Here is a 106045-nt window from a genome sequence, read left to right on the forward strand (position 1 = left end):
GCTACTCCATAAAATCTGCTCATTCTTGAGATGATGATAGGGTGGGCGATCATAGACATAAGCCATGCTAATGGCATCGAGCAAACACCACAGTATGTCTAATTTAAACTGCAGAATATTCAGTGCATGTTGTTGCTGCTCCGCACTACGAAAGTAATCTAGGGTCACACTTAGGCCGTGATCAACATCTCGGCGCGCTTCACTCAAGCGCTTGCGAAAATAGCCTAGCGCCTCGGCATCGATCCATGGATAGTACTGTGGCCATGTATCTAAGCGACGCTGATGAATTTCTGGCGCAAACATTTCTGTCAGTGACGAGCACGCCGCCTCTTGCCAGCTAGCTCGGCGCGCAAAGTTCACATAGGCATCGACAGCAAAACGGACGCCGGGCAGCACATGACGATGGTTCAGCAAATCCTCGCGACTTAGACCGCAGGCCTCGCCCAGATATAACCACGCCTCTATACCACCAAGGTCGTCACCACGGCCATCGTGATCAATGATTCGCTGCACCCACTCACGACGCGTCGCCTGATCGGGGCAGTTGGCCAACACCGCGGCATCTTTAATAGGAATATTGCTTTGGTAGTAAAAGCGGTTAGCCACCCACGCTTGAATTTGAGTCTTGCTACACTGGCCCTGATGCATGGCAACATGAAAGGGATGGTGAATATGGTATAGACGCCCCTTATCGCGCAGTCTTTGCTCAAAGTCCGCTATCGACAGGGCCTCGGTGAAGCCTCTTTCCTGCAAGGCAGATGTCACTGCCCTGCCCTCTGGTTTTCAAGCTTAGTGGCAATATCTGCAGCGAGCACATTAGCGTCGGTAAGCAGGCTTTCGCTAGCATCAAGACCTATCTCCATACCGTCATACGCCACTTCAATATTTTCTTTGCTCAGCTGCGCACGCTCAGGCGAATCTTCATCGAGTATGGGGTTGGTGTTGTTGATATGAATGAGGATTTTCCGCTGCTCCGGAAAACAGCGCAGCATATCGATCATACCGCCACGGCCAGACTGTGGCAGATGTCCCATCTCTCTAGCGAGCTTGGTTCCCACGCCGGCAAAGATCATTTCGTCTTCGCGCCAAAAGGTTCCGTCTACTAATAAGCAGTCACTGCGAATCATATAATCGATTACCGATTCGTCTAGACCGCCTAAGCCGGGCGCATAAAATACACTTTTTCCGCTGCGGATATCTTGAATGTAAAGCGCGACATTATCGCCGGGATGCGGGTCGTTACGATGGGGGGAGTACGGTGGTGCTTTGCCACAAATAGGCACTGCAGTGATCTGCAAGCCTTCAAATCCGGCGGGGGTCATTGGGCTGCCGTCGATGGCTAGCTCGCAATAGTTAATGCCGCCATTCCAACTTTCAAGCATGGTAAAAATTGGAAATCCGCTACTTAAATCTTGATGCACCATGCGGCTGGCATAAACATCAAAGGGGCAGCCCTCGCGCAACATTAATAAACCACTGCTGTGGTCAATTTGGCTGTCTACTAAGACTACTGCGCCAATGCCGGTGTCCCGCAAGCCACGCTTGGGCTGCAGCGCCACACTGGCTTCTAACTGCGCACGGATATCTGGCGAGGCGTTAATTAATAGCCACCGAATACCATCTAAACTGACAGCAATCGATGATTGGGTTCGCGGCACAGCTCGTATTTTGCCATTGCGAACGCCATAACAATTCTGGCAATTGCAGTTCCATTGTGGAAATCCACCGCCTGCGGCAGAACCTAATACATGAACTCTCATTGCGATCTACTTCTCTGACGCGGCCACCCAAACACAGTCCAGGCAGCCAGCAAATTTAACGGTTAGCGAAATACATAGTGACTTCAAAACCTAACCTCAGATCTTGGTATGCTGGTTTTATCCACATAAGACTTTCCTCTTTTATTTAGCTAATTATTGAGTTTGCCGTGTAGAACATTAGCTAACGGTCAAACTTCCCCTACTACGCTTAAATAGTAAGCACCACACCTCAATGCTAATACTGTACTTTAGGCCTATACCGAGCCCCCTTTGGTGTTACGTCATTGGCAAGGCGAATCGTTAATTCCATGCTGGCTAAAAACGACATTAAGACGACATTGCAAAACGCAGAGCAAAAAAAGCCGCGACCCAAAGTCGCGGCAAACACAACGTCCTACAAATGTTTGGTACACCCCACTGACTTAGGCTGCACCAACCCAAACAAGCTCTCCAGTACTAGCGCTTACTACAGCCTTCACTTCTGCAGCTTGCAAACTTAGAGCCTGTAAATTGCTTGTGTACTCGCACCGGGGACAGGCTGCACACAAACTACTTGGGTCATTTAAACCGCGTAATGCGGCCCGAGACTCAAAAGAATCCCAGCGGGCTGGTGCTGTAGCTCACCAACAGGTTTTTAGTTTGCTGGTAGTGGTCCAGCATCATTTTGTGGTTTTCACGACCAATACCTGACTTTTTGTAACCGCCGAAGGCCGAGTGGGCTGGATAGGCGTGGTAGCAGTTTGTCCACACTCGACCCGCTTGGATACTACGACCCATGCGGTAGGCACGGTTCATATCGCGGGTCCATACGCCTGCGCCCAAGCCATACTCAGTATCGTTGGCAATGCTCAACGCCTCAGCTTCATTTTTAAAGCTGGTTACACCCAGTGTTGGTCCAAAAATTTCTTCTTGGAAAACACGCATTTTGTTGTGACCACGCATCAGCGTAGGCTGCATATAGTAGCCGCCAGCCAAATTGCCTTCTAAGACATTGCGGTTACCACCAATCAACATCTCAACACCTTCGGCACGACCAATATCCATATAGCTGAGGATTTTTTCGAGCTGCTGCAAAGACGCTTGCGCCCCCACCATGGTGTCAGTATCCAAGGGATTACCCTGCTTAATCTGACGGGCGCGCACCATTACACGCTCCATGAAGTCGTCGAAAATGCTCTCGTGTATCAAGGCACGAGACGGGCAGGTACACACTTCACCCTGATTAAAGAAGCCCAGCAACAGACCTTCAACACATTTGCTGATGTAGTCTTCTTCGTAATTCATCACATCTTCAAAGATAATATTAGGCGACTTACCACCCAACTCAACCGTTGAAGGAATCATGCTGTCGGCGGCATTTTTCAGAATCTGTGCGCCCACAGCAGTAGAACCAGTAAAGGCAATTTTGGCGATACGAGGGCTAGTCGCCAATGCCGTGCCCACGTCTTTACCAAAGCCATTCACTATATTTATAACACCGGCAGGCAAAACGTCTGCGATGACTTCCATAAGTACAAGAATGCTCGCCGGCGTCTGCTCAGCAGGCTTCATTACCACACAGTTACCTGCGGCCAATGCGGGCGCCAATTTCCATGCCGCCATTAACAGCGGGAAATTCCATGGAATGATTTGACCCACAACACCAAGTGGCTCGTGGAAATGGTAGGTTGCAGTAGTCTCATCTAGCTCTGCCGCCGTGCCTTCTTGCGAGCGAATACAGCCTGCAAAATAGCGGAAGTGGTCAACCACCAGCGGTAAATCGGCGTTTAAGGTTTCACGTACACCTTTGCCATTTTCCCAGCTTTCCGCAACGGCCAGCATTTCTAGATTGCGCTCTACGCAATCGGCAATTTTAAGTAGCACATTGGCACGGTCGCCGGGTGATGTTTTACCCCAAGCGTCCTTCGCCTTATGCGCCGCGTCCAAGGCCAATTCAATATCTGCGGGCGATGATTGCGGCACTTCGCAAAAGGGCATACCCGTCACTGGGGTAATATTAGAGAAATACTTTCCATCGATGGGGGCGACCCATTCACCACCAATGAAGTTTTCATACCGTGGTTTAAATGTGATAACTGAGCCGGCGTCACCTGGTTGCGCGTATATCATTTTTCCAACCTCGCTTTATATATTATTAACACGATCAACATTAAAAATAGCCCAAACAGTGAGTAGGGCTCTTAACCTTCATGCTAGGTGTATTAGTAAAAATTATTAACTGTACTTTGGTCTCTCAAAACTTAGTTACTTAGTCGTACAAGTAGTATCAGACACGCTTTAACGCTTAAGCAAAAAATCCGGATTCTCCCCACCCCTAGCAGGGAGAATCCGGAAAGCATCGACCCAAGGGGAGATTAGTGGTTAGAAGTTGGCAATAAGACCCAGAGCAATAGTGCTCGTTTCTTCTTCAGCGCTGCCAATTTCCAAGGTATTTACGTTGTACTCCACTACAGTGCGCAACACCGAGTTAATGTCGTGGAACCATGCAACTTGGCTGGTACTGTTATTCCACTCTGTCGAGGTTTCGACAGTGGTTTCACCGTAGGAAATAACAAAGCGCTCTGCACCCATGGTGTAAGAGGCTTGAGCAACATAGCCATCGCTGTCCACTTCTTTGCCATTTTCAGAAATCAGGTTTTGTAAACCTAACGCTGAGTCCACCGCAGGCCCAAGCAACAGGCCCAGACCTTCGCCAGAGAAACCAGACAGGTTTATTGCAAAGCCGCCGGTTTTAAACTTAGCGCCGTAGGAAAACCCTTGTGAATCGACATCATCAACACCTGCCGCATCACTCTCCGAGCTTTGCTGCAAAAAACCCAACCATGCGGTAACTGAATTCCCGTCGCCAAATGAGGTGTTGTACGTCAGCTCACCCTCAAAGCGCGGCAAGCTTTCTTCACTGCTGCGCCCTGCACCGGTATCCGTTGTGGTGTTACCAGGGTCAATCAAACCAATCGCCAACTTAAAGCCACCACCAAAATCTGGTGTACGATATGTAATCTGTGCATGTGGGAATGGGTAGTGGTAGCCGCTACCAATATGCCCAAAAGAGACACCCTGCCCATCGACCAATCCCAAGGTGTCATTTACTGCGCCGTAGCCCTGTAACATCTCATCTAAAAAAATATTAGAACGACTAAACAAGGTAAAATCTTTACCAAATAACACTTGCCCCCAATCGCTATCAATCGTCGCGTAGAACTGACGAACATCGATACCCGTGGATGTCACTGCGGTATCGCTGTCATTAATCGTTACCCAAAACGAGGAGCGCCCACCCACTTTCAGGTCACCGACCTGCTTGCTGAAATTAAAACCTACCCAGTTAGGCAGCAAACCCATTTTGATTCTCGACTGTGTACGATCCACACCCGTAAGATCATTATCGATGTCGCTTTGAACGAAGAAGGTATTGAAAGACGCATCAATCGATACCGTCGTGTCTTCTTGATTGTAAACTTCTACAGCCGCCATCGCCGGAATACTAAATGCCAGCGCGGTAGCGCCAGAAACCATGTTCCGTATTATTAATTTCTTATTCATGAGTTCCCCCAAAATTTTTTGGCTTTTGTAGCCATCTTTTGCGTCACAAAAATTTGCACGCTGCTATTAACTCCGCCGCATCATCTGTTGCGACGGAACTAATATGCGCAAATTTTTGTCATTCCCCCATACCACCTTGCGCCACAATAAAACGTCTTATGGATATAAGACCTAATGAATAAAGTGCTACGCCTAAAGGATGAGACGACTATTTATTCCAGCCAGACATAAAACATGACGTGAATCAAAAAGACGGTATTGAAGGCTAATTTTAGGGAGATAAAATAATATCGTTTTAGATTGCAGCCACTCCTCGCCCTGATTTATTTATCTCTGGGCGAAGAGTGGCCTAGCTTACCAACTGTACTTTATACCTAGCGCAAGGCTGCGCGGTGCGGCGGGACTGAGAAATCGCGGGCTCTCATTTTCTAAATCTTCTAGCACTTCATCTGGCTCACCATAAAGTCNAAAGCGCTCATATTCTTCATCAAAAATATTCTTTGCCTGAATATTTAGTGCGATATTTTTTGTTGGCTTGTATTCAATATTTGCATTAACGACCCTATACGATGCGGTTTTTTTATCTTGATTGGCCTCATCACCACGCAAATACACACCGGTGCTAGTGTTAACTACAATATTGCTATTCACTTTTTCAGTCCACTGATAGCCAAGCAATAACTTTGCGCTATGTTCTGGTATGGATGGAATTTTACTGCCTTTTTCTACCGCCAAGGCACCGTCAACGCTATTGGGGTGATTCGGTGAAAACGAGATGAACGAGGTTTCATAATAGGCATCAAGATAGGTATAGCTTAGATCCATAAGCCATTTGCCAGTGGTGAGCGAACCGCTGACCTCGATACCTTGATGTCGTGTATCACCAATATTCGTAAAAAATCCTTCATTGGAAGAAACACCACCCACTGTTTGGAAATGGATATCATCTTGGTTAATCGTAGTAAATAAGGCGACATCCCACGCCAATACGGCGCTGTGATTAGCTAACTCGCCACGTAAACCCCATTCAACACTGCGTGCAACGACATCTTTCAATGGCGGATCAGCAAGGAAGGTATTTGGCAAGACACATGGCGCGTCTGGGTGCGAGCACGCCAACTCTACCGGCGTTGGCGCCCGAGATGATTGATACACCCCAGCATAAACACTAAGAGCGTCGGTCAATACCCAGCGCGCACCAAGCCCTCCGTTTAAGCTCTTGTAACTATGCTTGGCCGTCAATTCTGGTCGCTCTCCGCTCAAATCCTTTGCGCCAACCTCTACCACGTTATAGCGCATAATGGCCGTTAGACTGAGTCGATCGCTAAGCTCGACAGTATCTGAAAAATACAGTGCTGCCATATCAGTACTGGCACGCAAGGAAGTGAAACCCTCAGCGTCATAAAGACCCGATCGTGTGGTCGACCGAACATCGGTCAAACTTGCAAATTCGACCTGAGAATCAAAATCGGTAATGCCCGCCAAATAATCTGCGCCTAACGTGATGTGATGATTCACTGAGCCGGCATCAAGATTCCAATAGATCTGCGCACTAGCACCCCAGCTTCGCTGCTGCCTGCGGCTGATATTATTGACCGCATCGAATTCGCCACTAACGGCATTATCAAACTGGTCTCGCGCTAGCTCATCGCTGTCGTCTTCACACAAAAAGTCATCATTTGGTGCATCACACTCTTCAAATTCAGTGCCATCACCATTAAAGCTTCGGGTATCCACCTGGCGATAAAAGCCATTCACGGAAAGCTTTACCTCATCAGACAACCAGCGGGAATAGACAATATTCGTCATACTCATCTGATTTTCTGTTAAATCGGGATGCGTAAAAACNGCCTCTCTATCTGTCTCCAACAAGCCAACGGGAATGGCACCGTTGCCTTTTAAATAGGTATCAGAGAAATTAAAAAATACATCAAGCTCACTACTATCATCATGCCGACTTAGCGACGCATATAAATTTCTCGCCTCCGTCGGTGAATAATCTCGCCAGCCGTCTTCCTCATATTTATCTAAAGACAGAAACCCGCCCCAATTTTCCCCATGTACACCCTGTGACACTGAGATAGAACGCTGCCCAAACGAACCCCCGCTCAATTCTATTGCGCCTTGAGGCGAACTAAAGCCGGTCTTACTTTTAATAACGATGGCGCCGCCCAGCGCATTTTGACCAAAGATGGGGTTTACCCCTGCAATCAAGGCCATCTCTTGCACACTGCTAGCCGGTAGTAAATCCCAATTCACGGTGTCGCCAAATAACTCATTTACTCGAACGCCGTTGTAATACACCACCAAACCCTGCGAAGAGCCCAATAGCGGCGATGCCGCATAGCCACGAAAGCGAATATCTGGCTGCAGGGGATTATTCTGCGCGTCGTTAACGGAGATTCCGCCGCCATGCTGGTTTAAAAATTCTGCTACGGAGTAAGCCTTGTCTTTGTCGATATCTTCTGCCGAGAAAATTTGTACTTGAAATGGCGAAAGCTCGGTAAGTGAACCGACTCCCATTGGCGACATGCCGACTACCCTGACATTTTCAACGAGCTTGTATTCTGTATCAGCGACCGACAATGACGAAAAAGGCAGACTTAATACAAGACCGCACAAAGGCCACTTATTACTGACTGACAATCTACTCATTATTATTCTCCACAACGCAATATCTAAATGACCTAGCCTACGCTGTGGGCACTAAGCCACAATTAAACCAAAGAGGCTAAATACTACTGTGAGGTACTACTTTCGTCTTATTTGCACCCAAAGTAGTAGCTAATTACACGTTAAGTGCTATTCATCGACATCTATACCTAATGGACACTAACTCCAGCGCCCGCCCTCTAAATAACACATAATATTAACTGGTGCCGTTATGTATGAAGCAGGCAAAGACTTATCGCCATGTTCAGAGTTCAGCTCCCCCAATCGGCAGATTTATAGCGACGTATCTTTCCATCACTGTCGAATTAGCCATATATTAAAATTATTATTCGTCATTATTTTTTTATCCCTTTTCACAAGCCTTCCAAATATTGCGTATGCGATCGCTGACGAAACGCAAACCGTAGAAAATGAGATACTCACACTCTTTCCTCGCGCCACGCGCGCACCAGAACTAGATCCAGAAACCAAAATTTGGTCGGTATACCAACTTAATGAAATTATTGGTTATGCCTACGAATCTAATGATTTTGTAGACTTTAAAGGATTTTCTGGAGAGCGAATCAATATCCTGATTGGCTTAGATATCGACGGTCGGTTTTCTGATTTAAAAATACTGCATCATCACGAACCCATTTTTCTTCACGGTCTTGGCCCTAAACCCTTAAAGCAATTTATCGACCAATATCCGCAGCACACGCTGTCTGAACGTATTATGTTTGGTGGCCGGAAAACTGGGCAGAAGGAAGACGCTCACAATACTTACTTCGACGGTGTTACCAAGGCCACGGTATCGGTCATCGTCATTAACGACACGATTCTCTCCTCCGCTCGAGAAGTCGCACGACGCGTTCTGCCAGCCTATGCACAACAAGCTCCCGCCACCGTGCGCCCGGAGCTTTTTAACATACTAAACTGGCGTAAATTGTTAGACCTTGAATTTGTAAAACATTGGACCTTAAGTATAGGTGACTTCGAAGGTCAGCTCGGTCAGCCATTATCTAGCTACCCAGCCGAGCAGTTAGAATTAAGTCACAACTATACCGACATCTATTACGCCTATTTAAACGCACCGAGTATAGGCCGAAACCTTCTCGGCGACGCCGACTACACACGACTGATGGATAAACTCCGCGATGGCGAGCAGGCCATTTTGATAATGTCGAATGGCTTTTATGACTACCTAGGTGATGAATTTCGTTCGGGTACGATTCCCGAACGCATCAGTCTTGAGCAGCATAATTTACCAATTACACTGCGAGACCTTAATTTCTTTGATAGCAACAAGGCAAACTTACCAAAGGGCGCCCCTAGTTCAGATAATTTACGTGTATTTAAAATACGGCCACAAGCGGGATTCGACCCCAGCGCTGCAATGCAAATGGTGTTAAGTATTAAGCTAGATCGTAATCATTTAGTTCATGACAGCATTTCTGTTAAGAGCGACTACCAACTGCCAAGTGAGCTCTTTAATAAAATCGACACCGCTAGTATCAGTAAGCCAGAGGCGATGTGGGTCAAGATATGGAAGGGCCGCCTGGTACACATTGCCATTCTCACGCTGAGCTTAATCATACTAAGCATCGCGTTTATTATGCAGCGTAGGCTGGTCACAAATAGCCGACGTTTTACATGGTTTCGAAGGGGGTTTTTACTTTTCACTCTTTTGTATATTGGTTTCTACGTCCAGGGCCAGCTCTCAATCGTGAATCTTATCGCGCTACTCATGGGCGTATTAAATGGTTTTGATATTCAAGTATTTTTGCTCGATCCCATTATTTTTATTCTTTTAAGCTACACCGCCTTTTCCCTTATTCTGTGGGGTCGCGGCTTATTCTGTGGCTGGCTATGCCCCTTTGGCGTCATGCAAGAGTTTCTTGCCAACATTGCAACTAAGCTCAACATTAAACAATGGAATATCAGCCCAAATGCTCATCAGAGCTTACTTAAATTAAAGTATTTCATTTTGCTTGGCTTGCTGGCGCTTGCGCCCTACTCACTGACTGCAGCCGAAAAAATGGCGGAAATCGAACCCTTCAAAACAGCCGTCACATTGGCGTTTATCCGCGAATGGCCATTTGTCATCTACGCCGTAATCATTCTTGGCTTAGGGCTGTTCATCCATAAGTTTTACTGCCGCTACCTATGCCCACTAGGGGCGGCACTGGCCATTATGGGTAAGCTTCACCGTTTCAAGTGGCTGGATAGGCGGCAGGAATGTGGCAGTCCCTGCCAGCTTTGCAAACACCGCTGCGGTATTGATGCGATCAAGAAATCCGGTGCCATTGACTACGATGAATGTATTCAATGTTTGGAATGCGTGGTTATCTTGCAAGACCCGCAACAGTGCGCTGCAACGATGTCTGCCAACAAAAAGGCAAAACGGCACACACCAGAAGTTATCGAACCTGTCAGAATCATCCACGGGAAGTAACTACTTCAACGACCTGTCATCAGATGACATCACGTAACGACGGATTCAACTAATTTCGTATAGCGCTTACGACTTTAGTTGAATTGTTATCCGCAGCTCGCACAGTAACACTTAGCAGCATAATTTTTAATCGGAACGCCCACCATGTCTAAAGCCAACGTATACAATGTGCCCGCAAATTTTCATGATGCACACATCACGCCGCAAAAATATAAAGCGATGTATAAACGCTCGATTGATGATCCCAGCGGCTTCTGGGCAGACATAGCGACTGAATTTCTAGACTGGAATCAAACATGGGATCGGGTGGTTGACTACAATTTTTGCAAGGGCCAAGCCCAATGGTTTAGCGGCGCCGAACTCAATGCTAGCTACAACTGCATTGACAGGCACCTACCCGAACGGGCAAACCAAACAGCTCTAATATGGGAAAGCGACAATCCCGATGAAAGCCGCTCTATCAGTTACGCTGAGCTTAAAGATGAGGTCTGTAAATTAGCCAACACCCTTAAATCTCGTGGCGTCAACAAAGGCGACCGCGTGTGTATTTATTTACCCATGATTCCCCAAGCCGCCTACGCGATGCTGGCCTGCGCACGTATTGGTGCGGTGCACTCGGTGGTCTTTGGCGGCTTCTCACCAGAAGCACTGAAAGATCGCATAGTAGATTCTGATTGCCAGTTAATCATTACCGCCGACGAAAGCACCCGTGGTGGCAAAAATACGCCGCTAAAAGCCAATGTCGACAAGGCGCTACTTCACTGCCCGCAAGTTCACACCTGCCTCGTTGTAAAGTGCGGCGATAAAGATATCCCTTGGATTGAAGGCCGCGATCTCGATTACCACGGTGCGGTCAACAGCATGAGCACTGACTGCCCGCCAGAGTCGATGGCGGCAGAAGACCCGCTATTTATTTTGTATACCTCTGGTTCAACCGGTAAACCCAAAGGTGTGTTGCATACCACTGCCGGCTATTTATTGCAGGCCGCAATGACCTTTAAATACACCTTCGATTACCGTGAAGGCGAGGTTTATTGGTGTACTGCGGATGTGGGCTGGGTAACAGGGCACACTTATATTATTTACGGGCCGCTCTGTAATGGCGCCACCAGCCTGATGTTTGAAGGCGTGCCTACCTACCCCGATGCAGGCCGCTGCTGGGAGATTATTGACAAACATAAGGTGAATATTTTTTACACGGCTCCCACTGCGATTAGAGCACTTCAGGCACAAGGCGATGACTACGTAAGCCGCAGTGACCGAAGCAGCTTGCGCCTGCTGGGTACCGTTGGCGAGCCAATAAACCCAGAAGCATGGGAATGGTATCACCGCGTGGTGGGCGACTCGCGCTGCCCGATTGTTGATACATGGTGGCAGACTGAAACCGGCACCCACATGATCACGGCCCTGCCGGGCGCAACAGATTTAAAACCCGGCTCGGCAAGCTTCCCCTTCTTTGGCGTTCAACTCGCCTTGCTGAATGAAGATGGCAGTGAGGTCGAAGGTGCGGGATCTGGTTACCTGGTGGTTAAATCGTCTTGGCCCAGCCAAATTCGGACGATTTACGGTGATCATCAGCGGCTTATCGACACCTACTTCAGCACTTACAAAGGCTATTACTTTACCGGTGATGGCGCCACCCGCGATTCGGATGGCTACTACTGGATTACCGGGCGCGTAGACGATGTACTCAATGTGTCTGGCCATCGCATGGGCACCGCAGAAGTGGAAAGCGCCTTAGTTCTGCACCCCAAGGTGGCTGAAGCCGCCGTAGTAGGTTTTCCTCATGACATCAAAGGTCAGGGCATTTATTGCTACGTTACCTTGATGGACAATGCCGAGGTTGACGATAATTTGCGCGCTGAACTCATTGCATTATGCAGCCAAGAGATCGGCCCCATCGCCAAACCTGATGTTATTCAATGGGCTCCCGGTTTGCCAAAAACGCGCTCTGGCAAAATTATGCGACGCATTTTACGTAAGATAGCGGAATCCGATATGGACTCACTCGGTGACATCTCCACCCTCGCCGACCCCACGGTGGTTGATACCTTAATTAAAGATCGATTAGCGATCATAGCTTAACCACAAGACGGCAAATTAAAGTAAATAGATGGAATAGGAAATCATACCATTGCCGGCTGAGGCCCCTAACACAGCCCAGTAGTTCAGTCGGCATTTACATCAAACCAGAAAGCAGGGCTAGTAAGCATGTCTAATAAAAATCAGCACCAACTCACCCCCAACAACTCATCTCAAGCGAATCCAAAGCGTCGTCAATTCGTCAAATATCTTGCCGCATCACCACTTATTGCAGGGCCCTGCGCCATGGCGCAAGCTCAACAGTCATCTCCACCGCAAAACCAAATTGCGGCAAGAGATCTACACGCACAATTCGATGTGCTGGCTAAAAAAAGTACCGCCAACATCCAAAGTATCGAAGCCTTTACCATTAACCCTAGCAACCTACCTTGGAGCCAAAAACTTGGGCAATTAAAAGTCGGCCAACAGGTCACTTTCTTTCTCACCGGACTCTGGTGGTTTAGCAAGGAACACAATCGCTGGCTTGAACCGGGTTTTGTGTTTTTTGCACGCGTTACAGGTAAATCAAACGCCAGTCCAATTTATAACACCATGCAAAACACCGGCACCTTAAGCGCAGATCGCAACGGCAGGCTAGAAATTGCGAGGGCAGTTGGCGAGTTCGCAAGTCCCGCAGGAGACCTTTGGGTTCCTACAGAACACTACCTTGCGGGGCAGGGTCAAATTACCGGCATCGCCATTATCTGGAATGAACCCGCCGACAGTGGCTTAAGTAAGTTGGCAGCCGCCGGCGACGTCGACAATTTACTTAGTCTTGAGCTGCAGCGCCAACGTACAGAAAAATTAATGCCCGAAGGCTGGAATAACTTTTTCGCCTTTGGCGACGGCAGTATTTACACCAGCTCGCCCAAGGGCCATATCGATTGCTGTGCGCAGAAGAACGTCGGCATTATTCAGCACCCAGTGGCCAATCAACCACTTGAAGCAGGACTTAAGCTCAATTGGCGCTGGGTGGTAGACAAATTGCCCTCGATGGTTGGCGAAGATCAATTACTCAACCACGATTATTTATCCATTGCCGTAGAGTTTGACGACGGCAAAGACCTTACCTATATGTGGAGCAGCCAATTGCCCGTGGGCAAAGTGTTCGCCTGTCCGATTCCAGGCTGGAACGCGGTAGAAACCCACGTAGTGCAACGCAGTGGTGTTGCTGAATTAGGGAAAGAATTAGACGAGGAGCGCGACGTATACAGCGACTATAAAAACATAATCAACGGACCGGCCAAGCGGGTCGTCAACGTGTGGCTCATTGCCACAACGATATTTATGCGCGGACAAGGCCGCTGTTCATACCGCGAAATAGCCATAGGTAAACAAGGTCATCAACAGAAAATTCTATAGTTCTCCGCAACTCAAGTAGCTTAGCGCCTGAGGCTGCCATTTTTTGGCGAACTCGAATACCGCTGCCCGAAGGTCGACTGATGGAGTTTGGAAATTCAATAGAAATACAATTTGGGCGCACTGTGGGCACAGAGGCCCAAAACCAACAGGCGAAAAAAAACGGCAAGCCAGTAAGTAACTGATTTGCCGTTCTTTAAAGTGGTAGCGGGGGCAGGATTCGAACCTACGACCTTCGGGTTATGAGCCCGACGAGCTACCAGACTGCTCCACCCCGCAACTGATCTGTTGTCTTTTTCTCTAAGACAGGGCGCGCATTATAGGGATGGAATTTTGGTATTGCAACCGCTTCTCGAAGATAAAACGAGAAAAGTGGAATTTAGTTAGGTTGGCTAGAAAAGCAGGCCGTTTATAGATCAAGCAAGATACCAGTCTGGCACCTTGCTTGCTGATTCTTACCAGGGACGGTGATCATTTCAGTGCGTCAGCTTCACTTACCACAGGGCGATCAATTTTGGTGCCGCGCATGACATTACCCTCTGGGGTGGGGTTGCCGTCGTAATGAGCAAGCATCACGTGATCGTCGTGTACTTCTACAAGCACTCCAACAAAAGGCATATCCATCATACTTCCGTCTACCCTGTAGCTAACAAGGTCGCCGACTTTAAAGGTGTCTGGGTTAAAATTCAGGTCAAAAGGGCATTTATCGCCACCCTCGCTACTCATATTCATCATGCCTTTGGCTCCTAATTTTTAGTATTGGCCGTAATTAAATAGACTGTAATTATAGCAAGATTTTGAGCCGTAACTGTAATATCCCGTCAGCCTTATCGCCAATACATATATTTTATACCTGCAGCATAGCGCTACGTGGACAAGTTCACTCATCGTACGAGGAACGCATTTTTCGGTATTGGGCGGGAGACTCCCCGACCCAAGCTTTAAATGCTTTACTAAACGCAGCGGTTTCCTCAAATCCCAATTGTTCAGCAATTTTTGCTATCGAAATATTGTGGTTAGTGAGAAGTTGCGTGGCCTTGTCTAGTCGCACACTTTTCTTAATTTCATTAAAACTTACATCTTCCTTTCGCAATCTCGTTCCCAGCATTTTCGGAGTTAAGTTCAGCCTTTCGGCGATTTCACCAACGCTTGGCATTTCAGGGGTCGGCCACTTTTCCAGCAGATGACGAACTTCAGTGTGAAAGCTGCGCATATTCTCTTGCGGCGTCAGTAAAAACGACGGGGACGAAAGCAGTAGTGTTTCAAGTGACCCTGCATTCTGAACAATTTTTTGCTTTAAATACGTGGCACTAAAAGTGAATTCAAGGTAGTCGCGCTGAAAGTATCGCCGACAGGGAAATAATGTCTGAAACTCCACCTCATGCTCAGGGCGAGGATAGTCAAAACTCACGCTCTTGAGTGCAATGCGACCGCCAATTAACCAGCTGGCAAACTGGTAAAAACCGATAAGAAGGTAGTCGGCAAGTAAGTGGTTGGGATCATTCCGTCGACTATTTCGATACACACGAAAACACGCATGCTTTTTATCATTGAAAAATTCAGGCTGCCAAGACTTACCTACGTAGCTATAGAAACTGGCGGCAACTCGCATCGCTTCACCAAGGTTTGGCGCATTGATCATTAGATTACTGGCGTAAAAAAAAGCCCCGGGCTTTAACGGCGGGCCGTCACCCAAACCCAAGTCTTCATCATCAAGCAAATACCAGCCGGCTTGCAGCAACCTCTGGCAGACTAATAAGTCGTACCTAGGGCTATCAAGACCTTCGAATTGAGTGTACTCACTAAGCAACGATTCCACATCAATGCCTCGAGCTTCCAACGTTGCGGTTAATGCCCAGCGGATATGTGGCGGTATAAAGTACTTACTCATCAATAAGCTCGCACGAGGGAGTTTTATGACAAAATATTAGTCCAGCTACGACATTGTTGCGAGCCTTTATTTAGCGGATATTTCAGCCTTCGTATAAAAACCAAAATAATTTAGGCGAATCATGAAGAGCGATAAAAAGAAATTCATAACCCTATCTATGAAACTCAGTCTGTACTGCATCCAATTTGGTTTGGTACTAATAATGGCTGCGCCACTACAATTGTTAGCACAAGATACCGCTGAGCGTGAACCAACAAACAATTCGACGCGAAAGCAGCGCACCACGATTTTAGAGGAAGTTATCGTCTCGGCAACAAAGCGCGATGCCGGCCTGCGCGACATACCGCTGAGTATTGACGCGTTTACTGGGGAGTCTTTACGCGATATTGGTGCCGCCAATATCGAATCCATTGCGCGGTTTTCACCGGGTGTCTCAGTAAGTCCGGGGCTTGACCCAGAGGCGGCGCAGGTCATCATTCGCGGCGTTTCAACAGACACTTTTTTCACCTTTTTTACGCGAACTTTCGGTATGTTTTACGAAGACGTGTCAATGGTGAATCCTTCAATTCTTGGCCCACAACCAAACATAGATCCCTACGATTTAAAAACAGTAGAGATTCTTAAGGGGCCGCAGGGAACACTATTTGGCGGGTCGGCGTTGGCAGGGGCAATTCGCTACGTGCCAAACAAACCCGACTTTGAAGAGGCCTATGGCCAGTTCGCCGCTGCAACTACCGAGCACGCGCGTAGCGATGGTATGTCACATCGCTACGATGTCATGGCCAACCTGCCGCTTGGCGATAAATTTGCCGCGCGCGTTGTCGCAAGTAAAACTGCCCGCCCAGGCTACATAACGGATCTCCGCTCTGGTCGCGAAGATATTAATTCTTCGCAATCGGAACAGTTTCGCGGATTGTTAAGCTGGCGTGCATCGGAGTCGTTTACCCTAAATTACAGCGGTATTCGCCGCGAGACCCACCAAGACGATGGCGCCTTTGCCAACACCCTTGGCGAACCAACACATTCTGAACGCTTCTTTGCTGATGTGACTGACTCTCGCACCGATATTCATACCCTTACCGCCGACTGGGATTTTAATAGTTTTGACGTGGTTGGCATTGTCGCGAATATGACCAAAGACTACCCCCAACGGCTGGATTACTCGCAGTTTTTTGGAACCTCTCCGCTTGGAGTAGGCATCTATGGCGACACCTTTATTAACTCGGAACAGCCCAGTGCAGAGCTGCGTATTGTATCGAATGAACCAACCGAATCGAATTGGTGGATATTAAGCGATTGGAGCTACGTCGCCGGTGTATTTTACATATATAGCGATCAGTTCTTAGCGTTAAACATTGGCACGGAATTAACCGGTGACCTCTTACGCCTGCGGGGCAATGTTGAAGCCGAAGAATTTGCTACTTTTGTAGATGTTACTCGCGCGCTGGGCGAACATTGGGAGCTAGGCCTAGGGGGCCGCTATTTCCGACAGAGCACCAACGCCGACATAGAAACCACCCTTTTGCCGGTCGCTGAACTACCCCTTATCGGAGAACTTGGTGGCGTCTTGGCACCGGTCCTTGGCGATCTCAGCGGACTGACCGCCGGCTCACTTGGTAGAGACGTTGGCCAAGTGGCAGAAACGGTATTCAACCCTAAACTCACGATCAAGTGGGCTCCCTCAGATTCTATATCGGTCTTTGCTTCGGCGGTAAAAGGTTTCCGCTACGCTGGCGCCAATCAAAACCCCACCCGCGACCCGAATGTCCCTTTATTTTTCAAGTCCGACAATATTTGGAACTACGAGCTGGGGCTGCGTACCGAATGGCTTGAGGGCGCCATTCAATTTGATATCACAGCTTTCTATCTGGAATGGACAGATATGCAAGTACAGCAACGTGAATACACAGGTGCATTTGCCTACACTACCAATGTGGGGGGAGCTGAAAACACTGGAGTGGAGTTTGGTTTAAATACGCTGCTTCCCGGTGGATTTGCCATCAAACTTAATGGCTCTTACGTCGATGCACACACCACAACGTTCTTCGACGATTTCCAAGGGCCGGCAGAAGCGGGAACCGAGCTACCAGGTTCACCACCCGTGTCGGGCTCTCTAATCGTGGCTTGGCTGGGTAATCTTGGCCCTGCAGAAATAGTGTCAACGGTCAACTACACCTATCAAAATCGCAACTACAACAATTTAGCGCGGACCCGCGAACACCCTCCAATTAAGTTATTAGGTGCGAGTATTAATTTCCGCTTTCCAGAGCTGTGGGGCGAGCCATCAATCAATTTAGTGGGAAATAATTTGACCAATGAATTCGAACCAGGCGTGATATTTGATACACCTAATACTGGGGGGCTTCTAACCATTTATAACCCGCCGCGCTCAGTATCACTGGGCATTGAAGTCAACCTCCGCTGAATGGACTGAATACCGTAATGATTAATTTACGCCCCCTTTGGTCATGGACGATTTTACTTTTAGCCATCACCAGCCAAGCCTTCCCTGTGAAGGCCCAAGGCTCAGACGATGACTGGACGCTCCGTCGCGAATCTGCCGAATTCAAAATTTTAACGCGAGATATAACTGGCTCTAATCTAAAAGCAGTACGGATTGAAACGACACTGCCCGCTCAACTCGACAAGGTAGCGACATTGCTAATTGCGCCCTTGCGTCGCCTCGATTGGGATGAGATGTGTAAGAGCGTCAAGATTCTATCGACATCGACGCAATCCACACGAGCCTACTATCATTACGATATGCCCTGGCCAGTGCGCGATCGGGATATTGTTCTGGAAACCGAGGCGTACCGCGACGGTGGCACGCTAGTAATTAGCAGCAAAGCGGTCCTCGATAAATATACACCCGAACCCGAACGCATAAGAGTAACCGAGGCGTGGTATCGCTGGCAGCTCAGCCCCGTCGCCGATGACAAAACGACGGTGGTCGCAGAAATGTTCATGGATCCTGCAGGGCCAATTCCGGCTTGGTTGCTAAATCGCTTGGCGCTTACTCAGCCTGCCAAAACACTCGAACGTCTAAATCGCGTTCTTGAATTAGAGGACTCCTTGTCCAATGAATAAATTAACCATTAACGCACCTTCCACCGAAAAAACGGAAACGGTACTACTGCTTCACGGTGCGACATCAGTTCATGATATATGGACACCGCTGCTACCATTGCTCCCAACCAACTATAGGATTATTCCGCTAGCGTTACCTGGGCACCTTGATGGCGAACCTGTGGATCTAGAGCTACCGGTTAGCATGGATTCACTCAGTAAAAAAATAGTCCAGGAAATGCAAAGTCAGGGCATTGAATCAGCCCATGTCGTAGGCAACTCATTAGGAGGCTGGTTAGCGCTGGAGCTAGCGCGATGCGGCTTTGCAGAATCAGTAACTGCTTTTTCACCAGCAGGTAGCTGGCCCAATCAGAAAGCTTTTTTACGTATTGCTAGAGCGATGGTACTTGCTTGCCGAGTCTTTCCCTTTTTGCGCCCCTTATTCGCGCCGCTGATGACATTCTCTGCGGCACGGCGATGGTTATTTGCCAGCCAAATGAGACACGGCGAACGAATATCACCAACCGCCGCACAGAGATTATTACTAGGAATCTGCCGGTGCCCCGTCATTCCGCCGCTAATAACGGCGTTCCGTGAAGACGGCCCTATTAGGCCACTTCCAGGCCTAGGAATCCCAGTTAATATCGTATGGTCTGCAAACGACGACGTATTACCACCCGCACAGTTCCTAACCCCCATGTGTGAAGCTGTGCCGTCGGCGAATTTTATGTTACTAGAAAATGCCGGCCACGTGCCCATGTACGACCAGCCTGCTGCGATGGTGAAGCACATTCAGCAAAGTATTGAGCAAGCAACCACTCAGCTGATAACGCCCGCAACGTAATAGCGAATACACTTCACCGTCGCGACTTGCGCTAAAACAAATCAAAGTAGCTTGCCGGTTTTATACCCGCGCCCCCTTTTACGGCCTTTCGGATTAGACCCTCTGCTTATATCTAACCTAAACACGTAGCCTGCGTGTAACACTACACAACTTATCATTATGCCGACACCACAAGCCATGTCATCAAATGCACCGAGCTCACCGACAAAGATGCTAGAATCTAGTTAAAAAATTCGCACGCATACTGTACACTAGCAATCATATATTTAGCGCTATTGAATTAGGCTCAATAGCAATTTGCCAAAGTCTTATGATATGCTCTATTAATTCGATATAGACAGCATTAGTATAATCACAGCAAACATCAATAGTGGTTAGCTATAGGTTAGCTATAAGTTTCATTCAGTATGAAAGGACAAGGCATGAGCGACAACATCATTCAGTATCATGTGAGCGAGGGCGGCATTGCCACCATCACTCTCAATCGCCCCGACATCCATAATGCCTTTGACGATAAAGTGGTTGCTGCGCTGACCGCCGCCTTTAAACAAGCCGGAGAAGATCCTGCCGTGCGAGTTGTGATATTAGCCTCTACCGGTAAAAGCTTTTGCGCTGGCGGCGACCTGAACTGGATGCGCCGCATGGCGACCTACACTTTTGAAGAAAATTTGCGCGACTCAAATTTACTGGCTGAGATGCTACGCACTTTAAATTACTTACCCAAACCCACCATTGCGCGAGTGCAAGGCGCAGCATACGGCGGCGGTGTTGGTTTGGTCGCCTGCTGCGATATGGCAGTAGCCTCACCAGAAGCCGCGTTTTGCTTAAGCGAAGTTAAAGTCGGTATGATTCCCGCGACGATTGCGCCCTATGTTGTGCGGGCCATCGGTCCACGGGCCTCACGCCGCTACTTCACCACCGCCGAACTCATCAGCGCCGACAAGGCCTTTACCTTGGGCCTAGTGTCAGAAGTGGTTGCCAGTGAAGAGCTAGATAACTGCATTGCAGGCATTACCAAGAGCCTACTCCGCAACGGCCCACGCGGCGTTGGCGAAGCTAAACGCTTAGTGCTGGATGTGGCCGACGGCGAAATTAATGCCGACATGATTGCCGACACCAGCCAGCGTATTGCCGAGACCCGCGGCTCAGACGAAGGCCGTGAAGGACTGACCGCCTTTTTAGAAAAACGCAAACCGGCTTGGATTCAGTAATCGTTTTATAGCCGACCCCCTTAACCCGATTAACACGCAAACAGGAACGTATTATGAGCCAAGATAAAACCGTGCTTATCGCCAATGGCCAAGGCTTTTGGGGCGACAGCCTCTTAGGTCCGCTGCGCCTGGTAGAAGAAGGCCCGCTGGATTACCTGACCTTGGATTATTTAGCCGAAGTCACCATGAGTATTATGCAGAAGCAAAAGCTGCGTAATCCTTCAGCTGGCTACGCCACTGATTTCGTGGAAATGCTGCGCCAAATTTTGCCTACCTGCCAAAAGAAAGGCATCAAGGTTATTGCTAACGCGGGCGGTGTTAACCCAAAAGGTTGCCTAGAAGCCATTCAAAGCGTCGTTAAAGAACTCGGCATGACCGGTATTAAAATCGGTATTGTTGAAGGCGACGACATTCTCGACCAACTGCCTGAGCTAATGGCCTCTGGCGAAAAATTCAAAAACCTCGACAATGGCGACGCGGTTGAATCGATTCTCGACAAAATGTCTAGCGCCAACGTCTACATTGGCGCCAAGCCGATTGTTGACGCCCTAGCACAAGGTGCTGACATTGTTGTTACTGGCCGCTCGACCGATCCATCACTAGTCGTTGCACCACTGATTTATGAATTTGGCTGGTCAATGGAAGACTTTGACAAGCTAGCTGCTGGCACCGTAATGGGTCACATCCTCGAATGTGGCGCGCAGTGCACTGGCGGTAACTATAACGACTGGCGCAACGTGCCCGACTTCGCTCGCATTGGCTACCCCGTAGTAGAAGCCAAAGCGGACGGCACCTTTATTGTGACTAAACACGAAGGCACTGGCGGCCTGGTCAACATCGACACCATCACGTCACAGCTGATGTACGAACTAGGCGACCCAGTTAACTATTTAGGACCTGACTGCACCTCTGACTTCACCACAATTAAGTTAGAGCAAGTCGGCGAAAATCGCGTTCGCGTCAGCGGCGTAAAAGGTTCTGCACCAACCCCAACGTACAAAGTGTCTATGTCGTACGAAGATGGCTACAAGATTGTTGGCCAGCTGACCTACACCGGTCCAGACGCTATTGAGAAAGCCAATCTTGGCGCCGCCATCTTGTTTGAGCGTGTTGGCATGTACGGCAAGCCCATTCCAGAAGCAGATCGCTTTGTTGAGCTGTTCGGCACCAATGTTTGCTACAAAGGCATTGTGAAACAAGAGCAAGAGCCCAGCGAAGTAATGCTGCGCGTTGGCGCCAAAAGCCACGACAAGAACCTGCTCAACATCTTGGCTCGCGAGCTAGCACCACTTATTACTAGCGGCCCTGTTGGCGTTACCGGCTTTGCGGCTGGTCGCCCACGCCCCACCGAGATAGTAGGTTACTGGCCTGCCCTGATCGACAAAACTAAAGTCACCACCAGCGTGATCGTGGAGGAAGTATAAAATGGCCCGTGTACAATTATTTGACGTAGCAATTGCTCGCTCAGGCGACAAAGGTGATGGCTCTAATGTTGGCATTAAGGCCCGCACACCAGAGCTGTATGAGTTTCTTCGTGAGAACCTGACCATTGCCGTGGTTAAAGATCACTTCAAAGAAATCTGCTTTGGCGATGTAAAGCGTTATGAATTGCCTAACCTACAAGTGTTAAACTTCATCCTTGAAGATTCGCTAGGCGGCGGTGGTACGGAAACGCTGATCATGGACGCGCAGGGCAAAGTACACAGCTTAGCGCTGCTGCACATGGAAATGGATATTCCGGATGCATTGCTGGCTTAAACGCTAGCGCATCATAAGTTATCCTCATTCAGGCCGGTTCTCCGGCCTGAATGCTATATCACTATCCAAATAGTCATAGCAAAACAACACTTACGCAATTACCCCCAAAACCAAAGAAGCGATCAGTCATGAGCGGAATACTCAGCGCCTTACACCTGCAAGCCAAACAAGCGCCTAAGCGCGTTATTCTGCCCGAGCACTACGATCCTCGTGTCATTGATGCCGCGACCTCGCTTGAGGCCCAAAGCCTCGTTACGCCGATTTTAATCAATGTAGCTGAAGGTACAGAACCACCCGCTGGCATTGAGATTTTTGAGCAACACCCCGACAAAGAGATATGGCGCGGCAAAGCGATCGACGCCTTTACCGAAGCTCGCGCAGCCAAGGGTATGACCGCCGAGAAGGCGAGAGACGCGCTACAGAACCCAGTATTACTTGCCGCCGTACTGATCAAAATTGGTTACGCGGATGCGGGTGTCGCTGGCTCAACCGCCACCACCGCCGACGTCTTACGCGCAGGTATCCAAGGCCTAGGCTTAGATGTAAACGCCAAACTGGTGTCCAGTTTTTTCCTGATGGAATTAAGTGACGGCAGAGTAATGAGCTACGCCGACTGCGCGGTTATACCTGACCCCAGCAGTGAAGAGCTAGCCGACATCGCCATCAGTAGCGCGGCTAGCTATCTTCGCCTAACAAACGATCAGCCCAAGGTTGCCATGCTGTCATTCTCAACCAAAGGCTCCGCCAGCCACCCCCGCGTCGACAAAGTCACTGCGGCATTAGCCCTCGCCAAGCAGCGCGCACCAGAGCTCGACATCGACGGCGAGCTGCAATTTGACGCCGCGTTTGTGCCGGCAATTGGTCAACGCAAGGCGCCAGATTCTACTGTGGCAGGCCAGGCAAATGTCTTTGTGTTCCCGAGCTTAGAAGCGGGTAATATCGCCTACAAAATTACTGAGCGCATTGGCGGCGCAAAAGCCATTGGTCCCATTCTTCAGGGGCCAGCAAAACCATGGATGGATTTATCTCGGGGCTGTACGGCAGCCGACATTGTGGATGTGGCCGTGATTGCTGCGGTGCTGGCGCAGTAACTAAACTATCGTAAGCAACTTCCCCCACTCCCGACTATGTATTGGTTTGTGTTAACTCACAAACCAATACCCCCCACCAAAACCGCTAACACCAAGATAGACAATTCCCACCCGTATCGGAATGATCTGTTTCGCCCGATCTAAACCCAACGGTACAATAGAGAAAATATCGAATGTAAAAGAATAATGAAAGGCGCATTGCCCCACCCAAGGCAACACCGCGATTCAATAAAAGGAATACTATTTTGAAATATCGCGCAGAAATAGACGGCTTACGCGCCCTTGCCGTTATCCCTGTCATTCTATTCCATGCCGGGTTTGAGCTGTTTAGCGGTGGCTTCGTTGGCGTAGATATTTTCTTTGTAATTAGCGGCTACCTCATTACAACACTCCTCATTGAGGACATTGAAAACCAGCGGTTTAGCCTCCTTAATTTTTACGAGCGTCGCGCTCGACGAATATTGCCAGCACTACTTTTGGTGATGCTGAGCTGCATCCCTTTTGCCTGGGTATGGCTGCCACCGCAGGCCATGAAAGACTTTAGCCAAAGCCTATTAGCAACAAGTAGCTTTAGCTCCAATATTCTATTCTGGCTGAAAAGTGGTTATTTTGATTCCGCCAATGAAATGAAGCCCCTGCTACATACTTGGAGCCTCGCGGTTGAAGAGCAGTACTATGTGCTGTTCCCGCTGTTTTTAATGTCGATATGGCGATTTGGCAAGACGCGTTTATTTTGGGTCATCGCCACTCTTGCAGTCATAAGCCTGATGCTAAGTGAATGGGGGGCGCGAAATAATCCAACCGCAAATTTCTATCTTGCCCCAACACGGATATGGGAACTGTTTGCTGGCGCACTCGCCGTATTTATTGTTCAAGGCAAGGAGATTAAAAACAACAATGCATTAGCCCTAGGTGGACTAGCCGCCGTCGTCTTCTCTATTTTCGCCTTTGATGAAAACACGCCCTTCCCGAGTATTTACGCGCTAACGCCGGTACTAGGTACGGTTTTTATTCTGATCTATGCAAACAAAGAAACCTATGTAGCCAAACTGCTCAGCAGGCGATTATTCGTCGGCGTCGGTTTGATCAGTTATAGCGCCTACCTGTGGCACCAGCCTATCTACGCCTTCTACCGACACGCCACTGTGGAGCAAAGCACGCCTGCCTATATTGCATTGTTCGGCGTAACAATCTTGCTTGCCTACTTATCGTGGCGGTATATTGAGCAGCCTTTTCGGTCTAAAACTAAAATCAGCCGAACCATGTTTTTTTCACTGATAAGCCTAGCCATTGCCGGTGTGTGCATATTTGGCGTTTTGGGTAGCACATCTGATGGCTTTGCAAAAAAACGTAATAAATCCTTATTTAAAGACCTAGCATACAACACCAGCCGTCTTGGTTATCTGGAATGCCCAGAGACACTTAGTAGAACTGATCCGACCCTCGACTATTGCCACGGCACAAGCCAGCAGCCTACTGCGTTGGTAGTTGGTGATAGCCATGCAGACGATAAGTTTTACGGCATTGCTAAAGCACTGAGCCAATATCAATGGCAGTTAATTGGCAACCCCAGTTGCCCACCATTAATTGGCTTGGAATTTACGGCCGCCGACGGCACGGTATGCACTGCACGCTTGAGGAAAGTTTTCGATTACGTAAAAAGCCAACAACAACTTGAGCTGCTAGTGCTGTCGTTTGCCCACTCTTATCCGCTAGAAACATTTATAGCCGCAGACCATATTCAAAAAAAATTCGACCCTCTCGACAGCATAATTACAGACCTTAAAAACCCAAAATTAAATAGAATTGATGCGTTTTATGGGGGGCTGGCGAATACTCTTGAGTTTTTGCACCAGCTGAAAATAAATGTGGTTATTGTTATTGATATTCCAGAGCTCACCTTCTTCCCGCTAGATTGCATTAAAGGTAAAGTCGACTGCATTTTTGCAAAAAAAGACGTACTTACAAGGCAGGCACTACATCGCAGCCAACTTACCGAATTCGGTGCACGCTTTAGTAATGTCGCGATTTATGACCCGACAGACGATTTCTGCGCGGGTGAAAGCTGCAGCATTTTGCGCGACGGTCACACGCTATACCGCGACTCCCACCATTTAAGCCTGTTTGGCAGTCAATACTACGGAGAAAATTTTGCAGCGTGGTTTAAACAAATCAATACAAAGCCATGACAGCCCTGCGGGGAAGGGCACTTCCTATACCGCAGTTCACATCATAAGGAGTTCCTCAATAGCTCTCCGTGCCCGAGCAAAAATCTATAAGCTAGGCGCAATCACGCCAGCAAAGTACTTAGCAAGCGCAGCTGCGCCATCGTAAGACGGGTGATCATCATCTAAATAATATAATTTTTCGCCCTGCGCCAAAACACACCGCCCCGCGATTACGGTATTACAAAAAACGTTTTCGGGATAAATACGCTGAATATTTGCCTTATCTATACTATCTAAAGCTTCACTAGAAGGACGATTAGCGGCTTGGTATACACCATAATCGGTGCTTAATAATACTGGCTCACTCGCTCGTGATGCTGCGCGTAAATAAACGTCTGGCACGTCCCAACCCGCTTCTGGTATTTGATACACCAAATAAATTGGCAGCGGGGTAAATTCATTGGCTAACTCGGTAATTGAAGCCCTATAAGCCGCCAAAATTCCTGCTCGGCGCTCCTGCTCATTGTGGTATTCAGTATCTGGGACAAAGTCTACAGCATAGTTTTCTATCCCACCCTCGCCATTATCAAATTTACTGGCCTCAACGTATGCGCGCCACCGAGCGCTAAGTACGATCGCATCAAAGCCTTCGGTCTTCGCCCATGTCCAAACGCTATCGGTGTAAGCCGCACAATCGGAATAGTCAACGTCGATGCGATGTATACCTCGAATTGGCGGGCAAGAAGCATAGCCAGCATGGTAAATCCTCGCTTGCGGAAGATAGTCTACTAATTGCGCGGCGGTATTATCGATGTGGCTATCACCCCATACCAATATTTTTTTCTGACCTTTCCCGTACCAACATTCAGCCCGAGGAATGTGAAACTCTTGACCCGCGTCGGTACGGCATACCTCAGCCAGGGGATTGAGGCTATTGCGGGCGCCCTCAACGGTGTGCAAGAGAGCCGGATCAAAACGAAGCACATTGCCCTTATCCGCAAATGCCAGCGCGCCGGCGCCGATCAGTACTACTGCCGCAGACGCGGCCCCACGACGAAACACCCTTGAGCTGACCTTAAATTTATTTCGACATGGTTCTTCAATATAACGCCGCGAAAGATACGCCAAGATGATACACAGTAGAATCAGCAGCGCCATAAGAAAGGCAGGCGGCTCCCCCTGAAAAATATAATGATAACGAGCAAAGGCAAATAAGGGTTGATGCCACAGGTAAGCCCCGTAACTCAACAGCCCCATACCAACAAAAGCACGAGAACTAAGCAGACGGAAAACCAATGTACCGGGTGAAGAAAACAAAATAACCAGCACTGTACCTAGCACTGGCAATAACGCATAAAAGCCCGGAAAACGCGTATCACGATCGTAAATAAACATGCCCGACAACAGCATGAACAAACCCAAAACGCCCAAACACTGGCGCAGTCGAAACGACACATTTAGTACGCCACCGCGATTATAATAAAGAGCGATAAATGCGCCGCTAAATATCTCCCACGCCCGAGTGGGTAAAAGATAGAAATTAGCCTCTGGCGCTTTGTGGGCAGCCCAGCGAGAAAACAATAAACTTACCATCGCAATAGCTAGCAACATGAAATTCAAGCGTCGCTTACCAAATCGCCAACATACAAGAATTAGCAATGGAAACAGCAGATAGTACTGTTCCTCTACTCCCAAACTCCATGTGTGTAACAGCGGTTTAAGCTCGGTGCTGCGCTCAAAGTAACCACTCTCTTGCCAAAACTGTACATTAGATAGAAAGCTTGGAACCGCCATTAGGCTTTTTGCAAAGCTACTCATATCGATTGGTATCAACCAATACCAAGCAGGTAAAATACAAATAAATGTAACGACAAATAAAGCCGGTAGGATACGGCGGGCACGCCGCTCATAAAATTGCGCGAGGCTAAAACTGCCTTTATCCATATCGGCGAGAATTAAACTGGTAATAAGGTAGCCGCTAATAACAAAAAAAACATCAACGCCAATATAGCCGCCAGAAAACACACTAACGCCAGCGTGAAAAAGAATTACAGGGACAATTGCAAGCGCTCGTAGGCCGTCTATATCAGCTCGATAGTGCAATGATAATTCCTAGCTAAATGGGGATAGAGTCCGCGTCATGTCTACAGCCGCTATACTAACCCTAGCCATAATGATTAATACTTACCTACAACTTCGACTCGCTTTAGCGCCCAAGTTTTACGAAAACTCACGAGCCGTAATCATAGGAGACAATTAAAACAAGACCAAACCAAAAATGAGAAATGCATCACACCTGAAGCTAGCAGCTTAACAAATCAGCAAGCCTACGATTAAAAACGATACTGCTGACTTGTGCGGGCTAATATTTAACGACCGAAGCTACGGTCTAGCACCGCGCATAAGAAAGCTCTACCGTAGCAACAACAAAGGTTTCTGCGTTTTTTGTAGCATTTTCGCGGTCAAACTACCTAGCAGCATGCCTCGTAAGGGATGATGGCTGTAAGCCCCCATTACCGTCAGATCAATATTATTTTCAGCTTGGTAGTGGCATAGCTGCTCATCGCTTTTGCCTTTGGGTAAGTTCACAAGCTCATGATTAACACCAGCTGCTTGCATCACTGCCGCAGCCTCATTTAGAACACTAGCTGCTGTAGACTCATCACCCACATAGACCAAGTGACAGGGGATATCTTTAAATACTGGGCTGGATGCCACCATATCCAAGGCTTTTCGCGACGCATCCTGGCCGTCGTAGGCCAGCATAATTTTCTTCGGCGCTGAAAATTCAGTGTTCACAACCAGCACGGGTTTATGCAAGGCACGAATAACTGTTTCTAAGTGCGCACCTAGCTGCCCTTCGCGATGCTCTTCACCTCGAACACCCATCACCAGCACACGAATATTTTCCTCTAATTCAACCAGTGACTCTTGCAAGCTACCATGCTGCTGCCAAGACTCCACATCTGTCACACCTGCCTGCACGGTTCGCTGGCCGGCCGCATCAAGCATCAACTTACCCTTTTGCATCAATAGGCGATTGCGCTGTTGCTCTACCCGCGTCAACTCTTCAAGCAGCTCTTCTTGGCTACCAAGCCCAATACTACCGCTTAAATCGGTAATAGCCGCCTGTGGACGGTGCTCAATATTATGTAGCAATTTGAGAGGGACACCCGCTCTAAGTGATACCCACGCGGCGTAATCACACACGGCGGTAGTCAGACTTGCACCATCAATACACGCCAACACATAGTTATTATTCATTAGTGGCCTCCCAGTACTTTTTCAATTTCTTCGGGCTTGTCGTGAATACCGAATCGATCAACGATTGTTTCGCTGGCCTCATTTAAGCCAATCAGCTCGACTTCGGCGCCTTCTCGTCTAAACTTAATGACGACTTTATCTAAAGCACCAACCGCAGAGATATCCCAAAAATGTGCGCGATTTAAATCAATAACGACTTTATCGACCACTTCCTTAAAATCGAAACCGGCATTAAAGCGCTCCGCCGAATTAAAGAACACCTGCCCCACTACACGATATGTCCGCGTATTACCGTCATCACTTAGATCTTTACTGATATACATAAAGTGGCTGACTTTATTAGCAAAGAACAACGCCCCCAGCAGCACACCGACAAAAACACCATAGGCAAGATTGTGTGTCCATACCACCACCGCAACTGTTGCCAGCATAATAATATTAGCCGACAGCGGGTTAGACTTAAGCCCTGTTACAGATGCCCAATTAAAGGTACCAATAGACACCATGATCATGACAGCAACAAGGGCCGCCATTGGAATTAGCGACACCCAGTCACTTAGAAACACCACCATTGCTAACAACATCGCACCGGCAAAGAAGGTCGACAACCGGCCCCTACCACCAGACTTAACATTTATAACCGACTGGCCAATCATCGCACAGCCTGCCATACCACCAAGCAGACCCGAAAAAACATTTGCGATACCCTGCCCTTTACACTCCCTATTCTTATCACTGCCCGTATCGGTTAAGTCATCAACGATAGTCGCGGTCATTAAAGACTCTAACAAGCCTACGATCGCCATTGCAGCCGCATAGGGGAAAATAATTCCCAGTGTTTCAAGGTTAAGCGGCACATCTGGCCAAAGGAAAATCGGTAAAGTATCGGGTAAATCCCCCATATCCCCAACTGTGCGGATATCAAGACCTATGAGTAAACTCACCGCCGTGAGAGTAAGAATACAAACCAGCGGCGACGGAATGACTTTGCCAATCACCGGCAGCAGCGGGAATAAATAAATCACCCCCAATCCCGCGGCAGTCATGGCATAAACATGCCAAGTAACGTTAGTTAACTCCGGCAGCTGCGCCATAAATATCAATATAGCCAAGGCGTTTACAAAGCCAGTCACCACCGAGCGCGACACAAAGCTCATCAACTGCCCGAGCTTTAAATAGCCAGCCACAATCTGCAAGGCACCGGTAAGCAAAGTCGCTGATAACAAATATTGCAGGCCGTGATCTTTCACCAAGGTCACCATCAACAACGCCATAGCGCCGGTGGCTGCAGAGATCATACCGGGACGACCACCTACAATGGCAGTTACCACGGCAATACAAAACGAGGCGTAAAGACCGACCTTGGGATCAACGCCAGCAATAATCGAAAAGGCGATTGCCTCAGGGATTAAAGCAAGGGCAACAACCAATCCCGCCAGAATATCGCCACGAATATTCCCGAGCCAATCTTCTTTCTTTGATAACAAAAACATACCCAAATTCACCATACTTAAAGAGCGGAACAGCTAGGCAGGTGCACTAAATATCGCACTCTACCGACATGCAGCAATCCGCTGGCACCAAATGGCGCTCATTATACTCTGTTTCCTCGTTCAAAGTCGGACTCGAAACTACTCAAAAAACACCTGCAAGCCCCTTTCATCGAATGGTACATTAGGTGCTTTTTACGCTAGCCGCTTCAATATTAAGCAATCGCAATATGTCATGAGAAAACTGCTATGTACGATTACCTTATAGTAGGCAGCGGCCTTTACGGCTCAACCTGCGCCCACGAGCTAAAAAAACGCGGTAAACGCGTTATGGTCATCGAAAAGCGAGAACATATTGGCGGCAATATTTATACAGAGAATGTGGACGGGATTCATGTTCACCGCTACGGCGCCCACATCTTTCACACCAATAGTCGCGATATTTGGAATTACATCAATCAATTTGCTGAATTCAACCGCTACACCAACTCACCCATCGCCCACTATCAGGGAAAAATATACAACCTGCCGTTTAATATGAACACGTTTTACCAACTATGGGGAACCAGCACGCCCGCCGAGGCCCAAGCGAAAATTACCGAACAGCGTCGAGAGTTAGAAGGTCGTGAACCAAGCAATCTCGAGGAACAAGCCATTAGCCTGGTCGGTCGCGATATTTATGAAAAATTAATCAAGGGCTACACCGAGAAGCAATGGGGTCGCCCAGCCACTGACCTACCGGCCTTTATCATCAAGCGCTTACCCGTGCGGTTTACCTATGACAACAACTACTTTAACGACCAATTTCAAGGTATACCGATTGGCGGCTACACCCAGATCATTGAAAAAATGCTGGCAGGGATTGAAGTGCGCTGCAATACCGATTTCTTTGATCGCCAAGCCGAATATCGCAAGCTAGCGAAGCACATTGTTTACACTGGGCCAATTGACCAGTACTTTTCGTATCAATTCGGCAAGCTTGAATACCGCAGCCTACGCTTTGAGTCTGAACGCCACGAGATCCCCAATGTTCAGGGCAATGCCGTGGTGAACTACACCGAATATAAAGTACCCTATACACGAATCATTGAGCACAAGCATTTCGATCCGGTTAACACCCCCCACTCCATTATTACCAAGGAGTACCCCGCAGAATGGACGGAAGGCATGGAGCCCTATTACCCTGTTAATAATAGCCAAAATGATGCCCTTTATCGGCGCTACCGCGAGCTTGCCAATGCCGACACGAAAACTATTTTTGGTGGCCGACTCGCCCAGTACCGTTACTACGATATGCACCAGATTATCGGCTCTGCATTAAAAGACTTACAATCCATGGCCTAAGCCATCTAAACATTCTATACAGAGACCTAAGAATGGAAACCGCAAAAGTCGATGTCGCAGTTCAGTCTTACCGAAAACCAGAGTCCTTGCTCTACACCCTAATGACCCTGAAAGCTGTGGCTAGCGATCATATCGACAACGTTTATATCAATGACGACTGCTCTGGCGAATCGACTGTTGCTTACTACGAAAATGAGACCATACAAACCTATTTTAAGCCGTGGAAAATTCACCTTCGGACAAATACTAAGCCGGCCGGAATTAAAAAAATTTACTTAACAGAATATCGACCTGAATACATGGGGCCGTGGTTTTTCTTAAGTAAAATCCATCGCTTTTACAACAGCACTACTCACAATAAAGATGACGTGCGCTATCAATATGCCATAGACAATACCGACAAACAGTTTCTATTTATCATCCACGACGATGTCGAGTTTCGAAATGACATTGTCGATTTATATTTAAAAACAATTACCGCCAAGCCCCAAACGGCCATTGTTGGCGATCTAGGCCAGTGTTGGCGCTGCCACCATTCAGACGAATGTAACCCCAAGCGGATTATGGAGGGCTATCGCCCATCACCACATTGGCCCATGGCTATACAAAAATCGCAGCTCAACGACCCCAAGCCCAAAAAAGGAAGCTTCACCTGCAGAATTAACGAATGGTGCTGCATGCTGAACGTAGCAATAACGAAGGAAATCAGCGAGAAAAGTCGCAGTTTATTTGGTAATTATTATAGCCGCGCTGACGTCGGCGCCTACTGGTTTTATCAGGCAATTAAGCTTGGTTATCATATAGCAGACCCGCTACCAGTAGAGTCTCTGCCCCAGCAAATAAACATTAATGAACGGTCCGAATGGTACCAACACGGCTTCCAGGGCCACTCTGGACATTCGGTTTGGGTCGACCAAGGTAGTGGTAAGCAACGGTATAAAGCTGAAGACGTTCGCGCACGGATAAAAAACCAATTTGGAATCGATTTATCCACCCTCTCTCTACCACCCTCGCCAGAAACATCGACATGAATAGCTCAGTGCACATTTATATTGCCACCCACAAAGATTTCACTGCCAAATTAGCTGATATTTATAGCCCACTTTTGGTGGGCAGCAATATAAATAGCAGCGCACAGGAAATACTAAGAGATAATAGTGGAGACCAAATCGCTGATCGCAATCCCAGCTTTTGCGAACTCACCGCGCTTTACTGGATATGGAAAAACAACACGGCCACAATAACCGGCCTCGTCCACTACCGGCGGTTTTTTAGTGGCCTGAGCACTGGCCGCGGCGGCCAAACGCCAAATTTATTGTCCGAAAAAGAAATCCTCAAGTTTCTAAACCACTACGATATTATTATTGCAACTCCGTCAGTACACGATGACAAAACGGTATACGAGCAGTATCGCGATGCTCACCACATTCAAGACTTAGACAAATGTCGGGATATTATCGCGCGGCGGAGCCCGGATTACTTAAGTGATTTTGACGCGGTAATGACAAGTTACAGTTTCTCCGGCTTTAATATGTTTGTCGCCAAAAAATCTCTCGTCGATAGTTACTGCAGCTGGTTGTTTCCGATTTTATTTGAGTTAGAAGAGCGCTGTGATATATCAAGCTACGACAGCTATCAGAGCAGGGTATACGGGTTCATAGCCGAGCGGCTATTTAATGTTTGGCTACAAAAAAACCAGCTTCGCTGCCTCGCCTCACGCGTTCATCGCATCGACAAAAAGCGATCCCCGACATCAATTACGCGGCGACTAGAGCTGTGGCGCCGCTATTTTAGCCATTAGCGTATTGCACCATCATTGAGTGCAAGCTTAACGCCAGTCATTGCAAAGCCGTACCACCTCTATTAATTGCGCATCGCTCATAGCCGGCCCCAGCGGCAGGCTCAATGCGGTATGACTCAAACACTCGGTTAACGGCAAAGACACCTCACGCCACTCGCTAAGCGCCTCTTGTTTGTGAGGAGCGATTGGATAATGAATCAGTGTTTCAACGCCATGCTCGGCAAAATACGCTTGTAACTCGTCCCGGCGCGAAGTATGGATAACGTACAAATGAAAAACATGAGAACCATCATCACGGAAGCTCGGCAAGATGATATCCGGGTGCTTGATAAGATCGTGATATTGCTTAGCCAGTGCTTGGCGCCGCTGAGTTTCTCCGTCTAGAAAACGCAATTTCACGCGCAAGATTGCCGCCTGTAACTCGTCCAGACGACTATTCACACCCTTTACTGTGTTTTGATACTTTTTATCGCTACCGTAATTTCCGAGCAGCCGAACCATGTCGGCAAGCTCTTGGTCTGCGGTTACCACCGCGCCACCGTCGCCAAGGGCGCCAAGGTTTTTACTAGGATAAAAACTAAATGCGGCGGCGTGGCCTAGACTTCCGGCCCGCCGTCCCGCGACGGCGGCACCGTGGGCCTGCGCGGCGTCTTCTAACACCAATAAGCTGTACTGCTCTGCCAATGTATTAATGGTCGACATATCAGCTAACTGGCCATACAAATGCACAGGTAAAATTACGCGACTGCGATCAGTAATCGCCTTTGCCGCATTGAGCGGACACAAATTAAAACTCTTTTCATCTGGTTCAACTAAAACTGGGCACAGGCCATTATTTAGTACAGCTAGAATAGTCGCTATATAGGTATTGGCTGGCACCAAAACCTCGTCGCCCACCTTAAGCTTACCCAGCTCTATCCAAGCCCTTAAGGTCAAACTTAAAGCATCTAAACCGCTGCCGACGCCTACAGCAAAGCGGCTCCCACAATAGTTGGCAAACTCAGACTCAAAGGCAGCAAGCTCCGCACCGCGTATATACCAGCCGGAATCGACTACACGCGCCATGGCAGCTAACATTTCTTGGCGGTATTGCTGATTTATTGCCTGTAAATTAAAAAATGGGATCACCAAGAATCTCCAGACAAAGTTTCGCTAAGAGCGATTTCGGCTAAATGCAAAAAGATTATATGTTTTGAAAGTCATTCAATACGCAGTCAAAAATCGCTTATTCTTTTCGGCAAATTTATTGAAAATTGTTGGCGTCATCGAATAATAAACATTCTGCGCATCGTCCCCGGTTGCAACAACACCAAATTTTTTATGGAAGCTAATTACCTTGGTGTTTTCTTTGCGCACATCCAAATGACAAGCGCGAAATCCCAACACCTGAAACCCACAGCAATAGGCCAAACTCACGCTTTCCAAGGCCGCAGAAGCCGTCTTATCTTCGGTCAAAATCCAACTACCAAGCCCGAATGAATCCCTGTCACCAATAAAATCGTATAGACGTATCGTGCCGATTGCCATGTGGTCACGGCGGCGACAAACAATAAAATAATACTCGAGGTCAGCCGCCTCACGAATTTTGTATTCTCGTAGCCAGGCTTCCTGCGAATCAACGCCACCATTCACGGCAGATAGATGGCGGTTATAACGTGGATCAATCCGTATTGAGTGAATAAATTCTGCGTCCTGAATTTCGGCCAAACGCAAATATATACTGCGACCTGTTAAATCTTTCAAGCCAATTGCTCCAAGAAATCATCGTAATCCCGTATATAATCATCTTCATAATAATACTGGTCTGCCAACACCAATAATACACAGCCTTCACTCAAATCATGCAGTTCACGCCACACCATATCGCACACTAACAAGCCTTGTTTGGGATTGTCTAACCAGACCTCCTCTCGGCTGTGCCCATCGTCCAAAACTACTCGACAGCGACCACTAACGCACACCAAGACCTGTTTAAGATTCTTGTGGGCATGAAAGCCCCGGGCAACACCGGCCGCCGTATCAAAAATATAGTAGACTCGCTTAAATTCAAAGGGCACGTTTTTCCCAGACTCAAGTGCCGCTAGCTGCCCACGCGCATCACCGTAGACAGGTAGATCAATTAGCTCAATTAGACTCAAGCTTCCTCCGGAAACATCATTAATGGCAATCCTAGGCTACCTAATAGTGGCGGCCTGCCACTTATTATCACCCGAGAAGATACGCCCCAGTAAATGTACTTAAAGATCACGAAGATAGCGTGCCTCCCGCTTTACACCTGACCAAAATGCCGCTGGGCGCCAAAAGAAATCAAACAACAAACGCCAACGCGCACTATAAAAATTTACTCTAACAGCCAACCGTGCAACACGCTTATTCAGCACCTTAATAATCGTCGGCAACCGCTGGCCAGATTGCTGTATATCTCTCATTCGCTGCGCTAGAACATCGTGCCGAAGCCGAATTTCTTTTAGACGACCGGCAATCAACTCATCACGATCAACACCAACCTGCTCAGAAAGTGTCGATATCCCAACCCCAACACGGTAATACAACAAAGGTTGGTCGATAAACTCCAAGCTATTATCTAATAGTGCACGAAAACCCAGCACTAAATCTTCATACGCGAATGGGTAGAAAATATCACCATAGCGCAACCATGAGGCTCGCGACAGCGCTCCTGAGGCACCCAAATACATAAATTTCGATTCGGCGGCTTCGCGAATATTTAGCATTGCACACATCTCTCCCCCCGGCGGCTGGTAGCTTGTCGCTCGCCCGGCATCATCAATCGGCGCAACATCCGAACATAATAAAGACGGTCTTCCTGCTGCGAGATAGCGAGCGACCAAAGTAGAGACTCGCTCAGGAAAAGAAATATCATCACCCGCCGCCAAAACGATTAGCTCACCAGTTGTCTTTGCCATCATTAAATTAAAATGCGGAATAAGCCCCATATTCTCTGCATTTTTTCTAACTGTGACAGGTCGCCCTTGGCCATAGCGCTCAACCGCTAGACATAATTTTTCATAGCTATCATCGGGAGAAGCATCATCAGAAAAAACAAACTCTGACACAGGGTAGTCTTGAGCCAACGCGCCCTTCACACAGTCATCAATGAAGTCCTGCTGCTTATAACATAGCACCAAAAATGTAACTGAAATTATTTCATTATCCATAACGTCGCTGTCACTAACAAAAGGAGGCCTTTACACAAACCATCGAAATATTAAATGCGCTCAAGAAGCAATCTGTCGTAAAAGCTCAGAGAGCAGTCATTTCCTCGGCGCTAAATATTTTATATTTTCAGTCTATTTTTCACTAATTAAATATCAAATAGCAGATTGGCTAAAAAATCCAAAACGCCGATGATAGCAATAACAGAAAATAGGATCAGCATAATTTCCATGGTTAAGTGATAGCGAATTTCAGATTATCGCTATATGGAACCCAAGAATTTACAAATATATTTTAATGCTCAATCGGTTTGTCAGTTTTTTTAGCTTCCGCCAAAACCGAGGCCACGCCTTTGAGCTTCGCGCTGGCACGCAAATATCGCCCACCCCCAAAGGTAAACACCGCAATAATTTTACGGCGACGATTATCGGCAATGTATTTTTCTACTACATTATTGGGCAAACCATGCTTTTGCGCATACAAGACAAAAGATCGGCCTTTGTGGAAGTGAATAAACTGATTTACTATTTTACTGCGTACCGTTGAGCCGCCACCAACATGTGGAATACTGACATTACGGCAGTGAAGCACTTTTAAGCCCGCGTTATTTGCTCGCTTACAAATATCGACATCTTCTCCGTACAGGAAAAATTGCTCATCAAAATATCCCACTGCTGCCATTTGCTCAGTATCGAACAGCAATACCGCACCAACCAGCCAATCCGCTGCTTCAACGTGTTGATCCTGAGTAGGACCCAGCGCTGGCCCCGCAATAGCCGCACCATGAAGCTTCAATTCCGCAAGCAACTTCTCCAGCTCAAGCTCGGCAAGTTGAGTATCTGGGTTTAACACCAACACATAACGAGTAGTACTAGCCTTTATTCCGAAATTACAGGCACTGCCAAAACCTAAATTTTCCGTATTCTTTAATAATTCAATATCTTGCCCATAGCGCTCAAATAACTCATCACTGCCATCGGTGCTTGCATTATCCACGATCAACCAGCGCGGTAGTTTCTTCTGAGCACTATTCCGTAAAGATTCGATATGCGCAGGTAATACCTTGGCACTATTATGCGTTATCGTGACCAGGGTCATCTCATTAAAAAGATCTTGCATTCCTGCCTCGTACTCCACGTTTATCGGTACAATATTTCGCAAACTATTTTGCGGGAAGTCAATCCCTAGCGGTCAAGCAGCAAGTCATCAAGCGCCATCCGCCACGCACTGGGCTCCAGACCATAATCAGCTTTGATTTTAGCCGTATTCAGTACCGAGTAGGCCGGACGCTTAGCTGGCGTCGGATAGTCCTCTGCACTTATCGCGCTTACCGTTGGTATGCGCTCTAACACTCCCAACTGATGAGCTCGCTCAAAAATCGCCATCGCAAACCCGTACCAGCTCACCGCCTCATTGCCGGCGTAATGATAAACGCCATAGAGGGCTTTCGTCCCGCTTTTATTTAGCTCTACCGCGTGCAATTGCTGCGCAATACTAATTAGGGCAGTTGCAATATCACCCGCGTAGGTCGGGCAACCCATTTGATCCCCTACCACACTGAGCGTGTCACGCTCCTTTGCTAGGCGCAGCATCGTCTTCAAAAAGTTATTGCCATACTCACTAAACACCCAAGCCGTGCGCAATATGATGTGTTTGGGGCAATGACGCTGCACGGCGATTTCGCCATTGAGCTTGGTTTGGCCATAAACCCCAGTCGGACCCGTTTGATCCGTTTCGATATAGGGCGTTTGCTTATTGCCATCAAACACATAGTCAGTAGAGACATGGAGCAAGGGGATATCAAATCGGCTGCACAATTTGGCCAGCGCCATCGGCCCGTCCTCATTCACCCGCTTTGCTAACTCGGGCTCAGACTCCGCATTGTCCACCGCAGTATAGGCGGCGGCGTTGATGATCGCGGTGACACACTTATCAACAACGATCTTCTCTAGCACGACGGTGTCGTTAATATCAGCATCTTGGCGGGATAATAAGTTATGGGGGATGTTCTGTTTGATTAACTGATCCGCCAAGCATTGACCAAGCTGGCCATTGGCACCGGTTACCAGTATGTGCATTTCTGCTTGTGTGCTGCTCTGCTCGCTCATTGCTGAAACAGCTCTGCAAAGGTGGGGGCCTTGCTGTCTTTATCAGACAAGGTCGGGGCGGCCAGCGGCCAAGTGATTGCCAAGGCCGGATCATTCCAGATTAAACTACCTTCATCGGCGGGATCGTAATAATCGGTGCACTTGTATTCAAAATCTGCGGTGTCACTAAGCACCACAAATCCGTGGGCAAAGCCCGGCGGCACCCAGAATTGGCGTTTGTTCTCCTCAGATAGCAGCACCCCCTCCCACTGCCCAAAGCTGGGGGAGTCTTGGCGAATATCCACCGCCACGTCGTAAACCTCACCACTCACCACCCGCACCAATTTGCCCTGAGGTTTGGTTTTTTGAAAATGCAGGCCACGCAACACGCCCTTTGCTGAGCGGGAGTGATTGTCTTGCACAAATGGCAGTGTAATACCCGCCATCTCCCCATAGCGCTCTGCTTGGAAGGTTTCTAAGAAAAAACCGCGATGATCACCAAATACCTTTGGCTCAATAATCACGCAGTCTTTCAGTTTGGTTTGGATGACATTCATTTACTGTTGGTATCCGTTTATTGGGTGTTGCGCTTACTTGTAGCCGTCGGCTACGCGCAGTAAATATTGGCCGTAACCCGTCTTGCTAAGCAGCTCCCCCTGCTTCACTAGGTGCTCCGCGCTCACCCAGCCCCGCCTATAGGCAATTTCCTCTAAACACGCCACCTTTAAGCCCTGCCGATGTTCAACGGTTTGCACAAATTGCCCCGCATCAATGAGGGAATCGTGGGTACCGGTATCAAGCCAAGCAAAGCCTCGGCCCAGCACCTCAACATTCAAATCCCCACGGTTGAGATAAGCCAGGTTTACATCGGTGATTTCCAACTCACCTCTAGAGGAAGGTTTGATGCTGCGGGCTATGTCCACCACGTCATTATCGTAAAAATACAAGCCGGTCACCGCATAAGCCGACTTTGGCTTGGCGGGCTTTTCTTCAATGCTTATGGCTTTGCCGCCCTCGTCAAACTCCACCACCCCAAAGCGCTCTGGATCCGTTACGTGATAGCCAAATACCGTGGCTCCGCTGTCTTTACTCACAGCACTTTTTAGATTGTCGGAAAAATGCTGACCGTAGAAGATATTGTCGCCCAGCACCAAACTCACATTGTCTTGACCTATAAAGTCGGCACCAATCGTAAAGGCCTGCGCCAAGCCGTCGGGACTCGGCTGTTCTTCATAGAAAATGTTAATGCCAAACTGACTACCGTCACCGAGTAAGCGCTGAAAGCCCGGTAAATCTGTAGGAGTAGAGATGACCAAAATATCTCGAATGCCTGACAACATCAGCACCGACAGGGGGTAGTAAATCATAGGCTTGTCGTAAATAGGCAGCAGCTGCTTGGAGATCCCCATGGTAATGGGATGCAAGCGGGTGCCTGAGCCACCCGCGAGGATAATGCCTTTGTATTTCTTACTCATGGAGCTTCCTATATTGGTCTAACGCAATAAGTATCAGGCGTCGTATTAATACTGGTTTTTAGAAAAGATTAGGTGGTGCATTCATAGTTCTGGGTTTGGGGTTTGGGGTTTGGGGTTTTGCGTCTCCCATCTCCCGTCAAGCATTCAGCACTTACATCAAGCCCCACCAATCCGATCCAATTTGTAATCCCCTGACAACACCCGCTGCCACCATTGAGGGTTATCAAGATACCACTGCACGGTTTTACGAATCCCTGACTCAAAGGTTTCTTGTGGCGTCCACCCCAGCTCACGCTGAATCTTGCTGGCATCGATGGCATAGCGCGCGTCGTGACCTGGGCGGTCTTTAACAAAGCTAATCAAGTCTTTAAAACCCTTGCCGCTTGCACGGGAGTTTGCGTTTTCTGGCGCTAGCTCCTCGAGTAACTCACAGATGGTTTCCACCACCTCGATATTGCGCTTCTCGTTGTGACCGCCGATATTGTAAGTCTCGCCCAGCCTACCCTCGGTCACTACCTTGAAAAGTGCGCGGGCGTGGTCTTCAACATAGAGCCAATCACGAATCTGGCTGCCATCACCATAGACTGGCAGGGGCTTGCCGTGCAGCGCATTGAGAATAATGTGGGGCACTAGCTTTTCTGGGAAATGGTAGGGGCCGTAATTGTTGGAACAATTGGTGACGATGATCGGCAGGCCAAAGGTGCGCCCCCATGCTCTCACTAAATGATCGGAGCTTGCCTTGCTCGCCGAGTAAGGCGAACTGGGTTCGTATGAGGTGGTTTCGGTAAAGAGATCGGTCGTGCCGTGCAGATCGCCATACACTTCATCGGTGGAGATGTGATGAAAACGAAAAGCCGCCTTTTTATCGCCCTCTAGCCCCTGCCAATAACGACGTGCGGCCTCAAGCATATTGTAGGTGCCAACAATATTGGTTTGAATAAACGCACCGGGGCCATCGATGGAGCGATCAACATGGCTTTCTGCCGCAAGGTGCATCACAAAATCAGGTTGATGCTGAGCAAACACCGCATTGAGTACTGCTAAATCGCAGATATCTACGTGAGCAAAAGTATAACGCTCTGAGCTTGCTGCATTTGGAATCGATTCCAAATTACCCGCATACGTCAAGGCATCGACATTCACTACCGACACATCGGTATCTGCCAAAATATGGCGAACCACGGCGCTACCGATAAAACCGGCGCCGCCGGTTACAATAACCTTCATAATTGTTAGCCTTTAACGCGACAACTTAGCTAGATCGCCGCACATCAAATTCAAAAAATATCGCAAGATGGCATACCCCAATAATTCTACTTATTATTCGACGATGGAGAATACCTCTCAGCGCAAAGCGTAATATCTCATCAAAGGAATAAAAACCGACGCAAACAATACTAAATACCCAAACAATTCCCGTCGCGATACAAAATGGTAGCCCGATGAGTTCGCCCACCCGTTGCCTTCAAGCCACTCATGTGCAAAACGCGAAAGCCCTTAGCCTCTGCAAGCACAATACCTTCTAGATATCGCTCCCGTTGAGAGTCATCAAGTAAAATCACACCTCGCTCAGAAAGTGCGGTAAAACTTTGCTTGATGCAATTCACTCTATCCCTACCATCAACAACAACGACATCAAATTTCTTCTTCTGTTCAACAATTACTCTACAGTAGTCGCCGTCAATGTCTTCCTGCTGAAAGACCAAATCCACACTCTCTGACACCTGCGGCTTAAGCAATTGATACCAGTGTTTATCATATTCAAGCGATGTGACACACCTCACCCGGTTTGCATAAAAATACGTTGAATAGCCACTGCCAAATTCAAACAAGCTTAAACTTTTATTTAAACGCTGATCTAGCAACTCAACTATATTAAAGTTCATCCAAGGGATTGCATTCTGCGAGATATCTACCGGTTTACCTTGAGCCAAACTCTGCATCCAACCTGTTGAATACAGATACGATCTCTTATTTCGAATTAATACTTTATATGCTCGATAATGTAAGACGAAAATCGATAAAAACGCAGAAACTTTTTTTATTATATTCACATTCACGAGCCCTTATGAAATAACATTTTCAAATGATCATTCTCTTGAGCACCGCTTTTAAAACGGAAGGCTTTACAGAATAAAAACTCAACCATTATCAATCGTACGGTAGCTATCCACCTCGACACCGAAAACACCGCTTACCGTACCCGCTGCGCGGCTAGCCTTCATTATGGCTTTAATCACTGCTGTTTTTTGAAAAAGTAAGATGGCAACAACTGCAATCAAACTGTTTACTACAATCTGAGCTAGCGACGAAATCACTATTCCCGCCGTAGAACGGCCATTGCGCCGCTTACGCCACGCCAAGGTAATACCTACGCGATATTTACGTTTCGACAACCATCGTAAACTCACTCTACTGGCAGGAATATCTTCACTAACAAAAGCCTCGGCGCATTTATAGATCAACACACCACGATTTACTGCCTCACAGAAAAACAAGGTATCGGTACCACCCGCTAGTGGCCGACTTTCATCAAACCGCAAGCCCATCTCTTTCGTAACAAAAATAGGTATAAGCACATTATTAGTGGCACAACTACTTAATACAGCGCCCGTCTTGCGGCCTTTATCGCGAAATATCTCTTTCATAAATTCCGGCGTGTCTGCCGGCAAGGCTGACTTAACTGCGCCAGAAATTACCGCCTTGCCGCCAACCGAAAGCGCGTAAGCCAACAGCAATACCAACCAGTCCTTATCGACCCACTCATCGTCATCAATGAATATCAAATAATCTGCGTGTAAACTATGCGCTTCTGCAATCGCCCTATTTCTCGCCAGAGGAATGCCGCGCTTACTTTCAACCACGTACTTTAAAGGTAGCGGAAAATTTTCTTGCATTGCTTCAACTACCGGACGCGCAGTCTGGTTTTCGTCGTTCTCAACAACAGTCACAAAAACCTTGGAGTTTTCGGGTATAGCCATAGCGGCAAGACTGTCTAAACACTTGCTCAAAAGTGTTGGCCGCATACATGTACACAACGCGATATTAATACTGATCATTACATTGCCCCAACAGCCTTACCATTTAACCAACACCACCTATTAAATAATATGAAAGCAACCTAATGCTTTCTTGTCGTTTTACTGATCGACGCATCCGGCATTTCCGCGTCAAGAAAAGCTTGCCGATGACGCAAACGGTAGATATGTCGACACAAGCTAAACCACAATTTGACGGGATGAAACATCAAACGATGCCACAAATTTGGAGAATCTGAATGTACCGGCGGCCTCTTGGCAACACTCGTTTCATGCAACAGTTCAAAAGCCACATGGGGCTCAACGGCAAACACATTCAAGTCAAACAAAAAGAAATGATCAAAAACTTTATCCACTGGCTCATAAATACCGCAGCCATAATCTAAGAATTTTTTCATTCCTGTCCGGTTAAGCAAATATGCCTGTGCGCCTAATCCACCACGCTCTTGACGCACCAAACAGTGTTTATCAAATAAAGGCCCTAGCACTTTTCTTTTGCGAAGCTTTAAAGACATCAAGCGAACCATGTCCAAATCCTTTTCAAGCAACACCTTGAACACATCACCGAACAAAGATTCAATAACCACGTCATCCTCAAACAAACATGCGTACTCATAGCCCTCATCGTATGCCTGTTTCACCGCTCTAAAATGTGATAGATAGCAACCCAGCTCACTATTTGTTAAGCGCTTTCCGTGGCGAATCATCGCCAGTGTGTCGCGAAAGTACTCTCCTCGCTCCAAGGATGGTTCACCATCGCGGCCATCTACCGCATCAAATACATCCGCGTTTATACCTTGGGTCGTCAAATCGCTTATAAGCTTTTGCGTATTCTCCGCATCCTTATTTAGGCTTATAACTCGACATAAGTATTTTTTTTGCATACACCCTCAACCAAGCCTTGCCTGCCAAAACACCTAAGCTCAACGGGCGCTATTTAACTCAACATCAATAACAGCTTACAATATACCTACTCAAACACCAGCGGCAGCAGCCAAATTTACGTGATTAATCCACCACCCAGTACCGCAACATTCCATTTCACTCATATTCCTTCGCGACGCAAAACCAGCAGACAGTGTAACATTCAACAGACCGACGATAGAAAAAGCGCCACGGCTATCAATACAAGCCCAACACATAAGATCTGTAGACCGGACATCCAAGTAATGGAAATACATAACATACTAATCAACACACAAAATTTTCCACCGGAAGCCGGCGGCATACAAAACTATATGTATGAACTTGCCAAGGCTTTGCACAATATTGGCCACCACGTAAGTGTCATATGTGATGCCCCCACCATTGCGGGGCAGCAGGAATTCGATACCAGCCAAGCCTTTGTAATTAAAAGAATAAGCGGCCCCAAGCTAATTCGCCGTTATCGCAAAGCTCGGTGGATCGCAAAGCACCTAAACACCCACGACACTCTACTTATATGCGATAGCTGGAAAAGTATGGAGCTGCTAAGCCCTGAAAAATTCCGCAGCTTATGCTGTGTATGCATTGCTCATGGCATGGAATTTCCCACACAAACAAGCGAGAAGAAGAAAAACCGCATCACTAAAACGCTGTCTCAAGCAGACTTTATATTTGCGAATTCACAATTCACCGCACAACGTCTCCGCCCCTACACAGCAAGCGCTCTCCGAACCCACATTCTTCACCCCGGTGTCACGCCGCCACCAGCACCAAGCGCGAACGAGCTAACAAACGTTAGCAATTTATGTATGGCGCACTCCCCCATCCTGCTCACCGTTGGACGACTAGAAGCTCGCAAAGGCCAAGATAAAGTTATTGAGATTTTGCCAAAACTACTCAAAGACCACCCCAATCTACTCTATATGGTCGCCGGCACCGGCCCCCTACAAGAAAGTCTATCAGCGCGTACACAAGAGCTCGGCATAACAAATAACGTTAAATTTTGTGGCCGTGTAAGCGACGGAGAACGATCTGCACTGCTGCAAAAAGCAGACATCTTCACGATGCCATGCCGTGCAGTTGGCGACTCCGTTGAAGGCTTTGGCATTGTCTACATTGAAGCAGCTATGATGGGAGTTGCAAGCCTTGCCGGCCGCATTGGCGGCGCCGGCGACGCCGTTCTCGATGGTCGTACAGGAGTATTATGCGACGGCGACAGTGAACACGACATTTACCTAGGTATCAAAAAAATGCTCGCAGATAGTGCCGCATTAAAGGCGATGGGGCAGCAGGCCCAGCAAAGAGCTCAAGCCGAATTACAATGGGAGCAGATAGCACAAAAATTATTAACGCTCTGCACAAAAGATGATTAAGAGTTAACGCAGCCTCCGATGAGCTTACTAACTATTTCGCGGCGCAGGAATATCTGGCTCACCATTTTTCATTGGCAATCCATTTGGACCAGGATATTTGCCGTTTTTAATACTCTCAAAAAACTCGTCAATCCGCTCATCTAAATTTTTTACTTTGCGCCCAACCAAGTAACGACGCGCACGCCGAGGCAAAAACGGAAGCGCCGCAATGCCCGTTGCCCCCAAGCCATCAATAACGACCAGCCTATTGATGGATTCAACATCAGCCTCAAGGCGCTTCTCTACAACAATATTGTGAAGCAGTATTGATCGCGACGGCACCAAGTGGTCCATCCAGTGCTTTTTCAACATCTCAACTGCTTTTTTACATTCATCTGTATAACCGAAGTTCCAGAGATACAACATCAGCGACATGGATATATTGCCGTTATGATCAAGAATGAGTTCTGAGCAAATGCCTAAACCCAAATCTGTTTCAATCATGCCGTAGCCGCGACTAATATGATCAAAAACAGAGTCTGAATAATTCTGCTGAAAATCACGTAAGACTCTAAACTCTTCAGCATTGTCGTCGAAAACCGACAGCGGTAATAAGCTTTTCGGGAAGCCTTTTTTCCTACGATAATCTTCGAGTGTAAATTCTGGGCGGCGCACTTTAATGCATCTGTTAGAGTGGTCAGGGTGCACAAAGCAGAGTCGGTTTCCCCCACGAGAGAATGGACGCTCCGTCGATAATGTTAAGCTCACTGAGCAACCCCGTTACCAGCAATATTTTGAACCCAAACATAGTCGTGACTAAAAGGCATTTCCAAGCTAGCCTCTACAATAAATTGCGCGTACAACGTTGAATTAATTTCACGATGGAAAAAATCGCGGGTGCGCGAGGCCCAATGCTGCCGCTTAGCATCGTCACCCTGAAACTCGCGAATTTTTGCGAGCAAACTCGCCTCATCATCAAAATACACCGCCGACTCCGGCGGTAAAAGCTCGTCAAATCGCGGAGCACTGCTAGTAAATAGCAAGATACCGTTACCCGCCAACTGCGCCATCCGTGCAGAGGAATACCAGTAATCACCCTCTTGGCGATTCAAATTTAGGCCCATTTTTGTCTTAGCCAAAGCGCGATCATAATCGCGCCCCCATACCGGTGCCTCGCCAAAACTCCCGTAGGTCATAAAATTCATTTCGTCTTTTACTGCGTCTTTAATATTGCCGACCATCTCGAGCCGTTTGGTAAGATTTGTACTATTGCTACAAAACAGCAAATCAATTTCTAAATCCGTTTTCGTCGAGTTATCCAAGCACTCTACGGAGGCCTCAATAGGATTTGGCATATGATAAATACGCGCACCAAGGCCCTCAAACTGCTTTAATTCCTTTAAGCCAGTTGACACAAATACAGCATCAACAACAGCTGCTCTAGAGCGAATACGCTCTACATTGCTGGGAACAAAAAGGGGATCATTATTGCAATGGACGATAATCGTGGCGGGACGGCGGCGCTTAATTTCACTCAGAGTTTCATTGCTAATCGTATCGCAATGACCCGCAATCACTAGATCTGGCTCCATGGCATCAGCCATCTCAAGCAGGCGCTTATTCGCTTTGCCTACGCCTAAATCTCGAATACCAAACGGCGCCTCAAATGCGGCTACATCACGGTCACTAAAACTTTGCAGGTAGTGGTCGTTTTTTATTAATCCAAAACCTAATTTTTGCGCCCAACTTACTCGTGTCCGACCATAACGTCGTAACTGCTGGGTATCTACATGAAGTACTCTCATTAATTTTGCAACCGTAGCCAATAAATTCAGCAAGCCGAAGCACTCAATCTTACACTTGAGCTAAGCTAGCAACAAACATCAAGAGCCGCCGCTCCTATTCAGCCAATAGACGACGATAAACTGCCAAGGTGCTCGCCAGCTGACTACTTAAATAATAACTTTCCGGCAGTGTTAGCACCGCGTCAGCATCGATCACATCTGCCACCCTCGCCGCAAACCCCACAATATCATCGGGCACCACTAAGCCCAGAGGAAAACCCGCATTAAGCGACTCACTAGCACCACCTCGATCATAGGCCACTACCGGCGTGCCACTTGCCAAAGATTCTGGCACGGTGCGCCCAAAGGGCTCTTCTTTGTTTGACATATGGCAGGTCACCGACGCCAAGCCATAAAACTGCGCGATATCACTGCGGTGCCCCACAAATGTTACCGCCTCATCAAGACCGAGACTTGAGCGCATCACGAGCAACTCCTCAAAATAATGTTGTTTGCCTGGCTCGGCGTCGCCAACAACAACGCCATGACAATCCTGACGAAGCCGAATTAGGCGAGACATCATATCTAAAAAAGCTTCCTGTCCCTTCCAGCGCGTTAATCGACCCGGCATTAAAATAATGTGCTTATTTTGTAATTGCGGATATTGCTGAAATAGCTCAGCTTTCCATGTCGGTGTGCACGCATCGGGATTAAACGCAGCAGGATCTAAGCCGCGTGGGATTAAAGTAATACGGCGTTCATCTGCATAGTAATTCGTAGTGATATATTTTTTAACGCAGTCAGATATGGCAATAAGATGCTCTGCTTTCGCCATAACCGCACTGTAAAAATTTACCGAATACATACCATGAAACGTACTGACTAAGCGTGGCCGCGTGACGGGGTTCATCCGTCGCCACGCCAACCACACAATCCATGCCGGCGCTCGGGAACGCACGTGAACTACGTCTGCCGCCAAGGATTCTAACAGTCGCCGCATGGGGCGAACTTGCAGCAATGACCAAAGAGATTTTCGGTGAACAGGAAAGCCAATATGCTCACTGCCTTCAGCGACAAGGCTATCGACCATACGGCCGCCAGAGGAAATAACGACCGAAGTATGCCCACCCCGCACTAATTCACGCGCCAATTCAACGGTGCCACGCTCAACACCACCAGAATTCAATGCAGGCAAAACCTGCACTATTTTTAGTGGTCTTGCGGTGTTACTACTTAGCTTCTCTGCCTCAGGCATACATTGTCCAGAAGTAAATTTATAAGGGGCTGCTTACCAGCCCAAGCCACCAATCTGCAACGCGGTCTGCCTCCCACAAAGGATGAGCGGCAGGTGGTAGCGCCGTTGCTAGCGCGGCATTTTCAAACGCCGTTGCAAAACCACTACCTGCTAGTTGCGCCATACTCTTGGTAACGCGGGACTCACGCAATGGCTTCAAGCTTAACAATCCTGTCGGCGCGCCAGAGCTTACACTTTCGTAAACCATCGACACACTATCGCAGCTCACCCAAACCTGCCCTACCGCTGCCAAGGTATGCGGCAACCATCCCGACCCCGTATTTTTGTATGACAAGGTTTCAATATTTGCCAAATCCAAATCGGCCAATTCAGCTAGCAAGTCCGCAGGTGTACGCGGAGAGTCGGACACCAACCACTCACACTCAGGACTTGCAGCAGCAATACATTTTACCTGCTCAATAATAGCGGCATTATCCCAGCGAAAATGAGTATTTATACCACCCAATAAGATGAGTCCCCGCCCCTCGTTCCGTCCGTCGTAGTTTGGAACGATATGGTTAATCACCCCAAAGGTAGCGAGCACCGAATCACGCTCCGGCGGAGAATCGTGGAGCGGCATACATACCGCGTCAAAAAAACATAATGGCAGGGATGGTCGCATTAATAAAAATGCCTTCGCACCCAGCACCCACTTACACCACAACAACGGTAAATGCGTTTTGCTACCCGCAGAAAGCACCCAATCAGGTTTACTCTGAGATTGAAACTGCCTCAGCAAACTTTCGCTGCGAGAAAAACGAAACGGCTGCCGGGAAATATCTAACCAATGCAGCTCAAGCTCAGCTTTTGCCTGTAAACGCTCGATTAAACCGCGCAGCTGGTTCAAATGCCCCAAGCGGCCATCCGTAATTACCCAAACGCGCAGAACGCCCACTAGTAAAATCCAGCCTCGCCTTCTGGCCGAGTCTTAAAGCGACGATGAACCCACATATATTGCTCGGGGACCAAACGAATATTCTCCTCAAGAAGAACATTAATCGCACGAGCATCTGCGATTGGATCGCCGCTCGGGAAATTGTCCATCGGTATCATTTCTACTCGATACCGGCGCCCACTATCAAGCCGCTGCTGCTTAGCGTATACAACCCTCGCTCGGCCGCCCTTCGCCAAGGTGCTCGTGGCGATGGTTGTTGATGCAGAGACACCAAAAAAAGGAACGAACTCAGTCGATTTACGCCCGTAATCCTGATCTGGCAAATAATATAGACGCCGCCCGTCTCGAAGCCGCCTCAAGGCGCGCTTAATGTCACGCCGATGAATTGGCTCGCCATAACGCCCCCGCGAACGGCTAAGAATATACTCAAATACTGGGTTTTTATGTTTACGATAAAAAGAATCTGATGGATATTGAAAGCCAACCAGCGTGCCACACACGTCTAAGGTGGTGAAATGGGTGCCAATGACGATAATACCAGACTCCCCCTCTGCCACTTCAAGATGCTCCTTACCTAGCAACTCAAACTCAACACCTAACTTTTCAGGGGCAATAAACCACACTCTCAGGGTTTCCATTAAGCCCACACCCTGATTGCGCATAGTCTTTTTTACTAAGAGTGAATGCTCAGCCTCGCTCAACTCAGGAAAACATAGCTTCAAATTTACTTCGCAAATATGGCGCCGCGCCTTCGCAAAATAATAAAACACGTTACCTATTCCGGCGCCAAAGGCATAACTTAAGCTGCGCGGTAAATGCGCAAGCAGCCAAAGCAAGCCCAAACCAATCCAAGCAGGCCAGTGGTTTGGGTAAAGTAGTTGTCTCTCAATTGTCATCTGATTGCATTACACTATTGCTACATTTCTATGCTGGCGCTGCGCTTAAAGTTACACAGCAAAGGCCCGCATTGTACACTGTTTGCCACAGACGGTTAGCCGAGTAACTCGATCTACAGCCCTCACTGTCCGTTTCAAGAACTTTAGTTTTTTCTTTGTCCACGCGGAGATTCAAAAATCCATCATGATGAATAAACCAGGCCGTACCGGGCCAGCCCGCATTTTGGACGCATCAAAATATTCTCTCAAGGGTTTGCGCGCCGCGTGGCGACACGAAGAAGCATTTCGGCAAGAAAGTATGCTCGCGCTTATCATGGTGCCGGGCGCATTGTGGTTAGGCACCAACGCTAGCCAACGCTCTATTTTAATCGCCACCGTGGTTTTGGTCGTTATTGTCGAGCTCGTCAACTCCGCCATTGAGGCGGTAGTTGACCGCATAAGCACCGACCATCACCCCCTATCTGGTCAGGCGAAAGATATTGGCTCTGCCGCCGTTATGCTCAGCCTGCTGCTTTGCATCAGCTGCTGGGGAATGATTGCCGCGGAACGATTTTTATAAAATGGCGATTAGCGAATAATTAGCACGATAGGCTGGCTACGGGCTTGACAATAGTTCGTCAAACGTGAATAATTCCCGGCCTAAATTTTCAGCACTAGGTTTCAAGGAGTTATAAGGGTGGCGAATTCTCCACAAGCTAAAAAACGCGCACGTCAGGCGGAAAAAAGTCGTACGCATAACGCCAGCCTGCGCTCAATGGTACGTACGTACCTAAAGAAAGTATTGGCTGCAATTGCTTCTGGCGATCAAGAAGCGGCTAAAACTGCGTATGTATCTGCAGTTTCTGTTATCGACCGCATGGCCGACAAAGGCATTCTTCACAAGAACAAAGCAGCTCGTCATAAGAGCCGCCTAAACAGCAAGATCAAAGCAATGAGCGCAGCCGCTTAATTTACTGCTTTAGTTTTGCCGCATAAAAAAACCCGCTCATAGCGGGTTTTTTTTGTTGCGCGATTACTTTATAAATAATAACTCAGCCGCTCACCACCAAATTATCGCGATGAATCAACTCCGGCTCGCCAACAAAGCCCAATATCTCGACAATCTTACTACTGGACTGACCCAGTAATCGCCTAGCGTCATCAGCGCAGTAATTAACCAAGCCTCGCGCAACCTCATTACCCTGCCCATCAACACACTTAACAAGGTCACCACGGGAAAACTGCCCAACAACTGCCACTACCCCCACGGGTAACAAGCTACGGCCCTGCTGACGCAACACGCGCGCCGCGCCATCATCAACCTGCACGGTGCCGCGCAATTGCAACTGCCCAGCCAGCCACTTTTTCCGCGCCGTGATTGGCGGCTCCTTCGAGAGCAGCAAGGTACCCAAATCTTCGGCATCGAAAATCCGATCCAAAACCCGCTCCTCACGACCACCAACAATCACGGTATTCGCACCCGAGCGCGACGCCAAGCGCGCAGCACGCAACTTAGTCAACATACCACCCCGACCCAGTGAACCGGCTGCGCCGCCCACCATCACATCGAGCGCGCGATCTTCGACAGACGCCTCAGAAATTAATTTAGCATTGGGATTTGAACGGGGGTCTTCTTCAAACAAGCCACGCTGATCGGTCAAAATAACCAAGGTGTCAGCATCAATCAAATTGGCAACTAACGCCGCCAAGGTATCGTTATCGCCAAAGCGAATTTCATCGGTGACCACCGTGTCGTTTTCATTAACGACAGGCACCACACCCAACTCAAGCAAGGTCAGCAGCGTACCGCGCGCGTTTAAATAGCGATCCCGCGCCGAAATATCATCGTGACCCAACAAGATTTGCGCCGTTTTTAATCCATGGGTACTAAAGCGCGTCTCATAGGCATGAACCAGGCCCATTTGCCCCACCGCCGCTGCCGCCTGCAATTTATGCAAATTATCAGGGCGCTCGCGCCAACCTAAGCGCGTCATACCCTCAGCAACCGCACCAGATGACACCAACACAACCTCGCGACCCGACGCCCGCAGCGCAGCAAGCTGCGCAACCCAGGCATCCAAGCCTTCGGCGTAAAGACCTCGGCCGTCGTTTGTTAACAAGGCCGAACCAATCTTTACTACAACACGCTTACAGGCTTTTAGCCCCCGCCTATTCTCAGACAAGATCACTTCACCTCAAGGCCGATAGACCACTTCAACATCATGCTCATCATCTTCATCATCGTCATAATCATCGGTATCACCCGCCGCACGACGCTCTGAGCGACGCTGATCGGCCAAGGCCTGAATACGCTCACGAGCCTCAGCCTGCATTGCATCCTGAATATCACGCTCGCGATCCGCCGCCTCGCTATCGGTAGCCAACAACTCTGCCTGCGCCTCGACAAACTGCAATATATCCCGGCACAGCGCCTTAGTATTCTCACCCGTTAAAGCCGACACCCGATATACCGGCCCCGTCCAGCCCAGCGCATCCACCACAGCTTGGCAGCGCGCCTCGCGCTCGTCATGAGGAAGCATGTCCAACTTATTCAGTACTAACCAGCGCTCGCGCCCAGCCAAGGTTGGACTAAAACGCGACAACTCTTTGGAGATAATCGCAACCGACTCCTGCGGCGTAACACCATCATACGGCGCCATATCGACCAAGTGCAGGAGCAAGCGCGTGCGCGTTAAATGCTTGAGGAAGCGAATCCCCAAACCAGCGCCATCAGAAGCACCCTCGACCAAACCGGGAATATCCGCCAATACAAAGCTGCGATACTGCTCTACGCGCACCACACCTAAATTAGGCACCAAGGTGGTAAACGGATAATCCGCCACCTTGGGCTTGGCCGCAGACACCGCGCGAATAAAGGTAGATTTACCGGCATTAGGCATACCCAGCAAACCCACATCTGCCAACACCTTCAGCTCTAGACGCAGATTTCGAACTTCGCCATCACTACCGCGAGTAAACTGTCTAGGAGAGCGATTAGTGCTGGATTTAAAGCGGGTATTACCCAGCCCATGGAAACCACCCTGAACCACCTTAAGCGTGTCATCAGCGGCGACCAAATCCCCCAGCACTTCCAAGGTATCTTCATCGACGACCGTGGTACCTACCGGCACATTCAGGATTAAATCCTCAGCACTTCTGCCACGGCAATTAGCGCCCCGCCCCGGCTCGCCAACGCGTGCGTTGTACGCCTTCACAAAACGGAAATCAACCAAGGTATTCATCGACGCCTCAGCCCGCAGAATGACACTGCCGCCATCCCCGCCATCACCACCATCTGGCCCACCCCAGGGTATAAATTTTTCGCGACGAAAACTCATGCAGCCATTGCCACCTCGCCCCGCCTCAACCCTGATAACCGCCTCATCAACAAACTTCATGACTATGCCAACCTAAAAAAGGAATATGCTTAAAACCTATCTACAGAAACAAAAAAGCCCCGTCAACAGACGAGGCTTTAAACGTCACGAAGAGGGCTTAGGCCGCAACAATACTAATGTATTTGCGACTCTTTGGACCTTTAACTTCAAACTTAACCACACCGTCTGCCTTGGCAAACAAAGTATGGTCGGTGCCACAACCTACGTTTTCACCAGCGTGAAAGCGTGTGCCGCGCTGACGAACAATAATGCTGCCCGCGCTAACCAATTGACCACCAAAACGTTTTACACCAAGACGCTTACTCTGCGAGTCGCGTCCGTTACGAGTACTACCACCAGCTTTCTTGTGAGCCATGAGTCTCTCCTAATTCCTTAAGCACTGATACCAGTGATTTTCACTTCGGTGAACCACTGACGGTGACCAGCTTGCTTCATGCTGTGCTTCCGACGGCGAAACTTAACAATCTTCACCTTGGCGTGACGACCTTGCGAAATAACTTCCGCAGTCACTTTGCCACCTTCAACATAAGGTGCGCCAATCTTTAGTTCTTCACCGGCCTTAACCATCAACACTTTGTCAAAGGTTACGCTTTCGCCAGTGGCAACTTCAATTTTTTCTAGCTTGAGGGTTTCACCCTCAACCACACGGTGCTGCTTACCACCACTTTCAATAACTGCGTACATGGGCATAATCTCCAAGAGCCTGCTTGCAATAATTTGTTTCGGCCGAGCGTGTTGTGCTACCGCACTCCACACCGGGACAAGTCCAGGCACCGTCACCACCACTTAACCATTAAGGGGCCGCACGGTTTTGCTTTCAGGGGCGCGAATTGTACGCAGTTTCCCAAAAATAAACAACACCCGAAAAACCTACTACTGCAGAAACCTTGACAGCTCGCAGCTTCGCTCATACGATGCCAACCGACTCCGCCAGACGTATTAGCGTAACCATGCAACAGATCCGCCAGATCGTTGGCAGCGAATTTGCTGCAGTCAACGACTTCATCATAGAACAACTGCACTCCAAAGTGCCCCTCGTAGAAAATATCGGCCACTATATTGTCGATGCGGGAGGCAAGCGCCTGCGCCCACTGCTGACGCTTTTATGCGCTGGCGCTATCGGCAAAGCTGAACGGCAACACATCCAGCTGGCCGCTGTCATCGAGTTTATTCACACCGCCACCTTGCTGCATGACGACGTGGTCGACATTTCAGCACTGCGCCGCGGCCGCCCCACGGCCAATGCCAACTGGGGGAACGCACCCAGCGTTCTGGTCGGCGATTTTTTGTACTCCCGCGCATTTCAAATTCTGGTTGAGATTGGCAGCCTGCCACTGATGGGGCTTTTATCTGGCACCACCAATACGGTTGCTGAAGGAGAGGTGTTACAACTGAGCCGAGCCGGCAATGCCGACACCGATGAAGCCACCTATTTCGACGTTATTCGCAGCAAAACCGCCGTGCTTTTTGGCGCTGCCTGCGAAGGCGCGGCAATTATCAGCGACGCCAAACAACACCAAAAGTCGCTATACGACTACGGCCTAAACCTAGGCATCGCATTCCAACTGATAGACGACATTCTCGACTACGAAGGCGACCCTGAGGAAACAGGCAAAAACATCGGCGACGACCTTGCCGAGGGCAAACCCACCCTGCCACTCATTTACGTTTTACAAAACGGCAGCGCACAGCAACAAGAATTAGTGCGCCACGCCATCAGCAATAAAACCGCAGAGCAGCTCGACGCCATCGTAAACGCCGTTACCACTAGCGGTGCACTGGCATACTGTCGACAATCGGCGGAACACTACACGCAGGCCGCACTAAATGCACTTACACCCCTTAATGACTCTCCTTACCACTCAGCCCTAGAGCGACTCACCACTATTGCACTCTCTCGCCGCAGCTAAATTACGTAGCGGATTACAATCCCCTCCCGAAGCCGCTACAATTTAAGCTATTCTCGCCGGGACGGAACACACCCGCTGCGCTAAACAGATATTCAAAAGGACATGCTGTGAGTAGTACATCAGACTGCGGAACAACCTCTCCTTACGGCATTAATACAAGATCAACCCTCTTGACCCTTGCGCAGCGCAGCGTTTCCACACCACTAAGCCAACGCTTTCAAGATGACCCAACGCGCGCCGAGCGCTACAGCGCAGATATCGGCCCACTATTCGTTGACTACTCTAAACACCACATCGACAGCAATATACTCGACACACTCTGCACACTTGCGCGAAATCGCGGAGTCGCCCCCCAACTCGCCGCATTAAGGGCCGGTGCGCACCTCAACAATACCGAAAACCGCGCAACCAATTACCCCAGCCTTCGCCTCTGGGCCAGCAAGCAACAAAGTGGCGATAGCACGATTGACTCGATGTATTCGAATATGGCCGCACTGGTCAATGATATCCACGACGGTAAATTGCGCGGACAAACCGACAAGGTATTCACCGACCTAGTCAACATTGGCATCGGCGGCTCGGATTTCGGCCCGCGCCTGATCTGTGACGCACTCTCTAATCAGGGCGAACCACTGCTAAAAACTCACTTCGCCGCCAATATCGACCCTAGCGTCATTAGCGAAATTCTCGCCACTGTACCAGCGGAAACCACGCTATTTATTGTCGCCTCAAAGTCGTTTGGCACCCAAGAAACCCGCAGCAATGCCACCACCGCCCGCAGATGGTTATGTAGCGAACTCAAATGCGATGACGTCGACCAACATTTTGTTGCCGTCACCTCAAAACCAGAATCAGCAAAAACCTTCGGCATCAGAGAAGATTTAATTATTAGCGTCCCGGAGTGGGTTGGCGGACGATTCTCGGTGTGGTCCGGCTTTGGATTAGCCGTCGCGCTGTCTGCTGGAATGGAAAATTTCCGTGCTTTTTTACACGGCGGTTACGAAGTCGACCAATACGTCGAGCACAGCCCTCTTGAATCTAATGCCCCCATTATTTTAGGCCTACTCGACGTTTGGTATCGCAATGCCTGGGGTATTAGTTCACAAGCGGTATTGCCTTACGAACATCGCCTTAAATTACTGCCAATTTACCTGCAGCAATTATTCATGGAAAGTGCCGGTAAATCAGTAAGTAGCACCGGTGAAATATTACAGCACGGCACCGGCGGTGTTATTTGGGGAACCGAGGGCACCAACGGCCAACACTCCTTTCACCAACTTTTGCATCAAGGCAGTGATACCATTCCCTGCGACTTTATTGCCTGCCTGCACACCTACAACCCCATTGGCGAACAACACCAAAATCTAATCGCCAACTGCTTCAGCCAAAGCCTAGTGTTAATGCAAGGCCAAAGCGCCCCTGAAATTGAAAGAGCCTTAATCAGCAATGGAATGGCTACTGCCGACGCAAAGCGATTAGCGCAGCATAAAGCGATACTCGGCAACAGGCCCAGCACCACTATCCTGATGGATCAACTTACCCCAAAAGCCCTTGGCGCGTTAATCGCTCTCTATGAATACCGCTTATTTGCGGCGAGCTTTGTCTGGGGAATAAACCCCTTCGATCAATGGGGCGTGGAACTCGGCAAGCAAATCAGCCAAACTCTTATGGGCGCACTATCTGGCAACGAAGCCCCTGAGCTAGATAGCTCAACCGCACAATTGATTGCACGCTATAAACAGGCACAACAGGCGTAATCACCAAAGCACACCCGAAAAAAAAGCGCCCGCAGGCGCTTTATCTAAGAAAACCAAGCCTTATAGCATCGCTAATAGCTCAGCCGTTTTTGCCTCCATCAAAGCAAAATCACCGTCGCTTTCAACATTCAAACGCACTACCGGCTCAGTATTCGACATCCGAACGTTAAAACGCCAACCTTCAAAACTCATGCTTAAACCGTCGGTAAAATCTACGGCTGCAGCCTGCGGCTTATACTTGGCTTCGATCTTAGCGATCACCACTTTAGCATCGTCAACTTCGCGGTTAATTTCACCACTGCAAGGGAATAGCGCAACACGCTCTTCAACCAGCGACGACAAACTCGCCGATTTAACCGACATTAACTGGGTCACTAATAACCACGGAATCATACCGCTATCGCAATAGGCAAAATCACGGAAATAGTGGTGGGCACTCATCTCGCCGCCGTATACCGCATTTTCAATACGCATACGCTCTTTGATAAACGCATGACCGGTTTTGCACTGCACCGCCTTACCACCCGCCTCTTCAACGATAGCAATGGTATTCCAGGTTAAGCGCGGGTCATGAACAATATTCGCACCCGGGTTTTTCAGCAAAAACGCTTCTGCCAATAAACCAACAACGTAATAGCCCTCAATAAAGTCGCCGGTTTCATCAAAGAAGAAACAGCGATCAAAGTCGCCATCCCAAGCCACGCCCAAATCTGCGCCATGTGCTTTAATCGCATCGATACTTGGCTGACGATTTTCCACCAATAGCGGATTAGGCACACCGTTAGGAAAATTACCATCGGCCTCGTGATGCACTCTAATAAATTCAAAGGGCAGATACTGCTCCAATAAATCTACCACGCGACCCGCGCCACCGTTGCCTGCATTCACCACAATTTTGAGTGGCTTAAGTGCAGCAACATCCACATAACCCAGCAAATGTTCAACATAGGCTGCAGAGGTGTCTAAAGATTGTAAACTGCCACGCTCACTAGGCGCGGCGAAATTATTTTGCTCAGCCAATTTTTTAATATCGAAAAGACCGGTATCACCACTGATTGGCTTAGACTCTTCGCGCACAAATTTCATGCCGTTGTAGTCTTTGGGGTTGTGGCTCGCCGTTACAGCAATCCCACCATCCATGCCAGCATGAGCGGTGGCAAAATAAATCTCTTCGGTGCCGCACAAGCCGATGTCATACACATCCACACCGGAGTCACGCAAACCATTGGTCAGTGCCGCTTTTATGGCCTCACTGCTCAAGCGAATATCATGACCAACGACAACCTTTTTGGGCTGAATAACTTCAGCAAACGCTCGCCCAATACGGTAGGCAATATCTTCATTTAACTGATCGGGAATACGGCCTCGAACATCGTAAGCTTTAAAGCACGTTAACTCAGTTACGCTCACGCTGAACCCTCGGAATAAATATTTTCGTAGACGTAATTAGTTGCCTCGATAAAGCCCGGCACACTACCGCAGTCAAAACGCTTGCCACGGAATTTATACGCCAATACACAGCCATTTTGGGCCTGAGTCATCAAGGCATCAGTCAACTGCACTTCACCGTTCTTACCGGGCGGAGTATCACGCAAAATATCGAAAATATCGGGAGTCAAAATATAGCGGCCGATAACAGCCATATTAGTAGGCGCCTCTTCCGGCTTCGGCTTTTCTACCATTGAGCTTACACGATAGAGGCCGTCACCCATCTCTTCACCGGCAATGACACCATATTTTTCAATGTCTTCCATCGGTACTTCTTGGATGGCAACAATGCTGCAGCGGAACTGGTTATATAACTTCACCATCTGCGCCATGACGCCTTCGTCATCATGATTGAGACACAAATCGTCAGACAAGATAACCCCAAAAGCCTCATCACCAATCAGGCACTCACCAGTTAGAATCGCATGCCCCAAACCCTTCATTTGACGCTGACGGGTCATCATGAACGTGCCCTTATCAAGCACATTGCGGATACCGTCTAAGTAACGCTCTTTGCCAGTACCTGCAATCTGACTCTCCAACTCATAGCTGATATCAAAATGATCAGCTATAGCACGCTTACCGCGCCCCGTTACCAATGCAATCTCTTTTAACCCAGCATTTATCGCCTCTTCCACACCGTACTGCACCAATGGTTTGTTCACGATAGGTAACATTTCTTTGGGCATAGATTTTGTAGCGGGCAAAAAGCGCGTGCCATAACCGGCAACAGGGAACAAACATTTTCTAATCATGAGGTTTCCTTTTACTAATCCAGACAAAGGCCTAGCCTCGCCCAGCAAATAAGGCAAAGTGACATCATTCTCCCTATAGCGTGCCTACTTAGCAAGAAGAGCTCCTTTGACTGTGTATTCATTACAAGAACATGACAGCAATGTTCACGCCAATGTTGACATTTTTATGTGCCATCTAAATCCTTCGTGCTAAGATGGCCGCAACATTTTCAAACTGATAATTCTGTCTCATGTCTTTAATTCATCAAAATAGCTTCACCAAACAAGAACTCATCGATTGCGGGAACGGTAAGCTCTTCGGCCCCGGCAATCCTAAACTCCCTGTTGACAAGATGCTGATGGTAGACCGCATTACTCATATCAGCACCGAAGGGGGCACTTACAATAAGGGCGTGCTAGTTGCTGAATTAGACATTAATCCTGAGCTTTGGTTTTTTGACTGTCACTTTATTGGCGACCCCGTTATGCCAGGTTGCCTAGGCCTTGATGCCATGTGGCAACTCGTCGGTTTCTATTTAGGCTGGCGTGGCAATAGCGGCAAAGGTCGCGCACTAGGTTCTGGGGAAGTAAAGTTCACCGGCCAAGTTTTACCCGACGCCAAGCTCGTCACCTACACCCTCAATTACAAACGCCTCATTGAACGCAAATTGGTACTCGGCATTGCCGACGGCGAAGTTGCTGTAGACGGTAAAGTGATCTACACCGCAAAAGACCTGCGTGTTGGCTTGTTTAAAGACGACGCTAGCTTCGAGTAATATTTCCCACTATTCCATTTAATAAATTCATCACAAGACATAAGACGAGGTATTCGATGAAACGTGTTGTCGTAACCGGCATGGGGATTGTTTCCAGCATCGGCAATAATCTGACCGAGGTATTAAGTTCGCTACAGGAAGGTAAATCCGGTATTGCGTTTAACGAAACCTACAAAGAAATGGGCTTTCGTAGCCATGTTTCTGGCTCGATTAAAAACCTTGATCTAAAAGAACTTATTGACCGGAAACAATTTCGCTTCATGGGCGATGCAGCAGCCTACGCCTTCTTGTCTATGCAAGAGGCAATTGCTGATTCAGGCTTAGAAGATGATCAAGTAAGCAATGTACGCACCGGTATTATCGCCGGCTCTGGCGGCGCATCGTCGGCTAACTTGATCGACTCCGCAGACACCTTGCGTGAGCGCGGCGTCAAGCGCATCGGGCCCTATCGCGTCACCCAAACCATGGGCAGCACAGTATCCGCATGCCTTGCCACGCCATTCAAAATCAAGGGCGTGAACTACTCAATCTCGTCTGCCTGTGCTACTAGCGCGCATTGTATTGGCAATGCCATGGAGCTAATTCAGCTCGGCAAGCAAGACGTAGTCTTTGCCGGTGGTGGCGAAGAAGAGCATTGGTCTTTGAGCTGTCTGTTTGACGCTATGGGAGCACTGTCTACCAAGTATAACGACACCCCAGAAAGCGCATCACGCCCCTACGACGCCAACCGAGACGGCTTTGTTATTGCTGGCGGCGCAGGCATGATCGTGCTTGAAGAGCTAGAACATGCTAAAGCACGTGGCGCAAAAATATACGGTGAGTTAGTTGGCTACGGCGCCACCTCTGACGGCTATGACATGGTAGCGCCAAGCGGCGAAGGCGCAGCACGCTGCATGCTTCAAGCATTAGCTGGCGTAGACAGCGACGTTGATTACATCAACTCTCACGGCACCTCTACCCCCGCAGGTGATATGCAGGAACTCAAGGCAGTCAAGCAAGCCTACGAAGGCAAAAAGATCCCAGCGATTGGTTCGACTAAATCTCTAGCTGGTCACTCGCTTGGCGCAACTGGTGTTCAAGAAGCGATCTTTTCGCTATTGATGATGAAGCACAACTTTATTGCCGCATCAGCCAACATTAGCACGCTAGATGATGAAGCAGCAGGCGTACCCATTGTGACGACCAAGCAAGAAAACGTCACACTGAATACGGTTATGTCTAATAGTTTCGGCTTTGGCGGCACTAATGCCAGCCTAGTATTTAAGCGCTATACGGCTTAAATACGCTATGCGCTTGCGGTGGCTGATGTCACCGCAAGCGCAATCAACTCCTAGCTCAAATCCCGCAAAAATATTATTTCGACGCCATCGCCACGCTGCAAAGTCACGCCAATCGGTATAACCGCCAAAGCGTTACACCATGACACCGACGTCAAGGCACCAGAGCTCTGCTGCGGATGAATATCGACCTGCAAACCAGTTGCACTCGGCATCACTCGCGCCCGCAAATACTCCTGCCGGCTACCCGCTTTAGGCCACTCAAAATTAGCAACTGCAGGCCACTGCGGCACTAGAGGTTCAGCTACCCCCTGCATGGCCAGTAAATACGGCCGAACCAATAGACCGAAAGTCACAAAACTCGACACCGGATTCCCTGGCAAACCAAAAAATGGCACCTTACTCAGCTTACCGTAGGCGAGGGGCTTGCCAGGCTTTATCGCCAACTTCCAGAACTGCAATTCACCCAGCGCCTCAACCTGCGCCTTAACGTGATCTTCTTCACCAACCGACACACCACCACTACTTATCACCACATCGGCGCTATCACGCGCGAGTAACAATGCTGCCTTAGTCGCCGCAGGGGAATCGGCCACAATCCCTAAATCAACGACCTCGCAACCCAATGCACGGATCATCGCCGCCAACATAGGACGATTAGAGTTGTAAATTTGTCCTTCGCCAAGCTCCTCGCCAGGCTCTCGCAATTCATCACCCGTAGACATTAACGCCACTTTGATGACTTTAGAAACCGCAATCTGCGAAACACCCAGAGATGCCAACAAGCCCAAATCGGCGGCTTGCAACCTATGCCCTGCCGCCAACAAACGCTGCCCAAACGAGATATCTTGCCCACAGGGACGAATGTGCTGACCTTTATTCACAGCCGCATTTACGGTTACCGCACCACCACTGGTTTCGCAGTCTTCCTGCGCGACAACAGTGTCAGCGTCCTGAGGAATAAATGCCCCCGTAAAAATTCGCGCTGCGGTCCTCGGCTGCAAGGCTTCGCCAATCACACCGGCTGGAATACGCTGACTTATCGGTATTGGCCGACCCATCTGCAGATCGCAATAACGAAAAGCATAGCCATCCATCGCACTGTTATCGGCTGGCGGCACATTACTAGCAGCGATGACATCCTCGGCCAATACCGCGCCCAACGAGTGCACCAAATCCCGAAATTCATGGCCCCATTTTGGCGCATCCGCCAACAGATAGTGCAGAACATCATCAACCGAACGCAAAGCCACCTCTAAAACCCCGTACTCTGACGAGTCTTTAACACGCCAACAAAATTACAGGGCCGATGCCGGCTATCAAGCTGCTCACAAATGATGCCATTCCAAGCAGTCTTGCAGGCCCCCGTGGACCCCGGCACGCAAAAAATCACCGTATTATTTGCCAAGCCTGCCAATGCTCTGGACTGGATAGTAGATGAGCCTATCTCCTGCAAAGACACAGACCGGAACACTTCGCCAAAGCCATCAATTTGCTTATCGAATAACACCGACACCGCCTCAGGGGTAGAATCCCGCCCCGAAAACCCCGTACCCCCGGTCACCACTATGGCCTGAATGCTTTCACGATAAATCCACTCAGACATCACCGCACGGATTTGGTAAATATCATCTTTCACTATCTGCTTATCGACAAGCTTATGACCGGAAGCCTTAAGCGCATCGACCAAATAATGGCCCGAGGTATCACTACTCTCATCCCGTGTGTCAGATACCGTTAGTACCGCAACACCCAGCGGAACGAAAACGCTCTCACTACTCATTTACTCACACCCTCGCATATCGCCCGCACCATCCGCGGCAAGTACGCTCGCCACGGTAATTGTTTAATACCGAAGTCCTGCAAAAGTTGATCGCAAGACAGTACCGGAACCTTAGGTATCCAAGTAATACCGGCGTCTGCCGCGGCAATATCTGCAACCGGAGCGACAAATTGCGATGCAAACGCACAAACCACCTCAGCAAATTCATAGGCGCTTGCGGCACCACTACTATTGTAATGATAAATCCCGCGACATGGCGCTCCGCAACTTAGTTGATCTAACATGCCCGACACCACTCTAGCGAGATCTGAAACAGGCGTGGGGCACCCCATCAACGCGTCATTCAGGGTCAGCACATTACCGTCCCGCATGGTCACGAGGCAATCACCTAAAAAATTACCCTCTTGAGCAGCAATTAAAGGACCGGTACGCAACACCAAACCCTGCCCCGCAACACCAATAACTAGGCGCTCAAACTCCGCCAACTGCTTCCCCGCCAAACTAAAAGCAGCAGTGTCTTCATCTTCGCTGCAGTCATGAAGTTGCTCCGTATTTGCGTCAAATACACGACCATCGCTTAAGAATATATACGGCGTATCCATTTCACGACAGGCCTGCAACAAACGCCTGCGCTCGCCTAGCAACTGCTCATGCAACTCCGGCTCAACACCGTCGCAAGATTGAAAACAAACTAGCGCGTCGCCATCAACCACAATCGCATTACGCAGCAGCGTTGTATCAAAGCTTGGCAAATCTTCGTTTGACAAAATAACCAAGGGCCGCTCCCGCAAATGTAATTGATTGCGGATTGAGTCACTCAGGGCGCTGGAGCGAGAAATTAAAACTACATTCACAGAAACATTCACACTTTATAAAGAAGGCTTGTAGCGAAAGCATTAACTGCTACACGCGCCTAGGTAAAATGAAGCAGACTGAAGGCCATCAACATTACTCAAAGCCCACAGCATCCGCAAGGCATTCGGACGGCATTACGCAAAGCCAATAAAAAACGCCCTACTATTAATAGGGCGCTTCGCATTTATACACTAGTACTTGGCATTCATTCAGAACGGAATATCATCATCAAAATCATCAAAGCCACCCGCTGGCGGTGCGCTCTGCTGAGGTGCTTGATTCTGCCGTGGCTGAGATTGCGGTTGTGGCGATGGCGCACGACGCGGTGCTTGCGCCTGAGCTGGCGCCGAGTATCCGCCACTTTCATAATTGTTATCGCCACCTGCACCACCGCGACCGTCTAGCATTTGCATCTCTGCTGCAACGATTTCGGTAGTATATTGGTCAACGCCATCTTTGTTCTGCCACTTACGAGTACGCAAAGAACCTTCAACGTAAACCTTAGAACCTTTCTTTAAATACTCACCGGCGATTTCTGCAAGACGATTAAAAAACACAACGCGGTGCCACTCAGTGCGCTCTTGTGGCTGCCCGCTCTGCTTGTCTTTCCACGTTTCACTGGTCGCAATAGTAACATTCGTCACCGCCCCGCCCGATGGCATATAACGGGTTTCAGGATCCTGGCCTAAATTCCCAACCAGAATTACTTTATTCACTCCACGCGCCATGCGCCACCTCCTATTATTTCTATCACCGCGAACGGATACGTCGCAAAGGATTAACTATACCGGATTCCGACGCTATTAGCTGCCTAGCCGTATGCCATCTGGCAAGGAAGCAGGATCGAAGTTCGGACTCACTCGCAAGTAGGCCAATTGCTCACTTTCTAATACTGTTATATCAAAAGTCCCCGGCAAACCCAGCACTTCACGACGCAAGCTCGTCGCATCCCACACACCAAACTGCCAATTCAAAACTAAATTTTCAGTTTTTTCAGGTACGGTCATTCCCCAAGCTACCAACAGCCAAATCCCAGCAAGAACCGCCGCACCAACAAATAGTGCCGACACACCCCAGCGGCCGAACAAGCCTCCGCCAAGAGCACCACCACAAAATGCGCCAAAAAATTGGAAGGTAGAATAAACGCCCATTGCCGTACCCTTACCACCCGGATAAACCATCTTACTTACCAGCGATGGCAGAGACGCCTCCAGTAAATTAAAGGCCACAAAAAACACCGTGATCATTAAAATCAAATACCAATAATCTTGGGCTAACCAAGTAGCCACGAACAACACAATTATTATTGCGCTGATCGCTGATAAAAATACCCGCTTCATGCCGTTATATTTTTCAGCATAAATAATTAGTGGCACCATGCCTATAAACGCAATGACCATTACCGGTAGATACATTTTCCAGTGATCAGTACGCAGGAGGCCCTGATCCTCTAGCAAGCTCGGCACTGCAACAAATATTGCCATCAGCATTGCATGCAAGGAAAAAATACCAAGATTCAAGCGCATTAAATTACTGTCTCGCAAGCAGCGCCCCAGCAAACCCTGTAGCGACTGACTATTTGCGTCCACACCACCAATGTCAGGTGTTGGCACCAACCACAAAGTAATAAATACACCAATCACCGCCAGCAGTGACGTCAGTAAAAAAAGCCCCGACACTCCGACAGCGGCCGCCACCAAAGGCCCTAGCACCATCGCTACCGCAAACGACACGCCGATACTCATACCAATCGCGGCCATCGCCTTAGTCCGATGCTGCTCCCGCGTTAAATCTGCTAACAATGCGGTCAGGGTGCTCGCGATAGCCCCCGTACCCTGTAGCAAGCGGCCAACGATAACCGCAATTATATTGTCGGCACTCGCCGCAACAAGCCCGCCTGCCGCGAATAATAATAAGCCTGAAATAATGACTGGCTTCCGGCCAATCCGGTCCGACAACATCCCCAGCGGAACCTGCAACGCAGCCTGCCCCAAACCGTAAATACCCAAGGCAAGACCTACCAGCATTGGCGTACTGTGGTTATATTCACCCGCGTACAAGCTTAATACCGGCAGCAACATAAATAAGCCAAGCATACGAAACGCGTACAATGTCGCGAGTGAAGCGACGGATCGACGCTCGGCTGCGCTCATCGTGTGATGATTCAAAGATGGGTACCTAAAACAAGAAGATATAGTGCTTGATTCTAACAGCTAAACCGCACATGAAAAACCGCTAGGCGATTTCGCAAGCTTATTTTGCGCCGCCCTCCACCGCCACCGTATAATGCCTGGTTTACCACGCTGGGGAATACTATGGATCGGATTATCGTTCGCGGTGCCCGCACCCACAATTTAAAAAACATTGATCTCGACATCCCCCGCGACAAACTGGTTGTCATCACTGGCTTGTCTGGCTCAGGGAAATCCTCTCTCGCTTTCGACACACTTTATGCCGAAGGCCAACGCCGCTATGTAGAATCGCTCTCCACCTACGCGCGGCAATTTTTATCCATGATGGAAAAACCCGACGTCGATCACATAGAGGGCCTGTCCCCCGCTATTTCAATTGAACAAAAGTCGACCTCCCACAACCCGCGCTCCACTGTCGGCACTATCACTGAAATATACGATTACCTGCGCCTACTATTTGCGCGTGCGGGTGAGCCCCGCTGCCCAGATCACAACACCGCGCTGTCGGCACAAACCGTTAGCCAAATGGTAGACACCGTCCTCGGATTGCCCGAAGGCAGCAAAATGATGTTGTTGGCGCCAGTCATCCAAAACCGCAAAGGCGAGCATTTACATACTTTTGAAAAATTGCGCAGCCAAGGATTTGTACGAGCGCGTATCAACGGCATCGTTACTGACCTCGACGACCTACCTAGTTTAGACAAAAATAAAAAGCATTCGATAGAGGTCGTTGTAGATCGCTTTAAGGTTCGCGAAGATATCGGGCAACGCCTAGCTGAATCTTTCGAAACGGCACTAGAATTAACTGACGGCGTCGCGCGGGTTGCCGACATGGATGACAGCAGCGTCGCAGAGCTCGTGTTCTCCTCTAAATTTGCCTGCCCCCACTGCGGTTACAGTCTTGCCGAACTTGAGCCTCGCCTATTTTCCTTCAATAGCCCCCTTGGTGCCTGTGGTAGCTGCGACGGCCTAGGTGTAAAGCAATTTTTCGACGCCAGTCGAATCATCCAACATCCAGAGGCAAGCCTGTCCACAGGTGCTATTCGCGGCTGGGATCGTCGCAGCGTTTACTATTTCCATATGCTAACGTCGCTAGCCGAGCACTATGGCTTCGATGTAGACGCACCATTTGAGTCGCTAACAGAAGAACACCGCAACAAAATTTTATTTGGTAGCGACGGCGAAGAAGTTAGCTTTACGTACATCAACGACCGCGGAGACAACTTCCAACGCAAACACCCCTTTGAGGGCGTTATTCCAAATATGGATCGGAGATACAAAGATACCGAATCACAAACCGTTCGCGATGAATTAAGTAAATTTTTAAATTCTCAACCCTGCCCCGACTGCCGCGGTACGCGTTTGAGAAAAGAAGCCCGCAATGTCTTTATTTTAGATAGCACACTCCCACAAATTTCCGCAATGCCAGTGGGTGCCGCAAGGGAATATTTCACCACATTAAAGCTAGAAGGGCGACAGGCCCAAATCGCCGAAAAAATACTTAAAGAAATTAACGATCGACTACGCTTCTTAGTAGATGTGGGCCTGAATTATCTAACCTTAGATCGCAGCGCAGACACATTATCTGGCGGTGAAGCACAGAGAATTAGACTTGCCAGCCAAATCGGCGCAGGACTCGTCGGCGTAATGTATATTCTTGATGAACCATCTATAGGACTCCATCAGCGAGATAACGAGCGTCTGCTAAAAACACTTAGACATCTTCGCGACATCGGCAATACGGTCATAGTTGTTGAACATGATGAGGACGCGATACGAACCGCAGATCATATTATCGATATCGGCCCCGGCGCAGGTGTTCACGGCGGTCGAATAATAGCTCAAGGTAAAATTGAAGATATATTAAATAGCGAAGAATCACTGACCGGCCAATATCTCTCGGGTAAAAAGTCCATTGCCATTCCTGAAAAACGGCATCCAGTCGACCCTAAAAAATTATTAAAAATTAAGGCTGCAAACGGAAACAACTTACAGAATGTCGACCTCAGTATCCCTCTTGGCTTAATGACCTGCGTAACCGGGGTATCAGGCTCTGGCAAATCAACCCTCATAAACCACACATTATACCCTTTAGCCGCCACCGAGCTTAATGGCGCGACCACATTAACAGCGGCCAAGCATGAGTCTATAAGCGGACTAAACCACGTCGACAAGTGTATCGACATTGACCAAAGCCCAATTGGTAGAACACCTCGCTCCAATCCCGCTACGTATACTGGAATATTCACCCCCATCAGAGAATTATTCGCCGGCACTCAAGAAGCACGCTCACGCGGATATAAGGTTGGCCGATTCAGCTTTAACGTCAAAGGCGGCCGCTGCGAAGCATGCCAAGGCGACGGCGTCACAAAGGTAGAAATGCACTTCTTGCCCGATATTTATGTCGCCTGTGAAGTATGTAAAAGCCAACGCTACAATCGCGAAACACTAGAAATCACCTACAAAGGCAAAAATATTCACGAAGTTTTAGAAATGACCATTGAAGATGCCAACGGCTTTTTTGAAAACGTACCAAGTATCAGTAAAAAGCTACAAACATTAATGGATGTGGGTTTGAGCTATATACGCTTAGGACAAGCCGCCACAACCCTATCTGGCGGCGAAGCGCAGCGAGTAAAACTCGCTCGAGAACTATCCAAACGCGACACCGGAAAAACACTTTATATTCTTGACGAACCTACTACAGGCCTTCATTTTGAAGACATTCAGCTTCTTCTAACGGTACTGCATAGACTCAGAGATCACGGCAATACCGTGGTGGTTATCGAGCACAATCTAGACGTTATAAAAACCGCAGACTGGATAGTAGATCTAGGCCCGGAAGGCGGTAGCGGCGGCGGACTGATTATTGCTGAAGGAACACCAGAAGACGTTGCAACAATGCCGCAATCTCACACTGGTCATTTTCTTGCAGACGTATTAAAACTCGATACTGCAAGAAAATCAGCAATGGGAGGTTAAGTCCTCCCCGTTAGCCCCACTCAAAATTTAGGCAAAAAAAAGCCGGCTTAATAGCCGGCTTTTTAATAACTACTATTTACTCGTCGTCAGCTTCTTCAGCTACCGGACGATCAACCAATTCTACGTAAGCCATTGGCGCTTTATCCCCAGTACGCAAACCGCATTTCATAATACGGATATAGCCACCTGGACGACCTTCGTAACGAGGGCCAAGATCAGTAAATAGTTTACCAACAGCAGAATCGCTACGCAGGCGCGCAAATGCAAGACGACGGTTAGCAACACTGTCTACCTTAGAAAGCGTAATCAAAGGTTCTGCGTAGCCACGCAGTTCTTTTGCTTTAGGCAGGGTTGTTTTAATCAATTCGTGCTCAACCAACGACGCCGTCATGTTGCGGAACATCGCTTTACGATGAGAGCTATTACGGTTTAATTGACGGCCACTATGACGATGACGCATGGCTTTTTCCTTTAATAAACGTTGCTATCTCAGCAAAAAATATTCGAAAGATCTTACGGATTACGCAAGAACTCGGTCGTCGTTTCTAAGACTTGCTGGCGGCCAGTTGTCTAGGCGCAAACCCAAAGACAAACCACGCGACGCCAATACGTCTTTAATTTCTGTCAGCGACTTTTTACCAAGGTTTGGCGTCTTAAGAAGCTCAACTTCCGTCCGTTGCACCAAGTCACCGATGTAGTAGATATTTTCTGCCTTCAAGCAGTTAGCTGAACGCACAGTCAATTCGAGATCATCAACCGGACGCAGCAGAATTGGATCTACTTCGTTCTCTTCGCGTGATGGCTCATTCTCGCCTTCGCTTTCCAGATCAACAAACACCGCAAGCTGCTGCTGTAGAATGGTTGCTGCACGACGAATCGCTTCTTCTGGATCGATAGTGCCATTGGTTTCTAAATCCAACACCAATTTATCGAGGTCTGTACGCTGCTCAACACGTGCGCTTTCTACTACATAGCTAACACGGCTAATTGGGCTGTAGCTCGCATCTAACTGCAAACGACCAATCGAGCGAGTCTCTTCTTCAGCGTTGTCACGCGCATCAGCTGGAACATAACCGCGACCACGAGCAATAGTCAGGCGCATATTGATCTCGCCATCATCATTCAAGTTCGCAATGACGTGATCGGTATTAACGATTTCAATTTCATGATCAGTTTGAATATCGCCAGCAGTAACAATCCCTGGGCCCTTTTTATTAAGAACCAAGGTCGCCTGATCTTTACCGTGCATGATGACAGCAACTTCTTTCAGGTTAAGGAGGATCTCAATAACATCCTCCTGCACACCTTCCATCGCACTGTATTCATGCAGAACACCGTCAATCTCAACTTCGGTTACCGCACAACCCGGCATAGACGAAAGCAAAATACGGCGCAAAGCATTACCCAAGGTGTGACCGAATCCACGCTCTAGTGGCTCAAGGGTCACTTTCGCACGAGTCTGCCCAAGCTCTTCAACTTGGATGACGCGTGGAGTTAGAAATTCATTGACAGCACTTTGCATAGGTCACCTGTAGTGATTTGTCCGGAGTTAAACTTACTTCGAGTAAAGCTCAACGATCAGTTGCTCGTTGATCTCAGAAGACAAGTCGCTACGATCTGGCGCGCTCTTGTAAACGCCTTCCATTTTGGTGGCGTTAATATCAATCCAAGAAATATCGCCACGCTGCGCAGCAAGAGCAATTGCAGATTGAATGCGCAATTGAGCTTTCGCTTTTTCACGAACACTAACAACATCACCAGCTTGTACTTGGTAAGACGGTACGTTAACAGTCTTGCCATTTACCAATACAGATTTATGCGACACTAGCTGACGCGCTTCTGCACGAGTAGAGCCAAAACCAATACGGTAAACTACATTATCTAAACGGCCTTCCAAAAGCTGAAGCAGGTTTTCACCTGTAGCGCCTTTACGACGAGCAGCTTTTGTATAGTAAGCACGGAATTGCTTTTCTAGCACGCCGTACATACGACGAACTTTTTGCTTTTCACGCAACTGAACGCCATAGTCAGAAAGACGACCACGACGCGCACCGTGCATACCAGGTGCAGTTTCTGCTTTACATTTTGAATCCAGAGGACGAACACCACTCTTCAAGAAAAGGTCGGTACCTTCCCGTCTGGATAATTTACAGCTTGGGCCCAAATATCTAGCCATTTTAAATATTCCTCAACTGTTAATTAAACACGACGTTTCTTGGGAGGACGACAACCATTATGTGGAATAGGCGTCACGTCGGTGATGTTTGTAATCTTATAACCGCAGTTATTTAAGGCGCGTACCGCAGACTCGCGTCCGGGACCTGGGCCTTTAACTTCTACGTCTAGATTTTTCAAACCGTAATCTTTCGCGGCGTTGCCAGCGCGTTCTGCAGCAACCTGCGCAGCGAAAGGAGTACTTTTACGAGAGCCACGGAAACCACTTCCACCGGCAGTTGCCCAGCTCAGTGCGTTACCCTGACGATCTGTAATTGTAACAATGGTGTTGTTAAATGACGCATGTATATGCGCAACACCATCCACGACGGTCTTTTTGACCTTTTTCCGTGGAGCTTGTTTGCCTGGTTTGGCCATGTTCAATATCCATCTCTAATATCAACACTACACAAGTGGTGTAGCTACACTAAAGGAATCCTGCCTTTAAATTACTTACGGATCGGCTTACGTGGACCTTTACGCGTACGCGCGTTGGTCTTAGTACGCTGACCGCGAAGCGGCAGACCTTTACGATGACGCAGACCGCGGTAGCAGCCCAGATCCAATAACCGTTTAATGTTCATAGAAACAACACGACGTAAGTCGCCTTCTACAGACATTTTCGCGATTTCGCCACGAAGCGCATCAAGCTGCTCTTCAGACAATGAACCGATTTTAGCGTCTTCAGCTATAGTTGTTTTAGCGCACAATGCCTTAGCAGTTGTACGGCCAATGCCATATATATAGGTCAACGAAATAACAGCATGCTTGTTATCTGGTATGTTGACACCTGCAATACGAGCCATTCAGGTTACTCCAATTAAGCCCAATTCTTTTAACGCCTAGCAATGACCGGAAAGCGGACAACACCTGCACGAAAGGCGCAGTAGTCTACCCGCACCGAGGAAGCAAATCAACCCCGATACCGTATTGCTTAGCCCTGCCGCTGCTTATGACGCGGTTCAACGTTACAAATAACCCGAACCACACCTTTACGACGAACAATTTTACAGTTGCGGCAAATTGTCTTTACCGATGCACGTACTTTCATTGTGATACTCCAAAAAAGCCATCAGGTTAGTGAGCGGTTAGCGCACACCACCGCCGTAATTCTTTAAGTTCGCCTTTTTCAAGACCGAGTCATACTGATGGGACATCAGGTGAGACTGAACCTGCGCCATAAAATCCATCACTACCACCACTACGATCAGCAACGAGGTACCACCGAGATAAAACGGCACGTTCCACATCACGACCAAAAACTGCGGCAATAAACACACGCCAGCTATGTACAAAGAGCCAAACATGGTTAAACGGGTTAACACGCCGTCTATATAATTCGCAGTTTGTTTACCAGGACGAATCCCAGGTAAAAACGCACCTGAACGCTTCAGGTTATCTGCGACTTCATCAGGGTTAAACATCAACGCCGTATAGAAGAAACAGAAGAAAACAATTAAGGCTGTAAACAGCAGAATGTTTAATGGCTGTCCTGGCCCAATTGCCAAAGCAACGTCCTGCAACCACTCCATCCCCTCTCCACTCTGCCCAACCCATTGCGCAATAGACGCAGGGAATAGCAAAATAGAACTCGCAAAAATAGCAGGGATAACACCCGCCATATTCACCTTCATCGGCAAATGACTAGATTGTGCCTGATACATCTTATTGCCGCGCTGCTGCTTAGCGTAATTTACAGTAATACGCCGCTGACCCCGCTCGATAAAGACAACCAAGTACACAACAGCAATCGCCAAAACCAGCACCGCTAGCAGAACTAAAATATTTAGCTCACCTTGACGCGCCTGCTCCAAAGATTGACCTACTGCCGAGGGTAACCCCGCGACAATCCCAGCAAATATCAACATCGATATGCCGTTGCCAACTCCGCGCTCAGTTAACTGCTCGCCCAGCCACATCATAAAGATAGCGCCGGTAACTAGCGACACCACCGAAACGAAGTAAAAACTAAAATCTGCACTGTATGCCAAGCCTTGATTGGCCAAGCCTACCGTCATCCCCGTCCCCTGTAATAGCGCAAGCACTACCGCAAGATAACGAGTGTATTGACTGATCTGCCTCCGACCGCCCTCACCTTCTTTCTTCAAGGCTTCTAACTGAGGACTAACCGCAGACATCAGCTGCATAATAATCGAAGCAGATATATAAGGCATGATACCCAAAGCAAGGATACTCATGCGCTCCAAAGCACCGCCAGAAAACATGTTAAACAAACCAAGGACTGTTCCTTGGTTTTGATTAAACAGCGCGGCGAGCTGATCCGGATTAATACCTGGCACCGGTATGTGAGTACCGATACGATAAACAATTATCGCTAGTAGTAAAAAACGGAGGCGAGCCATAAGCTCGCCCATTCCGGATTGATTTCCAGTTGATAGTGGACTGGACTTCGCCATGGAGTTCGCCTTATTCCTCGACTTTGCCGCCCGCTTTTTCAATTGCTTCGCGAGCGCCTTTGGTTACCGCTAAACCTTTCACAGTAACAGCTTTGTTCAGATCACCAGACAAAAAGATCTTCGCACGCTCAATATTGCTGTTAACTAAATCAGCACGCTTAAGCGCATCAAGATCAATCACGTCATCAGCAACTGCCATCAATTCCGCAGTGCGGATCTGTGCAGTAACGCGTGACAGACGCGAGGTGAAGCCATACTTAGGCAGGCGCTTTTGCAAAGGCATCTGACCGCCTTCAAAACCAGGACGCACGCTACCACCTGAACGGGACTTCAGACCCTTGTGACCACGACCTGCGGTTTTACCCAAGCCACTACCGATACCACGACCTACCCGTTTGCCGTCTTTAACTCGACCGGGTGCCGGGCTCAGCGTGTTTAAACGCATATCGCTCATCACTTATCCCTCAACACGTACTAAATAGTTGACCTTATTGATCATACCGCGCACTGATGGAGTGTCTTCCACTTCTACAGTATGGCGAATACGACGCAAGCCAAGACCAGCAACACAGGCCTTGTGCGACTTCAGTCGTCCTGTAACAGAACGAACTAGTGTGACTTTAATCTTGTTCATAGCAAATCCTGCCTTTGTCTCAGCTCAAGATCTCTTCTACAGTTTTGCCGCGCTTAGTTGCGACTTCTTCTGGAGAGGAAACACTTTCCAGTGCTTTGATAGTTGCACGAACCACGTTAACCGGGTTTGTAGAACCGTAGCACTTAGCTAATACGTTATGAATACCTGCAATTTCTAGCACAGAGCGCATCGCACCACCGGCGATAACACCAGTACCTTCAGACGCTGGCTGCATGTAAACCTTAGATGCACCATGACGACCTTTAACGGCGTACTGGATAGTGTCACCTTTGATGTCAACCTGCACCATGTTACGGCGAGCTGCTTCCATTGCCTTTTGAATCGCAACGGGCACTTCACGCGCTTTACCGCGACCGAAGCCAACTTTACCGCTACCATCGCCCACCACTGTAAGAGCAGTGAAGCTGAAAATGCGGCCACCTTTGACCACTTTGGCAACACGGTTTACCTGAACAAGCTTCTCTTGCAGGCCTTCTGTGTTTGCTTTGTCTTTCTGATCGTTATACGCCATCGCCTAAAACCTTAGAATTCCAAACCACCTTCACGGGCAGCATCTGCCAGCGCCTTGACACGCCCGTGGAATTTAAATCCACTGCGGTCAAAAGCGACCTTTGTCACGCCTGCGGCTTTCGCACGGTCAGCGATCAACTTGCCCACACTAGCGGCTGCAGCGACATTACCGGTCGCACCAGCACGCAAATCTTTGTCTAGTGTAGATGCACTCGCCAACACTACGTCACCTGATGCTGCGATAAGCTGCGCATACATGTGGCGTGGCGTGCGGTGAATGCTTAAACGTACGGCGCGTAGCTCACGCATTTTAAAGCGAGCACGGCGGGCACGACGTAATCTTGAAACTTTCTTATCGCTCATAACCTTGCCTTTACTTTTTCTTCGCTTCTTTACGACGGACGTTTTCTTCCGCGTAACGAACACCCTTACCTTTATAAGGCTCTGGTGGACGGAACGCGCGGATTTCGGCCGCTACCTTACCCAATATCTGCTTGTCAGTACCACTCAACACAATCTCAGTCTGTGTTGGCGTATCAACGGTAACGCCTTCTGGCAGATCGTAATCAATAGGGTGCGAAAAACCCAACACCAAATTAACAGATGTACCATTTGCCTTTGCACGGTAACCGACACCTTGAAGGATCAGCTTACGCTGGAAGCCTTCACTGACACCGACAACCATATTGTTAGTCAGTGAACGAGTAGTACCCGCCATTGCCCAACCATCTTTCGCGCCTTCACGCGCTGAAAATACTAAAGACCCGTCTTCCTGCTTAATCTCTACAGACTTGTGCAAAGGCATAACTAACGTGCCTTTCTTGCCTTTTACAGAGATATTGCTGGCGTCGAGTTTGACTTCAACCCCTGAAGGGATAGTCACTGGACTTTTCGCTACTCTTGACATGTTAAGAACTCTTTAAACTGTCGGGTTAGAAAACAGTGCAAAGCACTTCGCCGCCAACACCGGCAGCTCTTGCTGCGCGATCAGTCATCACACCATGACTGGTTGACACTATAGCGATACCCAGCCCTGCACGTACTGATGGCAATTCATCTTTACCTGCGTAAGCGCGGAGACCAGGGCGGCTAACGCGACTGATTTCAGCGATAACTGGCTTGCCCTGATAGTATTTTAATTCTACTGTCAGTTCTGCCTTGCCACCTTGTTCTTCAACCCGTGAACTGGCGACATAACCTTCATCTTCAAGTACTTTAGCAACAGATACTTTTAATTTAGATGACGGCATTGTAACAGCAGTTTTACCTGCCATCTGAGCGTTGCGGATGCGTGTCAGCATATCCGCTAGTGGGTCTTGCATGCTCATGTTTTGCTCCCGTTATACGTCGCGACCAAAGCTCGCGACAGCAAAATTCTCAATATTACCAGCTAGCCTTAACTAAGCCGGGGACATCGCCGCGCATTGCTGCTTGACGGAGCTGGTTACGGCAAAGACCAAACTTGCGGTAAACACCGTGTGGACGGCCAGTAATCTGGCAGCGACGACGTTGGCGAGATGGACTCGCGTCACGTGGCAACTTTTGCAGCTTAACCTGTGCATCCCACTTTTCTTCATCGCTAGCCGAAACACTAATAATAATAGCTTTCAGTGCAACACGCTTTGCAGCGAATTTTTCTACAGTTTGGGTGCGCTTCAATTCACGCGCTTTCATAGACTGCTTTGCCATAATCCCCTACCCCTTAACCTTTAAACGGAAAGTTAAACGCTTTTAACAGCGCGCGACCTTCATCGTCATTACGAGCGGTTGTGGTTATGGTGATATCCAGACCGCGCAGTGTATCAACTTTATCGTAATCAATTTCTGGAAATATGATCTGCTCGGTCACACCCATTGCAAAATTACCACGACCGTCAAATGATTTCGGGCTTATGCCGCGAAAATCGCGAACACGTGGAATTGCAACACTGACCAAACGATCCAAAAATTCGTACATATGGGCGCCACGCAGGGTCACCTTGCAGCCTATCGGCCAGCCGTCACGAATTTTAAAGCCCGCGATTGATTTGCGCGCCTTCGTCACAACTGGTTTTTGACCTGCAATTTTCTGTAAGTCTGAAAGTGCAGCTTCCAACACTTTCTTATCGCCAGCAGCTTCACCCACACCCATGTTCAGGGTGATTTTAGTGATGCGCGGAACTTCCATAGGGTTAGCTAAAGACAGCTCTTCTATCAGCTTAGCCCGCAACTCGTTTTGGTATAGTTCACCTAATCGTGCCATTTTCCACTAACCCCTACGCGTCAACCGCTTCGCCGCTGGATTTAAAAATACGGGTCTTACTGCCGTCTTCGGCCACTTTAAAGCCCACGCGATCCGCTTTTTTAGAAGCCGGATTATAAATCGCTACATTAGAAACTTGGATCGGCGCTTCTTTCTCGACGATACCACCAGCCACACCCAACTGCGGGTTTGGACGCTGGTGTTTCTTAATCATATTAATGCCAGACACCAACAGCTTATTGTTATCCATTACTTTCTGGACAACGCCGCGCTTGCCTTTGTCTTTACCGGTTAAGACGATAATTTCGTCTTCACGCTTAATCTTACGCATAACCTGACCTCAGCCTTCTCTCTACACCCAGTAACTACAGTACTTCCGGTGCCAAAGAGATAATCTTCATGAACTTCTCGCCACGCAATTCACGCGTTACCGGCCCAAAAATACGGGTACCGATTGGTGCGTTGTTATTGTTTAGCAACACTGCAGCGTTATCGTCAAACTTGATCAGCGAACCGTCACCGCGACGAACGCCTTTCTTAGTACGAACTACAACAGCTGTCATTACCTGACCTTTTTTCACTTTGCCGCGAGGAATAGCCTCTTTGACAGTGACTTTGATCAGATCGCCGACTCGTGCATAGCGACGATGAGAGCCGCCAAGCACCTTGATGCACATAACGCGACGTGCGCCACTGTTATCTGCAACTTCCAAATAGCTTTCTGTTTGAATCATTTCTTACTCCAAACCAGTCAACAGTGCATCAAGCGATTGCACAAGGGCCGCCGGTGAAATTAAACCTGGGTAGCCGTTACATCAACACTAACCAATGCCCAAGTCTTCAACTTAGATACTGGACGTGTTTCGCAAACTGTCACTACATCACCAATTTTGCACTCATTCTTTTCATCATGAGCGTGAACTTTCGATGAGCGCGTAATGTACTTTCCGTACATCGGGTGCTTTACCCGACGTTCAATCAGTACCGTAATGGTTTTATCCATCTTGTCACTGACCACTTTACCGGTGGCTGTACGAGCACTTTTTGCTACTTCTGACATTTTAATTACCTGCCTTTTCCTGGAGCACAGTTTTAACGCGTGCAATTTCCTGACGTGTTTTCTTCAGCAAATGCGTCTGCGCTAACTGGCCGGTACTCTTTTGCATACGCAACTTGAATTGATCTTCAAGTAACTGCAACAGTTGGGCATTCAGATCGTCAACTGACTTTTCGCGTAATTCTAAAGCATTCATCACATCACCACCCGTCTAACAAATGCGGTCGGCACAGGAATCTTTGCCGACGCCAAGGCGAATGCTTCACGCGCTAATTCTTCAGACACGCCTTCTACTTCATACAAAACCTTGCCCGGCTGAATCTGTGCGACCCAGTATTCAACATTACCCTTACCTTTACCCTGACGAACTTCCAGAGGTTTTTCGGTAATTGGCTTATCTGGAAAAACGCGAATCCAGATTTTTCCACCACGTTTGATGTGACGCGTCATTGCTCGACGTGCCGCTTCAATCTGGCGTGCTGTAATACGACCGCGACCGACTGCTTTAAGGCCAAATTCGCCAAAGCTTACCCGGCTACCGCGCTCTGCCAGACCACGGTTGCGTCCTTTGTGTTGCTTGCGAAACTTTGTGCGCTTCGGCTGTAACATTTGCGTAACCCTTACTCTGAACCTTTCTTAGCCTTAGCTTCGACCGCTTCTTTTCTGGTTCCCAAGATTTCACCCTTGAAGATCCAGACTTTGACACCAATGATGCCGTAGGTCGTAGCCGCTTCGTGCGTCGCATAATCGATATCGGCGCGCAGTGTGTGCAATGGCACACGCCCTTCGCGATACCATTCGGTACGAGCAATTTCCGCCCCGCCGACACGACCACTTACCTGTACCTTGATACCTTCCGCGCCCTGACGAATCGCATTTTGAACAACACGCTTCATCGCACGACGGAACATAACGCGACGCTCTAATTGCTGAGCGACATTCATAGCTACCAACTTCGCCTCGAGATCCGGCTTGCGGATTTCTTCGATGTTGATATGAACCGGCACACCCATTTTGACCGAAAGCTCTTTACGCAGCTTATCGACATCTTCGCCCTTTTTACCGATAACGATACCAGGACGTGCGGTGTGAATCGTAATACGCGCGGTTTGTGCCGGACGTTCTATAACGATTCGGCTTACCGATGCGCTCGCGAGCTTTTTCTCGAGCAACTCGCGAACTTCTAGATCCATTACCAGGTTCGCTGCGTAGTTCTTACCGCTTGCGTACCATACGGAGTTATGTTCTTTAACGATTCCCAGCCGGATGCCGGTCGGGTGTACTTTCTGACCCATGTGGTCTCTCCTACCTAGCCTTCGCTGTCAGCAACTTTAATCGTGATATGACAAGATCTTTTGAGAATACGATCCGCGCGACCTTTTGCACGTGGACGAAGGCGCTTCATAGTAGAACCCTCGTCTACAAAGATCGTAGAAACCTTTAACTCATCAACATCAGCGCCTTCGTTGTGCTCAGCGTTAGCGATTGCGGAGTTAAGCACTTTCTTAATAATGCTCGCCGCTTTCTTAGAGCTGAACGTCAACAGATCTAGCGATTCCTCTACACCCTTACCGCGAATTTGGTCAGCAACCAAACGAGCCTTCTGGGCAGAAATTCTTGCGCCTTTTAAACGTGCCGCTACTTCCATCTTAAAAGCCTCTCTCGGCCCAAGCTTAACGCTTGGCCTTTTTATCGGCCACGTGACCCTTATAGGTCCTAGTCGCGGCAAATTCACCCAATTTGTGCCCAACCATATCCTCGGTAACAATAACCGGAACATGCTGACGACCGTTATGCACAGCGATAGTCAGAGCTACCATTTCAGGCAGAATCATAGAGCGGCGCGACCACGTTTTAATGGGGCGACGATCGTTTTTTTCTACCGCTACTTCAACCTTCTTCAACAAATGAAGATCGACAAACGGACCTTTCTTTAATGAACGTGGCACAAGCTTATCCTCTTTACGCTAACTGGCATCTAAACGGCTTACTTGCCGCGACGACGCACAATTAGTTTGTCTGTACGCTTATTTTTACGAGTCTTATACCCTTTAGTCGGCATACCCCATGGAGATACGGGATGACGACCACCAGAAGTACGACCTTCACCACCACCATGTGGGTGATCTACCGGGTTCATCGCCACACCGCGAACGGTAGGACGAACACCGCGCCAGCGCGACGCACCCGCTTTACCCAACTTACGCAAGCTGTGCTCACTGTTGGATACTTCACCCAATGTTGCTCTGCACTCTGACAATACCTTACGCGTCTCACCGCTACGCAAACGAATTGTTGCGTACTGGCCTTCCCGCGCAACCAGCTGAGCCGAAGTACCAGCACTACGCGCCAACTGCGCGCCTTTACCAGGCTTCATTTCAACACAGTGAATAGTACTACCCACTGGAATATTGCGAATAGGCAGTGTATTGCCCGGTTTAATAGGTGATGAATCACCGGAAACAATCTGATCACCTGCTGACACACCCTTAGGCGCAATCACATAGCGACGCTCACCGTCTGCATACATTACCAAGGCAATGAAAGCAGTGCGGTTTGGATCGTATTCCAAACGCTCTACGCGTGCCGGAATACCATCTTTATTACGTTTAAAATCGATTAAACGGTAATGTTGCTTATGACCACCACCAACGTGACGAGTGGTGATACGGCCGTTGTTATTACGACCACCATTGCGCGACTGACTCTCAAGCAGCGGCTTGTGCGGTGCACCTTTGTGCAAATCAGGATTTACAACCCTGACGACAAAGCGACGGCCGGGAGAAGTCGGTTTACTTTTAACAATTGCCATTTGACTAAACTCCAGACTTATTCAGCGACCGCAAAGTCGATATCTTGACCCTGCGCAAGGCTAACATACGCCTTTTTCCAGTTTGATTTCTTGCTCAAACCAAAACGGTTACGTTTTACTTTGCCCTTAACATTGACGGTGCGAACACCCAGCACGTCAACTTTAAAAAGCTTTTCAACCGCCTTTTTGATTTCAAGCTTGCTGGCACTCGGCAATACTTTAAATACCACCTGATTACTCAGCTCAGCACTGGCTGCACTTTTTTCAGAAACGTGCGGGCCGAGCAGTACCTTATAGATGCGCTCTGTATTCATCCCAACAGCTCCTCAAACTTTTTCAATGCAGCCACGGTCACAACCACTTTCTCGTAGCCAATTAGGCTAACGGGATCTACGCCGCTTACATCGCGAACGTCGACATCATGAAGGTTGCGTGCCGCCAGATATAAATTACCATTCACTTCTTCGGTCACTACCAGAGCGCCCTTAAGACCGTACTCACCCAGCGACTGAACCAGCAGCTTGGTTTTAGGCTCATTCAAAGTAAACTCTTCAACCACAACCAAGCGCTCTTGACGAGCCAACTCAGACAGAATCGTGCAAATCGCAGCACGATACATTTTACGATTTACTTTTTGACTATGATCTTGCGGTCTTGCAGCAAATGTAACGCCGCCCCCACGCCAAATTGGCGAACGGATAGTACCCGCACGAGCACGACCAGTACCCTTTTGACGCCATGGCTTCTTACCACCACCGCGCACATCAGAGCGTGTTTTCTGAGCACGAGTACCTTGACGAGCACCAGCCATATAGGCCACAACAACTTGGTGCACTAGATCTTCGTTAAACTCACGAGCAAACGTAACGTCAGATACCTGAACAGTTCCCGCCGCAGCCCCGTTACCGGGTTTCGCAATACTTAATTCCACTGCATCGCCCCCTAGGATTTTTTAGCTTTCACGGCAGGACGCACAAACACGTCACCACCCGGAGCGCCTGGAACAGCGCCCTTGATTAAAATCAAGTTGCGCTCAGCGTCCACTCGAACAACTTCGAGAGTCTGAACAGTTACTTGCTCAGCACCCATGTGACCGGCCATCTTCTTGCCTTTCCAAACGCGACCTGGCGTCTGACACTGACCGATAGAACCAAGTACACGGTGCGACAATGAGTTACCGTGAGTCGCGTCTTGCATATGGAAATTCCAGCGCTTAATACCGCCCTGAAACCCCTTACCCTTAGACTGCCCAGTCACGTCAACTTTTTGACCAGCTTCGAAAGTAGCAACAGTTAACTCAGCACCAACTTCAGGGCTCTCTTCACCTTGCTCCAAACGAAATTCCCACAGACCACGACCAGCTTCAACACCAGTTTTAGCAAAGTGACCTGCTTCTGCTTTAGAGATACGCGACGCTTTACGGGCTCCAGTAGTTACCTGAATAGCACGATAGCCATCGACGTCATCTGCCTTGACACGAGTAACGCGATTAGGATCAACCTCAATCACCGTCACCGGAATAGATATGCCGTCTTCTGTAAAAACGCGCGTCATGCCGCTTTTACGACCGACCAAACCAATAGTCATTGCTCCAACCTCTCAGTGTACGGGGCTAACACCCTCTATGGCCGCGCGGTAAAGCGCGTTACACAACCCAGGGCCAGCCCCCGAGCGGGTCTGAAAATAAAATTCAGTATTTACATGTTTTAATTAGCCGAGGCTAATTTGAACTTCTACACCAGCCGCCAAATCTAACTTCATCAATGCGTCTACAGTTTTTTCTGTAGGCTCTACGATGTCCAGCATGCGCTTATGGGTGCGGATCTCATATTGATCACGCGCATCCTTATTTACATGCGGAGAGACCAGCACTGTAAAACGCTCTTTGCGAGTAGGAAGAGGAATCGGACCCCTTACCTGCGCACCAGTACGCTTAGCAGTATCTACAATCTCTTGCGTAGACGCATCAATGAGACGGTGATCAAAAGCCTTTAAACGAATTCGAATCCGTTGATTTTGCACCTGACCAAACTCCCATCCCAAATAAATCCGAGCCCAGCGCGACGAATCCGCGTGAAGTAACCCGAAAAAAGGAAGCGGAATGTTAAAGATATACCAAGACGTTGTCAACTAAATATCTAGGATATTTCACTATACAAACCACAACCAATTACAAATACCAAAAAGGCATTTTACAACTAAGAAAGGGAGGCCAACGACCTCCCCCTCTCAAGCCTAATCACGCGTTACGCGTGAAGACTTACTCTACGATTTTAGCAACAACGCCGGCGCCAACAGTACGACCACCTTCGCGGATTGCAAAACGCAAACCTTCTTCCATCGCGATAGGCGCAATCAATGTCACGTCCATCTTCACGTTGTCGCCAGGCATTACCATTTCAGTACCTTCAGGCAGCTCACAAGCACCTGTTACATCCGTGGTACGGAAGTAGAACTGTGGACGGTAGCCTTTGAAGAATGGCGTGTGACGACCACCCTCTTCTTTTGACAACACGTACACTTCCGCTTCAAAGCGAGTGTGCGGAGTGATTGAGCCAGACTTAGCCAATACTTGACCACGCTCAACGTCATCACGCTTAGTACCACGCAACAACACGCCTACGTTCTCACCAGCGCGACCTTCGTCAAGCAGCTTGCGGAACATTTCAACACCAGTACAGGTCGTTTTGGTGGTATCACGAATACCGATGATAGAAATCTCATCACCAGTGCGCAGAATGCCACGCTCAATACGGCCAGTTACAACAGTACCGCGACCAGAGATTGAGAATACATCTTCGATTGGCATTAGGAACGGCAGATCAACCGCACGCTCTGGCTGTGGAATATAAGTATCCAAAGCCTCAACCAATTTAGCGACCGCTGTCGTGCCAAGCTCGTTATCATCTTGACCGTTCAATGCCATTAATGCAGAGCCTGCAATAATTGGCGTGTCGTCGCCTGGGAATTCGTACATATCGAGCAGCTCGCGCAGCTCCATTTCTACCAATTCAAGCATTTCATTGTATTCTTCGCTGCCTACGCCGCCGCAATCTTCTGCAAGCAGGTCTGCCTTGTTCAGGAAGACAACAATGTACGGTACGCCAACCTGACGTGACAGCAGGATGTGCTCACGAGTCTGCGGCATTGGGCCGTCAGTCGCGCCACACACCAAAATAGCGCCATCCATCTGTGCAGCACCGGTAATCATGTTCTTAACGTAGTCAGCGTGACCTGGGCAGTCGACGTGAGCGTAGTGGCGAACTGATGAGTCATACTCAACGTGCGAGGTCGCAATGGTAATACCGCGCTCACGCTCTTCCGGTGCATTATCGATACCATCAAACGCCACCGCCTTACCACCATACACTTCCGCACATACGCGCGTCAGGGCTGCTGTCAGCGTGGTTTTACCATGGTCGACGTGACCAATGGTGCCCACATTCAAATGGGGCTTATTACGTTCAAACTTTTCCTTAGCCACGGTTTATTCCTCGCATAAAGGTTATTAAAAATTAAGCTCTGTTCTTAGCCATGATTTCTTCGGCGACGTTACGCGGCGCTTCAAAATACTTTTCGAACTCCATCGTAAATGTCGCACGACCTTGGGTTGCACTACGCAGATCGGTTGCATAACCGAACATCTCTGCTAGGGGCACTTGCGCATCGATCACCTTGCCCGACACACTCTCATCCATCCCGAGAATTATGCCGCGACGACGGTTCAAATCGCCGACTACATCACCCATATTTTCTTCAGGGGTGACAATTTCGACCTTCATAACCGGCTCAAGCAGCACTGCGCCACCAAGTTGAGCCAATTTTTTTGTCGCCATGGACGCCGCAATCTTAAACGCCATTTCATTTGAGTCAACGTCATGGTAGGAACCATCGTAAGCCGTCGCCTTCAAACCAAGCAGGGGATACCCAGCAAGCACACCATTCTGCATTTGCTCAGCAATGCCTTTCTCAATTGCCGGTATATATTCTTTAGGGACAACGCCGCCCACAATTTCACTGACAAACTCTAGGCCCTCAGCATTCGCGTCCTCACCCGGCTCAAAACGAATCCATACATGACCAAACTGACCGCGACCACCTGACTGACGAATAAACTTGCCTTCAATCTCACAGGTATTGCGAATCGCCTCGCGATAGGCGACCTGCGGCTTACCAATATTCGCCTCGACACCAAACTCGCGACGCATACGGTCCACCAAGATATCGAGATGAAGCTCACCCATTCCGGAAATAATACACTGACCGGTTTCTTCATCAGTCTTCACACGGAAAGAAGGATCCTCTTGGGCCAATTTACCCAGAGCAATACCCATTTTCTCTTGATCCGCTTGCGTTCTAGGCTCTACGGCCACCGAAATAACAGGCTCAGGGAATTCCATGCGCTCTAAAATAATGACGTTATTGGGGTCGCACAAAGTATCACCCGTCGTCACGTCCTTCAGACCTATAGCAGCCGCGATATCTCCTGCCAGCACTTCTTTAATTTCTTGGCGATCGTTGGCATGCATTTGCACCATCCGGCCAACGCGCTCTTTTTTCCCCTTAACAGAGTTGATAACCGCCGTACCGCTCTCCAACTTACCGGAGTACACACGGAAGAACGTAAGAGTACCCACAAAGGGGTCGGTTGCAATCTTGAATGCCAACGCAGCAAATGGCGCATCGTCATCGGCAACCCGGGTGGCCGGAGTCTCATCTTTATCGTCTAGCGTACCTTCAATTGCTTTAACTTCAGCAGGCGAAGGCATGTATTCAATAACGGCATCTAGCACCGCCTGAACACCTTTGTTTTTAAAAGCAGAGCCACCAAACACGGGAATAATTTCATTCGCCAGCGTTCGCTTGCGAATCCCCGCCTTAATCTCTTCCTCGCTCAGCTCTTCACCATCGAGGTATTTTTCCATCAATTCATCATCAGACTCAGCTGCAGCCTCAACCATGAATTCACGCATTTTCTTACAGGCATCAAGCATTTCAGCTGGAATCTCTTCATATACGAAGGTCATCCCCTGATCATCTTCATTCCAAATTATGGCTTTCATCTTTACTAGATCAACTACGCCACGAAACTCTTCTTCGCGACCAATAGTCATCTGCATTGGCACCGCATTCGCACCCAAGCGGGTACGCAATTGCGTCACTACTCGCTCAAAATCAGCACCGGCACGATCCATCTTATTGACGAATACCATGCGCGGCACTTCATATTTGTTCGCTTGACGCCAAACAGTTTCCGTCTGCGGCTGCACACCCGATGAGCCGCACAACACCACGACCGCACCATCAAGTACCCGCAGCGAACGCTCAACCTCAATAGTGAAGTCAACGTGGCCAGGGGTATCAATGATGTTTACACGATGCTGTTCATACTGCTGCTGCATTCCAGCCCAGAAACACGTAGTGGCAGCAGAAGTAATGGTAATACCACGCTCCTGCTCCTGCGCCATCCAATCCATAGTCGCCGCGCCGTCATGCACTTCACCAATCTTATGAGAAAGGCCAGTGTAGAACAGCACACGCTCGGTAGTTGTTGTTTTACCCGCGTCCACGTGGGCACAAATACCGATGTTGCGATATCTGGAAATTGGAGTTTTACGCGCCACAATGCTCCCCTGATTCTGGATTTAATAGCAAAAACTAGAAACGGTAATGAGAGAACGCTTTGTTAGCTTCAGCCATACGATGCACGTCTTCACGCTTTTTAACAGCAGAACCCTTGCCCTGCGATGCATCGATGATTTCACCAGCCAAACGCTGACGCATAGATTTCTCGCCACGGCCACGCGAGTAGTCAACCAACCAGCGCATTGCCAGCGCAGTACGGCGACTTGGACGAACTTCCACAGGCACTTGGTAAGTAGCACCACCAACACGGCGAGATTTAACCTCTACCATTGGAGCGATGTTTTCTAGGGCAGTATCGAAGGCCTCTAGCGGATCGGTATTCAAGCGCTCTTTAACCAAATCCAAAGCACCATATACGATGGTCTCTGCGACTGATTTTTTACCACTTACCATAACGTGGTTCATGAACTTAGCCAGTGTCAGGTTACCGAATTTTGGATCCGGCAGTATTTCCCGCTTGGCGGCGACGCGTCTTCTTGGCATAACTCTATTCCTATGTCTTCAGGTAAATCCAAACACCGAGTCGCCTTGCAGCGAAGAGACGATGGTTTGGCCTTACTTAAGGTCTATTAATTGAAACGTTAAAAGTCGAACTACGACTTAGGACGCTTAGTACCGTATTTAGAACGGGCTTGCTTACGATTGTTCACACCTGAGGTATCGAGGCTACCGCGAACAGTGTGGTAACGCACACCCGGTAAATCCTTAACACGGCCACCGCGAATAAGCACAACACTATGCTCTTGCAGATTGTGACCTTCACCACCGATGTAAGATGAAACTTCAAAGCCGTTAGTCAAACGTACACGACACACTTTACGCAATGCCGAGTTCGGCTTCTTAGGTGTAGTGGTGTAAACACGAGTACATACGCCGCGACGCTGTGGACATGCCTGCAATGCAGGAACGTCACTTTTAGCCGCTTTACGCTTTCTCGGCTGACGAACCAACTGGTTGATCGTTGCCATTAATTAACTCCAGTAACTAAAGCCAGCACACCAATGTGCTAACCAACTGACTACCGATACCGCCGATAGCTTATAAAAAAAGTGGAGCGCGAATTCTAAAGATGCGCTCCACTCCCGTCAAGTAGTCAAATTTACTCAGCCGTTATCGCTAAGTGCCTCTGACAGTGCCGCCTCAACGTCTTGCGCTGACACGGTTTTCATTGCTTCGTCTTTCTTAATTTTACGATCGCGGTGATAAGCCAAGCCGGTACCAGCTGGAATCAAACGACCAACAACTACGTTTTCCTTCAAGCCGCGCAAGTGATCGCGCTTGCCGGTAACCGCTGCCTCAGTAAGAACACGAGTGGTTTCTTGGAACGATGCCGCTGAAATAAACGATTCAGTTGCCAAAGAAGCCTTAGTAATACCCAACAATTCACGCTCATAGCTGGCAGAAATTTTATCCGTGGCACCAAGAACTTCGTTCTCTTCAACCACACGAACGTATTCTGCCTGCTCACCTTTAATGAACGAGGAGTCGCCAGAGGTAAGAATATTAACCTTGCGGAGCATTTGACGAACGATAACCTCAATGTGTTTATCGTTAATTTTTACGCCCTGCAGACGGTAAACGTCCTGAATTTCATTGACGATATACTTCGCCAACTCTTCCACACCTTTGAGGCGCAAAATGTCGTGAGGGCTCAGTGGGCCTTCCGAAACAATTTCGCCCTTCTCAACCTGCTCACCCTCGAACACGGTCAGCAAACGCCACTTAGGAATCAGCACTTCGTAATAATCTGACCCGTCCGCAATAGGCTTGCCATCTGCGGGAGTAATAATCAGGCGACGCTTACCTTTGGTCTCTTTACCGAAGCTCACGGTACCTGAAATTTCAGCCAAGATAGCCGGCTCTTTCGGCTTACGCGCCTCAAACAAGTCAGCAACACGCGGCAGACCACCGGTGATGTCACGTGTTTTCGAGCTCTCTTGTGGAATACGTGCAATAACATCACCGACCTTAACCTGCGCACCGTTCTCAAGAGACACGATAGCGTTTTCAGTCAGGAAGTAATGTGCCGGTACATTAGTACCCGCCAAACACAGCTCGTCACCATTGGCATCTACTAGCGTTACCGCTGGACGCATATCTTTACCGGCAGCTGGACGCTCGCCTTGGTCCATAACAGAAATACTGCTGAGACCAGTTAATTCGTCTGTTTGACGCTTAACGGTAATACCCTCTTCCATTCCCGACATCTTAACGATACCGGCAACTTCCGTAACGATGGGGTGAGTATGCGGATCCCATGTTGCAACAATATCGCCCGCTGCAACTTCAGCGCGATCGGCAACTTTAATCAAAGCACCGTAAGGTAGCTTGTAGCGCTCACGCTCACGACCACTCTTGTCAGTAATCGCCAATTCACCAGAACGACTTACCGCAACCAAGAAACCGTCTTCCCGTTCAACCCATTTCAGATTATGCAGACGCGCCTTACCATCTTGCTTAACTTGGATATTGTCGACCGCGGTTGCTCGCGATGCCGCACCACCAATGTGGAAGGTACGCATCGTCAGCTGAGTACCGGGTTCACCGATAGACTGTGCAGCGATAACACCCACTGCTTCACCACGGTTAACCAAGTGACCACGCGCCAAGTCACGGCCATAACATGCGGAACACACACCATGACGAGTCTCACAGGTAATTGGTGAGCGAACCTCAATCTCATCAATACCCATTTCTTCTAATTCAATAACGCGCTTCTCATCGAGCATGACGCCCGCTTCAACCGCGATATCATCAGTACCTGGACGAAATACGTCACGAACAACCAAACGACCCAATACGCGGTCACCCAATGTTTCGATGATGTCACCACCTTCGATAACCGGCGTCATGGTCAGACCTTGATCTGCACCACAATCGTCTTCAGTAATAACCAAATCTTGAGCAACATCAACCAAACGACGAGTTAGGTAACCCGAGTTTGCTGTTTTCAGTGCGGTATCGGCCAAACCTTTACGCGCACCGTGAGTCGAGATGAAGTACTGAAGTACGCTCAAACCTTCACGGAAGTTTGCGGTGATAGGCGTTTCGATGATCGAGCCGTCTGGCTTAGCCATCAAACCACGCATACCAGCCAACTGACGAATCTGCGCCGGAGAACCCCGAGCACCAGAGTCAGCATAGATATAAACCGAGTTGAAAGAGTCTTGCATCTCTTCCTCACCTTTACGGTTTATGACCGGCTCTTTCGACAGACCTTCCATCATCGCCTTGGAAACCATGTCATTCGCACGGGACCAAATATCGATAACTTTGTTGTATTTCTCACCCTGAGTTACCAGACCAGAAGCATACTGCTTCTCGATCTCAACTACTTCAGCGTCTGCAGCAGACACGATGCGCGCCTTAGCGGCAGGGATTTCAAAATCGTTTACACCTATAGATGAACCTGAACGAGTTGAATACTCGAAACCGGTGTACATCAATTGGTCGCCAAGAATAACGGTGGCTTTCAAGCCAACGCGACGGTAGCACTCATTCAATAAACGAGAGATCGCCTTCTTAGTCATGTTTTGGTTAACCATCTCAAAGGGCAAGCCCTCTGGGACGATCCGCCACAACAAGACACGACCAACAGTGGTGTCAATCAAGCTGCGAGATTCCGTGCGCTCACCGTTCTCATCAAAACTCACCTGAACCAAGCGACATTTAATACGCGCTTGTAAGTGCGCAAGGCCGCCAACATAGGCGCGATGCACTTCCTCAGGGTTTGCAAACGCAGTACCTTCGCTCATGCCGTTAACGCGCTCACGCGTCATCCAGTACAATCCCAATACAACGTCTTGCGATGGAACAATAATCGGCTCACCGTTCGCAGGCGACAGAATATTATTGGTGGACATCATCAGCGCGCGTGCTTCAAGCTGCGCTTCAATTGTCAGCGGTACGTGTACCGCCATTTGGTCACCATCAAAGTCAGCGTTGTATGCCGCACAAACCAAAGGGTGAAGCTGAATCGCCTTACCTTCGATAAGTACTGGCTCAAACGCCTGAATACCCAAACGGTGAAGAGTCGGAGCGCGGTTAAGCATAACGGGATGCTCGCGGATAACTTCAGCGAGGATATCCCATACTTCTGGCGGCTCACGTTCGACCATTTTCTTAGCGGCTTTAATCGTTGTCGCCAAGCCACGTGCTTCTAGTTTGCCGAAGATGAATGGCTTGAATAGCTCAAGTGCCATTTTCTTTGGCAGACCGCACTGATGCAGACGCAAGGTAGGACCAACCACGATAACCGAACGACCAGAGTAGTCGACACGCTTACCTAGCAAGTTCTGACGGAAACGACCTTGCTTACCTTTGATCATATCGGCAAGGGATTTCAGCGGACGCTTGTTAGAACCGGTGATCGCACGGCCGCGACGGCCGTTATCCAGCAGCGCATCAACAGACTCTTGCAACATACGCTTTTCATTGCGAACAATGATATCAGGCGCATTCAAGTCTAATAAACGCTTCAAACGGTTGTTACGGTTGATAACCCGACGGTACAAATCATTAAGATCTGAAGTTGCAAAGCGGCCACCATCCAAAGGAACCAAAGGACGTAAATCTGGCGGCAATACTGGCAGCACCTTCATAACCATCCACTCAGGCTTGTTGCCCGAGTCAGCCAAAGCTTCAATCAGCTTCAAGCGCTTTGATAGTTTTTTAATTTTGGTTTCTGAATTGGTTGCAGGAATCTCTTCGCGCAGGCGCTCGATCTCAGCAGGCAGATCCAACTCCATCAGCAAATGCATGATCGCCTCGGCGCCCATTTTTGCAACGAAGTCGTCACCAAATTCTTCCATCGCCTCAAAGAACTGCTCGTCGCTTAGCAACTGGCCTTTCTCTAGGGTAGTCATGCCTGGATCGGTAACAACGTAAGATTCGAAGTACAGAATCCGCTCGATATCACGTAGCGTCATGTCCAGCAGCAAACCGATACGGCTTGGCAATGACTTCAAGAACCAAATATGTGCAACTGGGCTAGCCAGTTCAATGTGACCCATGCGTTCGCGACGCACTTTGGCCAGCGCGACTTCAACGCCGCACTTCTCACAAATTACACCACGATGCTTAAGGCGTTTGTACTTACCGCACAAGCACTCATAATCTTTCACTGGTCCAAAAATTTTGGCACAGAACAAACCGTCACGCTCTGGCTTGAACGTGCGGTAGTTAATGGTTTCCGGCTTTTTCACTTCGCCGAATGACCACGAGCGAATCAGCTCCGGTGACGCCAAACCGATACGAATAGAGTCAAACTCGTCGTTCGGTTGTCCCTGTTTCAATAGATTCAATAAATCTTTCAAGGCCGTTCCTCCGCAAGGGTATTCTTCAGGCGCCCACTAAGCCGGGCGCCCCTTGCCATAGTCGTTGTCGATGTTTATTCCGTGTCTAACTCGATATTAATACCGAGGGAGCGGATCTCTTTGACCAGTACGTTGAAAGACTCGGGCATGCCCGGCTCCATACGCTGATCGCCATCAACAATGTTTTTATACATTTTGGTACGACCATTCACGTCATCCGACTTAACAGTCAACATTTCCTGCAAGGTGTAAGCTGCGCCATATGCTTCCAGCGCCCACACTTCCATCTCACCGAAACGCTGACCACCGAACTGCGCTTTACCGCCGAGTGGTTGCTGGGTTACCAAACTGTACGAACCGGTTGAACGCGCATGCATCTTGTCGTCGACCAAATGGTTCAGTTTCAGCATGTACATATAACCAACGGTTACCGGACGATCAAACTCTAGACCGGTACGGCCGTCACACAGCTTCAACTGGCCACTATCTGGCAGCCCCGCCAAGGTCAACAGATTTTTTATTTCTGCTTCGTTCGCGCCATCAAATACCTGAGTAGCCATCGGTACGCCGCCACGCAAGTTTTTAGCCAGATCCATAATCGCTTCATCGCTGAAGCTATCTAGGTCTTCATGGCGACCTGCGCCGTCGTTATAAATTTCGCCCAAGAAAGCACGCAATTCAGCCATTTTGCGCTGCTCGCGAATCATGTCATCAATCTTGCGACCCAAACCTTTGGCCGCTAAGCCTAAGTGAGTTTCAAGAACCTGACCAACGTTCATCCGCGACGGAACACCTAGTGGGTTCAGTACGATATCGACTGGCTCGCCATTTTCGTCAAAAGGCATATCTTCAACCGGCATGATGACCGAGATAACCCCTTTGTTTCCGTGACGACCGGCCATTTTATCACCCGGCTGAATACGGCGCTTAATTGCCAAATACACTTTAACGATTTTCAAAACACCAGGTGCTAAATCATCACCGGTTGTTAGTTTGCGTTTCTTATCTTCAAAACGCTCTTCCAAGGTTTTGCGATGCTCACCCAACTGCTTATCTGCATCTTCTAATGCAGCATTTAGTGGCTCTTCAGCCATACGCAATTTGAACCAGTCATCTTTCTTCAGCTCTTTAAGACCCGCCGCCGATAGCTCGTCGCCCTTTTTCATACCCGGGCCGCTGAGAATCTTCTGACCATTTAGGGCATCAGACAAGCGCACAAATGTCGCTTCTTCAACAATGCGGTACTCTTCATTCAAGTCCTTACGGAACTGATCAAGCTGCATCTTTTCAATTTCTAAGGCGCGCTTATCTTTTTCCAAACCATCACGAGTGAAGACTTGAACGTCGATAACCGTACCTTTGGTGCTAGTAGGAACGCGCAGTGACGTGTCTTTTACGTCTGACGCTTTCTCACCGAAGATAGCACGCAGTAGCTTTTCTTCTGGGGTCAGCTGGGTTTCGCCTTTTGGCGTCACTTTGCCTACCAGAATATCGCCAGGGCCAACTTCTGCACCGATGTACACAATGCCAGACTCATCCAAGTTAGCTAAAGCGCCCTCACCAACATTAGGGATGTCAGAGGAAATTTCCTCTGGCCCAAGCTTAGTGTCACGAGCGATACAGGTCAGCTCTTGAATATGAATGGTAGTAAAACGATCTTCTTTTACAACACGTTCAGACACCAAGATGGAGTCTTCGAAGTTGTAACCATTCCACGGCATGAATGCGATACGCATGTTCTGGCCCAATGCCAGCTCACCCAAATCGACAGACGGGCCATCAGCCAGAATATCACCGCGCACCACATCGTGGCCTTCGCTCACAATTGGACGCTGGTTAATACAAGTGTTCTGGTTAGAGCGGGTGTATTTGGTCAAGTTGTAAATATCAACCGGCGGCTGGCCAGGCTGAACTTCGTCATTGTTTACACGCACAACAATACGCGACGAGTCAACGCTGTCGATCACACCGCCGCGGCGAGCAACCACACACACACCCGAGTCCGATGCCACATAACGCTCAAAACCAGTACCGACCAAAGGCTTATCGGCCTTTAATGTTGGTACGGCCTGACGCTGCATGTTCGAGCCCATCAATGCGCGGTTAGCGTCATCGTGTTCTAAGAAGGGAATCAATGACGCTGCAACCGAAACAACCTGCTTGGGCGAAACGTCCATGTAGGTTACTTTTTCTGGTGGCATTACGGTGAATTCGTTCATGTGACGAACCGCAACCATCTCGTCGGTCAACTCGCCTTTGTCGTTCATGACAGCCGAGGCCTGAGCGATAACTTCTTCAGCTTCATTTATCGCTGACAAGTATTCGATATCATCGCTTACCTTACCGTCTTTAACTTTGCGGTAAGGGCTCTCCAAGAAACCATACTCATTGGTACGCGCATACGTTGCCAACGAGTTGATCAGACCGATGTTTGGTCCTTCAGGTGTTTCTATCGGACATACCCGACCGTAGTGCGTCGGGTGAACGTCGCGAACTTCAAAGCCAGCACGCTCACGCGTCAGACCACCAGGCCCAAGCGCAGAAACACGACGCTTATGGGTAATCTCCGACAGCGGGTTGTTTTGGTCCATAAACTGAGACAGCTGCGAAGAGCCAAAGAATTCTTTCACCGCCGCTGCAACCGGTTTAGCGTTGATCAAATCCTGCGGCATCAAGCCTTCGCTTTCCGCCATAGAGAGACGCTCTTTAACCGCGCGCTCAACCCTGACCAAACCGACACGGAATTGGTTCTCAGCCATTTCACCGACAGAACGGATACGACGGTTACCCAAGTGATCGATATCATCAACGATGCCTTTACCGTTACGAATGCCAACCAGCATTTTCATAACAGCAACGATATCGCTTTGATCCAAGGTACCAGAACCGAGAATTTCTTCACGACCAATGCGGCGATTAAACTTCATCCGGCCCACGGTCGACAGATCGTAGCGCTCGGGAGAGAAGAACAGATTCTGAAAGAGGTTTTCCGCCGAGTCTTTAGTCGGTGGCTCGCCCGGACGCATCATACGGTAAATTTCTACCAGCGCCTCAAGCTGACTATTGGTTGGGTCAGCACGTAGAGTGTCACTAACGTATGGACCGCAATCAAGCTCGTTAGTGTATAGGGTGTCAATTTCGGTCACACCCGTCTCTTCTAGCTTGGTAAGTATTTCCGCTGTAATTTCAGAGTTACAAGGGAACAGCACTTCGCCTGTTGCTTTGTCGATAATATCCTTGGCTAAGGCACGCCCAACCAGATATTCGACAGGCACTTCTAGCTCAGTAAGATTCGCTTTTTCAATTTGGCGAATGTGACGAGCTGTAATACGACGACCAGTCTCAACGATAACTTCGCCATTTTTAGCGCAGATATCGAATGTAGCAACCTCACCACGCAGACGCTCAGGAATTAGCTCTATAGTAAAGCCACCTTTTTTGGCGACCTTAAACGTATTCACGTCATAGAACAGTTCTAGAATTTCTTCTGCTGCCATACCTAATGCACGCAACAGGATTGTAGCCGGCAATTTACGGCGACGGTCAATACGTACAAAAACCTGATCTTTAGGATCGAATTCAAAATCAAGCCACGAGCCGCGATAAGGAATGATCCGCGCCGAATACAACAGCTTACCAGACGAGTGGGTTTTACCACGATCATGGTCGAAGAACACGCCAGGAGAACGGTGCAGCTGAGAAACGATTACCCGCTCAGTACCATTAATTACAAAGGTACCGTTTTCAGTCATCAGGGGGATTTCGCCCATATAGACTTCTTGCTCTTTAATATCTTTGATGCTTTTGTTGGCAGATTCACGATCATAAATAATCAAGCGAACCTTAACCCGTAGCGGCACGGAATAAGTCACACCGCGCAGCTGACATTCATTTACATCAAACGCAGGCACACCAAGTACGTAATCGACGTACTCAAGGGCTGCATTGCCGGAGTAGCTGACTATCGGGAATATAGATTTAAAAGCGGCGTGTAAACCATGCTCGCCGCGTTCAGCGGCAGGAACGCCTGCCTGCGTAAACTTTTTGTAGGAATCCAGCTGAATCGCAAGGAGATATGGCACGTCCATGACGTGCGGCATCTTGCCAAAATCCTTGCGGATACGTTTTTTCTCAGTGTACGAGTAAGCCATCAGTACTCCCCAGCATCATCTCTTGACTCCGCCGCGACCGGCGACGGTGTCGTTAGTGCGACAGTTTATCTGTCGCGAGTCAGACCCTTATAGGCCCCGACTGTAATTTCTCAAACAACAAAAGGCCGGCGGGATTTAACCCGCCAGCCCAGCTTGAGATTGACCCGCAAGCAGGCCAACAAGCAACTTACTTAAGCTCGACGCTAGCGCCTGCTTCTTCAAGTGCTGCTTTAGCTGCGTCTGCATCAGCCTTAGAAGCGCCTTCTTTAACAGTAGATGGTGCGCCATCTACCATTTCTTTCGCTTCTTTCAAGCCTAAGCCAGTGATCGTACGTACTGCTTTGATCACGTTAACTTTCTTGTCGCCAGCAGCAGTCAGAACAACGTCAAACTCAGTTTGTTCTTCAGCAGCAGCGCCGCCTTCAGCAGCGGCAGCAGGAGCTGCAGCAACTGCAGCAGCTGCAGTAACGCCAAACTTCTCTTCCATCGCTTCGATTAGACCAACTACGTCCATTACGCTCATTTCAGCGATTGCATTCAAAATATCGTCTTGTGACAGAGCCATGTGAAACTCCCTACTGTGTCAATTACTAAAAAATTTAACGCTGCTTACGCAGCTTCTTTCTGCTCGCGAACGGCAGCTAATGTACGAACCAATTTTCCTGGGACTTCGTTCATTGTACGTACCAGTTTGGTTGCCGGTGCTAACATCACGCTCATCAACATAGACAGCGCTTGGTCGCGGGTCGGCAGCTTAGCCAGTACATCCAACTGATCTACACCCATCAATTGGCCACTAACCGCAAGTGCTTTCACTTCAAATTTAGCATTTGCTTTCGCAAAATCTTTGAAGATACGAGCTGCAGCACCTGGATCTTCCATCGAAAATGCTAGCAGAGAAGGCCCTTTAAAGGCCTCTTCTGCGCACTCGAATTCAGTTCCTTTTAACGCGATCTTCGCCAAAGTATTACGCACTACACGTACGTTCACTTGGGATTCACGCGCCAATTTGCGCAGCTCTGTCATTTGGCCTACCGTACACCCGCGGGCGTCAGCAATAACCAATGACAATGCACTAGCGGCAGTCTCGTTAACGTCAGCTACTATCGCTTTTTTGTCGTCGAGTCTTAATGCCACTTGGATAACTCCTGGATTTGTCAGTTAATTACCGTAGACTGAAAACACAAAGTTTACAGTCGTTTGCTGGTGAACAAATCCAATCCACCATCTGCGTAGGCCGGTGCCGGTAACGTTGACAAGTCAACACACCTATTAAGGGTTCAGATCTGAAAAATCCAATCCCACCTACGGTCTTTGATGGTCTCTGTCTTTTGACACAGTAGGTCAGCTGTCAAAGACCACAAAGCCAGAAAACGCCCTCCGAAAAGGACGCTCTATCCTGGGCGCAAGCGCCCAAAAATTATTTTAACGCCAGGCTTGCCTGATCGATAACGATACCAGGGCCCATTGTTGAAGAAAGAGTAATTTTCTTCATGTAGACACCTTTAGCTGATGATGGCTTCGCTTTACGCAAATCACCCAGCAAGGCTTCTAGATTTTCTTTTAACACGCCAGCTTCGAAAGAAATTGTCCCGATAGCGCCGTGAATGATGCCGTTTTTATCTGTACGGTAGCGAACCTGACCCGCTTTAGCATTTTTAACTGCAGTTTCAACGTCAGCAGTTACAGTACCAGTTTTCGGGTTTGGCATTAGACCGCGTGGACCAAGAACTTGACCCAGCTGACCCACAACGCGCATTGCATCTGGAGAAGCAACAACTACGTCAAAATCCATCATGCCGCCTTTAACTTGCTCGGCTAGATCGTCCATACCTACAAAATCTGCACCAGCAGCTTTTGCTTTTTCTGCATTTTCACCCTGGGTGAACACCGCAACACGTACAGTTTTGCCTGTACCATTTGGCAGAGTAGTTGCACCGCGAACAGCTTGATCTGATTTACGTGCATCAACGCCAAGGTTGATTGCAACATCAATTGCTTCTGGGAACTTAACAGTAGAGACGTCTTTCAACAGCGCCACCGCGTCTTCAAAACTATATTGTTTGCCAGCAACAACTTTCTCAGCAATTGCCTTTTGGCGCTTAGTTAGCTTAGCCATTACACACCCTCCACTTCGATACCAGCGGCACGAGCACTGCCCGCGATTGTACGCACTGCCGCTTCCATATCAGAAGCAGTAAGGTCGGCCATTTTAATAGTGGCGATCTCTTCTATTTGCGCACGGGTTACTTTGCCCACTTTTTTAGAGTTGGGCGTACCTGACCCACTTTTCACACCAGCGGCCTTTTTCAGCAAGAATGATGCTGGTGGCGTTTTCGTGGTGAATGTAAAGCTACGGTCAGAGTAGACTGTGATAACGACAGGAATAGGCATGCCACTCTCAAGACTCTGGGTCTGAGCGTTGAATGCTTTACAGAATTCCATGATATTCACACCGTGTTGACCCAATGCAGGGCCAACTGGTGGACTTGGGTTTGCTGCACCAGCAGCAACTTGTAGCTTGATATAAGCCTGTACTTTCTTAGCCATATTACCTCTCCATTTGGGTAGTAACGCTCCGCATACACGAAGCTCCCCGCGACAGCTTACGCTGACCTAAAACAGTGAACTTAGGTCTTCTCTACTTGACCAAAATCCAACTCTACAGGCGTAGAACGCCCGAAAATTAGTACCGCAACATGCAAACGGTTCTTCTCGTAGTTCACTTCTTCAACAACACCATTAAAATCATTAAATGGGCCATCGATAACACGAACCATTTCGCCAGGCTCAAACAGGGTCTTAGGTTTAGGCTTATCGCCACTTTCAACCCGCTGCAGGATGGCCTGCGCTTCTTTTTCGGTAATTGGTGCAGGCTTATCTGCCTTACCACCAATAAAGCCCATGACTCTTGGCGTTTCTTTAACTAAGTGCCAAGTATCGTCTCCGAGCTCCATTTCGATCAAAACGTAGCCAGGGAAAAATTTGCGCTCACTTTTGCGCTTTTGCCCGCCACGCATTTCAACCACTTCTTCTGTCGGCACCAATACTTCACCGAAACGCTCTGCAAAGCCCGAAAGCTCAATGCGCTCTTTTAATGCAAGAGCCACTTTCTTTTCGTACCCAGAATAGGCGTGTACAACATACCAACGCTTTGTCATGCCCTACCTCTAGCCGATAACCATGGATGCCAGCCAACCCAGTAGAGTATCTAATCCCCACAGAATCAATGCCGCCACAACGACAAACGCCACCACAATAAGTGTCGTTTGTGTGCTCTCCTGACGCGTCGGCCAGACTACTTTTCTGATTTCCGTACGCGCACCTTTTAACAATTCAAAAAATGCCGCACCTTTTTCGGTACGATACGCAATGAAAGCCGCTACAGACGCCAACACCAACAAGGCAATGACGCGGTAAAGCAAGGACTCGCCAGAAAAATACGTATTGCCGCCAACACCAACCACAACAAGTAAAGCAACTATGCTCCACTTCAAGCCATCGAGGCGACTAGCGTTTTCCGCCTTAGCACTCATTGTTCAGTCATATCCTTTTTTGCTAAGCGCAAAACACCACTACGCATTACGCGAAGCGGTGTTAACGTAAATGGCAGGCCAGGAGGGACTCGAACCCCCAACAGCCGGTTTTGGAGACCGGTGCTCTACCAATTGAACTACTGGCCTACAAGTACCGGGACAAGCCCGGCCTTACACCCAATACTACTGGGATTTTACTCTACGATTTTAGCAACAACGCCGGCGCCAACAGTACGACCACCTTCGCGGATTGCAAAACGCAAACCTTCTTCCATCGCGATAGGCGCAATCAATGTCACGTCCATCTTCACGTTGTCGCCAGGCATTACCATTTCAGTACCTTCAGGCAGCTCACAAGCACCTGTTACATCCGTGGTACGGAAGTAGAACTGTGGACGGTAGCCTTTGAAGAATGGCGTGTGACGACCACCCTCTTCTTTTGACAACACGTACACTTCCGCTTCAAAGCGAGTGTGCGGAGTGATTGAGCCAGACTTAGCCAATACTTGACCACGCTCAACGTCATCACGCTTAGTACCACGCAACAACACGCCTACGTTCTCACCAGCGCGACCTTCGTCAAGCAGCTTGCGGAACATTTCAACACCAGTACAGGTCGTTTTGGTGGTATCACGAATACCGATGATAGAAATCTCATCACCAGTGCGCAGAATGCCACGCTCAATACGGCCAGTTACAACAGTACCGCGACCAGAGATTGAGAATACATCTTCGATTGGCATTAGGAACGGCAGATCAACCGCACGCTCTGGCTGTGGAATATAAGTATCCAAAGCCTCAACCAATTTAGCGACCGCTGTCGTGCCAAGCTCGTTATCATCTTGACCGTTCAATGCCATTAATGCAGAGCCTGCAATAATTGGCGTGTCGTCGCCTGGGAATTCGTACATATCGAGCAGCTCGCGCAGCTCCATTTCTACCAATTCAAGCATTTCATTGTATTCTTCGCTGCCTACGCCGCCGCAATCTTCTGCAAGCAGGTCTGCCTTGTTCAGGAAGACAACAATGTACGGTACGCCAACCTGACGTGACAGCAGGATGTGCTCACGAGTCTGCGGCATTGGGCCGTCAGTCGCGCCACACACCAAAATAGCGCCATCCATCTGTGCAGCACCGGTAATCATGTTCTTAACGTAGTCAGCGTGACCTGGGCAGTCGACGTGAGCGTAGTGGCGAACTGATGAGTCATACTCAACGTGCGAGGTCGCAATGGTAATACCGCGCTCACGCTCTTCCGGTGCATTATCGATACCATCAAACGCCACCGCCTTACCACCATACACTTCCGCACATACGCGCGTCAGGGCTGCTGTCAGCGTGGTTTTACCATGGTCGACGTGACCAATGGTGCCCACATTCAAATGGGGCTTATTACGTTCAAACTTCTCTTTAGCCATTGCGACAGTCTCCTAGCGGACTTTTTCGTCAAGTCACTATTTTCGTCAAGCCACTACAAAAAGACAAAAGCTGACCAAATCAGCTTTTGTCGCCAAATTCTAATGGAGCTCATGACCGGATTTGAACCGGTGACCTCTTCCTTACCAAGGAAGTGCTCTACCGACTGAGCTACATGAGCACCGAAAATCTCTTTTACAAACCTGCCCAAACTGGAGCGGGTAGCGGGAATCGAACCCGCACCATCAGCTTGGAAGGCTGAGGTTCTACCATTGAACCATACCCGCTGAAACTTCAATCCGCTGGCAAGTCTTACAAATAATGGTGGTGGGGGGTGGATTCGAACCACCGAAGCTCGCGCGTCAGATTTACAGTCTGATCCCTTTAGCCACTCGGGAACCCCACCCCAAGAGAACGGAATATTTTCTTTCGAGCCATGTAGTTAGCGGCCTAACTTCGACCGACTTACAGTTACTACAAGGCTCGCCAGAAAAATGTGTGGAGCTGGCGAGAGGAGTCGAACCCCCGACCGGCTGATTACAAGTCAGCTGCTCTACCAACTGAGCTACGCCAGCTTAGCTACCACGTCGCTTCCAAACGAGGCCGGCATTCTAGTCTAACTCTTGGTAAGACGCAATCAGATTGCAGCTTTTTTTCTCCAAGCTTTTGTTATTATCTGTTTTTTTCTCCATCACACGAGCAATATCCTTTAGGGATTGATCGCCTTCGAGCCCAACATAGGCCATCCAGTAGCGCACTCCCTCTTTTGCCACTCGCTTCACAGCGCTACTATACTCTCGCTTTAACAGGCCCTTAGCATGAACGCGCGCCCTCTCTTCTGTAGTGAATACACCCAACGAAATAGCATTTTTTAGCTCGCCACCCCGAATGATAAAATTATCGATACGCTTGCCGCGCAATTCGGCACCAACTTTTGCCGCCTCATTAAACGATGAGTACGGCCCCAAATACACCCAGTAGTCCGCGCTTCGCTCATACTTTTCGGCAAATAATTTAACGTCACCAGACGATATACGACCTGCTAAGACTTCATCTTTATTGCTATATGGGCCCAAAAAGAGGCATGCACGCTTCTCTGCGCCAGCTGCAACATCTCGATTAGACGCCTCCTCTTTAGTAAGTGATTTTGTACCGCCCAGCCCAAGCTCAGACAGCAACTGGATATTACCCTTATCTTCCGGTGTAAAAGTGACACTCTCTAGAGAAATAGAACCCTTGTCACTTAAAAAAAAGGCTGTATTTACCGCAACCAGTAATACAAAAAACCAACGCACCTGCACCCCCTTGCTTACGCCTTAGCTAGCACCAGCGCCAATCCATCCAAAACCAAGTCCTTACTGTAATGCCACGATGCCGCATAATCACCCGCAAGCTGCATCACATTCGCACCATCACCACCGGTGACATACACCCTATAATTCACACCAATCTCTTTTTCGGCCTCATGTAGCGCGAGCTGAACTGCACCTACCAAGCCCAGCCACTTGCCATTATGTACACAAGCGCCAGTATTTTTGCCCAAACCCAAGCTCTTAGATGCAGCAACACCAAATCGCACCTTACCAGTGCTTCGCCCGAGCGCAGTTAAGGCCAACTCAGCACCAGGTAATATGTAACCGCCGTGATGCTGCCCCCCCCTATCGATTACATCTATAGTTAACGCAGTACCAGCATCAATAATCACACATGCTTCGCGACAACTATTATATGCCGCAACCATTGCCAACCAGCGATCAACCCCCATACTGGACACGTCGTCGTACCCATTTCTTACGCCAGCGCATTCGGCTTGAGACACTGCAAATTCGTGCTCCACTTTTTTACCTACCAGTAAGGCCTTCAGCTGGGTTTCTCTCTGACTAAATGCAACAGAAGCCACACGAACAAAGCTTACCTCGGCATCCAACAGGTCTTCGAGTTCGTCAAGATTGTCTGCGATACGACCAGAATCCAGCACGACCGCCCCACTTAAACGACGCCACTTTATCGCTGTATTACCTACATCTAGCTCCAATATCAGTGCCAACTCATGCGCTCCGCAAACTCACTTCACCGCCACTGAATATACGCTCACCGTCAGCGGTCATTAACACCAAGCCTCCACTACGATCCAAGCCTGACACCACCCCCTCAATGAAAGTATCACCCAACTGAACCTTAACATCACGACCAGCAAAGGCATCATACCGACACCATTCATCTCGGTGAACAGCAAACCCGCCAACCAAGAACTCTTTGTAGACCAAATGCAGTGATGACATTAATTCCGCCACTAATTTGTTGCGGTCTACGGCGCCGACTATCTGCGACAAATCAGTCCAAGGCTGCGAAATCGCATCGGTATTCGAGCCCCTCATATCAACATTTAACCCAACTCCAACTATCACTTGGCAAACGCCGGCGGGATCCCCCTGCATCTCCAACAAAATTCCAGCCAGCTTTTTGTTTTCGTACAGTATGTCATTGGGCCATTTAAGCCCTAAACCACTAACACCAAATTTGGTAATCGCTCGAACAATGGCAAGACCAACCGACAAGCTAAGCCCCTCAAGAGCAGAAGCCCCAGACTGAAACTCCCAGACTTGGGACATATACACATTACGTCCAAATGGACTTTGCCACTCGCGACCGCGACGGCCTCGGCCGGCGGTCTGCTGCTCAGCGAGACAGCAATAGCCCCTGCCATATCCTTCTCTAATAGCATCCCCTGCCGCATTATTCGTTGAGTCTATTAATGGGAAAATATCGAACTGACCTATAGCTAAATTTGCCGCCGAACTTAAAGACGCACGAATTTTGCCGCTATCCAATAAATCTAAACCCCCAACCAAACGGTAGCCGCGACCTTTTATTGACTCGATTTCTAAATCAAAACTTTCCAATTTTTGTAGCTGCTTCCACACCGCAGCCCGACTAATACCAAGCTGGCTGCCAATCTCTTCGCCAGAGTGATACTCGCCATCAGCCAATATATTTAATAATTCCACGAAGCCACGCACCCAACTACCGTTTAGAAGCGCTAGATAATATCAGAATATGATCACTCTTGGCGGTACTGGAGAAATTGACAAATTTCTAGCCTCTTCTACTTTTAGCTAATTACACGATAAATCCATTATTAAAAGTAGCTCGTATTAACACCAAGCGCGCGAAATACCCACGCAGCGTCCTCTTCATATAATGAATACAGGAGTAGTAATTATGAAACTCAAAATGATCGGCTTTGCTACTGCCATCACTCTCCTTAGCAGCGGCCCTACATATGCAAACCAAAGCCACGAAACAAATACCGTATATGTACAAGCCGGCTCCTATATCGGCCCACAATCAAGCGAAGACCAGCGATTAGTGAGCGAATTAATTAAGCAAATACAGTCAGACCACAAGCTGTCTGGCCAATTAGAACTGACTAGTCGGAATGGAAGCGTCGCTATTACAGGCAGAGTGGCCGAAGTGACGATGATTTACCGCGTTGTAGAAATTATTAAACGCAACTCGTCAGTAAAAAATATTGATGTTCGCCAGCTAGACACCTGAACGCAGAACGCAGAACGCAGAACGCAGAACGCAGAACGCAGAAGCATGCTCGGCTTCGAGTAAAGTCTCGTCAAGCTTTCTTAGCGAACTATATTAATATTTGTAAACACCCTGCAAGCGCTGAGCGGTTTTGGCCTTTGCGTCTCCCGTCTAGCACTCTGCTATATGGGACTAGCAAGCGCCTTGGTTGAGATCTACGTAGGGGATCGCCTGGTGGAATCCACTTCCAGAGCCCCATAAAAAAACCCGAGACTCGTTAGAATCTCGGGTCAGTGTGGCCTTTATGCCCTGTGGGTACGCGACCATAGGGAGTGCTGTGGCCATTTAAATTAAAGCCTGGCGACAGCGTGGCCCGCGAGCGTTAGCGAGTGCTGTGGCCATGACCGTTGGGCATCGCCAGTTGCCCAACTTTTTAGATTCCACAAAGTAAAATGCCCCAACCGAATTCGGCTGGGGCATTTTTATTTAGAAGCCTGGCGATGACCTACTCTCGCATGGGGAAACCCCAAACTACCATCGGCGATGACACGTTTCACTTCTGAGTTCGGGATGGGATCAGGTGGTACCATGTCTCTATGGTCGCCAGGCAAACTGGCTTGGCTAAATGAGATGTCTTACGTACTTGCGTACTGCGTCATTTAATCCAAATAGGGCGGTAAACGACCTCCACGGATGGAGGAAGTGCCT

General features: G+C 48.7%; 106 protein-coding genes, 6 tRNA genes and 1 rRNA gene (1 of these 113 only partly in view). 23 read left to right on the forward strand and 90 right to left on the reverse strand.

The features are described from left to right. The 6 genes from pqqC to GVJ32_RS15220 form a co-directional block, all read right to left on the reverse strand. Positions 1–765, reverse strand: the 5' portion of a protein-coding gene (pqqC, locus tag GVJ32_RS15195; RefSeq protein ID WP_235035165.1) for a pyrroloquinoline-quinone synthase PqqC. Its footprint begins 6 nt before the window's first position; 765 of the gene's 771 nt are visible here — the first part of the coding sequence; its start codon is at positions 763–765; the stop codon falls past the left edge of the window. After that, positions 762–1760, reverse strand: a complete 999-nt coding sequence (gene pqqB / locus GVJ32_RS15200) for a pyrroloquinoline quinone biosynthesis protein PqqB (RefSeq protein ID WP_159240933.1) — start codon at positions 1758–1760, stop codon at positions 762–764. The genes pqqC and pqqB overlap by 4 nt, the downstream gene beginning before the upstream one ends. A 55-nt stretch (positions 1761–1815) precedes the next feature. Further along, positions 1816–1887, reverse strand: a complete 72-nt coding sequence (gene pqqA, locus GVJ32_RS15205; RefSeq protein ID WP_103683251.1) for a pyrroloquinoline quinone precursor peptide PqqA — start codon at positions 1885–1887, stop codon at positions 1816–1818. A gap of 461 nt (positions 1888–2348) precedes the next feature. Continuing rightward, entirely contained in the window at positions 2349–3869 is a 1521-nt protein-coding gene (gene exaC / locus GVJ32_RS15210) for an acetaldehyde dehydrogenase ExaC (protein ID WP_159240934.1), read from the reverse strand. 252 nt (positions 3870–4121) lie between these two features. Beyond that, positions 4122–5303 carry a porin gene (locus GVJ32_RS15215; RefSeq protein ID WP_159240935.1) on the reverse strand — a complete coding sequence of 394 codons (1182 nt, stop codon included), beginning with the start codon at positions 5301–5303 and terminating at the stop codon, positions 4122–4124. A 354-nt stretch (positions 5304–5657) separates the two neighbouring features. Further along, the gene (locus tag GVJ32_RS15220) at positions 5658–7958 is read right to left on the reverse strand and encodes a TonB-dependent receptor (protein WP_159240936.1); all 2301 of its coding nucleotides are present in this window, start codon (positions 7956–7958) and stop codon (positions 5658–5660) included. A gap of 229 nt (positions 7959–8187) precedes the next feature. Between GVJ32_RS15220 and GVJ32_RS15225 the strand changes: the two genes are divergently transcribed. The 3 genes from GVJ32_RS15225 (at position 8188) to GVJ32_RS15235 (ending at position 13854) form a co-directional block, all read left to right on the forward strand. After that, positions 8188–10410 (forward strand): NosR/NirI family protein, encoded by a 2223-nt coding sequence (locus tag GVJ32_RS15225; RefSeq protein ID WP_159240937.1) that lies wholly within the window; start codon positions 8188–8190, stop codon positions 10408–10410. A gap of 144 nt (positions 10411–10554) precedes the next feature. Next, complete coding sequence (acs, locus tag GVJ32_RS15230; protein WP_159240938.1) at positions 10555–12495, forward strand: acetate--CoA ligase; 1941 nt, start codon at positions 10555–10557, stop codon at positions 12493–12495. Between the two features lie 126 nt (positions 12496–12621). After that, positions 12622–13854 (forward strand): DUF3047 domain-containing protein, encoded by a 1233-nt coding sequence (locus GVJ32_RS15235; RefSeq protein ID WP_159240939.1) that lies wholly within the window; start codon positions 12622–12624, stop codon positions 13852–13854. A 199-nt stretch (positions 13855–14053) separates the two neighbouring features. On the opposite strand, the gene GVJ32_RS15240 is transcribed toward GVJ32_RS15235, so the two are convergent. The 3 genes from GVJ32_RS15240 to GVJ32_RS15250 all read right to left on the reverse strand — a co-directional run bounded on the left by GVJ32_RS15240 (position 14054) and on the right by GVJ32_RS15250 (position 15742). Then, positions 14054–14130: transfer RNA gene (locus GVJ32_RS15240), tRNA-Met, on the reverse strand. A 192-nt stretch (positions 14131–14322) separates the two neighbouring features. Next, entirely contained in the window at positions 14323–14586 is a 264-nt protein-coding gene (locus GVJ32_RS15245; protein WP_200841443.1) for a hypothetical protein, read from the reverse strand. 145 nt (positions 14587–14731) lie between these two features. Beyond that, complete coding sequence (locus GVJ32_RS15250; protein ID WP_159240940.1) at positions 14732–15742, reverse strand: AraC family transcriptional regulator; 1011 nt, start codon at positions 15740–15742, stop codon at positions 14732–14734. A 202-nt stretch (positions 15743–15944) separates the two neighbouring features. On the opposite strand from GVJ32_RS15250, the gene GVJ32_RS15255 reads away from it, so the two are divergent. The 8 genes from GVJ32_RS15255 (at position 15945) to GVJ32_RS15290 (ending at position 25901) form a co-directional block, all read left to right on the forward strand. Then, positions 15945–18167, forward strand: a complete 2223-nt coding sequence (locus tag GVJ32_RS15255; RefSeq protein ID WP_159240941.1) for a TonB-dependent receptor — start codon at positions 15945–15947, stop codon at positions 18165–18167. A gap of 17 nt (positions 18168–18184) precedes the next feature. Further along, a complete protein-coding gene (locus GVJ32_RS15260) occupies positions 18185–18829 on the forward strand; it encodes an START domain-containing protein (RefSeq protein WP_159240942.1) in 645 nt (214 codons plus the stop codon). Next, entirely contained in the window at positions 18822–19652 is an 831-nt protein-coding gene (locus tag GVJ32_RS15265; RefSeq protein ID WP_159240943.1) for an alpha/beta fold hydrolase, read from the forward strand. The genes GVJ32_RS15260 and GVJ32_RS15265 overlap by 8 nt, the downstream gene beginning before the upstream one ends. A gap of 422 nt (positions 19653–20074) precedes the next feature. Further along, positions 20075–20863 (forward strand): enoyl-CoA hydratase/isomerase family protein, encoded by a 789-nt coding sequence (locus tag GVJ32_RS15270; protein ID WP_159240944.1) that lies wholly within the window; start codon positions 20075–20077, stop codon positions 20861–20863. Positions 20864–20916: 53 nt separating this feature from the next. Continuing rightward, a complete protein-coding gene (locus GVJ32_RS15275; protein WP_159240945.1) occupies positions 20917–22287 on the forward strand; it encodes an acyclic terpene utilization AtuA family protein in 1371 nt (456 codons plus the stop codon). 1 nt (position 22288) lies between these two features. Then, entirely contained in the window at positions 22289–22621 is a 333-nt protein-coding gene (locus GVJ32_RS15280) for an AtuA-related protein (protein ID WP_159240946.1), read from the forward strand. A gap of 128 nt (positions 22622–22749) precedes the next feature. Next, positions 22750–23712, forward strand: coding sequence for a phosphate acetyltransferase (gene pta, locus GVJ32_RS15285; protein WP_159240947.1), 963 nt, complete (start codon positions 22750–22752; stop codon positions 23710–23712). A 245-nt stretch (positions 23713–23957) separates the two neighbouring features. Continuing rightward, entirely contained in the window at positions 23958–25901 is a 1944-nt protein-coding gene (locus GVJ32_RS15290) for an acyltransferase family protein (RefSeq protein WP_159240948.1), read from the forward strand. 84 nt (positions 25902–25985) lie between these two features. On the opposite strand, the gene GVJ32_RS15295 is transcribed toward GVJ32_RS15290, so the two are convergent. From GVJ32_RS15295 to GVJ32_RS15305, 3 genes are all read right to left on the reverse strand, one after another. After that, positions 25986–27983, reverse strand: coding sequence for an acyltransferase family protein (locus tag GVJ32_RS15295; protein WP_159240949.1), 1998 nt, complete (start codon positions 27981–27983; stop codon positions 25986–25988). A 309-nt stretch (positions 27984–28292) separates the two neighbouring features. Further along, complete coding sequence (locus tag GVJ32_RS15300) at positions 28293–29144, reverse strand: universal stress protein (RefSeq protein WP_159240950.1); 852 nt, start codon at positions 29142–29144, stop codon at positions 28293–28295. Next, on the reverse strand, positions 29144–30637 hold the full coding sequence (locus GVJ32_RS15305) for a SulP family inorganic anion transporter (protein ID WP_159240951.1): 1494 nt from the start codon (positions 30635–30637) through the stop codon (positions 29144–29146). Before GVJ32_RS15305 ends, GVJ32_RS15300 begins: the two co-directional genes overlap by 1 nt. Before the next feature lie 246 nt (positions 30638–30883). Between GVJ32_RS15305 and glf the strand changes: the two genes are divergently transcribed. From glf to GVJ32_RS15320, 3 genes are read left to right on the forward strand one after another with little or no spacing between them, the layout of a single operon-like run. Then, a complete protein-coding gene (glf, locus tag GVJ32_RS15310; protein WP_159240952.1) occupies positions 30884–31978 on the forward strand; it encodes a UDP-galactopyranose mutase in 1095 nt (364 codons plus the stop codon). Between the two features lie 32 nt (positions 31979–32010). After that, positions 32011–33009, forward strand: coding sequence for a hypothetical protein (locus GVJ32_RS15315; RefSeq protein WP_159240953.1), 999 nt, complete (start codon positions 32011–32013; stop codon positions 33007–33009). Beyond that, positions 33006–33779: a DUF4422 domain-containing protein gene (locus GVJ32_RS15320; RefSeq protein WP_159240954.1), complete on the forward strand. Its 774-nt coding sequence runs from the start codon at positions 33006–33008 to the stop codon at positions 33777–33779. The genes GVJ32_RS15315 and GVJ32_RS15320 overlap by 4 nt, the downstream gene beginning before the upstream one ends. 27 nt (positions 33780–33806) lie before the next feature. On the opposite strand, the gene GVJ32_RS15325 is transcribed toward GVJ32_RS15320, so the two are convergent. The 12 genes from GVJ32_RS15325 to GVJ32_RS15380 form a co-directional block, all read right to left on the reverse strand. Continuing rightward, positions 33807–34907, reverse strand: coding sequence for a DegT/DnrJ/EryC1/StrS family aminotransferase (locus GVJ32_RS15325; protein WP_159240955.1), 1101 nt, complete (start codon positions 34905–34907; stop codon positions 33807–33809). 75 nt (positions 34908–34982) lie between these two features. Beyond that, a complete protein-coding gene (locus GVJ32_RS15330) occupies positions 34983–35522 on the reverse strand; it encodes a GNAT family N-acetyltransferase (protein ID WP_159240956.1) in 540 nt (179 codons plus the stop codon). After that, entirely contained in the window at positions 35519–35917 is a 399-nt protein-coding gene (locus GVJ32_RS15335; protein ID WP_159240957.1) for a sugar 3,4-ketoisomerase, read from the reverse strand. Before GVJ32_RS15335 ends, GVJ32_RS15330 begins: the two co-directional genes overlap by 4 nt. Positions 35918–36016: 99 nt before the next feature. Next, a complete protein-coding gene (locus tag GVJ32_RS15340) occupies positions 36017–36955 on the reverse strand; it encodes a glycosyltransferase (protein ID WP_159240958.1) in 939 nt (312 codons plus the stop codon). Positions 36956–37247: 292 nt separating this feature from the next. Continuing rightward, on the reverse strand, positions 37248–38072 hold the full coding sequence (locus GVJ32_RS15345; protein WP_159240959.1) for a glycosyltransferase family 2 protein: 825 nt from the start codon (positions 38070–38072) through the stop codon (positions 37248–37250). A gap of 65 nt (positions 38073–38137) precedes the next feature. Then, a complete protein-coding gene (gene rfbD / locus GVJ32_RS15350) occupies positions 38138–39061 on the reverse strand; it encodes a dTDP-4-dehydrorhamnose reductase (RefSeq protein WP_235035167.1) in 924 nt (307 codons plus the stop codon). Then, a complete protein-coding gene (rfbC, locus tag GVJ32_RS15355) occupies positions 39058–39597 on the reverse strand; it encodes a dTDP-4-dehydrorhamnose 3,5-epimerase (protein WP_159240960.1) in 540 nt (179 codons plus the stop codon). Before rfbC ends, rfbD begins: the two co-directional genes overlap by 4 nt. Positions 39598–39630: 33 nt before the next feature. Further along, positions 39631–40515: a glucose-1-phosphate thymidylyltransferase RfbA gene (gene rfbA / locus GVJ32_RS15360; RefSeq protein WP_159240961.1), complete on the reverse strand. Its 885-nt coding sequence runs from the start codon at positions 40513–40515 to the stop codon at positions 39631–39633. Between the two features lie 156 nt (positions 40516–40671). Continuing rightward, entirely contained in the window at positions 40672–41742 is a 1071-nt protein-coding gene (gene rfbB, locus GVJ32_RS15365; RefSeq protein ID WP_159240962.1) for a dTDP-glucose 4,6-dehydratase, read from the reverse strand. 170 nt (positions 41743–41912) lie between these two features. After that, positions 41913–42449, reverse strand: a complete 537-nt coding sequence (locus GVJ32_RS15370; protein ID WP_159240963.1) for an FkbM family methyltransferase — start codon at positions 42447–42449, stop codon at positions 41913–41915. 207 nt (positions 42450–42656) lie between these two features. Then, positions 42657–43574, reverse strand: a complete 918-nt coding sequence (locus tag GVJ32_RS15375; RefSeq protein ID WP_159240964.1) for a glycosyltransferase family A protein — start codon at positions 43572–43574, stop codon at positions 42657–42659. A 62-nt stretch (positions 43575–43636) separates the two neighbouring features. Next, positions 43637–44437 (reverse strand): glycosyltransferase family 25 protein, encoded by an 801-nt coding sequence (locus GVJ32_RS15380; protein ID WP_159240965.1) that lies wholly within the window; start codon positions 44435–44437, stop codon positions 43637–43639. 285 nt (positions 44438–44722) lie between these two features. Here GVJ32_RS15380 and GVJ32_RS15385 point away from each other — a divergent pair, with 285 nt between their 5' ends. Then, the gene (locus GVJ32_RS15385) at positions 44723–45850 is read left to right on the forward strand and encodes a glycosyltransferase family 4 protein (RefSeq protein ID WP_159240966.1); all 1128 of its coding nucleotides are present in this window, start codon (positions 44723–44725) and stop codon (positions 45848–45850) included. A gap of 27 nt (positions 45851–45877) precedes the next feature. Here GVJ32_RS15385 and GVJ32_RS15390 read toward each other — a convergent pair whose 3' ends face one another. The 5 genes from GVJ32_RS15390 to lpxL form a co-directional block, all read right to left on the reverse strand. Next, entirely contained in the window at positions 45878–46597 is a 720-nt protein-coding gene (locus GVJ32_RS15390) for a YrbL family protein (protein WP_159240967.1), read from the reverse strand. Beyond that, entirely contained in the window at positions 46594–47634 is a 1041-nt protein-coding gene (locus tag GVJ32_RS15395) for a glycosyltransferase (protein WP_159240968.1), read from the reverse strand. Before GVJ32_RS15395 ends, GVJ32_RS15390 begins: the two co-directional genes overlap by 4 nt. A 94-nt stretch (positions 47635–47728) precedes the next feature. Beyond that, entirely contained in the window at positions 47729–48868 is a 1140-nt protein-coding gene (locus tag GVJ32_RS15400) for a glycosyltransferase family 4 protein (RefSeq protein WP_159240969.1), read from the reverse strand. Between the two features lie 19 nt (positions 48869–48887). Then, positions 48888–49802: a mitochondrial fission ELM1 family protein gene (locus GVJ32_RS15405; protein WP_159240970.1), complete on the reverse strand. Its 915-nt coding sequence runs from the start codon at positions 49800–49802 to the stop codon at positions 48888–48890. Continuing rightward, entirely contained in the window at positions 49802–50698 is an 897-nt protein-coding gene (lpxL, locus tag GVJ32_RS15410) for an LpxL/LpxP family Kdo(2)-lipid IV(A) lauroyl/palmitoleoyl acyltransferase (protein ID WP_159240971.1), read from the reverse strand. The genes GVJ32_RS15405 and lpxL overlap by 1 nt, the downstream gene beginning before the upstream one ends. Positions 50699–50882: 184 nt before the next feature. On the opposite strand from lpxL, the gene GVJ32_RS15415 reads away from it, so the two are divergent. After that, positions 50883–51257, forward strand: coding sequence for a diacylglycerol kinase (locus GVJ32_RS15415; RefSeq protein WP_235035169.1), 375 nt, complete (start codon positions 50883–50885; stop codon positions 51255–51257). A 117-nt stretch (positions 51258–51374) separates the two neighbouring features. Further along, positions 51375–51647 (forward strand): 30S ribosomal protein S20, encoded by a 273-nt coding sequence (gene rpsT, locus GVJ32_RS15420; RefSeq protein ID WP_159240972.1) that lies wholly within the window; start codon positions 51375–51377, stop codon positions 51645–51647. Positions 51648–51729: 82 nt separating this feature from the next. Here the strand turns inward: rpsT and proB are convergent, their stop codons facing one another. From proB to rplU, 4 genes are all read right to left on the reverse strand, one after another. Further along, positions 51730–52860 carry a glutamate 5-kinase gene (gene proB / locus GVJ32_RS15425; RefSeq protein ID WP_159240973.1) on the reverse strand — a complete coding sequence of 377 codons (1131 nt, stop codon included), beginning with the start codon at positions 52858–52860 and terminating at the stop codon, positions 51730–51732. 12 nt (positions 52861–52872) lie between these two features. Next, positions 52873–54075: an Obg family GTPase CgtA gene (cgtA, locus tag GVJ32_RS15430; protein ID WP_159240974.1), complete on the reverse strand. Its 1203-nt coding sequence runs from the start codon at positions 54073–54075 to the stop codon at positions 52873–52875. Positions 54076–54172: 97 nt separating this feature from the next. Continuing rightward, positions 54173–54430: a 50S ribosomal protein L27 gene (gene rpmA, locus GVJ32_RS15435; protein ID WP_159240975.1), complete on the reverse strand. Its 258-nt coding sequence runs from the start codon at positions 54428–54430 to the stop codon at positions 54173–54175. Between the two features lie 17 nt (positions 54431–54447). Then, on the reverse strand, positions 54448–54759 hold the full coding sequence (gene rplU / locus GVJ32_RS15440) for a 50S ribosomal protein L21 (protein WP_103684221.1): 312 nt from the start codon (positions 54757–54759) through the stop codon (positions 54448–54450). A gap of 266 nt (positions 54760–55025) precedes the next feature. Here rplU and GVJ32_RS15445 point away from each other — a divergent pair, with 266 nt between their 5' ends. Both GVJ32_RS15445 and pgi read left to right on the forward strand, forming a co-directional pair. Further along, positions 55026–55985 carry a polyprenyl synthetase family protein gene (locus tag GVJ32_RS15445; protein ID WP_159240976.1) on the forward strand — a complete coding sequence of 320 codons (960 nt, stop codon included), beginning with the start codon at positions 55026–55028 and terminating at the stop codon, positions 55983–55985. Between the two features lie 107 nt (positions 55986–56092). Further along, complete coding sequence (gene pgi / locus GVJ32_RS15450) at positions 56093–57742, forward strand: glucose-6-phosphate isomerase (protein ID WP_159240977.1); 1650 nt, start codon at positions 56093–56095, stop codon at positions 57740–57742. 60 nt (positions 57743–57802) lie between these two features. On the opposite strand, the gene GVJ32_RS15455 is transcribed toward pgi, so the two are convergent. After that, positions 57803–59152 carry a phosphomannomutase gene (locus GVJ32_RS15455; protein WP_159240978.1) on the reverse strand — a complete coding sequence of 450 codons (1350 nt, stop codon included), beginning with the start codon at positions 59150–59152 and terminating at the stop codon, positions 57803–57805. After that, positions 59149–59985 carry a UTP--glucose-1-phosphate uridylyltransferase GalU gene (gene galU, locus GVJ32_RS15460; protein ID WP_159240979.1) on the reverse strand — a complete coding sequence of 279 codons (837 nt, stop codon included), beginning with the start codon at positions 59983–59985 and terminating at the stop codon, positions 59149–59151. Before galU ends, GVJ32_RS15455 begins: the two co-directional genes overlap by 4 nt. Before the next feature lie 230 nt (positions 59986–60215). On the opposite strand from galU, the gene fabA reads away from it, so the two are divergent. After that, entirely contained in the window at positions 60216–60740 is a 525-nt protein-coding gene (gene fabA, locus GVJ32_RS15465) for a 3-hydroxyacyl-[acyl-carrier-protein] dehydratase FabA (protein ID WP_200841444.1), read from the forward strand. A gap of 56 nt (positions 60741–60796) precedes the next feature. Further along, positions 60797–62020 carry a beta-ketoacyl-ACP synthase I gene (gene fabB, locus GVJ32_RS15470; protein ID WP_159240980.1) on the forward strand — a complete coding sequence of 408 codons (1224 nt, stop codon included), beginning with the start codon at positions 60797–60799 and terminating at the stop codon, positions 62018–62020. Between the two features lie 50 nt (positions 62021–62070). Here fabB and GVJ32_RS15475 read toward each other — a convergent pair whose 3' ends face one another. The 5 genes from GVJ32_RS15475 to GVJ32_RS15495 all read right to left on the reverse strand — a co-directional run bounded on the left by GVJ32_RS15475 (position 62071) and on the right by GVJ32_RS15495 (position 66823). Beyond that, entirely contained in the window at positions 62071–63270 is a 1200-nt protein-coding gene (locus tag GVJ32_RS15475) for a molybdopterin molybdotransferase MoeA (protein WP_159240981.1), read from the reverse strand. A gap of 2 nt (positions 63271–63272) precedes the next feature. Beyond that, the gene (gene moaB, locus GVJ32_RS15480; RefSeq protein WP_159240982.1) at positions 63273–63800 is read right to left on the reverse strand and encodes a molybdenum cofactor biosynthesis protein B; all 528 of its coding nucleotides are present in this window, start codon (positions 63798–63800) and stop codon (positions 63273–63275) included. Beyond that, on the reverse strand, positions 63797–64654 hold the full coding sequence (locus GVJ32_RS15485) for a sugar nucleotide-binding protein (RefSeq protein ID WP_159240983.1): 858 nt from the start codon (positions 64652–64654) through the stop codon (positions 63797–63799). The genes moaB and GVJ32_RS15485 overlap by 4 nt, the downstream gene beginning before the upstream one ends. Positions 64655–64864: 210 nt before the next feature. Beyond that, complete coding sequence (gene ssb, locus GVJ32_RS15490; protein ID WP_159240984.1) at positions 64865–65383, reverse strand: single-stranded DNA-binding protein; 519 nt, start codon at positions 65381–65383, stop codon at positions 64865–64867. A gap of 75 nt (positions 65384–65458) precedes the next feature. Continuing rightward, the gene (locus GVJ32_RS15495; RefSeq protein WP_235035171.1) at positions 65459–66823 is read right to left on the reverse strand and encodes an MFS transporter; all 1365 of its coding nucleotides are present in this window, start codon (positions 66821–66823) and stop codon (positions 65459–65461) included. 147 nt (positions 66824–66970) lie between these two features. On the opposite strand from GVJ32_RS15495, the gene uvrA reads away from it, so the two are divergent. Continuing rightward, positions 66971–69829 (forward strand): excinuclease ABC subunit UvrA, encoded by a 2859-nt coding sequence (gene uvrA, locus GVJ32_RS15500; RefSeq protein WP_159240985.1) that lies wholly within the window; start codon positions 66971–66973, stop codon positions 69827–69829. Between the two features lie 76 nt (positions 69830–69905). On the opposite strand, the gene rplQ is transcribed toward uvrA, so the two are convergent. The 49 genes from rplQ to birA all read right to left on the reverse strand — a co-directional run bounded on the left by rplQ (position 69906) and on the right by birA (position 104808). Then, complete coding sequence (gene rplQ, locus GVJ32_RS15505) at positions 69906–70289, reverse strand: 50S ribosomal protein L17 (protein ID WP_159240986.1); 384 nt, start codon at positions 70287–70289, stop codon at positions 69906–69908. A 60-nt stretch (positions 70290–70349) separates the two neighbouring features. Further along, positions 70350–71351: a DNA-directed RNA polymerase subunit alpha gene (locus GVJ32_RS15510; protein ID WP_159240987.1), complete on the reverse strand. Its 1002-nt coding sequence runs from the start codon at positions 71349–71351 to the stop codon at positions 70350–70352. Positions 71352–71384: 33 nt separating this feature from the next. Beyond that, positions 71385–72005, reverse strand: a complete 621-nt coding sequence (gene rpsD, locus GVJ32_RS15515; protein WP_159240988.1) for a 30S ribosomal protein S4 — start codon at positions 72003–72005, stop codon at positions 71385–71387. Positions 72006–72028: 23 nt separating this feature from the next. Then, positions 72029–72421: a 30S ribosomal protein S11 gene (gene rpsK / locus GVJ32_RS15520; protein ID WP_103684236.1), complete on the reverse strand. Its 393-nt coding sequence runs from the start codon at positions 72419–72421 to the stop codon at positions 72029–72031. A 71-nt stretch (positions 72422–72492) separates the two neighbouring features. Beyond that, entirely contained in the window at positions 72493–72849 is a 357-nt protein-coding gene (gene rpsM, locus GVJ32_RS15525; RefSeq protein WP_103684237.1) for a 30S ribosomal protein S13, read from the reverse strand. Between the two features lie 128 nt (positions 72850–72977). Then, the gene (gene rpmJ / locus GVJ32_RS15530) at positions 72978–73094 is read right to left on the reverse strand and encodes a 50S ribosomal protein L36 (RefSeq protein ID WP_103684238.1); all 117 of its coding nucleotides are present in this window, start codon (positions 73092–73094) and stop codon (positions 72978–72980) included. 37 nt (positions 73095–73131) lie between these two features. Next, positions 73132–74460 (reverse strand): preprotein translocase subunit SecY, encoded by a 1329-nt coding sequence (gene secY / locus GVJ32_RS15535; protein ID WP_159240989.1) that lies wholly within the window; start codon positions 74458–74460, stop codon positions 73132–73134. A gap of 10 nt (positions 74461–74470) precedes the next feature. Further along, a complete protein-coding gene (gene rplO, locus GVJ32_RS15540) occupies positions 74471–74905 on the reverse strand; it encodes a 50S ribosomal protein L15 (protein WP_159241039.1) in 435 nt (144 codons plus the stop codon). A 12-nt stretch (positions 74906–74917) separates the two neighbouring features. Continuing rightward, positions 74918–75094 (reverse strand): 50S ribosomal protein L30, encoded by a 177-nt coding sequence (gene rpmD / locus GVJ32_RS15545; protein ID WP_159240990.1) that lies wholly within the window; start codon positions 75092–75094, stop codon positions 74918–74920. Positions 75095–75113: 19 nt separating this feature from the next. Further along, entirely contained in the window at positions 75114–75626 is a 513-nt protein-coding gene (rpsE, locus tag GVJ32_RS15550) for a 30S ribosomal protein S5 (RefSeq protein WP_159240991.1), read from the reverse strand. A gap of 11 nt (positions 75627–75637) precedes the next feature. Beyond that, positions 75638–75988 (reverse strand): 50S ribosomal protein L18, encoded by a 351-nt coding sequence (gene rplR / locus GVJ32_RS15555; RefSeq protein ID WP_103684242.1) that lies wholly within the window; start codon positions 75986–75988, stop codon positions 75638–75640. A gap of 10 nt (positions 75989–75998) precedes the next feature. Continuing rightward, a complete protein-coding gene (rplF, locus tag GVJ32_RS15560) occupies positions 75999–76532 on the reverse strand; it encodes a 50S ribosomal protein L6 (protein WP_159240992.1) in 534 nt (177 codons plus the stop codon). 25 nt (positions 76533–76557) lie between these two features. Continuing rightward, positions 76558–76953, reverse strand: a complete 396-nt coding sequence (gene rpsH / locus GVJ32_RS15565) for a 30S ribosomal protein S8 (protein ID WP_159240993.1) — start codon at positions 76951–76953, stop codon at positions 76558–76560. Between the two features lie 55 nt (positions 76954–77008). Continuing rightward, positions 77009–77314, reverse strand: coding sequence for a 30S ribosomal protein S14 (gene rpsN / locus GVJ32_RS15570; protein ID WP_159240994.1), 306 nt, complete (start codon positions 77312–77314; stop codon positions 77009–77011). Positions 77315–77327: 13 nt separating this feature from the next. Continuing rightward, positions 77328–77867, reverse strand: a complete 540-nt coding sequence (rplE, locus tag GVJ32_RS15575; protein ID WP_159240995.1) for a 50S ribosomal protein L5 — start codon at positions 77865–77867, stop codon at positions 77328–77330. 13 nt (positions 77868–77880) lie between these two features. Then, positions 77881–78198, reverse strand: coding sequence for a 50S ribosomal protein L24 (rplX, locus tag GVJ32_RS15580; protein WP_159240996.1), 318 nt, complete (start codon positions 78196–78198; stop codon positions 77881–77883). A gap of 34 nt (positions 78199–78232) precedes the next feature. Then, positions 78233–78601 (reverse strand): 50S ribosomal protein L14, encoded by a 369-nt coding sequence (gene rplN, locus GVJ32_RS15585; RefSeq protein WP_159240997.1) that lies wholly within the window; start codon positions 78599–78601, stop codon positions 78233–78235. A gap of 59 nt (positions 78602–78660) precedes the next feature. Further along, positions 78661–78927 carry a 30S ribosomal protein S17 gene (gene rpsQ, locus GVJ32_RS15590; protein WP_159240998.1) on the reverse strand — a complete coding sequence of 89 codons (267 nt, stop codon included), beginning with the start codon at positions 78925–78927 and terminating at the stop codon, positions 78661–78663. 1 nt (position 78928) lies between these two features. Further along, positions 78929–79120: a 50S ribosomal protein L29 gene (gene rpmC / locus GVJ32_RS15595; protein ID WP_103684250.1), complete on the reverse strand. Its 192-nt coding sequence runs from the start codon at positions 79118–79120 to the stop codon at positions 78929–78931. After that, complete coding sequence (gene rplP / locus GVJ32_RS15600; RefSeq protein WP_008248345.1) at positions 79120–79533, reverse strand: 50S ribosomal protein L16; 414 nt, start codon at positions 79531–79533, stop codon at positions 79120–79122. Before rplP ends, rpmC begins: the two co-directional genes overlap by 1 nt. Positions 79534–79544: 11 nt before the next feature. Then, a complete protein-coding gene (gene rpsC / locus GVJ32_RS15605) occupies positions 79545–80219 on the reverse strand; it encodes a 30S ribosomal protein S3 (RefSeq protein WP_159240999.1) in 675 nt (224 codons plus the stop codon). A gap of 14 nt (positions 80220–80233) precedes the next feature. Next, positions 80234–80572: a 50S ribosomal protein L22 gene (rplV, locus tag GVJ32_RS15610; RefSeq protein WP_103684253.1), complete on the reverse strand. Its 339-nt coding sequence runs from the start codon at positions 80570–80572 to the stop codon at positions 80234–80236. 25 nt (positions 80573–80597) lie between these two features. Further along, positions 80598–80873 (reverse strand): 30S ribosomal protein S19, encoded by a 276-nt coding sequence (rpsS, locus tag GVJ32_RS15615; RefSeq protein WP_103684254.1) that lies wholly within the window; start codon positions 80871–80873, stop codon positions 80598–80600. A gap of 38 nt (positions 80874–80911) precedes the next feature. Continuing rightward, positions 80912–81736: a 50S ribosomal protein L2 gene (rplB, locus tag GVJ32_RS15620; RefSeq protein ID WP_159241000.1), complete on the reverse strand. Its 825-nt coding sequence runs from the start codon at positions 81734–81736 to the stop codon at positions 80912–80914. Positions 81737–81753: 17 nt separating this feature from the next. After that, entirely contained in the window at positions 81754–82050 is a 297-nt protein-coding gene (gene rplW / locus GVJ32_RS15625) for a 50S ribosomal protein L23 (protein WP_103684256.1), read from the reverse strand. Then, entirely contained in the window at positions 82047–82667 is a 621-nt protein-coding gene (gene rplD, locus GVJ32_RS15630; protein ID WP_159241001.1) for a 50S ribosomal protein L4, read from the reverse strand. Before rplD ends, rplW begins: the two co-directional genes overlap by 4 nt. An 11-nt stretch (positions 82668–82678) precedes the next feature. Further along, positions 82679–83323: a 50S ribosomal protein L3 gene (gene rplC, locus GVJ32_RS15635; protein ID WP_159241002.1), complete on the reverse strand. Its 645-nt coding sequence runs from the start codon at positions 83321–83323 to the stop codon at positions 82679–82681. A 123-nt stretch (positions 83324–83446) separates the two neighbouring features. Then, positions 83447–83758: a 30S ribosomal protein S10 gene (gene rpsJ, locus GVJ32_RS15640; RefSeq protein ID WP_103684259.1), complete on the reverse strand. Its 312-nt coding sequence runs from the start codon at positions 83756–83758 to the stop codon at positions 83447–83449. 238 nt (positions 83759–83996) lie between these two features. After that, positions 83997–85220, reverse strand: a complete 1224-nt coding sequence (gene tuf, locus GVJ32_RS15645) for an elongation factor Tu (protein WP_159241003.1) — start codon at positions 85218–85220, stop codon at positions 83997–83999. Positions 85221–85251: 31 nt separating this feature from the next. After that, positions 85252–87360, reverse strand: coding sequence for an elongation factor G (gene fusA, locus GVJ32_RS15650; protein ID WP_159241004.1), 2109 nt, complete (start codon positions 87358–87360; stop codon positions 85252–85254). A gap of 34 nt (positions 87361–87394) precedes the next feature. Continuing rightward, positions 87395–87865, reverse strand: a complete 471-nt coding sequence (gene rpsG, locus GVJ32_RS15655; protein WP_123183187.1) for a 30S ribosomal protein S7 — start codon at positions 87863–87865, stop codon at positions 87395–87397. 110 nt (positions 87866–87975) lie between these two features. Then, the gene (gene rpsL / locus GVJ32_RS15660; RefSeq protein ID WP_008248376.1) at positions 87976–88350 is read right to left on the reverse strand and encodes a 30S ribosomal protein S12; all 375 of its coding nucleotides are present in this window, start codon (positions 88348–88350) and stop codon (positions 87976–87978) included. Positions 88351–88485: 135 nt separating this feature from the next. Further along, entirely contained in the window at positions 88486–92697 is a 4212-nt protein-coding gene (gene rpoC, locus GVJ32_RS15665; protein WP_159241005.1) for a DNA-directed RNA polymerase subunit beta', read from the reverse strand. Between the two features lie 74 nt (positions 92698–92771). Continuing rightward, on the reverse strand, positions 92772–96848 hold the full coding sequence (gene rpoB / locus GVJ32_RS15670; RefSeq protein WP_159241006.1) for a DNA-directed RNA polymerase subunit beta: 4077 nt from the start codon (positions 96846–96848) through the stop codon (positions 92772–92774). Positions 96849–97035: 187 nt separating this feature from the next. Beyond that, positions 97036–97413, reverse strand: coding sequence for a 50S ribosomal protein L7/L12 (gene rplL / locus GVJ32_RS15675; RefSeq protein WP_159241007.1), 378 nt, complete (start codon positions 97411–97413; stop codon positions 97036–97038). A 44-nt stretch (positions 97414–97457) separates the two neighbouring features. Further along, positions 97458–97985 carry a 50S ribosomal protein L10 gene (gene rplJ / locus GVJ32_RS15680; RefSeq protein ID WP_159241008.1) on the reverse strand — a complete coding sequence of 176 codons (528 nt, stop codon included), beginning with the start codon at positions 97983–97985 and terminating at the stop codon, positions 97458–97460. A gap of 283 nt (positions 97986–98268) precedes the next feature. Then, a complete protein-coding gene (gene rplA, locus GVJ32_RS15685; protein ID WP_159241009.1) occupies positions 98269–98967 on the reverse strand; it encodes a 50S ribosomal protein L1 in 699 nt (232 codons plus the stop codon). Next, the gene (rplK, locus tag GVJ32_RS15690) at positions 98967–99398 is read right to left on the reverse strand and encodes a 50S ribosomal protein L11 (protein WP_159241010.1); all 432 of its coding nucleotides are present in this window, start codon (positions 99396–99398) and stop codon (positions 98967–98969) included. Before rplK ends, rplA begins: the two co-directional genes overlap by 1 nt. Before the next feature lie 80 nt (positions 99399–99478). Then, positions 99479–100009, reverse strand: coding sequence for a transcription termination/antitermination protein NusG (gene nusG, locus GVJ32_RS15695; RefSeq protein ID WP_159241011.1), 531 nt, complete (start codon positions 100007–100009; stop codon positions 99479–99481). A 9-nt stretch (positions 100010–100018) separates the two neighbouring features. Further along, a complete protein-coding gene (gene secE / locus GVJ32_RS15700; RefSeq protein WP_159241012.1) occupies positions 100019–100384 on the reverse strand; it encodes a preprotein translocase subunit SecE in 366 nt (121 codons plus the stop codon). Between the two features lie 71 nt (positions 100385–100455). Continuing rightward, positions 100456–100531: transfer RNA gene (locus GVJ32_RS15705), tRNA-Trp, on the reverse strand. 47 nt (positions 100532–100578) lie between these two features. Further along, complete coding sequence (tuf, locus tag GVJ32_RS15710) at positions 100579–101802, reverse strand: elongation factor Tu (RefSeq protein WP_159241003.1); 1224 nt, start codon at positions 101800–101802, stop codon at positions 100579–100581. A gap of 103 nt (positions 101803–101905) precedes the next feature. Continuing rightward, a tRNA-Thr gene (locus GVJ32_RS15715) sits at positions 101906–101981 on the reverse strand. A gap of 32 nt (positions 101982–102013) precedes the next feature. Continuing rightward, positions 102014–102087, reverse strand: a tRNA-Gly gene (locus GVJ32_RS15720). Positions 102088–102122: 35 nt separating this feature from the next. Continuing rightward, positions 102123–102206: transfer RNA gene (locus tag GVJ32_RS15725), tRNA-Tyr, on the reverse strand. Positions 102207–102299: 93 nt separating this feature from the next. Next, positions 102300–102375: transfer RNA gene (locus GVJ32_RS15730), tRNA-Thr, on the reverse strand. 36 nt (positions 102376–102411) lie between these two features. Further along, positions 102412–103095 (reverse strand): SPOR domain-containing protein, encoded by a 684-nt coding sequence (locus GVJ32_RS15735; protein WP_159241013.1) that lies wholly within the window; start codon positions 103093–103095, stop codon positions 102412–102414. A gap of 14 nt (positions 103096–103109) precedes the next feature. Further along, positions 103110–103847, reverse strand: a complete 738-nt coding sequence (locus GVJ32_RS15740) for a type III pantothenate kinase (protein ID WP_159241014.1) — start codon at positions 103845–103847, stop codon at positions 103110–103112. 1 nt (position 103848) lies between these two features. Further along, a complete protein-coding gene (gene birA, locus GVJ32_RS15745; RefSeq protein ID WP_159241015.1) occupies positions 103849–104808 on the reverse strand; it encodes a bifunctional biotin--[acetyl-CoA-carboxylase] ligase/biotin operon repressor BirA in 960 nt (319 codons plus the stop codon). A 214-nt stretch (positions 104809–105022) separates the two neighbouring features. Between birA and GVJ32_RS15750 the strand changes: the two genes are divergently transcribed. Next, a complete protein-coding gene (locus GVJ32_RS15750; RefSeq protein ID WP_159241016.1) occupies positions 105023–105358 on the forward strand; it encodes a hypothetical protein in 336 nt (111 codons plus the stop codon). A gap of 471 nt (positions 105359–105829) precedes the next feature. Here GVJ32_RS15750 and rrf read toward each other — a convergent pair. Beyond that, a 5S ribosomal RNA gene (gene rrf / locus GVJ32_RS15755) occupies positions 105830–105945 on the reverse strand. Between the last annotated feature and the right edge of the window lie 100 nt (positions 105946–106045).

Source organism: Zhongshania aliphaticivorans, assembly GCF_902705855.1.
Classification (GTDB): Bacteria; Pseudomonadota; Gammaproteobacteria; order Pseudomonadales; family Spongiibacteraceae; genus Spongiibacter; species Spongiibacter aliphaticivorans_B.

What these genes read in the sequence shown, in the direction of transcription:
- rfbB (WP_159240962.1), bottom strand. Translation starts at nt 41,742, where the DNA reads ATGAAGGTTATTGTAACCGGCGGCGCCGGTTTTATCGGTAGCGCCGTG.
- nusG (WP_159241011.1), bottom strand. Translation starts at nt 100,009, where the DNA reads ATGACAAAGCGTTGGTATGTTGTACACGCCTATTCTGGGTACGAAAAG.
- GVJ32_RS15215 (WP_159240935.1), bottom strand. Translation starts at nt 5,303, where the DNA reads ATGAATAAGAAATTAATAATACGGAACATGGTTTCTGGCGCTACCGCG.
- rfbA (WP_159240961.1), bottom strand. Translation starts at nt 40,515, where the DNA reads ATGAGTAAGAAATACAAAGGCATTATCCTCGCGGGTGGCTCAGGCACC.
- cgtA (WP_159240974.1), bottom strand. Translation starts at nt 54,075, where the DNA reads ATGAAGTTTGTTGATGAGGCGGTTATCAGGGTTGAGGCGGGGCGAGGT.
- GVJ32_RS15250 (WP_159240940.1), bottom strand. Translation starts at nt 15,742, where the DNA reads ATGAGTAAGTACTTTATACCGCCACATATCCGCTGGGCATTAACCGCA.
- exaC (WP_159240934.1), bottom strand. Translation starts at nt 3,869, where the DNA reads ATGATATACGCGCAACCAGGTGACGCCGGCTCAGTTATCACATTTAAA.
- rpoB (WP_159241006.1), bottom strand. Translation starts at nt 96,848, where the DNA reads ATGGCTTACTCGTACACTGAGAAAAAACGTATCCGCAAGGATTTTGGC.
- rplF (WP_159240992.1), bottom strand. Translation starts at nt 76,532, where the DNA reads ATGTCAAGAGTAGCGAAAAGTCCAGTGACTATCCCTTCAGGGGTTGAA.
- rpsE (WP_159240991.1), bottom strand. Translation starts at nt 75,626, where the DNA reads ATGGCGTATAACGATCAGAAAGACAAAGCAAACACAGAAGGCCTGCAA.
- moaB (WP_159240982.1), bottom strand. Translation starts at nt 63,800, where the DNA reads ATGAGTAGTGAGAGCGTTTTCGTTCCGCTGGGTGTTGCGGTACTAACG.
- rfbD (WP_235035167.1), bottom strand. Translation starts at nt 39,061, where the DNA reads ATGAGCGAGCAGAGCAGCACACAAGCAGAAATGCACATACTGGTAACC.
- rpmJ (WP_103684238.1), bottom strand. Translation starts at nt 73,094, where the DNA reads ATGAAAGTACGTGCATCGGTAAAGACAATTTGCCGCAACTGTAAAATT.
- glf (WP_159240952.1), top strand. Translation starts at nt 30,884, where the DNA reads ATGTACGATTACCTTATAGTAGGCAGCGGCCTTTACGGCTCAACCTGC.
- rplE (WP_159240995.1), bottom strand. Translation starts at nt 77,867, where the DNA reads ATGGCACGATTAGGTGAACTATACCAAAACGAGTTGCGGGCTAAGCTG.
- rfbC (WP_159240960.1), bottom strand. Translation starts at nt 39,597, where the DNA reads ATGAATGTCATCCAAACCAAACTGAAAGACTGCGTGATTATTGAGCCA.
- GVJ32_RS15400 (WP_159240969.1), bottom strand. Translation starts at nt 48,868, where the DNA reads ATGCCTGAGGCAGAGAAGCTAAGTAGTAACACCGCAAGACCACTAAAA.
- rpmC (WP_103684250.1), bottom strand. Translation starts at nt 79,120, where the DNA reads ATGAATGCTTTAGAATTACGCGAAAAGTCAGTTGACGATCTGAATGCC.
- rplP (WP_008248345.1), bottom strand. Translation starts at nt 79,533, where the DNA reads ATGTTACAGCCGAAGCGCACAAAGTTTCGCAAGCAACACAAAGGACGC.
- GVJ32_RS15315 (WP_159240953.1), top strand. Translation starts at nt 32,011, where the DNA reads ATGGAAACCGCAAAAGTCGATGTCGCAGTTCAGTCTTACCGAAAACCA.
- rplK (WP_159241010.1), bottom strand. Translation starts at nt 99,398, where the DNA reads ATGGCTAAGAAAGTACAGGCTTATATCAAGCTACAAGTTGCTGCTGGT.
- rplL (WP_159241007.1), bottom strand. Translation starts at nt 97,413, where the DNA reads ATGGCTCTGTCACAAGACGATATTTTGAATGCAATCGCTGAAATGAGC.
- rpsG (WP_123183187.1), bottom strand. Translation starts at nt 87,865, where the DNA reads ATGCCAAGAAGACGCGTCGCCGCCAAGCGGGAAATACTGCCGGATCCA.
- GVJ32_RS15750 (WP_159241016.1), top strand. Translation starts at nt 105,023, where the DNA reads ATGAAACTCAAAATGATCGGCTTTGCTACTGCCATCACTCTCCTTAGC.
- ssb (WP_159240984.1), bottom strand. Translation starts at nt 65,383, where the DNA reads ATGGCGCGTGGAGTGAATAAAGTAATTCTGGTTGGGAATTTAGGCCAG.
- rplX (WP_159240996.1), bottom strand. Translation starts at nt 78,198, where the DNA reads ATGCGTAAGATTAAGCGTGAAGACGAAATTATCGTCTTAACCGGTAAA.
- GVJ32_RS15280 (WP_159240946.1), top strand. Translation starts at nt 22,289, where the DNA reads ATGGCCCGTGTACAATTATTTGACGTAGCAATTGCTCGCTCAGGCGAC.
- rpsM (WP_103684237.1), bottom strand. Translation starts at nt 72,849, where the DNA reads ATGGCTCGTATTGCAGGTGTCAACATACCAGATAACAAGCATGCTGTT.
- GVJ32_RS15265 (WP_159240943.1), top strand. Translation starts at nt 18,822, where the DNA reads ATGAATAAATTAACCATTAACGCACCTTCCACCGAAAAAACGGAAACG.
- GVJ32_RS15260 (WP_159240942.1), top strand. Translation starts at nt 18,185, where the DNA reads ATGATTAATTTACGCCCCCTTTGGTCATGGACGATTTTACTTTTAGCC.
- rplB (WP_159241000.1), bottom strand. Translation starts at nt 81,736, where the DNA reads ATGGCAATTGTTAAAAGTAAACCGACTTCTCCCGGCCGTCGCTTTGTC.
- GVJ32_RS15300 (WP_159240950.1), bottom strand. Translation starts at nt 29,144, where the DNA reads ATGAATAATAACTATGTGTTGGCGTGTATTGATGGTGCAAGTCTGACT.
- uvrA (WP_159240985.1), top strand. Translation starts at nt 66,971, where the DNA reads ATGGATCGGATTATCGTTCGCGGTGCCCGCACCCACAATTTAAAAAAC.
- rpsQ (WP_159240998.1), bottom strand. Translation starts at nt 78,927, where the DNA reads ATGTCAGAAGTAGCAAAAAGTGCTCGTACAGCCACCGGTAAAGTGGTC.
- rpsD (WP_159240988.1), bottom strand. Translation starts at nt 72,005, where the DNA reads ATGGCTAGATATTTGGGCCCAAGCTGTAAATTATCCAGACGGGAAGGT.
- pqqB (WP_159240933.1), bottom strand. Translation starts at nt 1,760, where the DNA reads ATGAGAGTTCATGTATTAGGTTCTGCCGCAGGCGGTGGATTTCCACAA.
- rplC (WP_159241002.1), bottom strand. Translation starts at nt 83,323, where the DNA reads ATGACTATTGGTTTGGTCGGTCGTAAAAGCGGCATGACGCGCGTTTTT.
- GVJ32_RS15255 (WP_159240941.1), top strand. Translation starts at nt 15,945, where the DNA reads ATGGCTGCGCCACTACAATTGTTAGCACAAGATACCGCTGAGCGTGAA.
- pta (WP_159240947.1), top strand. Translation starts at nt 22,750, where the DNA reads ATGAGCGGAATACTCAGCGCCTTACACCTGCAAGCCAAACAAGCGCCT.
- GVJ32_RS15305 (WP_159240951.1), bottom strand. Translation starts at nt 30,637, where the DNA reads ATGTTTTTGTTATCAAAGAAAGAAGATTGGCTCGGGAATATTCGTGGC.
- acs (WP_159240938.1), top strand. Translation starts at nt 10,555, where the DNA reads ATGTCTAAAGCCAACGTATACAATGTGCCCGCAAATTTTCATGATGCA.
- galU (WP_159240979.1), bottom strand. Translation starts at nt 59,985, where the DNA reads ATGATTAGAAAATGTTTGTTCCCTGTTGCCGGTTATGGCACGCGCTTT.
- rpmD (WP_159240990.1), bottom strand. Translation starts at nt 75,094, where the DNA reads ATGAACAAGATTAAAGTCACACTAGTTCGTTCTGTTACAGGACGACTG.
- fabA (WP_200841444.1), top strand. Translation starts at nt 60,216, where the DNA reads ATGTCTTTAATTCATCAAAATAGCTTCACCAAACAAGAACTCATCGAT.
- GVJ32_RS15445 (WP_159240976.1), top strand. Translation starts at nt 55,026, where the DNA reads ATGCAACAGATCCGCCAGATCGTTGGCAGCGAATTTGCTGCAGTCAAC.
- rplQ (WP_159240986.1), bottom strand. Translation starts at nt 70,289, where the DNA reads ATGCGTCATCGTCATAGTGGCCGTCAATTAAACCGTAATAGCTCTCAT.
- rpsL (WP_008248376.1), bottom strand. Translation starts at nt 88,350, where the DNA reads ATGGCAACGATCAACCAGTTGGTTCGTCAGCCGAGAAAGCGTAAAGCG.
- rplA (WP_159241009.1), bottom strand. Translation starts at nt 98,967, where the DNA reads ATGGCTAAGCTAACTAAGCGCCAAAAGGCAATTGCTGAGAAAGTTGTT.
- GVJ32_RS15510 (WP_159240987.1), bottom strand. Translation starts at nt 71,351, where the DNA reads ATGCAAAGTGCTGTCAATGAATTTCTAACTCCACGCGTCATCCAAGTT.
- rpsN (WP_159240994.1), bottom strand. Translation starts at nt 77,314, where the DNA reads ATGGCAAAGCAGTCTATGAAAGCGCGTGAATTGAAGCGCACCCAAACT.
- GVJ32_RS15320 (WP_159240954.1), top strand. Translation starts at nt 33,006, where the DNA reads ATGAATAGCTCAGTGCACATTTATATTGCCACCCACAAAGATTTCACT.
- rplV (WP_103684253.1), bottom strand. Translation starts at nt 80,572, where the DNA reads ATGGAAGTAGCGGCACGTTTAAAAGGCGCAAGAATTTCTGCCCAGAAG.
- GVJ32_RS15275 (WP_159240945.1), top strand. Translation starts at nt 20,917, where the DNA reads ATGAGCCAAGATAAAACCGTGCTTATCGCCAATGGCCAAGGCTTTTGG.
- GVJ32_RS15380 (WP_159240965.1), bottom strand. Translation starts at nt 44,437, where the DNA reads ATGCAAAAAAAATACTTATGTCGAGTTATAAGCCTAAATAAGGATGCG.
- GVJ32_RS15415 (WP_235035169.1), top strand. Translation starts at nt 50,883, where the DNA reads ATGATGAATAAACCAGGCCGTACCGGGCCAGCCCGCATTTTGGACGCA.
- GVJ32_RS15385 (WP_159240966.1), top strand. Translation starts at nt 44,723, where the DNA reads ATGGAAATACATAACATACTAATCAACACACAAAATTTTCCACCGGAA.
- lpxL (WP_159240971.1), bottom strand. Translation starts at nt 50,698, where the DNA reads ATGACAATTGAGAGACAACTACTTTACCCAAACCACTGGCCTGCTTGG.
- GVJ32_RS15375 (WP_159240964.1), bottom strand. Translation starts at nt 43,574, where the DNA reads ATGATCAGTATTAATATCGCGTTGTGTACATGTATGCGGCCAACACTT.
- rpsK (WP_103684236.1), bottom strand. Translation starts at nt 72,421, where the DNA reads ATGGCCAAACCAGGCAAACAAGCTCCACGGAAAAAGGTCAAAAAGACC.
- secE (WP_159241012.1), bottom strand. Translation starts at nt 100,384, where the DNA reads ATGAGTGCTAAGGCGGAAAACGCTAGTCGCCTCGATGGCTTGAAGTGG.
- secY (WP_159240989.1), bottom strand. Translation starts at nt 74,460, where the DNA reads ATGGCGAAGTCCAGTCCACTATCAACTGGAAATCAATCCGGAATGGGC.
- GVJ32_RS15345 (WP_159240959.1), bottom strand. Translation starts at nt 38,072, where the DNA reads ATGCAAGATCTTTTTAATGAGATGACCCTGGTCACGATAACGCATAAT.
- rplN (WP_159240997.1), bottom strand. Translation starts at nt 78,601, where the DNA reads ATGATTCAAACAGAAAGCTATTTGGAAGTTGCAGATAACAGTGGCGCA.
- rpsH (WP_159240993.1), bottom strand. Translation starts at nt 76,953, where the DNA reads ATGAGCATGCAAGACCCACTAGCGGATATGCTGACACGCATCCGCAAC.
- GVJ32_RS15270 (WP_159240944.1), top strand. Translation starts at nt 20,075, where the DNA reads ATGAGCGACAACATCATTCAGTATCATGTGAGCGAGGGCGGCATTGCC.
- GVJ32_RS15340 (WP_159240958.1), bottom strand. Translation starts at nt 36,955, where the DNA reads ATGGATAATGAAATAATTTCAGTTACATTTTTGGTGCTATGTTATAAG.
- GVJ32_RS15395 (WP_159240968.1), bottom strand. Translation starts at nt 47,634, where the DNA reads ATGAGAGTACTTCATGTAGATACCCAGCAGTTACGACGTTATGGTCGG.
- GVJ32_RS15225 (WP_159240937.1), top strand. Translation starts at nt 8,188, where the DNA reads ATGTATGAAGCAGGCAAAGACTTATCGCCATGTTCAGAGTTCAGCTCC.
- tuf (WP_159241003.1), bottom strand. Translation starts at nt 101,802, where the DNA reads ATGGCTAAAGAGAAGTTTGAACGTAATAAGCCCCATTTGAATGTGGGC.
- rplU (WP_103684221.1), bottom strand. Translation starts at nt 54,759, where the DNA reads ATGTACGCAGTTATTGAAAGTGGTGGTAAGCAGCACCGTGTGGTTGAG.
- GVJ32_RS15245 (WP_200841443.1), bottom strand. Translation starts at nt 14,586, where the DNA reads ATGATGAATATGAGTAGCGAGGGTGGCGATAAATGCCCTTTTGACCTG.
- rpmA (WP_159240975.1), bottom strand. Translation starts at nt 54,430, where the DNA reads ATGGCTCACAAGAAAGCTGGTGGTAGTACTCGTAACGGACGCGACTCG.
- rplW (WP_103684256.1), bottom strand. Translation starts at nt 82,050, where the DNA reads ATGAATACAGAGCGCATCTATAAGGTACTGCTCGGCCCGCACGTTTCT.
- fabB (WP_159240980.1), top strand. Translation starts at nt 60,797, where the DNA reads ATGAAACGTGTTGTCGTAACCGGCATGGGGATTGTTTCCAGCATCGGC.
- rplO (WP_159241039.1), bottom strand. Translation starts at nt 74,905, where the DNA reads ATGCGTTTAAACACGCTGAGCCCGGCACCCGGTCGAGTTAAAGACGGC.
- GVJ32_RS15235 (WP_159240939.1), top strand. Translation starts at nt 12,622, where the DNA reads ATGTCTAATAAAAATCAGCACCAACTCACCCCCAACAACTCATCTCAA.
- rplR (WP_103684242.1), bottom strand. Translation starts at nt 75,988, where the DNA reads ATGAGCGATAAGAAAGTTTCAAGATTACGTCGTGCCCGCCGTGCTCGC.
- rpsC (WP_159240999.1), bottom strand. Translation starts at nt 80,219, where the DNA reads ATGGGTCAGAAAGTACACCCGACCGGCATCCGGCTGGGAATCGTTAAA.